At 64.0% G+C, this 84,517-nt stretch carries 76 protein-coding genes, 2 tRNA genes and 4 pseudogenes; 35 read left to right on the top strand and 47 right to left on the bottom strand.

Annotated features, from left to right (window positions below; genetic code table 11):
• Nucleotides 1–419 (bottom strand): annotated as a pseudogene (locus ATI53_RS10935) (transposase); the annotation flags it as partial.
• Nucleotides 420–491: 72 nt separating this feature from the next.
• On the opposite strand from ATI53_RS10935, the pseudogene ATI53_RS24370 reads away from it, so the two are divergent.
• A pseudogene (locus tag ATI53_RS24370) lies at nucleotides 492–1,037 on the top strand (helix-turn-helix transcriptional regulator); the annotation flags it as partial.
• Here ATI53_RS24370 and ATI53_RS10925 read toward each other — a convergent pair.
• Nucleotides 994–1,078 (bottom strand) — tRNA-Leu (locus ATI53_RS10925). The pseudogene ATI53_RS24370 and the gene ATI53_RS10925 overlap by 44 nt on opposite strands.
• An 86-nt stretch (nucleotides 1,079–1,164) precedes the next feature.
• Nucleotides 1,165–1,647, bottom strand: a complete 483-nt coding sequence (locus ATI53_RS10920; RefSeq protein ID WP_034451829.1) for an Lrp/AsnC family transcriptional regulator — start codon at nucleotides 1,645–1,647, stop codon at nucleotides 1,165–1,167.
• A gap of 106 nt (nucleotides 1,648–1,753) precedes the next feature.
• Between ATI53_RS10920 and putA the strand changes: the two genes are divergently transcribed.
• The 3 genes from putA (at nucleotide 1,754) to ATI53_RS10905 (ending at nucleotide 6,393) form a co-directional block, all read left to right on the top strand.
• On the top strand, nucleotides 1,754–5,200 hold the full coding sequence (gene putA / locus ATI53_RS10915; RefSeq protein ID WP_111550400.1) for a bifunctional proline dehydrogenase/L-glutamate gamma-semialdehyde dehydrogenase PutA: 3,447 nt from the start codon (nucleotides 1,754–1,756) through the stop codon (nucleotides 5,198–5,200).
• 84 nt (nucleotides 5,201–5,284) lie between these two features.
• A complete protein-coding gene (locus ATI53_RS10910) occupies nucleotides 5,285–6,028 on the top strand; it encodes a rhomboid family intramembrane serine protease (protein WP_111550406.1) in 744 nt (247 codons plus the stop codon).
• Nucleotides 6,025–6,393, top strand: coding sequence for a GFA family protein (locus ATI53_RS10905; protein WP_009503428.1), 369 nt, complete (start codon nucleotides 6,025–6,027; stop codon nucleotides 6,391–6,393). The genes ATI53_RS10910 and ATI53_RS10905 overlap by 4 nt, the downstream gene beginning before the upstream one ends.
• Nucleotides 6,394–6,438: 45 nt before the next feature.
• Here the strand turns inward: ATI53_RS10905 and ATI53_RS10900 are convergent, their stop codons facing one another.
• Both ATI53_RS10900 and ATI53_RS10895 read right to left on the bottom strand, forming a co-directional pair.
• A complete protein-coding gene (locus ATI53_RS10900) occupies nucleotides 6,439–7,230 on the bottom strand; it encodes an inositol monophosphatase family protein (RefSeq protein WP_009503427.1) in 792 nt (263 codons plus the stop codon).
• Nucleotides 7,231–7,373: 143 nt separating this feature from the next.
• The gene (locus ATI53_RS10895) at nucleotides 7,374–7,703 is read right to left on the bottom strand and encodes a hypothetical protein (RefSeq protein WP_009503426.1); all 330 of its coding nucleotides are present in this window, start codon (nucleotides 7,701–7,703) and stop codon (nucleotides 7,374–7,376) included.
• 269 nt (nucleotides 7,704–7,972) lie between these two features.
• Here ATI53_RS10895 and ATI53_RS10890 point away from each other — a divergent pair, with 269 nt between their 5' ends.
• Nucleotides 7,973–8,614: a DUF8692 domain-containing protein gene (locus ATI53_RS10890; protein WP_152334934.1), complete on the top strand. Its 642-nt coding sequence runs from the start codon at nucleotides 7,973–7,975 to the stop codon at nucleotides 8,612–8,614.
• Between the two features lie 60 nt (nucleotides 8,615–8,674).
• Here ATI53_RS10890 and ATI53_RS10885 read toward each other — a convergent pair whose 3' ends face one another.
• Both ATI53_RS10885 and ATI53_RS10880 read right to left on the bottom strand, forming a co-directional pair.
• The gene (locus ATI53_RS10885) at nucleotides 8,675–9,070 is read right to left on the bottom strand and encodes a hypothetical protein (RefSeq protein WP_009503424.1); all 396 of its coding nucleotides are present in this window, start codon (nucleotides 9,068–9,070) and stop codon (nucleotides 8,675–8,677) included.
• The gene (locus ATI53_RS10880) at nucleotides 9,067–10,269 is read right to left on the bottom strand and encodes a pyridoxal phosphate-dependent aminotransferase (RefSeq protein ID WP_111550398.1); all 1,203 of its coding nucleotides are present in this window, start codon (nucleotides 10,267–10,269) and stop codon (nucleotides 9,067–9,069) included. Before ATI53_RS10880 ends, ATI53_RS10885 begins: the two co-directional genes overlap by 4 nt.
• Nucleotides 10,270–10,383: 114 nt before the next feature.
• Here ATI53_RS10880 and ATI53_RS10875 point away from each other — a divergent pair, with 114 nt between their 5' ends.
• The 3 genes from ATI53_RS10875 (at nucleotide 10,384) to ATI53_RS10865 (ending at nucleotide 11,659) form a co-directional block, all read left to right on the top strand.
• A complete protein-coding gene (locus tag ATI53_RS10875) occupies nucleotides 10,384–10,773 on the top strand; it encodes a helix-turn-helix domain-containing protein (RefSeq protein WP_009503422.1) in 390 nt (129 codons plus the stop codon).
• Entirely contained in the window at nucleotides 10,770–11,075 is a 306-nt protein-coding gene (locus tag ATI53_RS10870; RefSeq protein WP_009503421.1) for a succinate dehydrogenase assembly factor 2, read from the top strand. Before ATI53_RS10875 ends, ATI53_RS10870 begins: the two co-directional genes overlap by 4 nt.
• A gap of 86 nt (nucleotides 11,076–11,161) precedes the next feature.
• On the top strand, nucleotides 11,162–11,659 hold the full coding sequence (locus ATI53_RS10865) for a MarR family winged helix-turn-helix transcriptional regulator (RefSeq protein WP_009503420.1): 498 nt from the start codon (nucleotides 11,162–11,164) through the stop codon (nucleotides 11,657–11,659).
• 334 nt (nucleotides 11,660–11,993) lie between these two features.
• Here ATI53_RS10865 and ATI53_RS23255 read toward each other — a convergent pair whose 3' ends face one another.
• The 5 genes from ATI53_RS23255 to ATI53_RS10845 all read right to left on the bottom strand — a co-directional run bounded on the left by ATI53_RS23255 (nucleotide 11,994) and on the right by ATI53_RS10845 (nucleotide 15,852).
• Nucleotides 11,994–12,161, bottom strand: coding sequence for a hypothetical protein (locus ATI53_RS23255; RefSeq protein ID WP_009503419.1), 168 nt, complete (start codon nucleotides 12,159–12,161; stop codon nucleotides 11,994–11,996).
• 97 nt (nucleotides 12,162–12,258) lie between these two features.
• A complete protein-coding gene (locus ATI53_RS10860) occupies nucleotides 12,259–12,954 on the bottom strand; it encodes a DUF1194 domain-containing protein (protein ID WP_009503418.1) in 696 nt (231 codons plus the stop codon).
• Nucleotides 12,948–13,382 carry a VOC family protein gene (locus ATI53_RS10855; protein WP_111550404.1) on the bottom strand — a complete coding sequence of 145 codons (435 nt, stop codon included), beginning with the start codon at nucleotides 13,380–13,382 and terminating at the stop codon, nucleotides 12,948–12,950. Before ATI53_RS10855 ends, ATI53_RS10860 begins: the two co-directional genes overlap by 7 nt.
• 71 nt (nucleotides 13,383–13,453) lie before the next feature.
• A complete protein-coding gene (locus ATI53_RS10850; protein ID WP_146609912.1) occupies nucleotides 13,454–14,854 on the bottom strand; it encodes a porin family protein in 1,401 nt (466 codons plus the stop codon).
• A gap of 23 nt (nucleotides 14,855–14,877) precedes the next feature.
• Nucleotides 14,878–15,852: a hypothetical protein gene (locus ATI53_RS10845; protein ID WP_111550396.1), complete on the bottom strand. Its 975-nt coding sequence runs from the start codon at nucleotides 15,850–15,852 to the stop codon at nucleotides 14,878–14,880.
• A 226-nt stretch (nucleotides 15,853–16,078) separates the two neighbouring features.
• Between ATI53_RS10845 and thyX the strand changes: the two genes are divergently transcribed.
• Both thyX and ATI53_RS10830 read left to right on the top strand, forming a co-directional pair.
• A complete protein-coding gene (thyX, locus tag ATI53_RS10840) occupies nucleotides 16,079–16,996 on the top strand; it encodes an FAD-dependent thymidylate synthase (protein ID WP_009503413.1) in 918 nt (305 codons plus the stop codon).
• A gap of 499 nt (nucleotides 16,997–17,495) precedes the next feature.
• Nucleotides 17,496–19,370 carry a heavy metal translocating P-type ATPase gene (locus ATI53_RS10830; protein ID WP_111550394.1) on the top strand — a complete coding sequence of 625 codons (1,875 nt, stop codon included), beginning with the start codon at nucleotides 17,496–17,498 and terminating at the stop codon, nucleotides 19,368–19,370.
• 41 nt (nucleotides 19,371–19,411) lie between these two features.
• Here the strand turns inward: ATI53_RS10830 and ATI53_RS10825 are convergent, their stop codons facing one another.
• On the bottom strand, nucleotides 19,412–19,723 hold the full coding sequence (locus tag ATI53_RS10825; protein WP_034451836.1) for an ArsR/SmtB family transcription factor: 312 nt from the start codon (nucleotides 19,721–19,723) through the stop codon (nucleotides 19,412–19,414).
• 115 nt (nucleotides 19,724–19,838) lie between these two features.
• Between ATI53_RS10825 and arsB the strand changes: the two genes are divergently transcribed.
• Complete coding sequence (gene arsB / locus ATI53_RS10820; protein WP_009503410.1) at nucleotides 19,839–20,879, top strand: ACR3 family arsenite efflux transporter; 1,041 nt, start codon at nucleotides 19,839–19,841, stop codon at nucleotides 20,877–20,879.
• Between the two features lie 920 nt (nucleotides 20,880–21,799).
• On the opposite strand, the pseudogene ATI53_RS23890 reads toward arsB, so the two are convergent.
• A pseudogene (locus ATI53_RS23890) lies at nucleotides 21,800–22,116 on the bottom strand (3-oxoadipyl-CoA thiolase); the annotation flags it as partial.
• A gap of 187 nt (nucleotides 22,117–22,303) precedes the next feature.
• Here ATI53_RS23890 and ATI53_RS10810 point away from each other — a divergent pair.
• Both ATI53_RS10810 and ATI53_RS10805 read left to right on the top strand, forming a co-directional pair.
• Nucleotides 22,304–22,504, top strand: coding sequence for a hypothetical protein (locus tag ATI53_RS10810; RefSeq protein ID WP_111550393.1), 201 nt, complete (start codon nucleotides 22,304–22,306; stop codon nucleotides 22,502–22,504).
• Nucleotides 22,501–23,661, top strand: a complete 1,161-nt coding sequence (locus tag ATI53_RS10805; protein ID WP_111550392.1) for a CoA transferase — start codon at nucleotides 22,501–22,503, stop codon at nucleotides 23,659–23,661. Before ATI53_RS10810 ends, ATI53_RS10805 begins: the two co-directional genes overlap by 4 nt.
• A gap of 421 nt (nucleotides 23,662–24,082) precedes the next feature.
• Here the strand turns inward: ATI53_RS10805 and ATI53_RS24365 are convergent, their stop codons facing one another.
• From ATI53_RS24365 to ATI53_RS24360, 4 genes and pseudogenes are all read right to left on the bottom strand, one after another.
• Nucleotides 24,083–24,376 (bottom strand): hypothetical protein, encoded by a 294-nt coding sequence (locus ATI53_RS24365; protein ID WP_375342735.1) that lies wholly within the window; start codon nucleotides 24,374–24,376, stop codon nucleotides 24,083–24,085.
• Nucleotides 24,377–25,429: 1,053 nt separating this feature from the next.
• On the bottom strand, nucleotides 25,430–29,455 hold the full coding sequence (locus ATI53_RS24200; protein WP_111550391.1) for an Ig-like domain-containing protein: 4,026 nt from the start codon (nucleotides 29,453–29,455) through the stop codon (nucleotides 25,430–25,432).
• Between the two features lie 61 nt (nucleotides 29,456–29,516).
• Nucleotides 29,517–29,963, bottom strand: a complete 447-nt coding sequence (locus ATI53_RS23880) for a UxaA family hydrolase (protein ID WP_151521367.1) — start codon at nucleotides 29,961–29,963, stop codon at nucleotides 29,517–29,519.
• A gap of 37 nt (nucleotides 29,964–30,000) precedes the next feature.
• Nucleotides 30,001–30,237 (bottom strand): annotated as a pseudogene (locus ATI53_RS24360) (altronate dehydratase); the annotation flags it as partial.
• A gap of 1,388 nt (nucleotides 30,238–31,625) precedes the next feature.
• Between ATI53_RS24360 and ATI53_RS10775 the strand changes: the two are divergent.
• On the top strand, nucleotides 31,626–32,519 hold the full coding sequence (locus tag ATI53_RS10775) for a GGDEF domain-containing protein (protein WP_111550387.1): 894 nt from the start codon (nucleotides 31,626–31,628) through the stop codon (nucleotides 32,517–32,519).
• Between the two features lie 62 nt (nucleotides 32,520–32,581).
• Here ATI53_RS10775 and ATI53_RS10770 read toward each other — a convergent pair whose 3' ends face one another.
• Nucleotides 32,582–34,231 carry a thiamine pyrophosphate-dependent enzyme gene (locus ATI53_RS10770; protein WP_111550386.1) on the bottom strand — a complete coding sequence of 550 codons (1,650 nt, stop codon included), beginning with the start codon at nucleotides 34,229–34,231 and terminating at the stop codon, nucleotides 32,582–32,584.
• A 246-nt stretch (nucleotides 34,232–34,477) separates the two neighbouring features.
• Here ATI53_RS10770 and ATI53_RS10765 point away from each other — a divergent pair, with 246 nt between their 5' ends.
• From ATI53_RS10765 to ATI53_RS10725, 9 genes are all read left to right on the top strand, one after another.
• A complete protein-coding gene (locus tag ATI53_RS10765; RefSeq protein WP_240778565.1) occupies nucleotides 34,478–34,699 on the top strand; it encodes an STAS domain-containing protein in 222 nt (73 codons plus the stop codon).
• Complete coding sequence (locus tag ATI53_RS10760; RefSeq protein ID WP_009506159.1) at nucleotides 34,696–35,070, top strand: response regulator; 375 nt, start codon at nucleotides 34,696–34,698, stop codon at nucleotides 35,068–35,070. Before ATI53_RS10765 ends, ATI53_RS10760 begins: the two co-directional genes overlap by 4 nt.
• A 2-nt stretch (nucleotides 35,071–35,072) precedes the next feature.
• Nucleotides 35,073–37,223: a chemotaxis protein CheA gene (locus tag ATI53_RS10755; protein ID WP_111550385.1), complete on the top strand. Its 2,151-nt coding sequence runs from the start codon at nucleotides 35,073–35,075 to the stop codon at nucleotides 37,221–37,223.
• Nucleotides 37,216–37,683, top strand: coding sequence for a chemotaxis protein CheW (locus ATI53_RS10750; RefSeq protein WP_009506158.1), 468 nt, complete (start codon nucleotides 37,216–37,218; stop codon nucleotides 37,681–37,683). The genes ATI53_RS10755 and ATI53_RS10750 overlap by 8 nt, the downstream gene beginning before the upstream one ends.
• The gene (locus ATI53_RS10745) at nucleotides 37,680–38,552 is read left to right on the top strand and encodes a CheR family methyltransferase (RefSeq protein WP_009506157.1); all 873 of its coding nucleotides are present in this window, start codon (nucleotides 37,680–37,682) and stop codon (nucleotides 38,550–38,552) included. The genes ATI53_RS10750 and ATI53_RS10745 overlap by 4 nt, the downstream gene beginning before the upstream one ends.
• A 9-nt stretch (nucleotides 38,553–38,561) precedes the next feature.
• Nucleotides 38,562–38,948 carry a response regulator gene (locus tag ATI53_RS10740; RefSeq protein WP_034453243.1) on the top strand — a complete coding sequence of 129 codons (387 nt, stop codon included), beginning with the start codon at nucleotides 38,562–38,564 and terminating at the stop codon, nucleotides 38,946–38,948.
• A 1-nt stretch (nucleotide 38,949) separates the two neighbouring features.
• On the top strand, nucleotides 38,950–39,306 hold the full coding sequence (locus tag ATI53_RS10735; RefSeq protein WP_009506155.1) for a DUF8776 family protein: 357 nt from the start codon (nucleotides 38,950–38,952) through the stop codon (nucleotides 39,304–39,306).
• 108 nt (nucleotides 39,307–39,414) lie between these two features.
• The gene (locus ATI53_RS24290) at nucleotides 39,415–40,497 is read left to right on the top strand and encodes a CheB methylesterase domain-containing protein (protein ID WP_311135991.1); all 1,083 of its coding nucleotides are present in this window, start codon (nucleotides 39,415–39,417) and stop codon (nucleotides 40,495–40,497) included.
• Nucleotides 40,494–41,024 (top strand): chemotaxis protein CheD, encoded by a 531-nt coding sequence (locus ATI53_RS10725; RefSeq protein WP_009506153.1) that lies wholly within the window; start codon nucleotides 40,494–40,496, stop codon nucleotides 41,022–41,024. The genes ATI53_RS24290 and ATI53_RS10725 overlap by 4 nt, the downstream gene beginning before the upstream one ends.
• A gap of 177 nt (nucleotides 41,025–41,201) precedes the next feature.
• On the opposite strand, the gene ATI53_RS10720 is transcribed toward ATI53_RS10725, so the two are convergent.
• From ATI53_RS10720 to ATI53_RS10705, 4 genes are all read right to left on the bottom strand, one after another.
• Nucleotides 41,202–41,924: a proteasome-type protease gene (locus tag ATI53_RS10720; RefSeq protein ID WP_009506152.1), complete on the bottom strand. Its 723-nt coding sequence runs from the start codon at nucleotides 41,922–41,924 to the stop codon at nucleotides 41,202–41,204.
• Between the two features lie 85 nt (nucleotides 41,925–42,009).
• Nucleotides 42,010–42,837, bottom strand: coding sequence for a transglutaminase family protein (locus ATI53_RS10715; protein ID WP_111550384.1), 828 nt, complete (start codon nucleotides 42,835–42,837; stop codon nucleotides 42,010–42,012).
• A complete protein-coding gene (locus ATI53_RS10710) occupies nucleotides 42,834–43,787 on the bottom strand; it encodes an alpha-E domain-containing protein (RefSeq protein ID WP_009506148.1) in 954 nt (317 codons plus the stop codon). The genes ATI53_RS10715 and ATI53_RS10710 overlap by 4 nt, the downstream gene beginning before the upstream one ends.
• A gap of 17 nt (nucleotides 43,788–43,804) precedes the next feature.
• A complete protein-coding gene (locus ATI53_RS10705; protein WP_111550383.1) occupies nucleotides 43,805–45,229 on the bottom strand; it encodes a circularly permuted type 2 ATP-grasp protein in 1,425 nt (474 codons plus the stop codon).
• A 478-nt stretch (nucleotides 45,230–45,707) separates the two neighbouring features.
• Between ATI53_RS10705 and urtA the strand changes: the two genes are divergently transcribed.
• From urtA to ATI53_RS10655, 10 genes are all read left to right on the top strand, one after another.
• On the top strand, nucleotides 45,708–46,997 hold the full coding sequence (gene urtA, locus ATI53_RS10700) for an urea ABC transporter substrate-binding protein (RefSeq protein WP_111550382.1): 1,290 nt from the start codon (nucleotides 45,708–45,710) through the stop codon (nucleotides 46,995–46,997).
• 86 nt (nucleotides 46,998–47,083) lie between these two features.
• Nucleotides 47,084–49,027: an urea ABC transporter permease subunit UrtB gene (urtB, locus tag ATI53_RS10695; protein WP_009506142.1), complete on the top strand. Its 1,944-nt coding sequence runs from the start codon at nucleotides 47,084–47,086 to the stop codon at nucleotides 49,025–49,027.
• Between the two features lie 184 nt (nucleotides 49,028–49,211).
• Nucleotides 49,212–50,453, top strand: coding sequence for an urea ABC transporter permease subunit UrtC (gene urtC / locus ATI53_RS10690; protein WP_009506141.1), 1,242 nt, complete (start codon nucleotides 49,212–49,214; stop codon nucleotides 50,451–50,453).
• Complete coding sequence (urtD, locus tag ATI53_RS10685) at nucleotides 50,450–51,190, top strand: urea ABC transporter ATP-binding protein UrtD (RefSeq protein ID WP_009506140.1); 741 nt, start codon at nucleotides 50,450–50,452, stop codon at nucleotides 51,188–51,190. Before urtC ends, urtD begins: the two co-directional genes overlap by 4 nt.
• Before the next feature lie 18 nt (nucleotides 51,191–51,208).
• On the top strand, nucleotides 51,209–51,904 hold the full coding sequence (urtE, locus tag ATI53_RS10680; RefSeq protein WP_111550381.1) for an urea ABC transporter ATP-binding subunit UrtE: 696 nt from the start codon (nucleotides 51,209–51,211) through the stop codon (nucleotides 51,902–51,904).
• 264 nt (nucleotides 51,905–52,168) lie between these two features.
• Nucleotides 52,169–53,518 (top strand): ABC transporter substrate-binding protein, encoded by a 1,350-nt coding sequence (locus ATI53_RS10675; protein ID WP_111550380.1) that lies wholly within the window; start codon nucleotides 52,169–52,171, stop codon nucleotides 53,516–53,518.
• A 66-nt stretch (nucleotides 53,519–53,584) separates the two neighbouring features.
• Nucleotides 53,585–54,826 (top strand): carbohydrate ABC transporter permease, encoded by a 1,242-nt coding sequence (locus ATI53_RS10670; protein ID WP_009506135.1) that lies wholly within the window; start codon nucleotides 53,585–53,587, stop codon nucleotides 54,824–54,826.
• A 64-nt stretch (nucleotides 54,827–54,890) separates the two neighbouring features.
• Complete coding sequence (locus ATI53_RS10665; RefSeq protein WP_111550379.1) at nucleotides 54,891–56,090, top strand: carbohydrate ABC transporter permease; 1,200 nt, start codon at nucleotides 54,891–54,893, stop codon at nucleotides 56,088–56,090.
• Nucleotides 56,091–56,126: 36 nt separating this feature from the next.
• Complete coding sequence (locus ATI53_RS10660) at nucleotides 56,127–57,179, top strand: ABC transporter ATP-binding protein (RefSeq protein ID WP_009506131.1); 1,053 nt, start codon at nucleotides 56,127–56,129, stop codon at nucleotides 57,177–57,179.
• A 139-nt stretch (nucleotides 57,180–57,318) separates the two neighbouring features.
• A complete protein-coding gene (locus ATI53_RS10655; RefSeq protein WP_111550378.1) occupies nucleotides 57,319–59,475 on the top strand; it encodes a slr1591 family oxidoreductase in 2,157 nt (718 codons plus the stop codon).
• Here ATI53_RS10655 and mnmH read toward each other — a convergent pair.
• Complete coding sequence (gene mnmH / locus ATI53_RS10650) at nucleotides 59,457–60,515, bottom strand: tRNA 2-selenouridine(34) synthase MnmH (RefSeq protein ID WP_009506127.1); 1,059 nt, start codon at nucleotides 60,513–60,515, stop codon at nucleotides 59,457–59,459. The two genes, ATI53_RS10655 and mnmH, sit on opposite strands and share 19 nt — an antisense overlap.
• A gap of 149 nt (nucleotides 60,516–60,664) precedes the next feature.
• Between mnmH and ATI53_RS10645 the strand changes: the two genes are divergently transcribed.
• Nucleotides 60,665–60,739: transfer RNA gene (locus tag ATI53_RS10645), tRNA-Phe, on the top strand.
• A gap of 41 nt (nucleotides 60,740–60,780) precedes the next feature.
• On the opposite strand, the gene ATI53_RS10640 is transcribed toward ATI53_RS10645, so the two are convergent.
• The 21 genes from ATI53_RS10640 to ATI53_RS10535 form a co-directional block, all read right to left on the bottom strand.
• Nucleotides 60,781–61,872, bottom strand: a complete 1,092-nt coding sequence (locus ATI53_RS10640) for a tyrosine-type recombinase/integrase (protein WP_111550377.1) — start codon at nucleotides 61,870–61,872, stop codon at nucleotides 60,781–60,783.
• The gene (locus ATI53_RS10635; protein WP_111550376.1) at nucleotides 61,872–62,108 is read right to left on the bottom strand and encodes a hypothetical protein; all 237 of its coding nucleotides are present in this window, start codon (nucleotides 62,106–62,108) and stop codon (nucleotides 61,872–61,874) included. The genes ATI53_RS10640 and ATI53_RS10635 overlap by 1 nt, the downstream gene beginning before the upstream one ends.
• Nucleotides 62,101–62,802, bottom strand: coding sequence for a hypothetical protein (locus ATI53_RS10630; protein ID WP_146609911.1), 702 nt, complete (start codon nucleotides 62,800–62,802; stop codon nucleotides 62,101–62,103). Before ATI53_RS10630 ends, ATI53_RS10635 begins: the two co-directional genes overlap by 8 nt.
• A gap of 96 nt (nucleotides 62,803–62,898) precedes the next feature.
• Nucleotides 62,899–63,954: a phage portal protein gene (locus ATI53_RS10625; RefSeq protein ID WP_111550374.1), complete on the bottom strand. Its 1,056-nt coding sequence runs from the start codon at nucleotides 63,952–63,954 to the stop codon at nucleotides 62,899–62,901.
• A gap of 2 nt (nucleotides 63,955–63,956) precedes the next feature.
• Nucleotides 63,957–64,493 carry a hypothetical protein gene (locus tag ATI53_RS10620; protein ID WP_111550373.1) on the bottom strand — a complete coding sequence of 179 codons (537 nt, stop codon included), beginning with the start codon at nucleotides 64,491–64,493 and terminating at the stop codon, nucleotides 63,957–63,959.
• 1 nt (nucleotide 64,494) lies between these two features.
• Nucleotides 64,495–65,067, bottom strand: a complete 573-nt coding sequence (locus tag ATI53_RS10615) for an HK97 family phage prohead protease (protein ID WP_111550372.1) — start codon at nucleotides 65,065–65,067, stop codon at nucleotides 64,495–64,497.
• Entirely contained in the window at nucleotides 65,067–66,323 is a 1,257-nt protein-coding gene (locus tag ATI53_RS10610; protein WP_111550371.1) for a phage major capsid protein, read from the bottom strand. Before ATI53_RS10610 ends, ATI53_RS10615 begins: the two co-directional genes overlap by 1 nt.
• Complete coding sequence (locus ATI53_RS10605; protein WP_111550370.1) at nucleotides 66,316–66,657, bottom strand: HNH endonuclease; 342 nt, start codon at nucleotides 66,655–66,657, stop codon at nucleotides 66,316–66,318. The genes ATI53_RS10610 and ATI53_RS10605 overlap by 8 nt, the downstream gene beginning before the upstream one ends.
• Nucleotides 66,650–67,009, bottom strand: coding sequence for a hypothetical protein (locus ATI53_RS10600; protein WP_111550369.1), 360 nt, complete (start codon nucleotides 67,007–67,009; stop codon nucleotides 66,650–66,652). Before ATI53_RS10600 ends, ATI53_RS10605 begins: the two co-directional genes overlap by 8 nt.
• Nucleotides 67,000–68,514: a terminase TerL endonuclease subunit gene (locus tag ATI53_RS10595; RefSeq protein ID WP_205912136.1), complete on the bottom strand. Its 1,515-nt coding sequence runs from the start codon at nucleotides 68,512–68,514 to the stop codon at nucleotides 67,000–67,002. Before ATI53_RS10595 ends, ATI53_RS10600 begins: the two co-directional genes overlap by 10 nt.
• Before the next feature lie 237 nt (nucleotides 68,515–68,751).
• Nucleotides 68,752–70,212, bottom strand: a complete 1,461-nt coding sequence (locus ATI53_RS10590) for an AAA family ATPase (RefSeq protein WP_240778566.1) — start codon at nucleotides 70,210–70,212, stop codon at nucleotides 68,752–68,754.
• Nucleotides 70,199–70,795, bottom strand: coding sequence for a bifunctional DNA primase/polymerase (locus tag ATI53_RS10585; RefSeq protein ID WP_111550368.1), 597 nt, complete (start codon nucleotides 70,793–70,795; stop codon nucleotides 70,199–70,201). The genes ATI53_RS10590 and ATI53_RS10585 overlap by 14 nt, the downstream gene beginning before the upstream one ends.
• A gap of 308 nt (nucleotides 70,796–71,103) precedes the next feature.
• A complete protein-coding gene (locus tag ATI53_RS10580) occupies nucleotides 71,104–72,225 on the bottom strand; it encodes a tyrosine-type recombinase/integrase (RefSeq protein WP_111550367.1) in 1,122 nt (373 codons plus the stop codon).
• 253 nt (nucleotides 72,226–72,478) lie between these two features.
• On the bottom strand, nucleotides 72,479–72,808 hold the full coding sequence (locus ATI53_RS10570) for a DUF2190 family protein (protein ID WP_111550365.1): 330 nt from the start codon (nucleotides 72,806–72,808) through the stop codon (nucleotides 72,479–72,481).
• 1 nt (nucleotide 72,809) lies between these two features.
• Entirely contained in the window at nucleotides 72,810–73,031 is a 222-nt protein-coding gene (locus ATI53_RS10565) for a phage head-tail joining protein (RefSeq protein ID WP_111550364.1), read from the bottom strand.
• The gene (locus ATI53_RS10560; RefSeq protein ID WP_111550363.1) at nucleotides 73,031–74,794 is read right to left on the bottom strand and encodes a prohead protease/major capsid protein fusion protein; all 1,764 of its coding nucleotides are present in this window, start codon (nucleotides 74,792–74,794) and stop codon (nucleotides 73,031–73,033) included. The genes ATI53_RS10565 and ATI53_RS10560 overlap by 1 nt, the downstream gene beginning before the upstream one ends.
• Nucleotides 74,784–76,166, bottom strand: coding sequence for a phage portal protein (locus ATI53_RS10555; protein ID WP_111550362.1), 1,383 nt, complete (start codon nucleotides 76,164–76,166; stop codon nucleotides 74,784–74,786). The genes ATI53_RS10560 and ATI53_RS10555 overlap by 11 nt, the downstream gene beginning before the upstream one ends.
• A gap of 4 nt (nucleotides 76,167–76,170) precedes the next feature.
• Nucleotides 76,171–76,689: a hypothetical protein gene (locus ATI53_RS10550; protein ID WP_111550361.1), complete on the bottom strand. Its 519-nt coding sequence runs from the start codon at nucleotides 76,687–76,689 to the stop codon at nucleotides 76,171–76,173.
• 341 nt (nucleotides 76,690–77,030) lie between these two features.
• The gene (locus tag ATI53_RS10545; RefSeq protein ID WP_111550360.1) at nucleotides 77,031–78,026 is read right to left on the bottom strand and encodes a DUF4062 domain-containing protein; all 996 of its coding nucleotides are present in this window, start codon (nucleotides 78,024–78,026) and stop codon (nucleotides 77,031–77,033) included.
• Nucleotides 78,027–78,031: 5 nt separating this feature from the next.
• The gene (locus ATI53_RS10540) at nucleotides 78,032–79,801 is read right to left on the bottom strand and encodes a phage terminase large subunit family protein (RefSeq protein WP_111550359.1); all 1,770 of its coding nucleotides are present in this window, start codon (nucleotides 79,799–79,801) and stop codon (nucleotides 78,032–78,034) included.
• Complete coding sequence (locus tag ATI53_RS10535; RefSeq protein ID WP_111550358.1) at nucleotides 79,794–80,309, bottom strand: hypothetical protein; 516 nt, start codon at nucleotides 80,307–80,309, stop codon at nucleotides 79,794–79,796. Before ATI53_RS10535 ends, ATI53_RS10540 begins: the two co-directional genes overlap by 8 nt.
• 41 nt (nucleotides 80,310–80,350) lie before the next feature.
• Between ATI53_RS10535 and ATI53_RS10530 the strand changes: the two genes are divergently transcribed.
• Entirely contained in the window at nucleotides 80,351–80,839 is a 489-nt protein-coding gene (locus tag ATI53_RS10530) for a hypothetical protein (protein WP_111550357.1), read from the top strand.
• A 274-nt stretch (nucleotides 80,840–81,113) separates the two neighbouring features.
• Here the strand turns inward: ATI53_RS10530 and ATI53_RS10525 are convergent, their stop codons facing one another.
• Both ATI53_RS10525 and ATI53_RS10520 read right to left on the bottom strand, forming a co-directional pair.
• Complete coding sequence (locus tag ATI53_RS10525; RefSeq protein WP_170134555.1) at nucleotides 81,114–83,405, bottom strand: phage/plasmid primase, P4 family; 2,292 nt, start codon at nucleotides 83,403–83,405, stop codon at nucleotides 81,114–81,116.
• 841 nt (nucleotides 83,406–84,246) lie between these two features.
• Nucleotides 84,247–84,517, bottom strand: a 271-nt coding sequence (locus tag ATI53_RS10520) for a transposase (RefSeq protein WP_211315395.1), incomplete at its 5' end; no start/stop codon positions are given.

Below are 84,517 nucleotides of genomic sequence, written 5' to 3'. Positions count from 1 at the left end.
ATGGATGCCTGTTCGGGGGCATCCAGAACGAAACCGGTTCGCGCCGAGGGGCGGACCATCTTGCGATCAGCCCCCGAAATCCGGCACGCCCGCCGCTCCGACACTCCGACACTCCGACCAGGGCCTTCAGCTGCGCAACTGCCTCGCGCTTCACCGCAGGCGTCACCCCTTTGTTGAAACCAGTTCCTTCATCGCCGCCAGATCCAGCATCTGCTCGGCCAGCAGCTTCCAGAGCTTTGCGTTCTCGTCCTCCAGCGCTTTCAGCCGCTTGGCTTCCGAAACCGTCATGCCACCAAATTTGGCTCTCCAGTTATAGAACGTGCCTTCCGACATGCCGTGCTAGCGGCACACTTCGCGACAGCCTCGTGCCCAGCCAAGATGCCGATGATCTGTTCGTCCGTAAATCTTGTTCGCTTCATTGGCCGTCCTCAAGTTAGGTCGGGCTCTGATCAACGGGAGGAAAAACCCCCTGGCAGGTCCCGGGGCTCAGGAAATGGATCGAGTTCTACAATCACAAGCGCCCGCATTCCTCACTTGGCGGCAAACCACCCGCCGTGATCTACCGGCACAAAATTGAAACAACAAACCCCCGATCAGCCGATGAAAAGAGTAGCTTAGTAGCTCAACAATCTCTGTCCCGGCTTTTCTCCCGCGCCAGACGTCGACGCGTCGGTGACAAAGAGGGCGGAGTGAGAAAGCCCGCAGAGAACGGAGCGTGCGACCATGGCCAAGGCCACCGCACCATCCATGCCGAGGCCCACCCCCTGATGGTCAGGAAGGCAGAGGACGCCGCGTTGTTCGGCGTGAGCCGCCCGACCCTGCGCAAATGGGTGGCGCGCGGGTCGGTCCCAGAGGGCACGCAGATCGACGGCACCCGGCTTTGGTTGCGCGACGATCCGGTGCGTACCGCGCGCAGGCTGACGGGCTATGTGGAGGGCCAGCATCTCGTCAAAAACCCATGCCGCTGTTTTTGCGGCATTATCACCCTGCAATTGGTGCGGGCGGCGGGAATCGAACCCGCACGGGCCATGCCCTAGCGATTTTAAGTCGCTTGTGTCTACCGTTCCACCACGCCCGCACCGCAGACCCCTTTCGGGCGCCTTCGCAGTGTCCTACCCGCGGTCGGGAAAAAGAACAATCCGTTCGCGTCCCGCGCGGGCTGCTTTATTCGGCCGTTTCGGGTGCGATTCCGGATTCCTTGACCGCCTGCATCGCCACATAGGTCGAAGTCGTCGAGACATTCGGCAGCGTCGAGATCTTTTCCGCCAGCACCCGCCGATAGCTGCGCATGTCCGCGGTCCGTACCTTGAGAAGGTAGTCGAAATTCCCGGCGATCAGATGCACCTGTTCAATCTCGGGCACCTGCGCGACCGCTGCGTTGAAATCCTCGAGCGAGGCTTCGCGGGTGTCGAACATGCGCACCTCGACAAAGGCGACATGGTCAAGCCCCAGCCGGATCGGATCCAGGATCGCGCGGTAGCCGCGAATGACGCCCAGATCCTCGAGTCTGCGCAATCGCGCCTGGGTGGGGCTTTTGGACAGCCCGATGCGCCGGGCGAGTTCGGTGATCGAGAGTCGGCCCTCGGATGCGAGGGTGGTCAGGATCGCCCGGTCGAAGCGGTCGAATTCGTCCTGATCGTGTTGCATCGGAATCACCCCGCTTATCGGGCGAAAAGATGCGCCCACGACACTCATTAAGTCGAAACGACTTCTCTTATCCCTGTATGATGGCGAAAATCACCGAGGACAAGACATGCCCCGCGACATTGCCCCCGAAATCCGGCCCCTGATCGACCTGAACATGTACGCGCCCGAAACCGAAACTGTGGCGCGGCTGCGCGACACCGCCGCGCTTGCGCGCGAAGACCGCGTCGCGATCAGCACCCGCGCCGCGCAGCTTGTGCGCGACATTCGCGCCAGCACCAGGCCGGGCCTGATGGAGGTGTTCCTGGCGGAATACGGCCTGTCCACCGACGAGGGTATCGCGCTGATGTGCCTGGCCGAGGCGCTGCTGCGGGTGCCTGATGACGAAACGATCGATGCGCTGATCGAAGACAAGATCGCCCCGTCGAACTGGGGTAAACATATGGGGCGGTCGTCCTCGCCGCTGGTCAATGCGTCGACCTGGGCCTTGATGCTGACCGGCCGCGTGCTGGACCCGACCGCCCGCCCCGGCCCGGCCGGCCACCTTCGCACCGCCATCAAGCGGCTGGGCGAGCCGGTGATCCGCACCGCCGTGGGCCGGGCCATGAAGGAAATGGGGTCGCAATTCGTTCTGGGCGAGACCATTCAAAAGGCGATGAAACGCGGCGAAGCGATGGAGGCAAAAGGCTACACCTACAGCTACGACATGCTGGGCGAAGCGGCGCGCACCGAAACCGACGCCCTGCGCTACCTTGACGCCTATTCCAAAGCCATCGCCGCCATCTCAAAGGCGGCCCGGCACGATGACATCGCGTCAAATCCCGGAATCTCGGTCAAGTTGTCGGCGCTGTTCGCCCGCTACGAAGAAGGCCAGAAGGCCAAAGTCATGCGCGTTCTCGTCCCCCGCCTTGTGCAGCTGTGCGAACAGGCCAGGGCGGCCGGCATCGGACTGAACATCGACGCCGAGGAAGCTGACCGCCTGTCGCTGTCGCTGGACGTGATCGGCACGGCCTTTGGCGCCCCCACGCTGGCGGGCTGGGACGGGTTCGGCGTGGTGGTGCAGGCCTACGGGCTGCGCGCGTCCGAAACCATCGACTGGCTTCACGCGCTGGCGGGCGCGCACGATCGCCGCATCATGGTGCGGCTGGTCAAGGGCGCCTATTGGGACACCGAAATCAAGCGCGCGCAGGTCGAAGGGCTGGACGGCTTTCCCGTGTTCACCAGCAAGACCAACACCGACATTTCCTATATCGCCAACGCGCGCAAGTTGCTGGGCATGACCGCGCGCCTCTATCCGCAGTTCGCCACGCATAACGCCCACACCGTCGCCGCCGTTTTGCATATGGCGCAAGCCGGTGGCGTGGCGACCACCGCTTTTGAATTTCAACGCCTGCACGGCATGGGCGAAACCCTGCACGGGCTCGTGAAAAACACCGGCACCCGTTGCCGCATCTACGCCCCCGTCGGCGCCCATGCCGACTTGCTGGCCTATCTGGTGCGCCGCCTGCTTGAGAACGGCGCCAATTCGTCTTTCGTCAACCAGATCGTCGATGAAGAGGTCGACCCCGAAACCGTCGCCGCCGACCCGTTCGAGCCGACAGGCACCCGCCCCCTTCTTGCCCGTGGTCCCGAGTTGTTCCTGCCCGAGCGTGCCAATTCCAAAGGCTTTGACCTCACGCACCGCCCGACGCTGAAGCGCATCGACACGGCCCGCGCCCCGTTCCGAACGCACAGCTGGCAGGCCGGTCCGCTGATCGCCGTGGACGCCCCGGCCGGCACCACGGCCCCTGTTCCCAACCCCGCCGATCCGTCCGATACCGTCGGAAAGATCGCCTGGGCCAACGCAGACACAGTGCGCGCCGCGGGTGCCGCCGCGCGCCCGTTCGATGCCACCCCGTCCGAACGCGCCCGCATCCTGAACGCCGCTGCCGACCTGTTCGAGACGCATTTCGGCGAACTCTTCGCCCTGTTGCACCGCGAGGCGGGCAAGACCCTGCGCGACGCGGTGGCCGAGCTGCGCGAGGCGGTGGATTTCCTGCGCTACTACGCCGCCCGAGGCATGGAGCCCGCCGCCCCCGCGCGCGGCGTCTTTGCCTGCATTTCGCCATGGAACTTTCCGTTGGCCATCTTTACCGGGCAAGTGACGGCGGCGCTGGCAACCGGCAACGCGGTGCTGGCCAAACCCGCGGAACAGACATCGCTCATCGCGCACAGGGCGGTGCAGTTGCTGCACCAGGCGGGCGTGCCGCGCACCGCGCTGCAACTGCTGCCCGGTGCGGAGGATGTCGGCGCGGCGTTGACCTCGGACAGCCACGTCGCGGGCGTGGCCTTTACCGGCTCGACCGACACCGCGCGGATCATCCATCGGGCGATCGCGAAACATCTTGCGCCCGGCACGCCGTTGATTGCGGAAACCGGCGGGCTGAACGCGATGATTGTCGACAGCACCGCCCTGCCCGAACAGGCGGTGCGCGCAGTGGTGGAATCAGCCTTTCAGTCGGCGGGCCAACGGTGTTCGGCCCTGCGCTGCCTGTACGTTCAGGAAGACATCGCACCGCATCTGATCAACATGCTGGCCGGCGCGATGGATGCGCTGGTGCCCGGTCAGCCGTGGAATCTTGCCACCGATGTCGGCCCGGTGATCGACGCCGAGGCATTTGACGGCATCAAAACCCATGTCGATGCCGCGCGCGCGCGGGGCGATCTGATGCACGAAATCCCGGTGCCCGGCACCGGCCATTTCATCGCCCCCGCGATGATCCGGGTCAGCGGCATCGGCGCGCTGGACCGCGAGATCTTTGGCCCCGTGCTGCATGTCGCCACCTTTCGCGCCGATGAGCTGGACAAGGTGATCGACGCCATCAACGCCACCGGCTACGGGCTGACCTTCGGGCTGCAAACCCGCATCGACGACCGGGTGCAGCATGTCACCGAACGCGTCGCGGCGGGCAATCTATACGTCAACCGCAACCAGATCGGCGCCATCGTCGGCAGCCAGCCCTTTGGCGGAGAGGGGCTTTCGGGCACCGGCCCCAAGGCGGGCGGGCCGCTTTATTGCGACCGTTTCCGGATGCACGCCGCGCCCAGACTGCGGGGCAGCTGGTCCACCGCCGAGGTCGCGTCCCGCCTGACCGCCGCGATCGGCGCTGCGGGCAAGGCCCCCCAGTCCGAAACCGTCGAACTGCCAGGCCCCACCGGCGAGGCGAACCAGTACACCACCCACGCCCGCCCGCCCGTACTGTGCCTTGGGCCGGGGGCCGGTTGTGCCGCCGCGCAGGCCGACGCGGTGCGCCGTCTGGGCGGTGTCGCCGTCTGCGCCCAGGGCAAGGTGTCCCCAGAGATGCTGGGGCGGACAACGGGTATTTCATCGGCGCTTTGGTGGGGTGACGATGGCAGCGCGCAGGCCTATCGCGCAGCATTGGCACAACGCGGCGGCGCGATCCTGAGCCTCACTACCGGCGCCCCCGACAGCGGCCATGCGCGGGCGGAAAAACACGTCTGCATCGACACCACCGCATCGGGGGGCAACGCCGCCCTGCTGGGCGGTCACATGTGAACGTCCTGCGCCGGACGCCGGCGCGCCGTCTCGCACGACACGATGGCGCTTGACCTGACACGCCAGCACGCCACTGTGCGCGGCATGTTCCCGATCCGCGATCACAACCCCTCTGGCAGAACGCCTTATGTCACCTACACGCTGATGCTGGCGAACATTGCCATTTTCCTCAGCTATTGGGGACTGTTCCGTGATCCGCGCGCGATCAACGCGTTTTTCTTCGACTGGGCGCTGATTCCGGCGCTGATTTCCGAGGGTCAGGGATTCGCAGGTCTTGGCACGTCGATGTTCCTGCATGGCGGCTGGATGCATCTGGCGGGCAACATGCTGTTTTTGTACATCTTCGGCGACAATGTCGAGGATGAGCTGGGGCATTTGACCTATCTTGGATTCTACCTTGGCTGCGGCGTCATCGCGGCGCTGGCGCAGTATGTCACCCAGCCGTTTTCGCCGGTGCCCACGGTCGGCGCGTCGGGGGCCATCGCCGGGGTGATGGGCGGCTACCTTCTGATGTTTCCGCGAGCCCGCGTCGACATCCTTGTCATTCTCATCATCTTCTTCAGGATCCTGCCGGTGCCCGCATGGGTGGTGCTGGCGATCTGGTTCGGGTTGCAGGTCTTTGGCGAACTCGGCGCGCCGGGCGATGGCAGCGGCGTGGCGTATTGGGCGCATCTCGGAGGGTTTCTGGCCGGGCTGGTGCTGATCCTGCCCGCCTGGCTGCGCCGGGGCGGCCCCGCCTTTTGGCATCGCACCCGCGGACATCCGCCGCATCCCGAGGTGCGCTACACCGACACCACACGCATTCCCAAGGTAGGACGCAAAAGATGACAGACCCGGTCCGGATCACCTGCCACTGCGGCGCCGTCGAGCTGAAGGTCACATTGACCGACGGGCTGCGCACCGCGCGCCGCTGCGATTGTTCCTATTGCCGGCGCCGCGCGGTGCCCGCGGTTTCGGCCCCTTTGGGCGGTATCGAGGTGGTCAGAGGGCACGACGCGCTGACGCTGTACCAGTTCGGCACGCATACGGCGCAGCATCATTTCTGTTCGATCTGCGGCATTTACATGTACCACCGGCGCCGGTCGAACCCGAACGAATACGGGGTCAACATGGGCGCCATCGATGGCGTGAACCCGGCAGAGCATGAACCGATCCCGTGGCACGACGGCGTCAATCACCCGTCGGATCGCTGACGCCCCCCGGACCCGGCCCCATGGACCGAAAGGCGGCGGGCAAGCTCAGGCCCCGCGAATGGTCTTGGAAAAACTCGTGTAGATGGAATTGTTCGCGCACAGAATCGACCCGGATTCCAACGGGTCCTGATCGGGGCGGATGCCTTCGATCAGCGCGCCGGCCTCTTGCGCGATCAGATACCCGGCGGCCACATCCCACAGTTTCAGTTCGCGTTCCCAGTAGCCATCGTAGCGACCCGCCGCCACATAGGCGAGGTCCAGCGACGCAGCACCCCAGCGCCGCACGCCCGCGCATTCCGGCATCAACCGGCCCAGATCCTTGAGCATCGCGGGCAGCGTGTTCTTGGCGGCAAAGGGGATGCCCGTGGCGAACACCGCCTCGATCATCCGCGCGCGGCCCGACACCCGCAGGCGGCGCGAGTCGTTCAGCCAGGCGCCCGCGCCCTTTTCGGCATAGAACATCTCGTCCTTCGCGGCGTCATAGACCACGCCCGCGACGATCTGTCCCTTGTGTTCCAGCGCGACCGAAATCGCCCAATGCGGCATGCCGTGCAGGAAATTGGTGGTCCCGTCCAGCGGATCGACGATCCAGCGACGGGTGGGATCCACGCCATCCTGCGCGCCGCCCTCTTCGGCGAGCCAGCCGTAGGTGGGCCGCGCGCCAAGCAGCTCTTCCTTGAGGATCTTTTCCGCCGCGATGTCGGCGCGGCTGACAAAGTCGCCCGCGCCCTTCATCGAGACCTGAAGGTTCTCGACCTCGCGAAAGTCCTTTACCAGAGACCGCCCCGCCTTGCGTGCCGCCTTGATCATGATGTTCAGATTGGCGCTGCCTTGCATGTCCGGATCCCCGCGATTGGTTCAGGCCGCGCGTATACGCGGCCCGCAGGGTCTTGCCAAGGCCGGAAGGCGCAGATGGTAACCGCCGCGGCCCTGAGGGCCGCGATGCCGGTCAGCCCGACCTATCCCGGCGCGGGACACGACTATTGGTAGACGACACCCTTTTCCCCGACCGGCGCATAGGCGCGGGGCAGGTAGGATTTGCGGACCGCCGGTTTTGCCCTGTAGACGCGCCTCGACGGCGCAGGATCGTAATAGGCGCCCGCCGTGGGAATGCCGCAACAGATCACCCCGCCAAGGATCACCGGCTGTTTGCCACCCGGACAGTAATTGCCCTGCGGCCAGGCCTGCACCAGCGGCTGGCGACTCAGATCGGCGGTGGCATCGCCGGTATAGGCATCGTTCCAGGCAAAGGCGCCGGACGCGGAAAAGCTAAGGGCCACCACGGTGGCAAGAAAACTGACTGTGCGCATTCTATCTATCCCCCAAGGAAATCCGATCTGTCGGAAAGCACTGCGGGAAATCCTAGCAGCGTTGCACCATTCGTCAACGAAATGGCGCCTGCCCCGGCACCTGGCGCGGCTTGCGATGCCGATTGCGCGACAGACGAGCCGAAACGCCGGGAGTGTTTCCTGCCCCACGACAATCACTCACACAGGTGTCACTGGCCTAACCGCTCAAAAGATGGTTTATGGGCCGACTTTCGGTGCGCGCAACCGCACCGCAAGGCCATGGAGACAGAATGACGACGCTGAAACGCCCGCCAAGCGACACGAAACCTGCGTTTTCCGCCGCGAAATTCGCCGGTATCACCACCGCCATCGGTTTTGCCGGCGCAGCCGTCGGAGGCGTGCTGATCGAGATCGGCAAGCGCCAGGGTTTGTCTTCAGGCGACGTGCTGCGCGATGTCGCGGCGGTCTTTGACCTGCCGTCGATGGCGGGCGGCGTAACATGGCTGACCGTTTCGCTGCTGGTCGCTGCGGGGGCGGTGGCGCTGGTGACCGCTCTGACAGTCCAGGCCCGCCGCAGCGTTGCGGTGCTGGTCGCGGTGCTGTCGCTGACAATGGCGGTGGACGATCAGTTCATGCTGCACGAACGCGTCCTGCCCCACGTCACCGGGTTGCCCGAAGCAGCGTTCGTGGCGGTCTATGCGCTGCTCGGCGCGGCCATTCTGGTGCTTACGCTGCGCGAGTGCGGCAAGCGCGGCACGGCCGGTCTGTGGCCCGCGCTGGTTTTCATGGGGCTGTCGGTGATCACGGATTTCGATCTGCTGGGCGATTCGTCCTATGCCACCGAAGATTTGCTGAAGCTCGCCGGTTTCTCGGCATGGACAAGCTTCTGGATGGGTTACGCGCGGATGCGGCTGCGCCCGGCCCCGGCCTGACGGCGCCTGCTGCCTGACTCCGCCCCCCCCTGAACTCCGGCCCCTGCCTGAACTCTGGCCCTATCCGAGCCGGTCCGCCTTTTTGCGCACCAGTACCGTGCGCAGGTCGTGCATCGCCAGCAGCAGCGCGTCGGTCACCGCCTCCAGCTGATCGTCGGACGCCTTTGACTGTGCCCACTGCGCCGTCATGTTCAGGTGATCGACAGCCCGATGGATGTCATCGATGTCGCGCATCGCAAGCAGCGCCTTGCGGTCGCTGATCCAGGCGCCGATCGCCGCCAGATCGGTCTTGTCAAGCTGCCGGTCGCCGTGGGGTCTGATCTCATCCCTGTTCAGATTGACGACCGCGATCTGCTCCATCTCGATGCGGCGCTGGCGGTTCTCGGTATCGACCCGAAACACCGCCGCGCCATTGTCGCGGACGCGAAAGAAATGCCGCGGCAGACCGGCGGTCATGCAAGCCCCGTGCAAAAGGTCGCGATGCGCGTGCAGGCTTCTTCCAGGGCGGCATCCGAGGTCGCATAGGAAATGCGGAAATTGGGCGACAGGCCGAAGGCCGCGCCGAACACCACCGCGACGCCGGCTTCTTCCAGCAGCGCCTTGGCAAAGGCCGCGTCGTCGGCGATCAGCGCGCCCCCGGACGACGTCTTGCCCAGCAACCCCGCGATCGACGGATAGACGTAAAACGCCCCCTCCGGCACCGGACAGGCGATGCCGGGAATGGCGTTCAGCCGTTCACAGACCAGATCGCGGCGACGCTTGAACACCTCGGCGCGCGGCGCAAGGTAATCCTGCGGGCCATTCAACGCCTCGACCGCGGCCCACTGGCTGATCGAACAGGGGTTGGTGGTGGATTGCGACTGTATCTTGCGCATGGCGGTGATCAGGTCGACCGGGCCGCCCGCATAGCCGATGCGCCAGCCGGTCATGGCATAGGCCTTGGACACGCCGTTCACCGTCAGCGTGCGGTCATACAGCGCCGGTTCGACCTGCGCGGGCGTGCAGAATTCGAACCCGTCATAGGCCAGGTGTTCGTACATGTCGTCGGTCATCACCCAGACATGCGGGTGCTTCATCAGCACATCGGTGATCGCTTTCAGCTCGGCACGAGAATACCCCGCGCCGGTGGGATTGCTGGGCGAATTGAACAGGAACCACTTGGTTTTCGGCGTGATCGCGGCCGCGACCTGATCGGCGGTGATCTTGTAGCCAAGCTTGGGCTGGCCGTCGATGATGACGGGGGTGCCCTGCCCCAGCTTGACGATATCGGGGTAGCTGACCCAGTAGGGCGCGGGGATGACGACCTCGTCGCCGGGGTTCAGCGTCGCCATGAACGCATTGTACAGCACCTGCTTGCCGCCGGTGCTGACGCTGATCTGCGCGGGCGCATAGCTTAGCCCGTTTTCCCGCGCGAACTTGTCGCAGATCGCCTGTTTCAGCTCGATGATGCCGTCGGGGGCGGTGTATTTGGTCTTGCCCGCGTGGATCGCGGCAATCGCGGCGGCCTTGATGTTGTCGGGGGTGTCGAAATCCGGCTCTCCGGCGCCAAGGCCGATCACGTCCCTGCCCTGCGCCTTGAGCTCGGCGGCAAGCTGGGTCACCGCGACCGTGGGCGACGGTTTCACGCGGGCGAGGGTATCGGACAGAAAGGCCATGGGGGCACCGTTTGTATTGAGGTCCCGACTGTCATAGGATGCCCCCCGCACCCGTTCAAGCCGCTTGCCCGCCGATGCTGCGGCATGGCGCCCTGAACTGACGAGGACGGCGCAATGACAGACGACTGGTACGGCCCCGACGCCGCCACCTTCGGTGATCGCGTGGCAGCGGCGCGCGACGCGGCGGGCATGTCTCAGGTCGCGCTGGCGCGTCGGCTCGATGTCAAGCTCAAGACGTTGCAAGGCTGGGAAAACGACCTGTCCGAACCGCGCGCCAACCGGTTGCAAACCCTTGCCCGATTGCTGGACGTGTCGGTGGCCTGGCTGCTCACCGGCGAAGGCGACGGCGTGCCCGGCCCCGACGCGGCGCCGGACGTTCTGCCGCAGGATCTGCGCGAGGCCCTGCTGGACATCCGCGAGCTTCGCGCCCAGATGAAGACTGCGCAGGACCGCCTTGCACGGCTGGAAAAATCGCTGCGCCAGATCCTGAAGGACACCATATGACCCAGCTTCCCTTTGCCCAGATCCCGCCTGTCCGCCCGCCCGAGAACGAGCCGGCCGAGCACCGTCTGAAACGTCTGCGGATGCGGTCCATGCGGCGCGGGATCAAGGAGATGGACATCATTCTGGTGCGTTACGCCGATGCCCGGCTGGCGGGTATGGATGGGCCTATGCTCGACACCTACGAGGTCCTGCTCGAAGAGAATGACCAGGACCTGTATCAATGGGTTTCCGGGCAGCTGCCCGCCCCGGAACGGCTGCGCTTGATGATCGCGGACATCAAGGCCACCGCCTGCACGCCCTGATTTTTCCAATAATCCGCCGCGATTTAACGCAATCTTGGTGATTTTGCCCGAAATCTGCCTGAGATGTAAATCAGGCGGAGACGGTTATGAGCATTCATGCCTCCATGGGCAACAAGCCGCTAAGCGGTTACATGGCCGGGTATCTTGAGACGCTGTCTCTTGTCGAACGGCTGCACCGGTTGCTGCTCGACGTGATAAAGGACGAGTTCGAGCGTACCGGCGTTATCGAGATCAATGCCGTGCAGGCGTTGCTACTTTACAATATCGGCGACAACGAGGTGACGGCGGGCGAATTGAAATCGCGCGGCTACTATCAGGGCAGCAACGTCAGCTACAACCTCAAGAAACTGGTCGAAATGGGCTATATGCACCACCAGCGGTGCGAGATCGACCGCCGCTCCGTGCGGGTCAAGCTGACCGTCCAGGGGCGCGAGGTGCGCGATACGGTGCAAACCCTGTTCGAACGCCATTCAGAGGGCCTGGAAGGGCGCAACGTCATCGACCTTGACGGGCTCGACATGATCAACAACGGCCTTCGCCGGCTGGAACGGTTCTGGACAGATCAGATTCGCTATATCTACTGACGCGCCAGCGGCGGCATCGGCCGCCGCGGTCTCTGCGGGTCAGATCGCCAGCGAAGCTGCATTGCCCGCCCCGCAACACCAAAGCTGCCGCGTCAAACCGACGCCTTCAGCCAGAGTAGCGCCGGCCAAACTTTTGAGAACCGTGGGAAGATCGGCCTGTCGCGCGTCGGCATGCCACGCGCAGAACGTCCAGGGCTTGACCGGCTTGATCAGGCCCCAGGAACCCGGCCCTTCGATCGGGTCGGTCGCGGCGCGAACGTGACCAATGCAAACACGGTCGCGCCACGTTGCGATCCCTTCCCCTCTGCGGTGGGCATCGCAACGGGCTTCATGGTCAGCGCGCGTCTGCCCCTGCAACGACCCGCAGGCCGGGCTGGAAATCGTGTGCGGGGGACGGGGCAGCGGCGCCTTTGCGCCCCAGCGTTCCGGCATAAAGCGCAAGCATGATCAACGGCGCCATGATGACGAGCCCCACGCACAGGCCAAGCAGATAAAGTGTCATGAGCGTTCCTCCTCAAGAGGAAGGCTACCACGGAATCGCCGCGACACAACGCCGCAATCACAGCGCGGTCGCATTTTGCGCCCATCGGCAGCGGGCGTCAGCGGGTCAGCGCGCCGACAATCATGTCGTTGAGTTCGCGGAACAGTTTCAACGTCATGGCGCGGCGAAAATCCGCATACCCTTCGGCAACCTCGACAAAGGCACCCGGCCCATGGGCGACCTCGCCGCGAAAATAATGAACAACGCGCGGGTCCGACCCCAGAACCGCAAGGCCGTTCACGGTCACGCCGGCAAAGGGAAAATGGGCGTAGGCCTGTTGCGGGCGAAAGCCGTCGTTGGTGATTCCATCGCCCGACACATCGATCACCTGGCGGGTGCAGGCGGGCGCACGTTCCAGCACCCCGGCACCGTAACCCAACGCGAACCCCATCGCGGTGGGGAAACGATCATGGCTGCGCGGCGCGGCCAGCACGGTGTCGACCGCCCGCTGCAACGCCGCCTCATCGGCCAGCAGCACCCAGTCCAGCACCACCGTCGACTGGCGCCGCCCGCTCCATTCATAAACCGCAAGCGCCACGCGTTCGTCGCCCTCAAGCAGGGCGCGACGCACGTCAAGGTCCGACAGCGCCGCCGCGAGCCCTTCTTTTTGAAGCCTGTATTCCGCCTCATCCACCGAAGAGGACACGTCGAGCGCAAGCAGCAGCGCCAGCCGGCAGCCTTCGGCCCGTGCCGCGGACGATGCCGCGACACAAAACGCGACAACCGCCGCCAGCCGGAGCGCCGCCCCTACCAATGCCCGACGTTCGCCATGCTGGCCCAGGGCTCCCTCGGCGCAAGCGCGTCGCCCTGTTGCAGCAGCTCGATCGAGATATTGTCGGGCGACCGGACAAACGCCATGTGCCCATCGCGGGGCGGCCGGTTGATGGTCACGCCCGCGGCCTGTAGCGTCTCGCACAGATCGTAAAGGTCGGGCACGGAATAGGCGAGATGGCCGAAGTGGCGCGAATCGGACGGCAGCCCGTCGTCGCCATCCCAGTTCCAGGTCAGTTCGACATCCGCCGTGCCGTCGTTCTGGTCGGGCGGGCACAGGAAAACCAGCGTGAATCGCCCCTTTTCGCTGTCGGTGCGGCGCCGTTCTACCAGGCCCAGCAACTTGTAAAAGGCCACAGACGCGTCCAGATCCTTGACCCGGACCATGGTGTGCAGATATTTGATGCCCATGGGGATGGTTCCTTTCCGTTCGATGTCCCGGAAAGACTAGAGAGCGGCGCGGATAAGTCGAGCCTGTCCGTTCAGAACGCCGACCGCAGCCCCAGTTTCAGCCCGAATTCTTCGGCGTCATACTGGCCGTAATCCGATTCGGTGCGCTCGCCCTGCACAGTCAGCGTGGGCACGAATCCGTAGTAATCCAGCTGCTTGAATTCGGCGGTGACCTGCGCGCCGAGGGTGGTGTCCAGACGCCCCTGCCCCGCGACTGGGCCGCGCGCGTAATCGCGGGTGCCGGCGGTCACAGCGAATTCAAGGCCCAGCCCCAGGACCGGCTGCCCCAGCGCAACCCGCGCCCCTGCGGTCCAGCTGCCGTAATCCAGCGAGGCGCGGTCGGAACTGCGGTCGGAGCGCGTCAGATCAAGGCCAAGCCGATGGCCGGCCTCACCGACCGCCTGGCGCCAACCGGCCCCAAGGCGCCATGATTCGGAATCGGCCGTGCGTGGATCCAGCGCGGTTTCGCCCCGCACCCCAGCGCTGATCACCACCGCCTGTGCGCCCCCCAGCGTCCAGGATTGCGCTGCGGAAACATCCGTGAAGCCGGTATATTCTTCGGCTCCGTACCAGGTCTTGCCCAGCGAAACCGCCAGCTGAAACGGCCGTTTCGCATCGCCCGCGACGCCGCGATGGGCCAGAGACAGCTGTGCCACCCCAAAGGCGAAATCCGCGCCTTCGGCGTCAGGCGCCTTGTCCCGAGCATCGTCGGACAGCACAAAGCCCGAATGCGAGAGCGCCAGCATCACGTCGGTCTGCCGGTGACGCGCATCTTCGTGCAGCCGGTAGCGCAGACCGAGCGATTTGGCGAATTCCGTTCCCGAAAGCGCCTGCGCGCTGCCCTGAAGCTCGGCCTCGACCACGCCGAAATACGGCAGATCGAAGGTGCCCGTCGCCTGACGCGAGCCGTTGTTGACGTTGCTGGCAGGCGAGACCGAAAAGCTCAGATCGGCAGCCCAAGGGTTACGGGCGCGCACATACAGGAAATCACGCTCGGCGATTTTCCTGAGGGTTTCATCGGGGCTGACCTGTATCGCCTGGCGCAGGCGCAGCTGCGCGATGCCGTGATGCCCCTGCGAACTGGCCACCTGCGCGCTGATCATCGCGGCGGCAAAGCTCTGGTCGTCGGTCACGGCAAGGCCGCGCAGGGCGGCCGCCCCCGCCCGCGCCTCGGTCCAGTCGGACAGATCGCGCGCGGCGCGGGCGCGCAGCAACTGGGCGTCAAAGTCGGTGCTGTCGCGTTTGACCAGCGCCTGCGCCCAGCTGAGCGCAACATCGGGCCGCCCGGCACCATAGGCCTGCAACGCCCTGACGCGCAGCGCATCCGCTCCGAGCGCCACGTTTTCATCCGCAAGCACCGCCGCCCCCGCGCCCATGAGGGCACAGAGACCGGCTACGGCCAGGATCGTCTTGCGATGGATGAGCGGTCGCATGATCGCGCGGACCCTGGGGATGCTTAGCGAGTGACCATGAAGCCGCCGGTTTCGCGGGCCAGAGTGTCGCCGACGGTTCCCTCTATCACGATGATGCCGACGATTTCTTCGGCCGTCACGTCGTTGTCGGCACCGTCGGACAGAACGGCGTAGAACGATCCGGTTTCATGGGTGGCGCCATCCACCATGGAAAAGGCCGTACCGGACATTTCGCCATTGCTGCGGGCCACGCCCGGGCCGATCTCGAACTGGATCGTCGGAATGTTCACATAATCGGTCGAAATATCGACGCCGTTGCTGTCGTAAATCCGGCGATCAGTGATTGCGCCGCGCACACCGTCACCCTCGTTGTAGTCTTCGAAATCAATGTACACCTGCGCGTCGGCGGTGCTGTATTCGATCTTGCCCGTGCCCTGGTAATCGCGCAGGCCCCCATAGGATCCCGAATAGCTTGCCTGCCCGGAGGTCGGGATCGTGACCCCTCCGTTTCGCTGGTACACAAAGCCGCCAAATCCGTAATCGACAAAAGCCCCCGTGCGAACGATCGCCAGCTCTGTCTGGCCCGATTGGCTGACCGCGTAGATCGCCTTGTGCTGCAACTGCGGAATGACGTCGCCGTTCACGGGATCGGTGACCGTATCGGCATTTTCGTAAACCGCGAAGGGGCCGAGCGCGCCGGTGATCTCGGCGAGCGGGCTGAAATCGGCGCGCGCGTAGGTGTTCGCGCCGTCAAAGGCGAGGTTGTCGACGTAAAATGTGTCGGTATCGGGGTCGTATGTCGGATCGACGATCATGCCATTGCCGGCGCCGTCATCGACCTCCATGCGGGTGATGGACTGGCTGGCGGTCGGGTTCACGCGCGAGCCGGGCAGCGGAAAGCTGTCGGGCTCCTCAACGGTGTCTTCGTCGGTGCTTTCGTCGTCGCCGGAACTGGTGTTGCCGTTGCACGCGGAAAGCGCGCCTAGAATCGCCAGGGCGATTGCGAACCGGGTGATCATTCTGCTGCCTCAACTTTTGTTTATGCGTTGTTGTCCGCATGTCTTTGCCGCAAGTAACAGAGCTGCGAGGACCCATGTCAACTTTTCGTGCAGACCGGCCGGACCGATACGACGCAGGTGCGGCAGCAATGCCACCCCGGCGGGCCACGATCTTTTGCGGATGCTTCCATTGGGCGCTGGTTTGCGTGTAGACCGACGCACAAGACACAGCTGCAAGAGGACTCCCATGCCGCTCAGCCCCGAACAGCAGGCCGAAATCGACGCCGAGCGCGCCGCCCCGCGTGAGACGCTGCGCGCCACCGCTCCGGGGATGGAACGGCATCTTTATACCGCGATCCCCGTGCTGGATCACGGCTTCGTCCGCGTGGTGGATTACATGGGTGACGACGCGGCGATCTGTCAGGCCGCGCGGGTCAGCTACGGGCGAGGCACCAAGTCGGTCAGCAACGACGAAGGGCTGATCCGCTACCTGATGCGGCACTGGCATTCGACCCCATTCGAGATGTGCGAAATCAAGCTGCATGTGAAGCTGCCGATCTTTGTCGCGCGCCAGTGGATTCGCCACCGCACCGCCAATGTGAACGAATATTCCGCCCGCTATTCGATCCTTGACCGGGAATTCTATGTCCCCGAGCCTGAACATCTGGCGGCGCAATCGGCGCTCAACCATCAGGGGCGCGGCGAAACGCTGTCAGGCGCCGAGGCTGACCGCGTGCTGCGCATCCTGCGCGACGATGCCGGGAGCGCCTATGACCATTACGCCGAGATGATCTCGACCGAGGGGCAGCAGGGGCTTGCGCGTGAACTGGCGCGGATGAACCTGCCCGCGAACATCTATACGCAGTGGTACTGGAAGGTGGATCTGCACAACCTGCTGCATTTCCTGCGGCTGCGCGCCGACACGCATGCGCAGTATGAAATCCGCGTCTATGCGGATGCGATCTGCGACCTGGTGCGCGACTGGGTGCCCGCCGCCTACGCCGCGTTCGAGGATTACCGCCTGGGCGGTGCCCAGCTTTCGGGCAAGGGCATGGACTGCATTCGCCGGATGCTGAAGGGCGAAGCGGTCACGCAGGAAAGCTCGGGCATGTCCAAGGGCGAATGGCGCGAATTTCAAGCGCTGCTGGACGGTCCTTCCGCGTGATCCCGGTTGCCCGTCTGTTCCCGGGCGATCGAGGGACAGATGGGTCGGGCCGGATCCGGAAACGACCGCAACAATGCGCCCGCCCTTCAGCCCGGCGCGACTGGCATCGTTTATCGCATCACCCAGGGCGCGGTAATACATAGCGCCGCCGGGTTCGCGATCCGGTTGCTGACCGCGACCCCGGCACTGGGGGACCTTGGGCAACACCCGGATCTGCGGGCGCTGGTCGCAATGCGCCCCTGCCGCAGCTGGTCTATCCCGCGGGGCCTGGGCCGGCCAACCCTCTGGCCGTGGCGCGCGTCGACACCACCGAGGTCGAAGATCAGGTCGCCGGGGTCCGCGGGGCCGGTGGCGCTGGTCCTGTGGTGCCGGCCCTGAACGGCGGCGGGGTCTCGACGTGCCCGGTTTCTTGCGCGATGATGACCTCGGCACCCGAAACGCGGCTCGCGGACTTGCGGTGCCACGCTACAGACAGCCAGGACGGGCCCCATGGAGGCGCATGAAAAAAGCCACGCACGACCTTATAAAAACGGCGCTTTTGTCGATCTCTTTCGCCGGCCTCGTAGCGGGGCTGGGGTTTTATGTCGGCAACAGACCCGATGCGGCCGGCCTTGTCTGGAGCGCCGGCGTCATTCCGGTGTTGATGGCGCTTGGCGTCGACATCGTTCGCAGTCTTTGGCGCGGCGAGGTCGGGCTGGACATCGTCGCGGCCCTGTCGATGACAGCGGCGCTGACCTTTGGCGAAACCCTGGCCGCCGCTGTGGTCGCGGTGATGTATTCCGGTGGCAGCTTTCTGGAAAGCTTTGCCGAAGGCCGTGCCCGTCGGGACATGCGCGCCCTGCTGTCGCGCGTCCCTCGCACCGCTTACAGACATCTCGACGGCGCTCTTGCAGAGGTGCCGCTGGAGGACATCCTACCGGGCGATCTGCTGTTGATCCGCCAGGGCGACGTGGTGCCTGTCGATGGCACGGTCGCGTCGGACATGGCATTCCTGGACACCGCCGCCCTTACAGGTGAATCGCTGCCCGCCCGTCTTTCGCAAGGGGCCGAGGCCATGAGCGGCGCCACCAATGCCGGCAAACCGTTCGATCTGCGCGCCACGCGCCGGGCCAGCGAAAGCACCTATGCGGGGATCGTGCGGCTGGTGGACCAGGCGCAGCGCTCCAAGGCGCCCATGGCCCGGCTGGCGGACCGCTGGTCGCTGGGCTTTCTGGGGGCGACCGTCGCGATTGCCGGGGCCGCGTGGTGGTTCACCGGCGATCCGATCCGCGCGGTCGCGGTGCTGGTCGTGGCCACGCCCTGCCCGCTGATCCTGGCCGTGCCGGTGGCGCTGGTCGCTGGATTGTCGCGCGCGGCGCATTTCGGAGTGCTCGTCAAGGGCGCGGCGCCGCTGGAGACGATGGCGCGGATCCGCACGCTGATCCTCGACAAGACCGGCACGCTGACCGATGGCCGCCCTCGGATCGTGTCCGTCGACAGCACCGGCAGCATGGACGCGACCGAAATTCTGCGCCTGGCCGCCTCGCTCGATCAGGCGTCGAAACACCCGGTGGCACGGGCTCTGGTTGCGGCTGCAAAGGCGCGGGGCATCGCGCTGACCGTCCCGTCAGAGGTGACGGAAACGCCGGGGGAAGGCGTCGCCGGCGCGGTCCAGGGCCACAGGGTGATCGTCGGCGGCGAGGATTTTGTCGCCGGTCGGCTTGGCGATGGGGCGGGCGGGATTCCGCCGCATGTCGCCGGATCGGTCCTTGTTGCGGTGGCTGTGGATGACCGCATGGCCGGACACCTTGTCATGGCCGATCCGCTGCGCGAGGGCACGGATGCCATGCTTGCCAGGCTAAGGCGCAACGGCGTGGCGCGTATCCTGATGGCGACGGGCGACCGGGCGGCGGTGGCAGAGCGCGTGACCCAGGGGCTTGGCCTTGACGGGGTGCGCGCGGGGTTGACGCCCGAGCGCAAGGTGCATCTTGTCCTGTCCGAACGCACGTCAGGACCGGTGATGATGGTCGGCGACGGGGTGAACGATGCGCCTGCGCTGGCCGCCGCCGATGTCGGGGTTGCGATGGGGGCACGGGGGGCTGCAGCCTCGGCCGAAGCAGCGGATGTCGTTCTTCTGGTCGATCAGGTCGACCGCCTTGCCACCGGGATCGAGATCGCGCGCCGGTCCCGCCGTATCGCCGTGCAAAGCGTTGTTGCCGGAATTGGCTTGTCGGTCGCGGGCATGATGGCGGCGGCGCTGGGGTTTCTGAGCCCGGTGCAGGGCGCGCTGATCCAGGAAGTGATTGATGTGGCCGTCATCCTGAACGCGCTGCGGGCGCTGCGCATCCGGCCCGACACCGCGACGCCGGCCACAAGCTCTGACCCGGCGTCATAGAGCGCCTTGCCCGCCGCGCGGCGGCGAGGGGTTTCGCGCCGCTAGAGCCCGGGCAGGCAATCGCCCGCTTTCCCCCCGCAGCATTCGTGCAAAAGGAAGGCGACCAGCCCGCCCACAGCTTCGAAATTCGGAGCATAGCGGATCTCGCGGTGATGGCGTTGCGTGGTGACCAGCCCGGCCCGTCTGAGCGCGGACAGGTGCCCCGACAGGGTCGAGGGCCTCAGGTCGAGCAAGCGCGCAAGTTCCATCGCGGGCGTGCCGCCGGGGCCGCGCCGCACCAGCAGGCGAAACACCGACAGCCGCGTGTCATGGGCAAGCGCGGCGAAGGCGTCGATGGCAAGAGGCTGATCCATGTTTCGTAAATACGCGAAATGACGTATATTGACAAGCCCGCCCCCGAAGGCATACCAGAAACCCAATTCGGTATTCCGCGAAATGACAAGTCAATCGTGCATCCCAAGAGGTCCAATGCCCGACGCCCCTGCCCCGATGGGCCCCTTTGAACGACTTCTGACCCTGTGGGTCGCGCTTGCCATGGTGGCGGGCATCGGGATCGGTGCGCTGGCGCCGGGTCTGATAAGCGCCATCGCGGGCGCCGAGGTCGCGTCGATCAACCTTGTTGTCGCCGTCCTGATCTGGGCGATGGTCTATCCGATGATGGTGGGGGTCGACTTCGGCGCGGTCGCCGGAGTGGCACGCCAGCCCAGGGGCCTGCTGGTCACGCTGACGGTGAACTGGCTCATCAAGCCCTTTACCATGGCGCTGCTGGCGGTGCTGTTCTTTGACCACGTCTTTGCGCCCTGGCTGACGCCAGAGGATGCGGCGCAGTACACCGCCGGGCTGATCCTGCTTGGCGCGGCGCCCTGTACCGCGATGGTGTTCGTGTGGTCCCAGCTGACGCGCGGGGATGCGACCTATACGCTGGTGCAGGTGTCGGTGAACGACCTTATCATGGTGGTGGCCTTCGCGCCCATCGTGGCGCTTTTGCTCGGAGTGACCGAGATCGCGGTTCCGTGGGACACTCTGGTGATCGCGACGGTGCTTTATGTCGTGCTGCCGCTGCTTGCCGGCCTCGTGACCCGCAGGGTGCTGGGAACGGACGCGGCGATCGAACGGTTTTCGGCGCGCGTCAAACCGCTGTCCATGGTCGGGCTGGTGGCGACAGTCGCCATTCTGTTCGGGTTGCAGGGCCAGGTGATCCTTGCCCGTCCGGCCGTGATCGCGCTGATCGCGGTGCCCATCGTGATCCAGAGCTATGGCATTTTCGCGCTGGCTTATGGCGCGGCTTATGCGCTGCGCGTGCCTCACAGAATCGCAGCGCCTTGCGCGATGATCGGAACCTCCAATTTTTTCGAACTGGCAGTGGCGGTGGCGATTTCGCTGTTCGGCCTGAACTCTGGCGCGGCGCTTGCCACGGTGGTGGGCGTACTGGTCGAAGTGCCGGTGATGCTGTCGCTCGTGGCGTTCGCCAACCGCACGCGCAGCCGCTTTCCCGGCGGGGCCGCATGACCGCCGATGACCGTCGCCATGATGGCGCCGGATTTCCCCGTCCCGGTGGTGACTTCCAGCCCCTTTTGTCGAAATATCCCATCGCATCCGCCACATATCGCGGCAGTATACCTCAACGGCAGACGAAGTCGCGATGCCGGCCTTCGTGCCCTCCGCAGCGGTCGCCGCCGCGCTGAACGTGCACAGCGCGACAAGCACTGGCCCTCTCATCCAGCCGGTGAAAGACATCGGGTCTTCTCCTGCTCTCGTGGTTTCAGGCTGCCGCAGGCCGATGCCGCGTCCTCCTGAAGGGCCGCAGATCGTGGCGCGGTGTGCCCCGTGTCACCGCCGACGGCGGCCCCGTCTTGCGCGAACTATGATGTTCGGGCGCATCCATCAGTTTCAGGACGACGATCTGTTCGCGGCTGACCGACCGCACTTTTGCCTACACCAGAAAGAGCACGCGCGCCCGACGCCTCTCAGGACCAGAGGTCAACGGCAATCTCGGACGGTTCTCCGATAAAGAAATCCGACACGAAAGACATCACGCGACCTGCCGGACCGACAAGAAGGCGAGGACAAGGACCAGCGTTGCGACGCCGATCCGCAGCCGGCGGTGGCGGCGGTTGCACAGGGCATCTGCGCCGCGCCCGGGTCCTGGCCGGCGCCAGAAGCTCCCAAGGCCTGGCGGTCGGATCGCGATAGCTGTTGTCGGGGCGCAGCCGCGCGCCCGTCGGCAGCGCCTCGGGGTCGTGGTTGACGTGGCGTGTTTCCCGCTTCCCGGACGGCGCGGAACCGGGGGCCCGTTGGACGTGTGACCCCCGAAGTGCGAGGTTCGCCAAATCCGATCCGATCTTGCCCGGATTATGGTTAACTACCGGGTTTCGCCATGCGGTACCAATATCGAAGCTGCTGCGGTGCAGCGCGAGGCCGCACCATGCCCGCTCCAGCGCCGGCGCGATCCCCTGCCCGACGCCGATTGAGCATAACGCGCCGATGTCAAAGATAATTCCAAAGCCGCCGTGCCCACGATCCGCGCCCCCGACGCCCCCGGCGGATGGCCCAGCGCGATGGCTTCGCCCTTGGGGTTAAGGTGCAGATCCGCATCCTCGATCCGCAGGGCGCGGGTACAGGCCAGCGCCTGCGCGGCGCATGCCTCGTTCAGTTCGATCACGTCAAAGGCGTCCAGCGTCATCCCCGTCCGGTCGAGCAGCTTGCCAATGGCGGGGGCCGGATCGAAGCCCATGATCCGCGCGGGTGATCGGCGGTGCGGGCATAGGCGCAGATGAAAACCTCGGGCATGGGAGCTCATCTTGTCGGGACGGCGACGCGTGCCGCGATTGCAGCACGAGAATATCCGGGTTCACCGCACAAACCACTGTCAAGTTCTGCGATGCGGCGTTATAGCATTGATTTGGAAGGAACAACAGCGGGGAGGAGGCCCGATGACCGGCATTCACGAAGTCCACCCCAACGACGCCGTCCTCGTGCCGCAGAACCGCGCCGACGCGCTGGTTCGGCTGACAAAAGAGACGGTGTTGCGCGGCGCCGATCTGTCGCCCGGCATGCAACTGCTGTTCGACGCCGATGAGCAAAAGGCGCGCATGCGCAGTTTTCCGGATCACCGCAAGGAGACGCAGCCATGACCGACATTCTCAAGGGGCTGAAGCTGGTCGAAATCTCGGCCTTTATCGCCGCCCCCCTCGCGGGGCTGTCGCTGGCCCAGATGGGGGCCGAGGTCATCCGCATCGACCAGCGCGGCGGCGGTCCGGACGCCGCCCGCTGGCCGCTGAGTCCCGAAGGCGAAAGCCTGTACTGGCAGGGTCTGAACAAGGCCAAGCGGTCGGTCCAACTGGACCTGCGCCATGAGGACGGCCAGCGCACGGCGCGCGCCCTTGTGCAAGACGCGGGCATGCTGGTGACCAACCGCCCCGATACTGGCTGGCTGGATTACGACCGCCTGCGCGAGCACCGCCCCGATCTGATCATGCTGGCGATCCGGGGCACCCATGACGGGCGCGGCGCGATAGATTACACCATCCAGGCGCGCACCGGACTGCCCTTTCTGACCGGGCGGGCACGGGCGGATGCGCCGGTGAACCAGATGCTGCCCGCCTGGGATGCGGTCTGCGGTTTGCTCGCCGCCTCGGGTCTGCTGGCCGCCGAGCGGCGGCGGCGCGAGACAGGCATGGGCGGGCTGATTGAGCTATCGCTCGAAGACTGCGCGCTGTGGATGCTGGGCAACCTGGGAATGCTGGCCGAGGCCGAACTTGGCCCCGCCCGACAGCCCACCGGCAACGATGTGTTCGGTGCCTTCGGCAGCGATTTCGCCACCCGCGACGGGCGGCGCGTCATGGTCGCGGCGCTGTCCAACCGTCAGTGGCATGCCCTGACCGAGGCCACCGGAACCACCGACGCGATGGATCACCTTGCCCGCGCCTTCGATGTCGATCTTACGACCGACGCCGGTCGCTGGACCGCGCGCGAGCCAATCAAGCTGCGGCTCGCGCAGTGGTTTTCCGCTCGTGACCACGCCAGCGTCGCCGCGACGCTGACGCGCCATCGGGTGCTGTGGGGTCCGTATCAGACCATCACCGAACTGGTGCGGGACGATCCCACCTGTTCCGAGGCGAACCCGCTGTTCGCCCGCGTCGCGCAGCCCGGTGCGGGCGCGTATCTTACGCCCGGCATCCCGCTTGATTTCGGCACCCCGCGTTCGCCCGCGTCACGCCAGGCCCACCCGCAGGGGGCAGACACCGATGACGTGCTCTCTCGGCTACGTCCGCTTTTTGCCCAGAGCTGAACCGTCGAAGCCATGATGAACAGCGACCTGGGCATCGACCCCCGTCTTGTCGCTGTCAAAACCCATCAGCGGATCGCCCTGATCCGCATCAGCGCGATGCCCTGTGCGCCCCGATGCGGTCCGCGACGGGCAGGGCTTGCGCCTAAGGCGCTGTGCGATCCGGTTGACGCTGGCCAGCGGGCGCGGTTCTTGACCACCTGTGAACCGGCCGGGCCCAGCCCGGATCTGGACTCGGGTTGGTCGGTCGGCGCCCGGCTCGCTGGAGAACGCGCCGCGGTTCGAGGCGCCGCATCAACCGACGCAGGACCTCGGCGCCGATCTGTACGCAGGCACCGCCAGCCCCCCGAGCCGGACCCCAGCACCGGCGGCCCGTGGCGGCACCCAAGCCCCACCGGCCCGGCAATGCAGCGACGCGGCACATCTAGCCTGGAGAATGTCTCAAACCCGTCGGTGCGATCCACAGAATAGCCCCTGGCGGCGCTGCCCGCGGCCCCGTCCCGGTAGCGCGGTCGCGATGAGGCTGCGCTCCCCCGGGCGCACTGCCCGCATCAGTCGCCCATCTTTTCGCCATGCGGCCCCGCCGCGATCCCCCGCAGTAGCCCGGGTTGCCGAAGTGCTGCGGGTGGGCCGTTCCCGCCACCGCGCCGGACGCGTCGATGCCCGTCAGGTCGAACAGACCGAACGGCGCCATGCGAAATCCGGCGCGTTCGCGCATCATCATGTCGGTGGCCGACGCGCCGCCGCGCGCCGGACTGCGACGGCACACGGCTGCGCCCGCGATCTTGCGGCCGCGTCCTGCGGAGACAGTGTTCCACTGGATGTTCGTCGCAATAGCCGTGCCGCCATGATCGCCCCCCGGTTGGCGCCATCGGTCCCGGCGCGGTTGCAGATCGGCGTGGCCCGCGCCCTATTCCTGCGCCGAAAAGCCCGGTGCCCGTCTGTTCTGGGGCGGTACAGCAGCATCCGCGCCGGTTCCTGCGCGATCTGCATGCCGGCAAATTTCTATCAAAGCCCCCTCATGGCCGCGCAGCGCGCGCCCGATTTGCGGGCGCGCTGCGACGTGATCGCGCTTCGCAGTGAACGCATATTCCCTCGGGCGCGCCCGTCTGCGCCGCATTGCCAAGCCGTTCCGCGTTGAACCCGCGCGGCCCCGGCAGCAGGTTTTCGGGGGGCCATCCGCCCGTTTGGCAGATAGCGGTCCTTTTGCACCGGGGTGACTTCTTAGCCGGCGAGGGTGCGGATCGCCTTTGCCGGATCGCATCCGCCTCGCGCGGATCGGCCAGCGCCCCTGACGATGGCATATACCAGTGTGTCGCCCTAACCGCGGTCGGCTTCGTGGGACGACGCCCATAAAGCCCGCCAGATGCCATTGGCGCGCCGGGGTCGGACGTCAGGGTGTTTTCGAATTCGTACCGCTCGCCTTGGTGGAACACCCCCAGGGATTCAACCACGCGCCCGGCGTCGTCTTCAACCCGAGGCGCGGTCTCTGCGTTGGCCAATCACGGCTTTAGCCGCGTGATCGCCCCGGCTACGGCGTCATGTTTCACCGCGAACGCCGCCCGCGTTTCTGAGGCCGACGCCGAAATGCCGCCCTGCGGGAACGGTCCCGTGGCGGTCGATCCGGATACCCGTAGTATTCGGGCGGTCGGGGTCGTCATCGGCCCGGTGATGCGCGCAAGCGGCTGAACGGCGGGATGACGTGGATCTGACCTGCGTGCATCGCGATGGCATCCGTAGTCCCCCACCGCAGATCGCAGGCCGGCGCCGTTCATAGTTCGAACACGTCGATGCCGGGCAGCGCCGGGTCAATCATGCCGCCGTCCATCCCGTCTGCCGCATCGTAAAGCGCAAAGGCGTCGGCCGCGGCGTGAACAAGTCCGCATGCCGCCGCCCCCCCGTACCCGGCGTAGACCAGGGCATCGTCGATGCTATGGTCATAAAGCTCATCCGGCGACGCGACCGAAAGGCTCGCCTGCCGGGCCTCGGCGCTGCCCGCCGCATGCGCTGCGTCGCCGAGCGGCGCAGGGCTGCGCGTGCCCCCCAGCACCGTCACGGTCACGGTCCCGAAGACGGGAAAATTGTTTGCGTCGCGCACGACAAAGCCGATGTCCACCTGCTGGCTGTCACCGTCTTCAAGCGCCACGAAATCCGAACCGGGATCAAAGCTCAGCACCCGCCCATCAAGCCGGGCGCTGCCCAGCGCGGGCTGTTGCGCGATCTCGTAGCGCAGCGTTTCGGGGCCTTCGTTGGCGTCGGGATCGTCGGCCAGCGTCGCCAGGTCAAGCGTCGCCGCGCCGCCGGATTCTGTCGCGATCAGGCTGCCGTCGGTGACGATGGGCAGATCGTTCAGCCCGTAAACCGTAATGCTGATGGTACCGGCGCCGGTGGCGCCGTGGATGTCGGTAACCTGCACCCCGATGTCGACCGTGCGCAGCTCACCGTGGATCAGCGCGGCGAAATCGTCCCCCTGTCTGAACAGCAGGGACTGGCCGGAAATCTCGGCGGTGCCCGCCTGCGGCGCCTGCGTCACCGCGTAGGACAGCGCACTGGAATAGCCGTCGGTGTCGATGTCCGACCCAAGCCGGGCCAGGTTCACGGTCTGGCTTGACGCGGTGGTCGGGACAAAGCCGGCTTCGTCCCGCATGGTGGGGGCGTCGTTGCGCCCTTCGACCGTGATCGTCACCTGCGATGTGGCACCATGGCCCTGGCTGTCGGTCGCGATCAGCGTGGCCACGATCTCCTGAGCCTGGCCTTCGGACAGGGACTGGAAATCGCTGCCGGGCGCATAGCGCAGCACGCCATCCACCAGCGACAACGCGCCCTGAGTGGCGGCGGTGGTGGCGGTATAGACAAGGGTTTCCGGCCCGTCTTCGGCATCCCGATCATCGCCAAGCGGGATCACGTCAAGCGTGACCTCGCCAGAGTCCTCGGACAGGGTCAGCGCAGCACTCGACAGCACCGGCGTGTCATTGATTCCATATATCGTTGCCGACAACCGGGCGCTGCGGGCGCCGCTGGCATCCGAGATCATGTAGTATACGCTGTCCGTCACCACCTGCCCGCCGTTAAGCGCGTCAAGCGACTGCGCATCGCCGTCAAGCGTATAGACGTAGCTTCCGTCCCGGTTGATGCGGAAGCTGCCGTAGGTGGCCGCGATGTCGGCCCCGACATTGTCCGCCGCCCCCGCGACACGGGCCACGACAAGCGGCGCCAGCGGATCGCTTGCCGCGTCGTTGGTCAGCACGTTACCGGTAAAGCCACGGCCCTTGTTTTCCTCGTTCAATGCCAGCACGTCGTCGCCCGCGATCAGTCCTTCGGTGCCTGTCACCACCTCGATCGCCTCGATCCCGTCGAGGGACAGGCCCAGAGTCACGAAATCCACTTCGATGATGCTGTCCATCCCGATGCGCGAGTGCCAGTTGGAAAGGTCGGTGACAAAGCGTGGGTCGGCCGCCTGTTCCGGGGTGAGCAGCAGCCGCAGCACATCCTGCCCGTCACCGCCATCAATGCTGTCGATCAGCGTATCGCCGGACCGCCAGACGATGACGTCGTCGCCCGCGCCCGCGTTCACGCGGTCAGCGCCGGCCCCGGCGAGGATACGGTCGTCCCCCCCTCCGCCATCGATACGGTCGTCGCCCGCGCCGCCGTCAAGCCGGTCGCGGTCGCGCCCCCCGAACAGCGTGTCATCGCCATCGCCGCTGCGCAGCACATCATTGCCGTTGCCCCCCAGCAGGCGGTCGTTGCCGCGCCCGCCCATGAGCGAATCAGCCCCGTCAAGGCCGGACAGGGTGTCGGCTCCATCGCCGCCCAGCAACGTGTCGTTGCCGCGCCCGCCGTTGGCCAGATCGTTGCCGCCATCGCCCGACAGCCTGTCGGCCAGATCACCGCCGAACAGCCGGTCGTCGCCGCGCCCGCCGAACAGCGTGTCCGCGCCGCCCGCGCCGGTGACAACATCCGCGCCGTCGCCGCCAAGCAGCCGGTCGCGCCCCGCCCCGCCGTTCACCGTGTCGCGCCCCACCCCGCCGTTCAGTGTATCGTTGCCATCCTGCCCGAAAAGCCGGTCAACGCCGCTGTTTCCGTACAGCCTGTCAGCGCCGCCGCCCCCCAGCAGCCGGTCCCACCCGTCGCCGCCGCTGAGCAGATCGTTGCCCGCGCCGCCCGACAGCGTGTCCGCCCCGGCGTTTCCGTACAGCCTGTCAGCGCCGCCGTCCCCCAGCAGCCGGTCCCACCCGTCGCCGCCGCTGAGCAGGTCGTTGCCCGCGCCGCCCGACAGCGTGTCCGCCCCGGCGTTGCCGTAGAGCCGGTCGGCGCCGCCCTCGCCGTCGATCTCGTCATGGTCGCCGTGGCCGCGTGCGGTATCGTTGCCCGCGCCCAGCAAGAACCAGTCGGCGCGGTCCGTGCCGGTGGCGTTTTCGGCACGGATCCCGTCAAAGATCCGCACCTTGCCCGCGTATTGCCCCAGTTCCAGCGTGTAATCGCCGATCTGCGCATCGAAAGTCGCCTCGACCGCAAGAAAGGCGCGCATGGTGGCGGGGGCCTTGTAGATCAGAAAGTCCTGGCGGGGCGTGACCACCAGCCCCCCCATGGCGTTGTAGAGTGACACGTCGAGCGACCGCAGGGTGTCGCTCTCGGGGGTCACCGTGGCGACATAGGTATAGCCATCGACAACGCCGCCTTCGATCTCGAACCAGTCTTCTTCGCCAAGGATGTTGGCCCGGGCGTCGGGGCCCGTGTCGTCGATATGACCGGTCCGCCGCCCCGGCCGTTCGATTGTGTCCGGGGTCAGCCGGTTGCCGCCGTGGTCGTCGGCGGGCGAGATCCAGATCTCGTACCCGCCGATGCCCCAGCCCGTCCGGCCTGGGGGCGGATCGCTTTGCACGGTGATGAAGACCTCGATCTCTTCGCCCGCGTCCCAATAGGGCGCGATGTCAAGCGACAGGCCCGCCACAGCCACGCCGCCGCTGGTGCTGCCGCCCAGCGGCTCGTAATGCCCCGAGCCGAGCCAGATCCCCAGCCCTCCGCCCGGCAGGCTGCTGGCCTCGTTGAGATCGACGTCGATGTCCCGAAGCGCAACGCGGGTGGTCGGCCCGACCGCGCTGCCGACGTGAATGTCGTATTCGAACCCCGCCCGCAGGGTGACGCTGAACACATCGACATCACCGCCCGCTTCAAGCTCGCCGCTGACGACGATGTCGGGCGCGGTCAGCGACGCGGTGGGCGCGGCGGTGATCTGCGCCGCGGTTTCCGGCGTGTCGCCCCAGTCGTCGCGCACGAAACCGCTGCCGTCGCCTTCGACCACCGTGATCTCGTAGGTATACGCCGTCGCCCCGTCGAGCGTGCCGCCGAAATAGGCGCCATAGGAGGATGAGAACACCCGCGACCAGACCCCCACGACCGAGGTGTACCAGCCCGAAAAATCATCGAGCGTATAGACGCCCAGATCGTACAACGGGTGGTCCCGCCCTGCGGTCTCTAGCGTCACGCGGTCGTAGCGGTCACCCCAGTCGACCACCGGATCGGTGATCGCGACCGCGCCGTCCGCCGCGAAGGTGTCGGCGGCGCCCGGCCATGTGACCCCGGCCGGCGCGGACCATGTGGTTTCGGTATCAAGGGTGAAAAGCGCGTTGCGCAGGATATCATTGCCGGTGGTCAGCACCACGGTATAGGTGCGTTCCGCTTCGGCCCAAAAGGTGAACCAGCCGCCGATCCCGGCGCCCGGACCGGACAGGCTGTAGGTGGTGCCCACCTCCAGTACGGTCGGTGTGCGAAAATCGCTTCCCAGATCCGATGGCATGTCAGCATCCCCCCTGCCTGACCCCGACGCGGGGCGCGATCAGGTAAAGCCATGAAAACCTTTACGCAACGCCAATATTGCACGGAAACGCGGCTTTGACCGAAGGTGTTGTGCCCCGGTCGCAGTCACGCGCAGTGCGACCGGGGCCGGGTGTCTGGTTCCCGGCCTTGCGTTCCCAGTGTTTGATTCCGCGCGCGTGATGACCCGGGCGATGCCCACGCAACGCGCCTTGCGGCATCGCACCGATCGTCAAGGACAGCGACACGTCTTGTTCGATCACCACGCCGCGGTCGATGTCGATGGCCTCGGGCCCGCGCCGCGCCAGATCGCTGTTGGACGCCAGCTTGTTCCGCGGCGCGGGCCTGGCACCAAAGCACGATCCGCAGCCGGTGGAAACGACCGTCAGCGTGGCGCCCGACGCCGCCTGCCCGGTGACCGCGCCCTGATCGTATCCGGGGCTGCCCACATAGACAAAGCCGACGGTGCCGTTCCGGTTTACCATAGGCATGGGCGCCCATCAGCGGTGCAAGGCCACCCTTGGCCACCGCCCCGACCGATTTTTCCAGAATGGGGGTCGCCCGCCCGTCTTGTCGCCGGAGCTTGGAAGTCTTGTCCAACGACGCTCCGCTCGCCGCGGCGCAGTCGCGCCACCGGTCGATCACCGTTTCGATCTTGACCCTTGTTTCGGGCGCTGCACGGGCGGCCAGCATGTGCTCGGCCCCATGGATTTCGGGGGTTTCCGACAGGATCAACGTACCCACCTCCGCGACTGCAATGTCCATCGCCAAGTTTCGGATGGTCGCGATCGCTCTTGCGCCTGCGCATCGGCGCGTTGATCCCCTCGCCCCGGCTGGACATGCCATGTCCCTGGTCGTGCACAATGGACGCGACGCGCCCGACGCCGGGGGGATTTCGGCGGCAGCACGCGGTTCGGATCGGCGGTGATGGCATTGCACGCGGGGCTTGAATGATTCGCCGAACCAGGATGCCAATGAAATATTGCATCCCCGCCCGCCATCCGGGTGCGGATAGCCGGCGAAGGAGGTGCGCGCGGGCGCCTGGGGCAGACATGCGGTGACGGCGCTGTGGGCCTGGCCGCACCAGGCCGCGCATAATTTTGCAAATGCGGATGGACGCCCGCCGCGATGCCTTGCGACGCGACACCCATCATCCGCCCGTACTTGCGGTTCCGAGCACCGGTCGCGATGCCGGCGGCGCGGTGGTCCAGAAACCGATTGGCGAACCGTTGCTGCGTCACCGCGCGGTAGGCGCGCAGCCCGGTCGCGGGCCCGCCTGCGCCTCAACGCCCATCACTGTGCGGACCTTGCCGCCCGCCGGCGTGCCGCGCAGGTTCGCATGCTGACATCGGGGTCGGCGCCCGCATCGCGCCAGAGCGACGCCATCACGGTGTACCCAAGGTGGAGGATGCGCAGCTTCCGCCATTCGATCCGTTCCCAATCCGGGAGCCGCCGCGCGTTCGATGATCGAGACGAGGGCGGGGCTGGGCGCTGCCGTCGCGCGCGCGTCGCTGCGGCGGCGGTCAGGTTGGCGTCGGGCACGCCGGTCTTTTTCGTCCATGCCGCCATCGGCCGGCACGCCCGGCGCGGCGCGGCGCGGCGCGCAGAAGCGCTGTCATGCTGGACATCGGCGGTCCTCTGACGGTTTTCAGCGCGGCTTCAAGCCTCGCGCCACCTTTCCCGGTCTTTCTGCAAAACCGCCTTGTCACGGACGGTCAAAGGCCCCCGTCCAGAGGATGGCCGCGCGCCCAGAGAGAACCGGGCTGTCAAGGCCCCCGTCAACGCGACTCTGGACCGGCTGTCGCGCCTGATTCCGGGCGAGACCATGGAACCGCAGGCGGGTGTTGCGGCGCACCTGGCGATCAGCCTGCGCCGTGCCCCAGCCGCGGCAGGCAAAACCACCGGGCGCGGGGCGACTGAAAACATCACCCGCTCCGCCGGCCTCCTGTCCAGCCCCCGCGGGGCGCTTGCGGCAGTGTCGGTGGCGGTCGGCCCGACACGGGGCTGAAAAACCTGCCGGGTTGCAGATTTTATCCGTTGAACGGCCTCTGCTGCGATAAATGCGGGGCGGATCATTGAATGGCGGGGGTTCTTAACCTCACCTTAAAGGGCTTTGGTGAAACCTTCCACCGTTTCACTGCGGGAGAAGATCCATGCGATTCCGTTTCCGCGCGGCAGACGTTTTGTCGAAAGCCGCGTCGCTGACCGCCTGGCCTGCGGCGCCGACAACGCGGCGGGTGCTGATGATTGCGCTTGCGGCGCCGATTGCCCCGGTCCCGGTGGTGATCGGGGCTGCGGCCTTGCTTCCCGGAGGAATCGCCGCCCGGCAGACATTGCTGGGCGTGTGTATCATCGCCGGGCTGGCATCCGCGATCTGTGCCGTCGCGCTGCTGTATTATCTGCTTGAAAGGGCGGGCGCACGCCGACCGAATTCACAGATCGAGCGCATGCTGGCCGCCCTGCTTGACGAAAGCGACGGGCGACCGCGCGCGGCACAGATCGGCCGTGCACCGGCCGCCACTCCGCACAAGGTGTTTCGCAAGGCGCAAAAGGATGCCCTTACAGGGCTGTGCAATCGCCTGGGCTTTGGCGCAGCCGTGCCAGTGCGCGGCGTCGGCGCGCTGATCTACGCGCGGATCGACGGCTTTCCCGGGCTGGTCGATTCGCTGGGTACCGCCGGGGCCAATCGGCTGCTGCGCCATGCCGCGCAGGTTTTGTTGCGCCCGCTGACGCATGACGACACGCTCGCCCGACTTTCAGGAGAGACTTTTGCCGCATGGCTGCCCGGCAGCACCGAAGAGCAGGCGTGGCAGATTGCCGCCAGGCTTCGCGCCGCCGTGAACGATCGGGTTCTGGTTCGTGGCAGAGGGGTCGGCCTGTCGGTCGGTCTGGCCGTCAGCGATGGCGTCGCGGATCGCGATACGCTGCTGACCCGCGCGGGCGCGGCACTGGATCTGGCCCGCGCAGGCGGGCATGGCGTGGTCCAGGCGGTCGATGGCGACGCCTCTTTCTTGTTCGAACAGGAGCGGCTGCGTCGGACCGGCTGATGACCGTCTGTCCCACACTCGCCCGGCCCCCGGCGGTGCCGAACGGGCGGCGCAGCGCGATCTCAGGAACCGTCTCGGATCTGGGTCAACGTGCGATAGGGCGTCAACGCCTCTTTGGAAACCGCAAGATCCAGAACCGCGCCCGTGGGCGAGGCCATAGCCCGATCAAATGCGTCTCCGAACGCGGCGGTGTCGTTCACCTGCTCGCCGTGCATGCCACAGGCCCGCGCGATGGCGGCGAAGTCCGGGTTCATCAGCTCCGTTCCACTGACCCGTGCAGGAAATTCCCGTTCCTGATGGGCCCGGATCGTGCCATAAGTGCCATTGTTCACGACGATGACGATGACTGCGGCCCCGGCCTGACGGGCGGTCGCCAATTCCATCATCGTCATCTGGATATCGCCGTCGCCCGCAAAACAGATCACGGTGCTTTCGGGGCGTTCCAGCTTGGCCGCGACGGCAGCGGGCAGCCCGTACCCCATTGACCCCGATTGCGGCGCCAGCAGTCGCATGCCCGGTCGAAACCGGAAAAACCGCGACGACCAGACCGCAAAGTTACCCGCCCCGTTGGTCAGCACCAGATCGCCCGTTTCAAATCGCTGCCGCAACGCGGCGCAGATCGTGACCATGTCGACCGGGCCGGGCTGTGCCGGAGCCTGGTCGATAAAATTCAAGTAAGATGAGCGGGCCGCTTCCCGCCATTCGCCCCAAGGGCCGACGAGCGCGCTTTCGAGCGCGCGCGCAAAGCGTTCCGGGCAGGCGTGAATGCCGATGGCAGGTCGGTAGACCTTGCCTATTTCGGCATCGGAAACATGCACATGAACGATCTTCTGTACCGGGTCCGGGACCTGTAGCAGGCGGTAGCCGTCGGTCATGTTCTCGCCAAACCGCGTGCCCAGAGCGAGGATCACATCGGCGTCGCGCAGCAACGCCTTGACCCCGGCGGCCATGCCCACGCCGGCGTCTCCGCAGAAGGTCGGCGAGTTGTTGTCGAACTGGTCTTGATACCGGAACGACGACACCACCGGGATGTCCGAAGCTTCGGCGAATCGCTGCAGCGCTTCGCTTGCCGCACGGGCCCAGGGCGCACCGCCAAGGATGATCAGAGGGCGTTCGGCCGTGGCGAGAAGCGCCTTCGTCGCCTCAATGGACTCGGCCGCGGGCGCCGGGCGAAACACCTGCACCGGCCCGCCTGAAGGCCTGACATCGGTCTGATCCATCAGCATATTTTCAGGCAGCGCCACGACCACAGGCCCCGGACGCCCCGCTGTGGCCATGATCCATGCGCGTGACAGAAGTTCGGGCACCCGATCGATATCGTCAATCTCCGTGACCCATTTCGCCATGGAGCCAAAGACCGCCCGGTAGTTCACCTCCTGAAAGGCTTCGCGTTCGCGCATTTCGGTGCCGATCTGGCCGACCAGCAGCATCATCGGCGCGCTGTCCTGCATCGCCGTATGCACGCCGATAGACGCGTTCGTGGCACCCGGACCGCGTGTCACCATGCAGATACCCGGCTGGCCGGTCAGCTTGCCATGGGCGGCGGCCATGAAGGCGGCCCCGCCCTCGTGACGGCAATTCACAAAGTCGATTCCACTGCCCGGAAGCGCGTCGAGCACCGCCAGATAGCTTTCCCCCGGCACGCCAAAGGCCCGGCGCGCCCCCAGCGCCGTCAGGCAATCCACCACGAGTTTTCCGCCGTTGCGCGTCATGTCCGTCTCCTTCGTCACGGACACCGTTCTGGGCCGATCGAACGCGCGCTGCAAGCGGGTCAGGATTCAGTGATTGCCAGAACGGTTTGTTAAGACCCCGGACGTATTCCTTTTGTTGATCCGGCGGCGACCTCCGCCGCCGGTAGTTTCATCCGCGACGCTGCCAGAGGGGCCTTTCACACGATGCCCGAAGATCACGTTCACATCCTGGAACCCGCGCGAAATCGCAATGGCGAAGACGCGTTGGTGCCATTCCTGCTTGGGGCCCGTCATGCGCCCGTCACGATTTCGGCGCGCGACGTCAGTCGGATCGATGCGCACCGCCTGCAACTGCTGCTCGTCGCACGAAAGCAGTGGGCCAAAGAAGGGCTGGCCTTCCGCCTGACAGAGGCGAACGACACCTTCCGCGCCGGGCTTGAACGCCTGGGCCTCGCTTCCGATCACTTCGACAAGGACCCGATTCAATGACAACCAAAGTCCTCGCGATCGACGATTCCCGAACCATCCGGAACCTGCTGCGCGTTTCGCTGGAGGGTGCCGGCTTCGAATACCACTCCGCCAGCGACGGGGTCGAAGGGGTCGAACAGTTCTCGGAAGTCGAACCCGATGTCGTCATCACCGACATAAACATGCCGAACCTGGACGGGTTCGGGGTCATCGAGTCCCTGCGAAAGGGACCGAACCGAACCACCGTTCCGATCATCGTGCTCACCACCGAAAGCGGCCAGGACCTGAAAACCCGCGCCCGTGAAGCCGGTGCCACGGGCTGGATCGTAAAGCCCTTCGACGACGCCTCGCTGGTGTCGGTTCTGCGCAGACTCACTGGACACGCGGTGTAACCATGTCGATGAATTCCATTCGCGATACCTTTTTTGAAGAATGCGAAGAGCTTCTCGAAGCTTTGGTCGAAGGCCTGTCGGCGATGGAGGAAAACGCCGAAGACATGGACGTGGTCAACGCGGTTTTCCGCTCTGTGCACTCCATAAAAGGCGGCGCCGGGGCCTTCGGTCTCAACCGGCTTGTGGGCTTCGCCCATATTTTCGAGACTGTGATGGACAAGGTCCGGTCACAGGAAATCAAGGTGGACGAAGAGCTGATGCTACTCTTCCACCGTTCGGGCGACCAGCTTGCCGATCTGGTCGAAGCCGCGCGCGACGACCGCGAACCCGACGCAGAATCCGAAGCGGCGATCATCAAAGAGCTTGACGCACACCTTGGTGATCAGCCCGAGGAGGAGGACTTCGACTTCGCGGCGGTGACGCTGGACTTCGATGCCCCGCAGATCGACCTGCCCGAGGCTGACGCCGGGCCATCCCTGAGGCGCTTCAATATCCGCTTCAAACCGACCGCGGCGCTTTACGCCAACGGTCACGAACCGCTGCTCCTGTTTGACGCGCTCGCCGAACTTGGGACGCTGTCAGTCAAGGCGGATCTGTCCGGGGTGCCGGATTTCGACGCCTTCGATCCAGACAGTGCAGTTCTCGACTGGACCCTGGCGCTGGACACTTCAGAAGACGAAACCGTGCTGCATGAGGTCTTTGAGTTCGTGGACTCACTCTGCGACCTGGAAATATCGGTTGATGAGGCCGCTCTTCCAGATGTCGAGATGCTGCCCGAGCCGCAAAGCATGGCGGAGGCGCATGGAACGCCGGACCCCGCGATGGCATCGCCCCCCCCCGAAACGAGACCGGCGCCTGACGCCAAAATGACGGAACCCAGCCAGAAATCAGCCTCTAAACAGGTTGCTCCCTCGCGCGATGAACCTCGCGGCCCCAAGCCGACATTGCGTGTCGATCTCGACCGAGTCGACCGGCTGATCAACACCGTGGGCGAGCTGATCATCAATCAGGCGATGATTTCACAGCGTATAGAAGAGCTTGAACTTCCCGCTGTTGCCCATTTGACCAACGAACTGGAAGCATACAAGCTTCTGGCGCGTGACATTCAGGAAGGCGTGATGGCCATTCGCGCACAACCGGTCAAGCCGTTGTTCCAAAGAATGTCCCGCATTGTCCGTGAAGCCTCGGAAGCGACGGGCAAAAAGTCCAAGCTGATCACCGTCGGCGACTCGACCGAGGTTGACAAGACGGTAATTGAACGGCTTGCGGACCCGTTGACCCACATGGTGCGCAATGCTGTCGATCATGGGCTTGAAAGTCCGGAAAAGCGGGTCGAAGCTGGCAAGGAAGCAATCGGGACGATTCGCCTATCGGCATCTCACAGATCCGGAAGCGTCTTCATCGAGATTGCGGACGATGGCGCTGGCCTGAACCGCCCGCGCATTCTTGAAAAAGGTATCGAGAAAGGCCTTGTTCCGCCCGATACCGAGCTTTCGGATCAAGAGATCGACAACCTTCTCTTTATGCCCGGTTTCTCGACCGCATCCGAAGTATCGAACCTATCGGGGCGCGGCGTAGGTATGGACGTCGTGAAAAACGCCGTCGCCGCCCTTGGCGGACGTGTCTCGATCACGACAAGCCCTGGCAGCGGAACAACCTTCACCATTGTTCTTCCTCTCACGCTTGCGGTGATGGACGGGTTCGTCATTTCGATCGCAGACCAAACAATGGTAATACCGATCGCGTCCATAATTGAGACCATTCGACCCAGTCGTCGTGATCTGCACTGCATTGGCACCGACGGAGAAGTTATTTCCGTTCGCGGATCCTATGTTCCGATTGTCGATGTCGCGCGCAATCTTGGGCTGTCCGGCGGCGCAAGGGACATCAACGGCGGTGTACTTCTTCTTGTCAGTACTGAGGGGCAAGGCCTCACGGCGCTCCGCGTCGGAGCGATCCACGATCAACGCCAAGTCGTAATCAAAAGCCTCGAAAGCAACTATGGCGCCATCCCTGGCGTTTCTGCCGCAACGATCCTCGGCGATGGCAAGATCGCTCTTATTCTCGATCCAGACGAACTTGTGAAACTTCATCCGGGTCTTCACTACAGTCCACCCGCATCCCCCCCCAGAATGGAGCTGCGTCATGCTTGATGTCACCGAAGCGCCGACCGAAACCCAGTTCGAATTCATCACCTTTTCCTCGGGCGAGCAAAGTTTTTGCCTCGAAATCACGCAGATCCGCGAGATCCGACGTTGGACGCCCGTCACCAAGTTGCCGCACACTCCGGCGGATGTTCTCGGTGTCATGAATCTGCGCGGTGCGGTAATCCCCATCTTCGATCTGGCTGCGCGATTTGGTTTTGGCGAGACACCGGACAACGAGCGCAACGTCGTGATTGTCGCCGCTGCTGGCGGCACAACGATCGGCCTTCTCGTGGAGTCTGTATCAGAAATTCTTTCCGTCGCGAAATCGGCAATTCAGGAAACCCCCGATATCAAATCCGAGGCAGCACGCCAGGCAATCCTCGGCGTGATCTCAGTCGGAGAGAACATGGTACGAGTCGTTAACCTTGACGCAGTGCTGGTCAACGACATGGGAGGAGGAGTATGAACACCGCCCCGGCGGGGCTGAACACTCGGGAATTCAGTTTCACCGACGCTGATTTCCGTGCGCTCGCCAAACTTGCGCATTCGGAATTTGGTCTCGCCCTGGCTGAAAGTAAAAAGCCCCTGGTCTATTCGCGCTTGGCCCGCCGGCTGAGGGCGCGAGAAGTAAATGAGTTCTCTGACTACATGAAATTGCTCACGAAGACGGACGAGACGGACGAACGATTGCAGTTGATTTCCGCGCTTACCACCAACGTCACCAGCTTTTTTCGCGAGAAGCATCATTTTGCGACTTTGCGCGAAAAGCTGGTGCCAGAATTGGCACAGCAGGCGCGCGTCCGGATATGGTCGGCAGGGTGCTCATCGGGCCAGGAACCCTTTTCCATCGCGATGACGCTTCATGACAGTTTACCCGAGCGCGCGCGCCGAGATGTGCGCCTCCTTGCGACGGATATCGACCCTGCAGTTGTGTCCCGGGCTCGTGCGGCGAAATACCCCAAGGAAGAGGCAGAGACAATCCCCGAAGATCTCCGGCGCCGGTGGACCACAACCTGCCCGGATGACCCCGACAAGGTCGCGATTTCGGCGGCAATGCGCGATATGATCTCCTTTGCGGAGCTCAATCTGATGCAGGAGTGGCCATTCAAGGGGCCGTTCGATGCCATCTTTTGCCGAAATGTAGCGATCTACTTCGATCAGAACACGCAGAAACGCCTCTGGGCGCGCTTCACAGACATGCTGCGCCCCGGCGGTTACCTGTTCATCGGTCATTCCGAGCGGGTCACCGGCGACGCGCTCGCCACCCTGACAACGGCCGGGGTCACCACCTACCGCAAGAACGGCGGCGCCGACACGGGCAACGCCGCGCATTAGGAGAAAAGAATGAGTCTCAAGGATTCCCTCCGGGTCATGGTGGTCGACGACATGGCCACCAGCCGTGGATTGATCACTCAGGCACTCGATGAGATTGGTATCAAGAACTACCTGACAGAAAATGACGGCCAAAAGGCGCTTGCGCGAATTCTGGGAAGCCCAGTTCACTTGATTCTGTCCGATTTCAACATGCCCAACATGGATGGCTTGGGTCTGTTGCAGGCCGTGCGAAAAAACCAGGCGACCCAGCGTATGGGTTTCATCCTCGTCACGGGCAAACCGACTCCTCAAATGGTAGCGGATGCGAAGAAATGGGGATTGAACAACATGATCAAGAAACCCTTCACGTCGCAGTCCATGAAGCAGTGCATCGAGAGCGTGGTCGGGAAGCTCTGATATGCTCATTTCGGACGCGCATTTGACCCCTAGCAAGGCGGGCCGGCTCTTGTCGCAAGAGATCCGGCACCTTCAGCAACGCCTTGAACGGCTCGAGCACGGAATGGAAGAGGTCTATACCGACGGGAGCGCGCGTCTTGGCAACGTGGCCATCACGGCGCTTCAGGAGCTCGACATGCTTGCCCAATCAACCGACGCACTTGCCACCTACGTTGAGAAGCTGGCCGCCAGGCTGGACGATCATCACACCGTCGACCTGACAAGGGAACTTTCGGCAATTCCTCTGCGGGATCTCGGTCGCCGCCTGAGCGGATCGGACCATGAGGAACTTAGCGCGAACCCTCCAGAGCTTTTCTGACTTCGAAACTAGGCTCGAAACTGAAGGCGGTACAGCCGCCGACGGCTTCGGAAATCGATCGGGACGGCATCGGTTCAAAGCATATCATGCCTGGGGGCGCTGTTTAACATGAGAAAGGTATCGTGGATGAGCACGATCACGCTGATCATCGCAGTCCCGGACATGGGCTTGCGCCGAAAGATCGCGACGGACCTATGCGCCGCCCCGATGGTTCAAATCATCAGCGAAACGCGTGATCTTATGGCAACCTACACAGAGGTTGAGGAGAAGACACCGATGGCCGTCGTGATCTCGGGCCAATTGGCGCGAGAACCTGAATTCGAGGTCATGCGCGCGCTCTTCTCCGCTTTGGATGTGCGCTGGCTTGTGATCAGCGATCAAACCGGCGGAGGGTGGCGCGACCAGGAATCCCCGTGGGAGCGGAACTCGGATCTTTTTCCGATCAGCGGCAGCATCAGCGGTGCGGAACTGATTGAGCGACTTCAAACCGTCACACGCAGATCTCGGCGACACGGCGCTGCGTCCGGCGCCGTATCACCGGCGCGCCAAACGATCACAAACCCGGCGCCCCCTGCTGAAATGGCGGACTCTGGGGCGTTTATTCTAATCGGCGCATCGACCGGAGGTGTTGATGCCTTGATTTCGGTGCTGTCGTGCTTTCCGCCCGATTGTCCCCCGACCTTCATCGTGCAGCATACCGGCGGCGGGTTCGGTGAAAGCTTGACCCGACTGCTTGACAGGCAATGCGCAGCCGAAGTGCGCGCCGCACGGGATGGTGACCGGATCGGCCGCGGCCAGATCGCCCTTGCAGCAGGAAGCAGGGCGCATATGCGGCTTGGGGGCGGGCGCCCGATGCGCATCACCCTGCTTGCCGGGACGCCGATCTCCGGCCACATGCCCTCCGTAGATGCCATGTTCCAGTCTGCGGTGCCGGGGGCAAGCCGTGCGGTGGCCGCATTGTTGACCGGAATGGGCCGCGACGGCGCGCGGGGACTCAAGGCCTTGCACGATGCCGGCGCCTGCACCATCGCCCAGGACGAAGCGACGAGCACGGTCTACGGAATGCCCCGCGCCGCAATGGAACTTGACGCAGCACGTCGGTGCCTGCCGCTGCAAAAGATCGGGCCCGAAATCCTGCGTGCCTGCGCTGCGATCCCGCCCAGAGCAACGCAAAGGAGGGCCACAACATGATGCAAGCTAACGAAACACTCGTGAATGTCGTTCAGGGCGAATATCATATCTCGAATGACGTTAATTGCGTCCTGTCCACCGTCTTGGGGTCCTGCGCGGCCGTCTGCCTGACCGACTCGGTCGCAAGGCTTGGCGGCATGAATCATTTTCTCCTTCCCAGCCGATCCGGCGCCGAAGGAGAGGATATCCGGTATGGTGCCTACTCCATGGAATTACTGATCAACAACATGCTCAAGCAAGGCGCCCAGAAAAATCGCCTGGTGGCCAAGCTTTTCGGCGGTGCCAAGATGCTGTCTCACTTGCGCGACATCGGCACGTCGAACACTGCATTCGCAAAGGAGTTCCTGCAAAACGAAGGCATCCCGGTCGCGTCCGAAAGCATCGGGGGCCATGCCGCAAGACGCATCCGTTTCTGGCCGACAGACGGGCGCGTGAAACAATATATAGTGCCCGGAGAGGTCGAGCGCATTGCACCGACCGTCAAGGTGCCGCCGCCGCCAAGCCACGGTGAGATCACGCTTTTTTGAAAAACTGTTGCACGGGCCCGGTTCGCCGGTCTCTTCCCGAAAGATCGGCCGGATATGCACGCGGCGGCACAAAAAGCGCGGCCCGGTGTCGTCGCAACCTGACGCGTGGCACCGTCAGCGGGAATGCTCGTCAGCGCGCCGCTCGTCAGTTGGTCCCGTCGTCGGCTGGACCCGTCGTCAGCTTGGATCAATCTGCTGGAAAGCGCTGCGCAACGCATCAGACCAGGCGTGGCTCATGCGTGCGAACCCTTCGTCATCGGCTTCGATCCGACGCCGCCGGCCGATCCTGAAACTGTCGGCTTCGATGATCGCGAAATCCAGTGGCATGCCCACGCTCAGATTTGACCGAAGCGTCGAATCCATGGACAAGAGCACAGCCTTTTCAGCATCTTCCAACGTGGTGGACGGGTCGATCACCCGATCGAGGATCGGCTTGCCGTACTTGTGCTCTCCGATTTGCAAAAACGGGGTGTCCGAGGTCGCCTCGATGAAATTGCCCTCGGGATAGATCAGGAACATGCGCATGGGTCCGCCCTTGCGTTGTCCCGCCACGATCATCGACGCGCTGGCGCTCTGGCTCATCCGCTCCATCTTCGCGGAGACTTCAGCAGTCACGTCGGACAGTGTATTTCCAACGATCTCGGCCACTTGCAGCATCGTCGGCGCCCGCAGAATGGATTTGTCGTTTTCGGGCTCCTCGATGGCATCGTTGAGCAGCGCCATGGTCGTCTGCGTGATCGACAAGGACCCCGCCGTCATGATCCCTATCGCCCGCTCGCCCGGTGTTTCGAACAGAAACATCTTGCGATAGGTCGCGATATTGTCGAGCCCCGCATTCGTTCGGGTATCGGACAACAGGACAATCCCCGCGTCCAGCATCAATCCAACGCAATAGGTCATTGCGACTCCCCTGCACAAACGGCACCGCAACGGCTATAAAGAGCCGCCGGGCGGGGGGCAATGGCGTTGCGCAGTCGGGGCCGCGCTATTGCTGCTGCTGCTCGGATGTGACCTCGACTTCAACCTCAAGGTGTTCCTCGGGTGAACTGCCCTGCACAAGCCCGCGGATCGGGGCCGCGTCCTGCGCATCATAACCCGACCCAAGGCGGATATAGCGTTCGTCCGGGCAGCACCGATTGGCCGCATCGAACCCGACCCAGCCCAGTTCGGGCACGAACAGTTCGGCCCAGGCGTGGCTTGCTTCGTTCGGGTCGTCGGCGCCGCCCGCCTGAAGGTAGCCCATGACATAGCGCGCGGGGATGCCCGCCACATGCGCGACCGAGATCAGCGCATGGGTATGATCCTGGCAAACCCCCTTCCCGCCGGCCAGAGCCTCGGCCGCGGTGGTGTGCGGTCGGGTTTCGCCCGGCGCGAATTCGATCGCCTCACCGACGGCCGCGGCAAGCGCATGGGCCCGGTCAAGTTCCGTCGCGGATGTCATGCCGTCCAGCGCCGAGATCGCCAGATCCCGCAGATCCTGATCGGCCTTGATGTGTCGCGTTGCACGCAGATATAGCGAAGCTGGTCCCTTTTCGCGATGATCGCGCAAGACGCCGAACAAATCCGAGGTTTCCACCTCGCCGGTGACAACGACGCTGAGCGTGTCAATGGGGCCACGCCAGCTGGCCAAGGCGGTGCGGTCCCCCGCCCCGTCGATAAATTCGGCGCCGCGCAGCGCGCCTTCGGTCGCGACGTCCCAGCGCAGCACTTTCTGCGAGGCGCAATCGCATGGCCACAGCCGCAGCGACTGGACAACCTCGCGCACGGGCTCTTCGAAACGGTAGCGGGTGGTATGACGAACGGTCAGTCTCATGCGGGGATCCCCCGAAGATATACATCCTGCACCGTGTTGGCCAGCCCGGCGTTGCGGGCGACAAACCGTTGCAGAAACTCGTGCAGACCTTCGTCAAAGATGTCATCGACGGTGGCGCGGGACAGATCGTCGAACAGCTGATGCGCGTCCTGCTGGGCACGGGTGCCGTTGGCATAGTTCTGCGCGATGTCGTCGAGGTGATCGCAGGTCCACTGGACGCTGGACAGCAGCGAGCGGGGGAACTTGCGGTTCAGGATCAACAGATGCGCGATCTTTTGCGCCGTGATTTCGCCGGAATAGGACCAGTTGAACGCGCGCTGAGCCGTCATCGACTGCAACAGGAGCGCCCATTGCGACTGGTCCAGCCCCGAGCCGACATAGCTGAGCGACGGCAGCAGAACGTAGTATTTCACGTCGATCAGCCGGGCGGTGTTGTCGGCACGCTCGATCGAGGTGCCGATGCCCATGAAGGCATAGCCATCGTTGCGCAGTTGCGTGGCCGAAATGCAGCCCCGCACCAGATGGCAAAAACGCTGCGTCCATTCGGTCAGATCGGTGACCATCAGCTTGCTGCGTTCGACCCGCTGCAACTGCTTGAGTTCCTGATAGGCACTGTTGATCGCATCCCACACCGTCGAGGTCAGCGCCGTGCGCACCACGCGGGCGTTTTCCCGCGCGGCGTTGATGCACGACAGCACCGACGCCGGATTGTCGGAATCGAAGAACAGCCAGGTTTCGATGTTGCGCTGGTTGGTATCGCCGTATTTTTCCTTGAACTCCTCAAGCGTGCCCTTGGCCTGAAGCACGGCTTCCCAATCGTTGCGATACCCCCCCGACGGGTCGGGCAACAGCGCGGTGCGCGCCCCGACTTCCAGCAGACGGGATGTGGTTTCGGCGCGCTCGAGATAGCGGGCCATCCAGTACAGGTGATCTGCGGTGCGGCTCAGCATTGTGTGTCCTTCCGCCCTTATTCCGCCAGGACCCAGGTGTCCTTGACACCTCCGCCCTGCGACGAATTCACGACGAGCGAGCCTTCGGTCAGCGCCACGCGGGTCAGTCCGCCCGGCACCAGCTCGATCTTTTCACCGACAAGGCAATAGGGCCGCAGATCGACGTGGCGGGGCGCGATACCTTCTTCGACAAAGGTGGGCACCGCCGACAGCGCCAGCGTGGGCTGGGCGATGTAGTTGTCGGGGTTCTGACGGATCTTGTGGGCAAAAGCCTCGATGGTGGATTTATCCGCCTTGGGGCCGACCAGCATGCCGTAGCCGCCCGAGCCGTGAACCTCCTTGACGACAAGCTCGTCAAGGTTTTCCAACACATATTTGCAATCGTCCTCCTTGGCGCATTGCCAGGTGGGCACGTTTTCCAGCACCGGCTCTTCGCCAAGATAAAAGCGTATCATCTCGGGCACATAGGTATAGATCGCCTTGTCGTCGGCGACCCCGGCGCCGGGGGCGGAACAGATCGTCACGCCGCCCGAACGGTAGACGTTCATCAGCCCCGGCACCCCCAGCATGGAATCGGGGCGAAAGCACAGCGGATCAAGGAAGCTGTCGTCGATCCTCCGATAGATCACGTCGACCTTTTTGGGGCCTTCGGTGGTCTTCATCCAGACGAAATCACCCTCGACGAACAGGTCCTGCCCCTCGACCAGCTCCACCCCCATGAGATCGGCCAGGAAGGAATGTTCGTAATAGGCCGAATTGAACTGGCCCGGCGTCAGAATGACGATTTTCGGCTCGGAGACGCATTTCTTGGGCGCCACCGAGGCCAGCGTGCGTTTCAGCGCCGAGGCATAGCCATCGACCGGCGCGATGCGGTTTTCCATGAACAGCTGCGGATACATGCGCATCATGATTTCGCGGTTTTGCAGCATGTAGCTGACACCCGACGGCGTGCGGCAGTTGTCTTCGAGCACATAGAATTCGTCCGGCCCGGTGCGCACCAGATCGACCCCGACGATATGACTGAACACGCCCCCCGGCGGCCTGAAACCGATTGCGGCCTTTTCATAGGCTTCGTTGTTGGTCACCAGATGTTCGGGGATCTTGCCCGCCCTGATGATTTCGCGGCGGCCGTAGACATCGCACAGAAAGGCGTTCAGCGCCGCGGCCCGCTGGCGGATACCCTTGTCGAGCTTGCGCCATTCCTCGGCTGTCATCACCCGCGGAAACATGTCGAACGGAATCAGCCGTTCCGGGTCGCCCCCCTCGCCATAGACCGCAAACGTGATGCCGACCCGTCGAAACAGCGCCTCGGCCTCGGACTGCTTGAGGTTTCGCAGTTCCGGCGGCATCGACCGATACCACGTTTCGAGATTGGCATAGGCGGCGCGCACGTCCGGCCCATTCATCATCTCGTTGAAGATCTTGGCTTGCGTGGCGCTCATGCTCTTCCCTTCGTGTTCTCGCCTCAAATTCCACGTTTCACCGCAAGAGTGAAAGCCCCCTTCCGAAAAATCGTTCAGAGACCGCCTGTTCCGCTTATTTTACAGGCAATCGGCCCGTAATTCGAATCCACGCACATGTCGAACACCGGGAATTTCCGAAGCGAGACCCCTCACCGTTTCGGTTTAGCACAATTATCGGACACCACCGTGAAAAAAAGCGCATGAATTAATCACGCATGCAAGTCACGGCATATGCCGCGCGATTTCCCCTGCGGCACCCCGCGACCTCGGATAACAACAGGGCCGCGCCTGTCTTGGGCCGGCGCAATACGGGGATGTCGTGGCGCAAGAGGAAGCATCCGAAAGCGCCGGGGCGCAGATATTAAAAGCGACGAACACCACGGGCCGCGACAGTCGGGCCTTGCACGCGCAAGGTCTGCGTCGGCCTGCAACAGTCGCACACAAGGGATGTGATTTCATGATCGAGATGATGAAGCTTTCGGGGGTCGCCGCCGCGGCGCTGGCTTGTGCCGGTGCCGTTTCGGCGCAGGAAACCGAATGCCCGATCAAGGTGGGCGTGCTGCATTCGCTGTCCGGTACGATGGCGATTTCAGAGACCACGCTGAAAGACACCATGCTGATGCTGATCGAAAAGCAGAACGCGGCAGGTGGCCTGCTGGGCTGCGAACTGGAAGCGGTGGTAAAGGACCCCGCGTCCGACTGGCCGCTGTTCGCCGAAAAGGCGCGCGAGCTGATTTCCAACGACGAGGTCGACGTGACCTTCGGGTCGTGGACCTCGTCCAGCCGCAAGGCCGTGCTGCCGGTGCTCGAAGAACTGAACGCGCTGTATTTCTATCCCGTCCAGTACGAGGGCGAGGAATCGTCCAAGAACGTCTTTTACACCGGCGCCGCGCCGAACCAGCAGGCGATCCCGGCGGTCGACTATTTCCTGGATGAGCTGGGCGTCGAGAAATTCGCCCTGCTCGGCACCGACTATGTCTACCCGCGCACCACCAACAACATCCTTGAATCCTACCTGACCTCCAAGGGCATCGCGGCCGAGGACATCTTCGTCAACTACACCCCCTTCGGCCAGTCCGACTGGTCGACCATCGTGTCCGACGTGGTGGCGCTTGGTGAGGACGGCAAGCAGGTCGGCGTGATCTCGACCATCAACGGCGATGCCAACATCGGGTTCTACAAGGAACTGGCGGCGGCGAACGTGTCGGCCGACGACATCCCCGTCGTCGCCTTTTCGGTCGGCGAAGAGGAACTGTCGGGGCTGGATACGTCGAACCTGGTCGGGCACCTGGCCGCGTGGAACTACTTCATGACCGCCGACACCCCCGAAAACGCCGCGTTCATCGACGAATGGCACGCGTTCATCGGCGATGACAGCCGCGTCACCAACGACCCGATGGAAGCGCATTACATCGGCTTCAACATGTGGGTACAGGCCGTCGAGGCCGCAGGCACCACCGATGTGGACGCGGTGCGCGAAAACATGTGGGGGTTGGAATTTCCGAACCTGACCGGCGGCATGGCGGTGATGGGCACCAACCATCACCTGTCCAAGCCGGTTCTGATCGGCGAAATCCGCGCCGACGGCCAGTTCGACATCATCTCGCAGACCGAGCCGGTCGCGGGTGACGCCTGGACCGACTTCCTGCCCGAATCCGCCCCGCTCGTATCCGATTGGAAAGAGCTGGACTGCGGCATGTACAACACCGAAACCTCGACCTGCGTTCAGACCAAATCCAACTACTGATCTGATCCAAACCGCGACGGGCGCCTGTTTCACGGTGTCCGTCGCCTGCCCCCAGGACCCATCCGACATTTTCGGGAAGGCTGCCGATGCTGCGCGCGCTCTCTCTCGTTCTGACGCTGGCACTTTGTCTGGCCTTGCCCGCACACCGGGCCATGGCACAGCAGACAGGCCCGCTTCAGGCGCTTCTTCAGACCCACGCGGACGAGGTCGCCAGTCCGGGCCGCCAGAGTGTCGGGCCGCTGATCGCCGATCTCGTCGCCTCCGGCCTGCCGCAGGTGCCCGACTTTCTCAACCGGTGGTCCGACCGCGATCTGGTGCAGGACGAGGCGACCGGCCTGTTCTATTATGACGGCACGCCCCCGGTGGACGTGGACACCGGCGCGCCGGTCCGGCTTGACCGCGCAAGCCTGTCGGCGGTGCGTCCCAATGGCGGGGTGCGCCGGGTGATCTCGACCGCGCTGGTGCAATTCCAGCTGTCGGACCCCGACATCGCGGCCCGCTCGGCGGCGCTGGATGCCATCGCCCGCGCCCCTGAGCCGGATCAGCTCGCCCCGCTGCGCGCCTCTCTCGCCAGCGAAACAGACCCCGCCCTGCGCGCCCGCAAGGAACAACTCGTCGGCATGCTCGCCGCCCGCTTCGGCGCGAACAGCGACGACCGCGTCGCCGCGATCGCCGCCCTGTCCGGCGCGCTGTCGGTCGAGGTCCGCGCGGTGCTGAACCAGATCCTGACCACCTCGCCCGGAGTGGCCGAAACGCTGCCACCGGAGGTGAACGTCGCACGCGTGCTTCAGGTCGGCGACGACATCCCGATCCAGGATGCCTATGCCCGGCTCGTCGATGCGGGCCGCGCGCCCCCCGCGCAGGACCGCGACCAGATCAAGGCCGCGCTGACCGCAAACGTCGCGGGCGGCGAAGTCGGCGGTGTGCCCGTCGGCGCGCTGGATTCCGAAACCGACCGGCTGCGCGCCTATGCCGCCCTTGCTGAGGCCGGCGCCGCGCCGCCGCTGGTCACGCAGGACACCATCGAGGCGGCGCTCGCCTCGCACGTTTTCTACGAAGCCTACGCCGAGCCGGATACGGCCGTCACCGACGCCGCGCGCGCCGCGCTGGACGAGGTCGAACAACGGGTGTTCTTCAACCAGATGCTGGATCTGACGCTGGACGCGCTGTCGCTGGCGTCGATCTACTTTCTGGCGGCCATAGGACTGGCCATCACCTTCGGGGTGATGGGCGTCATCAACATGGCGCATGGCGAATTCATCATGATGGGCGCCTATACCGGCTATGTGGTGCAGCAGATCATCCCCGATTACACGCTGTCGCTGATCGTGGCGCTGCCACTGGCCTTTGCGGTGACGTTCGCCGCCGGTGTCGCGATGGAACGGCTGGTGATCCGCTGGCTCTATCACCGCCCGCTGGAAACGCTGCTGGCGACCTTTGGCATCTCGATCGCGCTGCAACAGCTGGCCAAGAACATCTTCGGCACGCAGGCGCGCCCCCTGACCTCGCCCGCCTGGCTGGATGGGGCCTGGGTGCTGAACGATGTGGTCAGCATCGCCAACATCCGCATCGCGATCTTCGTGCTGGCCCTGATCTTTCTGGCGCTGATCCTGTTCATCCTGAACAAGACCCGCGTCGGGCTGGAGGTGCGCGCCGTCACGCAAAACCCCGGCATGGCGGCGTCGATGGGCATCAACCCCGACAAGATCAACATGCTGACCTTCGGTCTGGGGTCGGGCATCGCCGGGATCGCGGGCGTCGCCATCGGGCTTTATGCCAAAGTGACCTCGGAAATGGGCGCGGACTATATCGTGCAAAGCTTCATGACCGTGGTCGTCGGCGGCGTCGGCAACGTCTGGGGCACGCTTGCGGGCGCGGCACTCATCGGCATTCTTCAGAAGGGGATCGAGTATTTCAACCCGTCCAACACGCTGGCGGCGCAGACCTACATGATCCTGTTCATCATCCTCTTCATCCAGTTCCGCCCCAAGGGCATCGTCGCCCTCAAGGGCCGCGCGGCAGGAGACTGACCATGCAGCGTCTTATCCATGAAACGCCGCCCGCCCATCGTCCCCGGCCCGCCTTTGGCCAAGGTGTTTCCCGCCGCGTCAAACAAAGGCACCGCGCCCCGGCTTCATCTTGCCCGATAAACTCCGGGGGGCTGCGCAGCAGCGGGGGCAGCGCCCCCTCGACGGACGATCACCGGAGGTCCGCATGAAACCGCAAAGCTTTCTCAGCCAGAACCGTTCGGCCCTGTGGTTCTTGCTGTCGCTCACCGTTTTCGCGCTGATCGTGACGGTGCTGTCGGACGCCATGGGCAACGGCATGATCTCGACCAGTTTCGTCAAGACGCTGGGCAAGACGCTGTGCCTGATGCTGGTCGCCATCGCGATGGACGTGGTGTGGGGCTATACCGGCATTCTCAGCCTTGGCCACATGGCGTTCTTCGGACTTGGCGGCTACATGATCGGCATGTGGCTGATGTACGCCCGGACCGAGATCATCGTGACCGAAAGCCTGCGCGCCGCCGCCATCCCCCCCACGCCGCAGGAAATCCACGACTCTGTCGGCACGCAGATATTCGGCGTTGTCGGCAGCTCGGAGTTTCCGGCGATCTGGCTGTTTGCACACAGCTTCTGGCTGCAGATCGCGATGGTGGTGCTGGTGCCGGGGGTGCTGGCGCTGGTGTTCGGCTGGCTGGCATTCCGCAGCCGGGTGACGGGCGTCTACCTGTCGATCCTGACACAGGCGATGACCCTGGCGCTGTCGCTGTACCTGTTCCAGAACGAGGCTGGCCTGCGCGGCAACAACGGGCTGTCGGGCTTGCAGAACCTTCCCGGACTCGAAGACCTGCCACAGGCGACGCTGTCGCTGGCGTTTTTCTGGGCCTCAGCGGTGGCGCTCGGGGCGGGGTATGTGCTGTTTGCCTGGGTCGTGTCGGGCAAGATGGGGTCGGTCATCCGGGGCATTCGCGACAATGAAAGCCGGGTGCGGTTCCTTGGCTATCACGTCGAAAGCTACAAGCTGTTCGTCTTTACCCTGACGGGCATCGTCGCGGGCATCGCGGGGGCGCTGTATTATCCGCAGGCGGGCATCATCAACCCCAACGAGGTCGCGCCGATCGCGTCGATCTATCTGGCGGTCTGGGTCGCCATCGGCGGGCGCGGGCGGCTGTACGGCGCGGCGCTTGGCGCGGCGCTGGTGTCGCTGCTGTCGTCCTGGTTCACCAGCGGGGGCGCACCCGACATCCCGCTTGGCTTTTACACGCTCCATTGGACCGACTGGTGGCTGGTGCTGCTCGGCGTGAGCTTTGTCGCCGTGACGCTTCTGGCGCCCAAGGGCATCGGCGGGCTGTTCGACCTGCTGGGCCATCGCCACCCCGTGCCCGAGCGGGTCGGAGACTTCGGCCCCGACAAGGGCGCGCGCCGCACCGTCGAAGGGGAGGAAGAAAGATGAAGACGCTTCTGGAAATGTCCGGCGTGTCGGTCAGCTTTGACGGATTCAAGGCGATCAACAACCTCAGCTTTCGCATCGGCGAGCCAGAGCTGCGCGCCATCATCGGGCCCAACGGCGCGGGCAAGACCACCTTCATGGACATCATCACCGGCAAGACCCGCCCCGACAGCGGCACCGTGGTTTACGGCGAAAAATCCATCTCGCTGCTCAAGATGTCCGAAAGCGAAATCGCCACGGTCGGCGTTGGGCGCAAGTTTCAGAAACCCACGGTGTTCGAGGCACAGACCGTGCGCGAAAACCTCGCCATGGCGCTGAAGAACAAGCGCGGGCCGTTCGATGTGTTGCTGTATCGCAAGACGCAGGCCGGCGCGCGGCGCATTGGCGAACTTGCCGAGACCATCGGCCTGACCGATGCCCTGCCCCGCATCGCCGGCGAGCTGAGCCATGGCCAGAAACAATGGCTGGAAATCGGCATGTTGCTGGCGCAGGACCCCCGGTTGCTGCTGGTGGACGAACCCGCCGCCGGCATGACCCCGGCCGAGCGCGAGCACACCACCGATCTGCTCAAACGCGCCGCGCAAAAGCACGCCGTCGTCGTGGTCGAACATGACATGGAATTCATCCGCCGCCTCGATTGCCGGGTGACAGTGCTGTGCGAAGGCTCTGTGCTGGCCGAAGGCTCGCTCGATCATGTGACCTCGAACCCCGAGGTCATCGAAGTCTATCTGGGCCGCTAGGCGCGAAAGGACCGCATCATGCTGAGCGTCGAGAACCTGACCCTCAAATACGGGCAAAGCCAGATCCTGCATGGCATTTCGCTGACCGCGGAACCCGGCAAGGTCACCGCCGTGACCGGCACCAACGGGGTCGGCAAGACATCGCTGCTGAAAGCCATCGCCGGGCGGCACCCCTATTCCGGCGGCACGATCACGCTGGATGGTAAACCGCTGAACCACCTGTCGGCGTTTCAGGCGGGGCGCGCCGGGATCGCCTATGTGCCGCAGGGGCGCGAGGTGTTTCCGTTGATGACCGTGCAGGAAAATCTGGAAACCGGCTTTGCCTGCCTGCCCCGGTCCGAACACACGGTGCCGCCGCATATTTTCGATCTGTTCCCGATCCTCAAGGATTTCCTGCACCGGCGCGGCGGTGATCTGTCGGGGGGGCAGCAACAGCAGCTCGCCATCGCGCGGGCGCTGATTTCGAAACCCCGCGTGCTGTTGCTGGACGAGCCGACCGAAGGCATCCAGCCAAACATCATCCAGCAGATTGGCCGGGTGATCGCCCAATTGCGCGATCAGGGCGACATGGCCATCATTCTGGTCGAGCAGTATTTCGATTTCATGTGGGATCTTGCGGACAGTTTCGTGGCTGTCCAGCGCGGCGCGGTGTCGCTTGCGGGCCGCGCCGGCGAAATCGACCGCGAGGATCTGCTGGCCAGGGTGTCCATCTGACGTGACAACGGGACGAGTTTCTGCGGTGCGGCGCAACTTTTCCTTGCACTGAGCGGATTTAGCGCCGAGCCTGCGCCCAAGGGAGAACCGCTTGCATGCTGCCAGAGGCAGACGGAATGTATCGCACCGGCCACCCCGTGCCAGCTGGTGCGGCGCTCTTCGGCGCGGCCTGTTTTCCGGATCGTCAGCCAATCGACATATCGGGCCTCTCCGCTGCCCGGCCCATCCCGTTTTTCACACCATGACTTTCGACAGGAGGATCCCATGACATCCATCAGATTGCCGCTTCTGGGCAGCGCCGCGATGGCCCTGGCCCTGGCGGCCAACGCCGCCGGCGCCGAAACCATCCGCTTCTGGACCACCGAGGAACAACCCGAACGCCTGGCCCGCCAGCAGGCCATGGCCGACGCCTTTACCGAAGCCACCGGCAACGAGGTCGAGGTGATCCCCGTCACCGAATCCGAACTGGGCACCCGCGCCACGGCCGCCTATGCTGCGGGCGATCTGCCAGACGTGATCTATCACCCGATCAGCTACGCGCTGCCCTGGGTCGAGGCGGGCATCCTGGACCCCGATGCCGCGACCGACGCGATCGAGGATCTGGGCGCGGACACCTTCGCCCCCGGCGCGCTGGAAATCGCCGCCTTCGACGGCGGGTATGCGTCGGTGCCCGCCGATGGCTGGACCCAGATGATCGTCTATCGCAAGGATCTGTTCGACGAGGCGGGCCTTGAGGCCCCGACATCCTTCGCCAACGTCGAGGCCGCGCTGGAGGCACTGCACAACCCGCCCGAGATGTACGGCTTTGTCGCCGCCACCAAGGTCGACGAGGATTTCATGAGCCAGGTTCTGGAGCATGTCTTTCTGGCCAACGGCGTGTCGCCGGTCGGCCCCGACGGGTTCCAGCCGCTCGACGAGGCAAAAACCACCGAGGTGCTGGAATTCTACAAGGCCATCGCCACGGCGTCGCCTCCGGGGGATCTGTACTGGGATCAGTCGCGCACGCTGTATTTCTCGGGCAACGCCGCGATGATTATCTGGTCGCCGTTCATCCTGGATGAACTGGCGGGCCTGCGCGACAGCGCGCCGCCCACCATCACCGATGACCCGACATCGACCGAACTGGCATCGAAAACCGGCATCGTGACCACGTTCTCGGGGCCGTCCAACCCGGATGGGGCCGCTTGGGCGTTGATCAACATGTTCGGCATCACCGGCGATGCTTCGACCGACGACGCCATTGATTTCGTCAAGTATTCGATGGACCAGGGCTATGTCGACACGCTGTCCATCGCGCCCGAAGGCAAATTTCCGGTGCGCCGTGGCAACGCCGACGATCCCGAGTATTTCGTCACGCAATGGGCCGAGCTTCCGGTCGGCGTGGACCGCAAGGCGCCCCTGGGCGAACTGTATCCGCAAGAAATGATCGACGAGATCGTCAGCGGGCTGGACACCGCCCAACGCTGGGGCGTCGAAGACGGGCAGCTGGCGCTGGCGTCCAAGATGATCAACAGCCAGGTCGTCAACCGCGTGGTACGCGCATTCATCGACGGGCAGATCGACGCCGCCGGCGCTGTTGCCGAAATGAACGACGAGCTGGCCAGGATCCGGTAACCCCTCTCGCCGTTGCCCTCGCCCCGCCCGGGGGCGGGGGCTTTTGCTTTCTTCGGAGCCCGCAAGATGACCGACGCCACCCCTCCTACCGGTACCGGGCCGCTTGGCCGGCGCGAGGCGCGCCTTGCCTGGGGGTTGCTGGCACCGACCCTGATCGCGGTTTCGCTGGTGGTGCTGCTGCCGCTGCTGGCGGTCTTCTGGATCAGTTTCAAACCGGTTGGCCTGGCCGACCTGCGCCCCCCCACGCCCATCGTGCGCGAAGATATTCGCGGCGATCTGGAAGCGGCGGGCGACAAGGCCGTGCTGCGTTACCGGCTGCGCAACTCCTCGCAGGACCAGCAGATCCTCGGAGTGACGCTTGTCGACACCTGGCCCGACGGGCTGACCCCGACCGAAATCGACCCGCGCTGCGACATCGCCGAGGGGCGTCTTGCCTGCGATTTCGGCGACTGGGAGGGCGGCACCCGAGACGAGCTGCGCGTTCCAGTGACCGCCACCGCCGCCTATTTCGACGGGCCCGGCGCCGGGGACAGCGACCCGATCATCGACGGCAAGGCCAGCAACATCCTGACAAACCTTGACTTTACGCTGGAGAATTTTGCGCAAGTGTTTGACGGGTCGGAATTCTGGGCGGTGTTTGGCATCACCCTGTTCTACACGGTCTTCGGTACGCTGGGGGCGCTGGTCATGGGGCTGTTCGCCGCCCTTTTGCTCAACAAGTCCTTTCGCGGTCAGGGATTTTTGCGCGGGCTGTACCTGTTCCCCTATGTGGCGCCGGTGATCGCGGTGGCCTTTGCCTGGATCCTGCTGTTCGATCCGTTCTCGGGGTCGGCCAACGCGCTGCTGATCCAGATGGGCGTCAGCAGCGAGGCGATCAACTTTTTCGGCGAGCGCCCGCTGGCACTTATCATGGTAACGCTGTTCGAGATCTGGCGCTATTTCCCGCTGTCCTTCCTGTTCATTCTGGCGCGCATGCAGTCGATCGACACCGACATGTACGAAGCGGCGGACATGGACGGCGCGTCTCCGTTCCAGAAATTCCGCTACCTGTCGCTGCCGCAGTTGCTGGGCATCCTGTCGGTGCTTTTCCTGCTGCGCTTCATCTGGACCTTCAACAAGTTCGACGACATCTTCCTGCTGACCGGCGGCAACGCCGGCACGCGGGTGCTGACGGTGAATGTCTATGAACAGGCGTTCGCGCTGTCCAACATCGGCGCGGGGGCGGCGGTCGCGGTGCTGATCTTCTGCTGCCTGCTGCTGTTTTCGGTGTTCTTCTTCAAGGTCATCAGCCGGGAGGAAGGACTATGAGGATCGCGTCGCCCCCCCGCCCCGCCCAATGCCATCCCGAGCGGGCGAAAACAGGAGTCCAGTCATGAAAGCGGTGCGTTTCGGGTACATGACGGCGCCGGTTCTGGGGGCGTTGTGGTGTTTCGTCATCGCGGTGACGATGGCGGTCGCGATGAGCTTTGCCACCGGCGCAGCCTTCCGCCCGACGCTGCTGACGCTGCCCTGGGGCGCCGCCATCGGCATGGCGGCGCTGTATGGGGCGCCCGCGCTTTGGGGGGCGGCTCTGGCGGCGGCGCTGGCCGGCATGTTTGGCGCAGGCCCGATGGTGTCGGGCGACATCGGCATGCTGGCGCTGGTCGTGGGCCACGGCGCGGTGGCGCTGTTCACCGCCCTTGGCCTTGCCAAGATGACCGAAGAACTGCGGCCGGGCGCCCTGTCGCGCCACGAGTTCGAGGAATCGGTGATCCGCTTCCTTACCGGCTTTGGCTATATCTTCTTTACCGCCATCGTGGTCATTCCGTTTTATGTGATGGTGATGACCAGCCTGAAAAATCAGGCGGCGCTGATGGCGAACCCGCTGGATTTCTCGCTGGATCTGTCGCGCGGCTGGCACCTGTTCGACAGTTATTACGAGCTCCTGACCCAGTATAGTTTCGGCAGCTACCTGTGGACGAGCTTTTACATTTCGGTGTTGACGGTGTTCATCACGCTGGCCTTTGCCATCCCCGGCGCCTACGCCGTCGCGCGGCTGCGGTTCAGGGGACAGGCGATGTTCTCGCGCTCGGTCCTGCTGATCTACATGGTGCCGATGATCGTGCTGGCGCTGCCGATCTACATCGCGTTTTCGATGACCGGCCTGCGCAACACGATCTTTGGTATCGTGATGATCTATCCGGTGACGACCATCCCCGTGGCGCTCTACATGCTTCAGGGCTATTTCCGGGGCCTGCCGTCCGAGGTCGAAGAGGCCGGGCTGATGGACGGGCTGTCACGCCTGGCCGTGATCTGGAAGATCACGCTGCCGCTGTCGCTGCCGGCCCTGGCATCGGTGTCGCTGTATGTGTTCATGATCGCCTGGAACGAATTCCTGCTGGCGTTCATGCTGCTCGACGATCCATCGAAATTCACGCTGACGCGGGGGATCGCATCGCTCAACTCGTCCGAGATTCCACGCCAGCACCTGATGGCCGGTTCGGTGATCGCGACGGTGCCGATCATGCTGATTTTCCTCGGGCTGGAACGGTTCATGACCAAGGGGCTGACCGCGGGTTCGGTCAAGGGATAAACGGTCGCCGCTCCGACGCGGCAGGAGAAAGAACGAATGGCAAGCATCGAACTGAAGTCCGTCGAAAAATGGTACGGCGAAGCGCAGGTTATCAAGGGCGTCGATCTGGCCATCGAGGAAGGCGAATTCATCATCTTCGTCGGCCCGTCTGGCTGTGGCAAATCCACCCTGCTGCGGATGATCGCCGGGCTGGAGGAAACATCGCGCGGGCAGATCATGATCGGCGCCACCGACGCCACCGCCGAGCCGCCCGCCCGACGCGGCCTTGCCATGGTGTTCCAGAGCTACGCTTTGTACCCGCACATGAGCGTGCGCGACAACATGGGCTTTTCGCTCAGAGCCGCGGGCGTGCCCAGGGCCGAGATGGACGCCAAGGTCGATGAGGCCGCCCGTGTGCTGAAACTGGAACCCCTTCTGGATCGCCGCCCCAAGGATTTGTCGGGCGGGCAGCGCCAGCGCGTTGCCATCGGGCGGTCCATCGTGCGCGACCCCACCGCCTTTCTGTTCGACGAGCCCTTGTCGAACCTTGACGCCGCCCTGCGCGTCGAAATGCGTTACGAAATCGCCAAGCTGCACCAGTCGCTGAAATCGACGATGATCTACGTTACCCATGACCAGGTCGAGGCGATGACCCTTGCGGACCGCATCGTGGTGCTTGAGGCCGGCCGCGTCAGCCAGGTCGGCAGCCCGCGTGAGCTGTACGAGCGGCCCGGCAACCTGTTTGTCGCGCAGTTCATCGGCTCGCCCAAGATGAACGTCTTCGCGGCGACCACGCCCGAGCTGCGCCTGCCCGCCCCGCTGCCCCGGACGGCGGCGCATTTCGGCATCCGCCCCGAACACATCGCCCTTGGCGCAGCGGGTAGCGGGCAGATCGACGGCACAGTCGATGTGCTGGAATATCTTGGCGCCGACACCTATGTGATCGCCGATTGCGGCAGCGCGGGCAAGCTCACGATCCGGGCGCATGGCGACACCGGCCTTGCCCCCGGCCAGCCCGTCGGCCTGAAGTTCGAAGACGGCCAGACCCACCTTTTCGACGGCGACGGCCTGGCGATCCGCCAGGGTCGATCCGACAGGGCCGTTTTCTGACGAATTGTCCCAGGGGCGGTGCCGAGAGGCCAGGGGGGGGCAGGCCGCGCGCCCTTTGCCGCACCGCTCCTTCGGCAATGGGCAGGCGCAGCGCACCATGCTAAAGGCTTGCGGCAATGCCAGGTCCGGAAGCCGCCCCATGATGTCTCTCCCCCTTACCAAAGACCTTGTGCTGATCGGGGGCGGTCACGCCCACGCGCTCGTCCTGCGCATGTGGGGAATGTCTCCGCTGCCTGGCGCCCGCGTGACCCTTGTAAATCCAGGCCCCACCGCGCCGTATTCAGGGATGCTTCCGGGCTTTGTCGCCGGGCATTACAGCCGTGACGATCTGGACATCGACCTGGTAAGGCTTGCGCGTTTCGCCGGAGCGCGGGTGATCCTTGGGGCCGTCGACGGCATCGACCTCGACGCGCGTCAGATCCACCTGCCCGACCGTCCGCCGGTCGGCTTCGATGTTGCCTCGGTCGACATCGGCATCACATCGGCCATGCCCGATCTGCCGGGATTTGCCGATCACGCGGTTCCCGCCAAACCGCTGGGCCCTTTCGCCCAGAGGTGGGCCGCATTCCGCGATGGCACCGGTCCTGCCAGCGTTGCCGTCATCGGCAGCGGCGTTGCCGGAGCCGAGCTGGCCGCCGCGATGGCCCACGCCCTGCGCGACCGATCGCGGGACGCGCAGGTCCACCTGGTCGACCGGTCCACCGCCTTGGCCGCGCTGCGCCCGCGCGCGGCACGGCGGTTGCGCCGGGCGCTGGCCGCGCAAGGCGTGACCCTGCACGAAAACACCCCCGTGGCCGGCGTCACGCCAGAGGGCCTGCGCCTGGAAAACGGCGACATCATCGCCGCACATTTCGTCACCGGCGCCGCCGGGGCCTGGCCCGCGCCCTGGCTTGCGCAAAGCGGGCTGGCCACGCAGGACGGTTTCATCGCCGTAGCCCCCACGCTGCAAAGCTCTGACCCGGGCATTTTCGCCGCCGGAGACTGCGCGCACATGACCCGGACGCCGCGCCCGAAAGCGGGCGTCTTTGCCGTGCGCCAGGCGCCAGTGCTGTTTGAAAACCTGCGCAGGCGCCTGGCCGAGGACGGTGCCCTGCGCAGCTACCACCCGCAAAAGGACTATCTCAAGCTGATCTCGCTGGGCGAAAAATCCGCTCTTGCCGACCGGTTCGGCCTTGCCCCGTCGGGATCGCTGATGTGGCGCTGGAAGGATCGCATCGACCGTAAATTCATGCGCAAGCTTGCCGATCTGCCCGAAATGGCGCCGCCCCCGCTGCCGGTCCCGCGCGCCGCGGGCACGTCCGATGCGCTTGGTGACAAACCCATGTGCGGCGGCTGCGGCGCCAAGGTCGGGCGCGCGGCCCTTGGCGCGGCGCTGTCCCGCCTGCCCGCGCCGGTTCGCGCCGACGTCACCCCCTTGCCCGGCGACGATGCGGCGCTGCTGCTGACCGGCGGCGCGCGGCAGGTGATGACCACCGATCATTTGCGCGCCTTCACCGCCGATCCGGTGCTGATGGCCCGGATCACCGCCGTGCACGCCCTGGGCGACATCTGGGCGATGGGCGCGCAGCCCCAGGCCGCCACCGCAAGCATCACCCTGCCCCGGATGTCCGAAGCCCTGGCCGAGCGCAGCCTTTCGGAAATCCTGATCGCCGCCGGCGAGATCCTGCGCGGCGCGGGCGCCGAGATCGTCGGGGGCCACAGCTCGATGGGCGATGAGCTGACCATCGGCTTCACGTTGACCGGCCTGTGTGACCGCGCGCCCATCACTCTTTCGCGCGCGCGGGAGGGCGACGATCTGATCCTCACCAGGCCCATCGGTTCGGGCGTTATCATGGCGGCCGAAATGCAGGGCCGCGCGCGCGGCGCCGATGTGGCGCAGGCCCTGGCCAGCATGTCGCGCCCCCAGGGGGACGCGGCAAAGCTGCTGCGAGACGCCCACGCCATGACCGATGTGACGGGCTTTGGCCTTGCGGGGCATCTGCACGGCATCCTGACCGCCTCTGGCGTCGGCGCGCGCCTGGTACTGGACGCCGTCCCCCTGCTTGCCGGGGCAGAGGCGCTTGCCGCGCAGGGCGTCCGCTCGACCCTGTATCCACAGAACCTTGCGGCCATTCCCGGTCTTGCCCCGGACAGCCCCCGCGCCGAGCTTTTATGCGATCCGCAAACCGCCGGAGGGCTGTTGGCCGCCATTCCCGATGGCGCCACAAAGGTGCGGCAGTTGCGCAGCCTTGGTCATGACGCGGCGGTGATCGGCTGCATTGCCGGCGACTGGCCCGGTCATATCGAAATCGTCTGAAGCCGCTTGGCGATCCGGTCCGCAAGCCGCTCCAGCGCGGCATCGTCCAACGCCGGCGTTTCGAACCGCTCCAGCACATGTGGCGTCATCGCCGACATGGATTTGTCATAGGCCGGATCGTAATGATCCGCCGCAAGCGACTGGCACAAGGCCAACCGCGCGCCGTCCTCGATCATCCGCTCCCAGGCGTCCACCAGCGCATGGCCGCGATGAAAGCGCAGCGGCGACAACTGTGTTCGAAGCCGCGCACCGTCAGACAGAATGTCGTCATAGGCCCGGTCAAGATAGGCCGCGCGCGCCTCCAGCGGCGCCGACACCTCGATCCATGGCGCGGTCTTCATGCTGTCCCACAACGATGGCGGCAGGATGATCTGCCCGATCTTGCTGCTTTCGGCTTCGACAATCACCGGTCGCTCCGGATCCAGCCGTGCCAGCTGTGCGGCCAGCTCGGTTTCGAACCCCTTCTGGCTGGGTTGCCCGCCCGGCATCGCCCCCAGAAGCGAGCCGCGATGGCGCGCCAGACCTTCAAGGTCGATCACCTGCGTGCCGCGTGCCGCGAGCTTGGGCAAGAGCGCGGTCTTGGCGGTCCCGGTGTAGCCGCCGAGCTGCAGGAACCGATGCGTCAGCGGTGTGTCGTAAAGCGCGCGGGTCACCAGCCTGCGATAGGTCTTGTAGCCACCATCGACCGCTTCGGCGCGCCAGCCGATTTGCTGCAACATCCAGGCGAAAGACCCCGAGCGTTGCCCGCCCCGCCAGCAATAGACCAGCGGGCGCCAGCCGCCCCCATGATGCGCAAGCGGCCCTTCGATATGACCCGACGCGTTACGAAACACCAGAGCGGCGCCGATCTTGCGCGCCAGAAAAGGGCTTTGCTGCTTGTAGATGGTGCCGACGCGCGCGCGCTCTTCGTTGTCGAGCACGGGCAGGTTTATGGCGCCGGGAATATGGTCCTCGGCGAATTCGGCGGGGCTGCGGACGTCGATGACGCTGTCAAAGCCATGCGAAAGGATGCCCGAAAGGGAGTCAAAGCTGCGTGCCATGGCCGAAGCTCTACCCCGGAGCGCCGCCGTGTGAAAGCGCCATCACGCACGCATCGGCGGATGCGATTTTTCCTGCAAAAAGGCTCTGGACACCGCCTGTCGGCTCGGCTATCTCCGCCCCACCCGAAGGGCGCTGCCCTTCAACCCGTGCCCGGGTAGCTCAGGGGTAGAGCAGTGGATTGAAAATCCTCGTGTCGGTGGTTCGATTCCGCCCCCGGGCACCATTCAAACTCTTGATATTGCTCGATATTCATTTTTGAGCCTTTCAGGGTTTGACAGTTTTCTTGAATGGTTTGACAACTTTTGATCGGCGTTCGTTCTCCTTTTCGAGTGTTTCCATCGTGATCCGGTTGCGGTCCGCCAAGTTGGCAGACCGGGAATAGTGGCGGGCCATAGACGGGGTTTTCTGCCCCAGCAGGTCCGCAATCTGGCGTTCCTCAAGCCCCGCCTCGCGTAGCGTCGTGGCCACGGTGTGCCGCAGCCCCTTGAGGGTCAGACCGGGTTGCACGGCTCCCTCAGTTTCCAGCTTTTTCTTGAAGCGGTGCCAGACCGTCGAAAAGCCGTTGTAGGTCCAAGGCTTCCCGGTGGACGTGGCAAGGATCGTCACCGCGTCGTGGGCCGGTGCAGCGTCCAGAGCCGCTTGCAGCGTCGGGCCGATAGGAATGGCGACCTCGTGCCCCGTCTTGCCCCGGACGCCCCAGATCGTGTTGCCGTCGATCTGGCGACGGGTCAGCTTGAGCGCGTCGGACGGATCAAGGCCGGTGTTCATGATCAGCGCGACCGCCACCCGGACGTGAGGCGCGGCCCGATCCAGCACAACGGCGCGTTCCTCGACCGTCCAGGGCCGGTTGGCATAGGGCCGATCTTTCGGGCGCGGCTTGGGAATGACGCCCGCCGCATAGTCCCGGTCGATCAGACCTTTCGGAATGGCGTAACGGAAAACTTGGCTCAGAAAGGTGCGGACCATGTTTGCCCGCCGCCAGCCGATCTTGCCCGCCGCCTTGTCATGGATGCCAGACATAAGGGGCGTCTTGATCGCGGAAACGGGCGTGTCACGGATCGGGTGCAGGAAGTCAGCGCACTTGCGATAGTCGCGCTTGGTGGCATCCGCCAGATTGCCAAAGTGCTCAGTCTGGAAATAGGCATTGACCAGCCCGCCAAGCGTTCCCGGCTTGGGGGATTGCGCCTTCCTCGCCTCGGCAATGGCTGCAATGCGGGCGCATTCCGCGAAAAACTCAGCCGATCCCAGCGGGGTCTTTTCCAGGTCGATCTTGTGGCCAGTGGCGCGATGATAGCAGCGCGGTTTCCCGTGCCGGTCATCGAATATCTTGAAGCCCTTTACCCTGATGCGCGTCATTACAGCTTGCCAAGAATGGCGTCTTGCGTCGCCATCTCAGCCCCTTCCTTCATTGCGTCAATCCACTTATCCAGGTCGCGCTTGTCCCAAAGGATCGTGCCGGGGCGCATCTCGACCGGCTGGACCGGGCATGTCGCCTTGAAGTGCTTGACGGGCAAGCCGGTATAGTCCGCCGCCTCAGTTTGTTTCAGCATCCGCTTTTCAATGACGCTGATATTGAGGTTTGCGTTAGCCATTGTCGCCACCCCGCGCCAATTCCTGCAATGCCTTGAGCGCGTTCGAGTAGATCACCCGATCCACCGCCCCGAAAAACTCATGGTGTTCGGTGGGCTTCTCAACGTGGAACACAAATTCCCAGCCATAATGCGCGGGGGTGCGCTCATCGTCGGAAACCTCATTCCAGCCCGATGCCTTGCCCTCGATGTAGCGAGCGCCGTGCAACAAGAATGATATTTCAAAGCGCCCGTAAGCATCCCTGACGCGGAATTGATCCCAGTCTTGAAAAGACCATTCGCCAGCAAAAAGTGACGCGAAAAGTTCCTCTAGAAAGCCCGCCAGATCGTTGGGCATGTCCGAAAGGAAGGAAGGCAGATACGGGTTTTCGTAAACGTCCGCGCCCATCAGTCGGCTTTCGTCGGGGTCAACGTCACGAAAGCCGCCGCCGTCCATCGGGTCGATTTTGACGATAAAGGGTTGCGCCGCCTCAAGCGTCTTGACCGTCTCAGCGGCGCGCGTCGGGGTGGCAAGCGTGGTGCCCAGCAGCAGAGCGCGCCCAAAGTCGGTTGGCCACATTTCGGGGGCGTTCGGTCCACGCCCGCCGGTCGTGAAAAGCCCAGCTTTGCGCGCGACCATAACAAGCGAATTGGTCCGCGCGGTGTCGCCGCCGTTCATTTTTTCGATCAATGCTGCCAAGTGCTTGAGCTTCGCCATGCCATAATCCAATGCCTCGAATCCTAAGAAACCACATTTCAAAGGCGCGGTCAAGCCAACGAAACGCGGTTTCTTTGGTGCTTGAGGTTGGACGCTTCACACCTCATTCCCCCAATCGACCAGCCGCAGAGCGTCGGACGGATCAACACCCGCCTCTTTCGCTTGCGCCAAGGCACCCACTATCGCCGTGATCGCCCGCGCCCGTCCGCCTGCATCGAAGGCTTGAAGGGGCCGCATCACGTCCAGCGTGACCGCCGATCCCAGCTTGTCCGATGCTTCCTCGGCAATGCCCATGGCCACAGGTTGCAGCACCCATTGCGCCAAATGCCTTTGCGCTTCCCTGACCATCGGCCCGGTTGTGGCGGGCGCAGTAAGGCCGGGCAGGACGCCAAAGGCCATGTTGATCGCATCCCGCGCCGCCGCCAGCGTCTCGCGCGTCATGGCTTTCGACAGGTCCGGGGAAAGGTCGTGGGGCTTCCAGTCCTGCATCGGGGCCGGTCCGCCCGCCGCCGCGACGTTGACGGATTCGCGGATCAGCACCTTGCCCCGGTTGCCCCGGAAACCGCGCGCCATCGCTTCCAGGTCGGTTTGCGGTGCCTCGGGAAAGGGCACGATCATGCTGGCCAGCGGTGCCGTCTCGAATACCTCGGCAAGCGCCGTCTCGACCGCGTTCAACAGCCCCGCCGTCAGTTGCGCCCGCTTGAGCGGGGCCGTGCCATAGTAGGGCGCGGACACGTCACACCCGATCCGAAAGTGCAGCACCTCAGCCGCCAGCGCGGTTTCAGACCGTCCGCCGCCCGCCTCGGATACGGACACGCGGTAAGCCGTGGGCCGTCCGTCGCGGGTGCGCAGATCCCAATCGGAACACGGAACAAGCCCCGCGTCACGGATCAAGAATAGCGCCTCGCCCCGCAGGGCCAGAGACCGGGCGCAGAGCGTCAGGGACCGCCGGTCCAGTAGATCGGTGCCGGATACATCGGCAAGCCCTAGACCGCCTTCCCAGAGCGTCACAGCGCCTTGAGCCGTGGCCGTCAGTTCGGCAATGCCGCGCCGCCCCGATACATAGGCTTCCCGCGCTGCCATGATCTCAGCCGTGAAACCCGATCCGCTGGACCGGGTTTCCTCAGCCGTCTTTCGCTTGAATGGCCACATGCTCAGGCCCTCCTTTTGTAAGGCCGCAGCAGGTCCGCCGCGCCGCTCAGTTCCATTGCGCGCGCCACCCAGGCCGGGTTGCGCTGATAGCTTTCCTCGATCGCGCCACCCATGTTGACGGAATAGCTGGACACGCCCGCCCGATCCGTCGCGTCCGTCAGGTATTCGGCAAGCCGCCGGAACGCCTCAGAGACAGCCGCGGGAACGTCGCCGCCCCCCACGTCCGCCGTGATCCGATAGGGGCCGTCACCGGGCAGATCATAGCCGCCCCAAGGGGACGCCGCCGGAGTGCATTCCACCCATGCGCCGCTTTCCCAGACCTCGACCGTATTCAGGGTGGCGGGCGTCAACGGGGCTTCCCATGCGCCTTCCCCCTCGACCGTCCAGACCACTTCCCGCACCGCCCAGCGCATCCGGCAATAAGCCTCGATCCGCTGCCAGAGCGCCGCTTGATCCAGCATCGCCGCCGGAACGCTCAGGCCCGTGATGTTCGGATAGCTGGCCGGGATTGCCTCGACCTCTTTCAGTGTCGCCGCCATGTCAGAGCCTCCACCGATTGAGCGCATGGGCAAGCGTCCGGTCCTCGACCGCCGCGCATGGTGTCCAGTTGCGCGCCTCGATCTGCGCTTGGGGATAGGCGGGTTTCGTCACGGCGCTGATCTCGATCAGTTCCGCAGAGCGGACCACCCGCAAAAGCCCGTCGCTATCGCGCCTCACCAGGTCGCCGCCGTCCGTCACGCGAAAGCCGGGGCTGATCCCGCCCACCAGCCCCGCCGCAAGGGTGCCCAGGAAGTCGGTGACATAGCCCACGCCGCGCATTTCCGGGGCAATCGTCGCCTCGAAAGTCAGGGCGTCATCGCCGTCCCTGATCTCAAGGCTTCCCGCCGCCCGCGATGCAAGCGGACGGTCGAAGTCGTGATGCACCAGCAAGTGAACGTCACCGCCAGCCGCGACCGATGCCCCGAAAGCCCGTGCCTCGAATACTTCCCGTCGCCGTTCCCGACCGCCTTGCAAGACAGTCGGGACGGCATACGGGAACCGGCCCCGCAGGACGGTTGCCCCGTCCGCAGAGGTGCGGACCTCAAGCCCGCCTTTGGAACCGGCCCAGAGCATCACTGAATGCCCGTCAGGATGCGGGTTTGCACCGCGCGGGAAATGGTCACGTCCATCGTGGCCAGCGCCGTGAGCCGCAGCCCGCCCGATTGCGCGTCCGAATACGGATCGCGGATCAAGTCGATTGCGCCCCACGTCCCCACGAAGAACGGGGGAACACCGCCCGCCGTGGTCGTCAGGACCGCGCTTGTCGCCGCAGGATCGCCGGTCGGATCGGCAAGGGCATTGTGGCTCATCGTGATGCCGCCCAGCGCCGCCGTCAGACGATCCCATTCCGTGATCCCGCTGCCCGCGTCCCAAATGTCCGCGTCCATCGTGTCCCAGACCTCGGGACGGATCAGCAGCCGCACATCGCCGGGGCCGCTTGCCGCGTTGCCGGTGATGAAGCTGACCACCTCGGACCGGAACGCCCCCCAGGTCGGGGCCGCAGTAACGGCTTGCTCATTGATGCCCCAGCCGGATGCACCCGCGAAAAGGCCGGTCGGCTCGCCCGCCGATCCGCTGCCCAGGAACACGGCGCGGTCAAGGGCTTCCTCGATAGCGCCGTTCATGTCGCGCCGCACCGCTTGCTCAAGGCCGCTGCCGGATTGCTTGAGCGTCTTGCGCGTGATGCGCATCTGGACGCCCAAATTGTGATCCGGCTTCAAGGGCCGATCAACGGTCGTGTAGGCACTCGGGCCAGTCACGTTGCCGGTTTCCGAAGTCGCCCACCCCGCCGTCACGCTGGACGTGGCAACGGGATATTCGACCTCGCCCACGCCCACGTTGACCATCTGGCCACCCATGCGGGCCGCGACCGATCCGGCAAAAAGCCGCTCGATGATCGGGGCCGTGCGGATCGGGTCGGGGGTGCCGCTCGCCACGGTTTCACCGGCCCGGATTTCCAGGGCTTCCCACGGCACCGGAACGCCGCGATAGCCGCCACGCGACCGCAGTTCAGTGACGATCTCGCCCGTCTTGCCGTCCAGGGCGCGGCCCTCATCCAGAGCAAGGGCCACTTGGCGCATTTCAAAGCCCGCCATGACCTCGGCCCATTCCCGGCTGGACCGGGTTTCCAGATCGGCCCCGGCTTCCCGCCGTTCCTGATCCTCGGCAATGAGCGCCGCACGATAGCGGGTTTCATTGGACCGATATTCGCGGTCCATTTCTTCCATCTGGCGGGTTTCATCCTCGGACGGCTTGTCCTTGCCGACCAGTTCCGAAAGCGTCTGGCGGATTTCGCTTTGCCGCCGTGCGATTTTGACAGAATCAAGCATCTGATTTCCTTTCGTGCTCGATAAGGTTTCGGCCCGTTTCACGGACCAGCTTTTTCCACGCCTCGCGGGCGGGGTCGGGTCGGCCTAAGCCGATCTCGATACGGGTCTTGCGGGAATGACAGCGCCCGCAGAGCGTTTGCAGATTGGACAGCGACCACGCCATATCCGGCCGATCCCTGACCGGCTCGATATGGTCGATCTCAAGCCGGTGCCGGTTGCCGCACTGGACGCATTGCCAATCGTCGCGCTCAAGCGCCTGCATCCGCAGAGCCTTCCAGCGCGGGCCGCGCGTGATCCGCCGGGAATGGCGGGCGTATTCCTTCCGATCAGACATAATCGCGCCCCTGAATTTCATAGAAAAACAGCGTTCCGCCGGGGGCGTGGGGCACGACACGGACAATCCCCAGAACGGTCGTGCCAATCTTGATCTTGTCAGTCGTCTTTGGCGTGATCGCCAAGCCTTCGACCGAAACCAAAACCCGCTGATCGCCAACATCCATCAGCCCAGAGGCAATGAATTCCTCATTCACGGTCGAAGCGACCACGAAGGCCGTGCAGGGATAGGCCGTGTCAGGACCGGGGGTGTATCCCCCGTATTCGTCAACCGTGCCCTCACCGGGCCGCAGCAGCGTTGCCGCTTGCCCGTGTTTCGCTATCAGCCGCGATGCGGTTTCCATCATCCCCATGCGATGCGCCCTCCCTTGTGAGCGGGGCGGCCCATCATCCGGGCACCCTCAGCGACCGCCAGCACCGTTGCCGCCGCCGCGTCGATCCGGCCCGTGGACCGCGCCTTTGCCAATTTCAGATTGTTCGCCGGATCGCGCAGCGTGACCGCATCCGCGAAAGCGGACCGCAACAGCAGCGACGGGGCGGTTTTCACCTTGCCGTCATAAACCGCGCGCCGGAACCGCTCGCAATCCTCGCCGCCATCCTTGAAACCTTGGCCGCGCCAGATGATCGGGCACCGGATGCCCGCCCGGTCTATCGCCTCGCCAAGTTCGGCTTGCTTGTATCGGTCCGCCGTGATCGCCGCGACCGGCTCGCCTTCCACATGGGCCATGACCTCGACCAGCCAGGGCGCGACGGGAACCGTCTGATCGCCAAGGGTGGACAACTCGCCCCGATCCTGCATTTCGACATAGCGCCCGGACACGCCGTCATTCTGGCCACGGTCCAGCAGGGAAGGCTTTGACGGGAAGGTGCCCAGAGCCTCAAGCCGCCCCGTCTCGGGCCAGTAGAATGCCGCTGCCGTCATGCTGGCAGAGCCGCCCAGGTCGATCCCGATGACCACCTGACCTTGCCGGGGGGGTAAGTCCGCCGTCTCGCAGGACAACCATTCATCGACCGTCAACAGCAGGTCGCGGGTTTCGCCGCTGACACGCTCATTGCGGTTGTAGAGCCGGAAACTTGTCAGGGTCGATCCGCCCCGCGCAATTGCGCGCCGTGCCTGACCTTGCAGCCATTCAAGGCTTGAGCCGATCCCATAGGCTGCGCCGGGGTTGGCCAGCTTGAGGCTTTCAAGATCGTCCGCAGGAAGGCCGGGGGCGGGCCGATGCTCTTGGCGATAGACGCCATCTTGTTCCTCATCCAGCCAGACGGAAAAAGGGTGCGCATCATCCGCCGCACTCGTGCTGATAATCAGCGCCCGCCCGCCACGCTTGCCCAGACCGGACAACAGGGCGTGTTCCAGGGCGTCCCCCTGATCCGCCTGCCAATGCCCCCGCTCATCCATGAGCACCAGCGTTGGGGCTGATCCCAGAGCCGTCTTGCCGTCCGCCGCAATAGCCCGGACGAAGTGTCCGCCGCCGTCGCCGTCATACTCGATTTCAAGCCGGGGGCTGCGCCGGATCGTAAAGGCCGCTTGCTCATCCTCGGGAAGCGACCGGATGAATCCCACCACGAAGTCAAACGCGATGCGCGCCTGATCCCGCGTCCGGGCCGCTATCAGGATTTCCCGCCGGGGCTGACGATCCCATTCCCCCTTCACCGCGCCCAGAGCGATACCCGCAGACAGCGCGGTTTTCGCGTTGCCCCTGCCGATGCTCAGACAGGCCACGTTCACCCCGTCCGCCAGGGCACCCTTGACGAATTGCTTTTGGAACGGGGCCAGCTTCACCGCCTGACCGGCTTTCGGCCCCTCGGGGATGCTCAGGCTTTCAAGGAAGCGGATTGCTTTGGTGGATGCCTTCATGCCGCCACCCCCGATCCGCACAGCGCGAAAGCGCAAGTCAGCCCCCCGGTTTCATACCCACTCAGAAACGGGGGCATTGGGACCAGATGCCGCCCGCCATTTGCGGCGTGCACCCACCCGCCAAGGGCGGGTGCAACGCTCGGGGTATAAGGGGTATGTGTCGCACCCCCGTTGACCGGGCGTTGGCGGGGGGTTGCACCGGGGGTTGCACTCAGTATTGCACCGGGGGTTGCACCCTTACTCTTGACCATGATCGGCCCCCTTTCTGGCAATGTGTGACCGGGCTTTTGCGCCGCTGCCGTGGCTGGCAATGACGATCTCGCCACGTCCGAAAAGCGCATCCATCGCGCTCTTGAGCGCCCGCTTTGTGCAGCCCTCAGCCTCGGGGTGGCTGGCGAATTGCGTCGGGGCGTATGTCGGGCCGGGGCTGGCAGAGACGTAGCGACCTTGCGCCGTCAGAGTGTCCAGCAGCTTGAGGAATACCCGCTCACCCCGTGCGCCCGCCGCCAGTGCATCAAGCCCCGTGGGCTGCGCCTCAGCGACGAATACGCCCGCTTCCCACTTGAGGTTGATCTCGCCACCCGTGCGCCCGTAGTTGGCTTTCTTGGTGGACAGCACCCGTGCGTCAGGGTCAGGCTCAAAGCCGTTGTCGCTGATCCGCGACAGGTAGAGCCGCGACCGGACAGAGTTATTCCATGCCGTCGATCCTGACGTTCCCGTGCCGCTATTGAGGCCGGTCAGGGACGGGTGGCCCAGCAACAGGACCGCGCATTTCCGCTTGATCGCCAGACCGCGCAGGATGCCCACGAATTGCCGCACCTTGGCCCGGTCGTTCTCATTGGCCGGATACACGTCCGCCAGGGTGTCAATGACGATCAAGGCCGGGGCTTCCTCAGCCGCCCGCTTGTCCAGTTCCTCGAATAGCGCGGATTGCATCAGGGCGATTTGCGTCTCGACCGCCAGCAACGCATCCTCGCCCGCCAGTGACCGCAGGGTAAGGCCCGACAGATCGTCATAGTCCCGGCCCTCAGCCGTCAGAATGTCATCAAGGCGACGGTGCAATTCGTCGTCGTCATCCTCGGCACTCAGGAAGATCACGCGCCCGGTGTTCGCCGTCTTGCCGATCCATGCCGTTTGCGCCGCGACCGCGACCGCCAGTTGCAGCGCCAAAAGGCTCTTGCCGGTGCCCCCGTCGCCGCTGAAAAGCGTGACGGTCTTTTGGGGCACCAGCCCGTGCACCAGCCATTGCCGGGGCGGGACCGGCTTTCCCTTGAGCGATGCCGCCGAATAGAATTGGCTCTCGCGCGCCGGCGCCGGTTGAATGATCGTCGGGCCGCGCGGGGCTGACTGATAGTCGGGCCGGTCTTGGGGGTGCTCAGGCTCTTGCAGGCCAGCCGTCAGGCCGCTCCTGATTGTGGCGCGCACCGCTTCGGGGCCATCCTCTTGAGCAAGGCCCGACCGTTGCGCCGCTTCCATAAGCGCCGCCTCGACCTCAGCCGCTTGCAGGTATCCCGACGCGACCTTGTGGCCCAGCTTGAGCGCCGCGTTGTTCAGCGTCGTGTTGCGGGTGCCGTTCATCGCGCCCGCCACAATCGCCGCCTCAGCTTCCAGCGCCCGCCTCGCCCATTTTTCGCCGCGCTTGGTATCCTCAAGCGACCGCAGATCGGGGGGATACTCGGGAAGGTTACAGGCACCCATAGCCGCCCCCTTCCCATTGGTATTCATCGCGGGTGATGGAAGGCAGGGACGGGGGCAGGACGACATAGCCGCCGTCCCCCCGAATATCGACGCCCGCCGCCAAGAGGCCCGCAGAGTTCTTGAGCGGGCCGTTGTAGCGCATGAACACATGCAAGCCGCCGCTCGGGGTGATGGATATGACCGGGGACAGGGAATAGGGGTCGATCCCGACCGCCCGCAGATTGGCCAGCCCGTCCACCCCGTTCTTGCGGTCAATGTCCAGCACCACCACGCCAGACGGCTTGCCCGTGGGCATTCCAATCATGGCCAGGGGCCAGCGCGCCCACCATGCCTTGACCGTCTCGGGGTCAGTCGTGGCCCGCCGCTTGGTCAGGTCCGGGTGGCCATCCTCGCCCTTGCCCCACTTGACCAGCGGCTTTTTCTGGCCGTCGATCATAAGGGCCGGGAACACCGGATAGCCCTTGGCCGCGTAGCCCAGGGCCGCGCTCAACAGTTCCTTGCGAAAGAGCGCCGCGCGTTCCTCGGGGGTGCCCAGGTAGGGCCACGGCTCGGAAAGCATCGCTTGGGGGGTCAGAGCGTTCATACCAGCGCCCCCCAATGCATTGCCAAGATCGGGAAAAGTGCGGTATACTCTGGCAACGAACAGACGCCTTCCACAACGTCTTTAGCCCCGGTTGCGATTGCCGTCGCGCCGGGGTTTTCGTTTGTCAGATCGGCCCGCGCCGGTTTGACAATTTCCGCGTAAGTATTTGATCCGCCGTCAGAGGTTTGACGTGCTGTGATCCCATAAGTGCTTGTGTTGCTTTGAATAGCGCCGGATTGAAAATCCTCGTGTCGGTGGTTCGATTCCGCCCCCGGGCACCATCCTTATTTAGAATTGTTTACTATCAGCTACTTAGGTTGCGATTTTGTCCCACCGGGAACAACCGCCGCCAAAAGTGGGACACTTTCGTCCGGGGTTTGTTCTCGGGAAAGACGGCGAAGCGCGCTTTCCGCACGGGTCTTCTGACTGGCCGCCCGCGTGTAGCGGGTGACTTCCTTGCTGGTCCGGTGCCCGGTGATGGACATGATTTCCTGTTCCGTGCATCCCTGCTCGGCCAGACGCGCGGCGGCGGCCTTGCGAAGCCCGTGGACGGAACAGTTCTGAAGCCCGGCTTCGTCGCACCACTTGCGGAAGCGATTGCCAAAGCCGTTGGACGTGAACGGGCGATTGAAGGCGGTCACAAGGAACGTCAGGTCCCCTGTGGGCGTGGCGTCGATAACCCGCTGCAATGCAGGAATGACCGGGATTTCCATCCGCACGGGCTTCCGGTTCCTGCCCTTATGCTGTGTGAAGGTCAGCCACCCGTCGCGGACGTGTTGCTTGCCGAGCACCACAAGATCGGCGCGGCGCTGGCCGGTGTAGAGGGCAAGCGCCAAGGCGAGCCGCGCGGGCGTGCCAATCGGGTGCGCCTCTTCGTATTTTTCAATCTCGGCCAGCGTCCACGAATGGAAGCCGTCCGGGTTGCCTTTCAGGTATTCGACCTTCTCCGCCGGGTTATCGTCGTGGTGGTCATAGCGAAGCGCGTAGCGGTAGAGCTGGCGCACGGCCTTCACCATGCCGTTGGCGGCCTCGGGCCGGTCGGCCATCTCATCGCGGCGGACGCGGATATGGCGTGGCAGCAATTGAGCGAAAGGTTTGTCCCCGTCGCCCTTGTGCTCGCAGAAGCGTTCGAGGATGGACCGGCGGACCTTCTGGGTTCGGGGGTCAAGCTCCTGAAACATGGCGCTCTGGAAGTATTGGACGCAAAGCCACCTGAAACTCTTCGGCACGACACGCCCGGCCTTGTCGGTCTTGACCTCTTTCGAGCCAGCGGCGGCGGCGCGGTAGTCTGCCAAGAACTCAGGCGAACCGGTGGGGCCGCGTAAGCGGACTTTCGGTCCGTTGCGGCGGTAGTAGAGGCGGACGTTGCCATGGCGGTCCACGTCCTCCGCCACGTATTTCAATCTGAATTTCATCGAATCCTCTGACATCTATTCGTCCCACGCATTGTGGCCGGACTCGTCTCCACCGGGCAAGGCGTCAAAAAAACGGTCCAAAGCACGCACGTCCCAGACGCGCCGCCCGTCAATTTTCTTGGCTTTGGGCATCCGCCCGTCGCACACCATTGCATCAAATTTGGACGCACCAACTCCGATGTAGTCCGCCGCTTCCACGCGGGACAGCCCCCGCCGCGTGGGCGGCGGCAACGGTGTCCGGGTATGTGTGGAAGCGGCGGGCATTGGCTCAGAACGTGCCGTTAAGGCGGACGCGGACTGACCCGGAAGGGTTGCCCGCTGCCGAGACGGCCACGCCGATCTTGGTGTTGCCGCTAGCCGTGCTGGTGACGGCAGTATCGGCAGCCTTCCAATAGATCGCATCGCCCACGGCCAAGTCATCGGTGGAGACTTTGGGCATGTCGAAAACGCCGGTCGTGACAATCACGAGCGGATCGCCAATGGCGGTGTCACCGGACGCGATGCCAAAGAGATTGCCGAGTTTGACGCCATCGCCAGAGTTGGCGGCGGCCATGGCGGTCACGGTGATGTTTTCACCGGGTTGCACGAAGTTGCGCATTTCAGGTTCCTTTCGAGGTGCGGAAGTTGAGGGTTGTTGGCGTGCGACGACCGGCCAGCTCGGCAATATGCCGATCCAGAGACGCCAGAGCGGCGGCCATTTGGGCGTCGGACTTGTATTCGACTTCTTCGCCGTTCTGGTCGCGAAAGCGTCGCACGCCACCCGCACGCGCCTTCAAGAGCGCGTCACGGGCCTGCGTCAGCTGATCGAGCGTCAAAGCCATCAGGAAGTCGCCACACGTTGAGCACCACGCCAGTCGAGCCAGCCCGCGCCAAAGTCGAGGAAGCCCCGGAAGGACAGCCCCAGCGTGTTCCAGCTTTCGCGGCGTTGGACTTGGACGCCCTCGGCCCCGCTCATGTAAGCGTAACGAAGGCAGGCCAGCCGTGCCGGGTCAGCAAAGAGATACCACGTGCCCGACGGCAAACGGGGTTCCACCAGCAGCCTCAGCTTGCCCGCAAACGGGTTCACGTCCGCAGTGGTGCCGGGTTGGATCGCGGCAAGGATTTCCTCGGCCTGGGTTTCCAGATCGGCGGGCACCAGAAGGTAGCGTGGCGGGGCGTCGATGATCGTTTTGCCATCGGTGCCGGTGCGCAGGCGCATGGCTTCGCGGTTCTCGGTCAAGGTTGCCTTGGACGGCAGCCCAGCGGTGCCGCCGATGTTGCCTCGGCTTGCGTCGAAGACGGGTATGCCGTCGCGCATGTCAGGGTTGCCAGTCAGCATTGCCACCATGATCGCGGCTTCAGTCTGGGCAGCGGCTTCGCCAAAAGCACGCACGGTGTCTGACAGAAGGTTCAAATCATCATTGATGATAAGATTCCGGGTCAAGTCGATCCGGCGGCCAAAGGTCTTGAGGTTGATGGACTCGCCTTCTTCGGCCCGGCTGGTGGACGTGAACTCGCCATTCTCGGCCATCTCTTCCAGCTCGCCCATTTCGCCAAGGCGAATTGCGGTGCTAGTCTTGAAGTCCCGGAGCGTTTGCTTGCGGCAAAGCGCCTTCAGGGGGCTTTCGGCGGCCCGGTAGGACGCCATTGCGGTCTTGCCGGTCGCGTCCATGACGGTTAGGGCGAAGTCGCTGGTGCCGTGCGCGGCGGCGCGGTGCAGTACTTCGTCCCGGCTCATGCCGCGCGTGCTGGTGCCCATGCGATCCACGGCCTCGCGGGCCATGTCCATCAGGCTCACGTCGGCAAAGGTGCGCGACGCCTCGGGCAGCTCTTCCAGCCCGCCCATACGATAGGCCAGCGCCTCGGCTTGCCGGGTGCGGATGGTGGCCGGGTCTTCGTTCGAGCCATGCAAGCGGACCACGGGGGCCGACCGGCGGGTTTGCTGGGCGTCGAAGACGGCAGCCTTGGCGGCGGTCATGTCGGCCTCGTCGTCAATGAGCTGGTCGGCCAGCTCCGGGCCAAGCCCGGCAGCGCGGACAAGCCCCCGGATGTCGTTCCGGCGTTGCGTTTCCGCCTCTTGCGGCGAAAGGGTTTCGATAGTCTCAGGCATGGGGGACTCCTCTTGGTGCCTCAGTCGTGCGGCGGGGTCCGCCGGGTTAGAGGTCAACGTGACCTCGGTGAGACGCCACCCGGTCGGGCTCTTGACCCGGCCTTGCGGCGTGTTTCGTTCGGTCCATCCAGTGACGCGGTAGCCAATACTGACTCCGCTTACGGTGCCGTCTTCCACGCGCTGCCGGATCGGCGCGGCGTCATCGGCGGACGTAATTTCGATTTCGGCCACCACGTTGTCGCCTTCGATAGTGACGGCATGGACGCGGCCAATCTGGTGGCGGACGGACGCAGTGTTGTGCGAGTCGAGAACGGGCAGTCCGGCAATCGAGAGGTCCAACGTGTCAGCGGTCAGGACTTCGTGAAACGCGCCCCGGGCGTCGCGCCGTGTGACAGGCGACGGGGTGGCGATCACTGCCAAAACGCGGCGCGTCTCAGGGTTGTAACTGTTTGGGCGGGTCGTGGCGGCCCGTGTCATTGCGTTATCAAGGGGCATTGGTGGTTTCCTTTGCGCTGAAGGTCAGGCCAAGCTCCGCTTCGCGGGCGCGGTCGGCGGCAATCTCGCGGTCCAGCTCGGCCACGTTCCAGCCGAGTTGCGCGACGGCTTGGCGGCGGCTGGTCAGCCCCATGTCGAGGGCAGCACGTGCTGCTTCCATGTCCTTTTGCGGGTCCACCTGCATCGGGCGCGGCGGCAGCCATTCGGCCTTTTGGGCGGCAGTAAGGTCAGTCACATCCAGACGTCCAGCAACGTATTCGTCGGTGACGAAACGCCGGAAGACGGGATTCAAAAATTGCGGGACCAGCGTGTGATAAACGTATTGCTCAACCTTGGCTCGGAACGGCAAGAGTCCCGCCCGCAGGCTGGAATAGTTGGCTTGGCTCAGATCGCCGTCCACGAGGTGCTGGGGCACGCCCAGCCCGGCGGCAATCTGGCCGAGCGTCAGCTTTGCGAAGGCGATGGACTCTTTGGCTTGCTCAGGCGCCGCAAACTTGATGTCAGTGCCACCCGGCAAGACACGCACCACGCCGGGTTCAAGGGAGATGTCGCCACCATCGGCTTCGGGGAAGGCTTCACCAGCGCCGCCCATGTTCGTGGTGTCAGTGACGAAGCCCGCAAACATGGAAGAGATTTTGAGCCCCACCAGCATAGCGTCTAGGGCTTGGTCCAGTTCATTGACGGTCAACAGGATCGGGGCGAGCTGGGAAATGCCGCGCACTTGGCCCGAGCCGAGCTGGCGGAAAATGTGGATCACGTCTTCAGCCGGAACGCGGATAGACTCTTGCGCAGTCGGGAAAAGATCGGTCGGGCGTTGCGGGCGGAAGTGATAGGCGCGGCGCGTGCCATTGGCGGCAAATTCCACGCCCGCCACCACATAGCCCCCGTCGCCCAAGTCGCGGGTGTCGGACTCGTCCAGCGCCTCGGCAGGGTATTGACGCCAAACGGTGCGCCCGTCCCGGTTCTCGGCCACGAAGAGGGCTTCCCCGTCCACGATCTCGGCCAGCACGGCGGCGGCGGTCATGCCCCGGAAGTCGGTGCGGCCCTCGGCGTCCAGATCGGCGTCGGAAAACGCCTTGTCGATCAGCGCGGCCACATCCTTGTCGGGATAGGCCGAATTGGCTTCGATGCCCGCCCCCACGGCTTCGGCTACAATCGCGTCCACGGCGTTGCGGATATAGCCGTTGTTTGCATAGGCGTGCCGAGCCCGGGCGCGCACCGGAATGGCCGCGGCCAGAGTCTCGGTGCCGTGCGAGCCGAAGTGCCGCCCAAAGCCCGCGCCACGTCGGCCACCGGCAGCCGCGTCAAAGGATCGGACGGCCACCGGGGCCGCGTCGCGCTTGAAGGGAATGAGGCGGGACAGCAGGGACATGAGATCAGCCCACCAGCGGCTTCAGAACGTGGTGGAGCGGAAGAACGATCCATGCGCGGCGGGGCATGATCGCTGAGTCGTTCGGCGTCGGGTCATTAGTGATCCAACCAGAGACTTCGCGGTCTTCTTCGCCTTCTTCGGGCCACATGGAAAATTCGAGATGCAGGAACATGGGTTCGCCGTTACGGATGCGAGCCACGGCCAGTTCCATGCCGTCAGGCTCCACCACGTCGGCCTTCCGGGCGCGAGGGTCCACGGTTTCCATGATCGTTGCGACGGCTTTGAGCGTGTCCATTTCCTGCTTCACGCTGGCAAGGGCGTGAAGGACAAGTGCACGGCAAAGGCCGATTTCGTCGAAGAGTGCCGGGGCGGTCGCGCCAGAGCCGCCGCGCAAGGACGGCTTCAGCGCCGCTTCCCGGATTTGCGCCCGAAGCTGGCGGGCGTGAAATGCTTCAGAGTTGCCAGTGATCGGTGCGAGGCGTTGCGCAAGATCGCCAACAGAGAGATACGAAGGGTTGGTCATAGTGCCTCCAGAGAGTTTCCGAGGCTGATTCCTACATTAAAAAATTAGCTTGTCAATTAAATGTAGAGCAAGTATGGATTGAGGCGTGGGTTGGTAGCCTACAATCGAGAGCCAGTGGCCGAGCCGGATTTCTTTTATCTGCTCGGCCACACCAGTCGAAGGGAAAATTTTATGACGCTCCGTAAGAAACTAGAATATCTGGCTTACAAAAACGATCCACCTATAATAGCGGCTGAGTTCGCCTTGCGGCGTTTGAATGAGCTAGGTTGGGATGACTACCCAGAGTTAGGCTTCGATCCCGAATTAATGAAAAGGTTATCTTTTCTCGAAAAAGTCCCTAATTAGCTATCCCGAACAACTCGCATTTCAAGGAATAATCGGCGGCCTTTGTCAGTAAGAGACAGAAATTCTTGAACGCCACCTTGCGTTGCTTTAGATTGTCGTGCTTCTATAAGGCCAAGTGCCAACAGTTGCGCTTTAATGGTCACTCTATCAGCATCGTACATTGAGGTAACTTCTGCCAACCCCCAGTCCTCAGCTAAAGCCTGTACTCCTTTCACGATGACGACATCAACCATTGGTCGCGTCAGGCAACCCGCAATAGAAACAAAAAGATCTGCCCAAGTCGCTCCAAAAGGTTCGTCGTAATAATGGGGGGAGCCGTTACTTCTCCTTGCTTTTCGCCTGCATCTCACCGAAAATGTTGAGCTAAGATTAGCCAAACCTTCTATTGCGGGCTCAGATTTATTTTTAAGCTCAGCTAGCTTTCCTTTTAGCTCGGCGTTTTCTTGCAAAGCCTTGTTCGCTTGAGCAAGAGTTTCGTCGCTAGCGGCAGTGTCTCCACGAATCCAACCCTGCTGAGGCAGATCATTAAATGCGTGAATGAGGGCTTTTAAAACCAAAGGCTCCAAATCTTGCCGAGTATTCCACATCCTCACCAAACGACCATCCATAACTTTTTCTCGAAAGCTATTGAGAGCATCAATTGCTTCTTGTGTTGTCTCGCTTTTACCAAGAGGAATTGTCGCTGGATTATTGTGAACGAATGCAATCACGACTTTCCCCGTTTCGACAGCATAATCATACTCGCGCTCGGTGAAGCTAACGCCACCCTCATCTACAGAGCCATATCGACCCCCGATAACCAACAGATAGTAGTCACATTCGTCAATTACACGCTTAATGTATTCTAATTGCTCCACATCTGCTGCCGGGAAAAGCTCCATACCGGCCGGTATGTGTTTCAAATCAAGAATATTTCTAATAGCGTCTTGTCGCTCATCCGCTAGGTCTCGAAATGTCGATGATACAAAAATTTGATATTTCTTATTTGTCATTACGGCTATCCCTCAAGCCATTTACTTTTTGCAACGATAACGCGGCGTTTCGGCATTGTCACCGTTTCAATCTCTTTGGCGCGTCGGTCCACGTTGGCGTTCACCAGATTCCGCACGGCCATTGCGTAGATCACGCAATCGAGTGACTCCGCTCGGCGGCCCGGGGTGCGTTCCCACTGCCGGATCGGTGCACCCATACGATACCGCACCACAAGCCGTTCAGACGCCAGCTCTTCATAGAAACGCCCTTCCAGCGTGTCAGAGAAGCGGACAGAGCGGCCTCGGGTCAGCCGGTTGATCAGCTGGCCTTTGAGCCCATCCACGCCCACGATGAAGAGCCGTGCACCCCTTGTGTCGCTGGCCTTGATCGCCTGTCGGTCGCCAGACGCGCCCTTCACCGCATAGACACGGTGGCCCATGCGCGGGCGGCAAAAGCCAATGACTCGGTCCATCGTCACGCCATCGCCCGCGTCGATGCCCGTGGCGTCCACGCGCAGGAAGCCGCCCTTGGGGTGCTTCCAAATGGTGTGCAAAGCGTCGTCCAGTTCAGCCCACACATCATCGCCCATTGGGTCGCCATAGATCACATCTTGGCCTAGAATGAAGACTTCATCTCGACTCCAACCCACGAAGACCATTTCCAGTCGGTCGCGCTGCACGTCCACGCCACAGGTGACAAAGAGCACGTCCCCCGGTATCGCATCGGGCAACGCGAAAGGCTCGGCCCGGGCGGCCAGTGCCGCTTCGTCAATCTCTTCGGCAGCCTCTCGCCAACCTTGGCCCATGAGGGTGTTTGTCCAGACTTGCAGTTTGTCGGGGTGCGCCTTCGCCTCCAGAAACTCTTGCGCAATCTTGCCCCAACTCGCGTTTGCCAGTGTGGAGACAAGCGCGTTGAGCCGGAAACCGGCGTGACCTTCCACCTCGGGCCGCGTGATCCGCCAGCGCCCAGCGGTCACCATAGCAGGCTTTTGCCGCTCTTCCGTCACGGCTCCGCAGTTCGGGCAGACATAGGCGGCCTTCAGGGGCTCACCTTCGGGCCATTGTATGTCCGCCCACGTGATTTCGTGGAAGTCGCCACAGTGTGGGCACGGGCACTCATAGACGCGGGAGTCGCTGTTGGCGTAGCTCCGCAGCACGTTGGACGTGGCCTCAAGCGTGGGCGTGCTGCCGAGCACGATCTTGCGGTTGGGGAAACTTAGGGTGCGGCGTTCGGCCAGCGTGAGGGGCGAGCCCTCGGCTCCCGGCTCCATTGCGTCGGCTTCGTCGATCAGCAGGACGCGGACGTTGTGGCGGCGCAGGTTGCGGGGGCTCTTGGCGGCCACCACCTTGAGGCTGCCACCGGGGAAGCGGCGGGACAGCAGCGTGTTGCGCCCGGCTTCGTCGGTCTCGGCAGACATGAGCCCCTTCAGCTCGGGCGTGGCCGAGAAGATCGGTTCCAGATCGCTTACCACGTAGTCGCGGGCGTCCGCCTCGGTTGGCTGCAAGACCATGATCGGCGCGGGCTCGTTTGCGATGTAGGCGGCCACGGTGCCCGAAAGCAGCGTGGTCAGCCCGACGCGCACCGGCTTCACCACGGTCACGCGCTCAATCAGCGGGTCGGAAATGGCTTCTGCGATGCCGCGCTGATACGGCCATAGCGTGACACGCCCCGGGGTCGCAGAGACGCCCTCCGGCAGCCGCATGGTGGTTTCGATCCAATCCGGCAGGCTCAGACGCGGCGGCGGCTTGAGGGCGGCCATAGCGTTGCGGCGGGTCAGTGTCAGAGTGTCACTCATGTTCGGCAAGCTCCAATAGTACGTCGCGGACTTCTTCATCCAGCGCCGCAAGGTCATGGGGTGTAAGGTGGCCGAGCTTGGAAGCGGCCCGGCTTGGCAAAGCAAGGAAGGCGGCACGCACGTCACGCAGGACGCCAGCCCACGCCCTTTCGACTTCGCCTGCCGTGATCAATTCGCCACGGGCGCGGGCGTTGGCAAAGGCGATTTTGTCGGCTTGCTCTTTTGCCAACCGGAGCTTTTCGGCAGCCAGTTCGGTATCGGCACGGCGGCCAGTGGCTCCGGCGCGGGCGTGATCGCAATAGGCGCGGATCGCGGTTCGGAGCGGGAACCTCTTGTCAGCGTCCCGGGGAATCACGCCTTCCCGTGCGAGGGCCGACACTCGGTTCGGGGTTAGCCCCAGCCACTCGGCCAACTTTCCAGCGGTAACTGTTTCCGGATCAGGTGCGAAAACCAACGCATCAATCTCGGCCAGCTCGGTTGCGGTAAGCGCGGTTGCTTCTGCGTTCATTACTTGCTCCTATTGACGTTGGTAGAAATGGAGGGGTTTTGATGGCACGAAGAAAACTGAAAGAGAAATCTCGGAAGAAACCATATGCGGAAGCGGCAGATGACGAGAAGGTCGCGAGGAACTGGAAGAAGACCATAGGTCTCTATCAACGTGGCGAATACTCTTCGGCAACACTGCGCGCAGCAATCTGCATGGAGTTGATGACAAACTTTGCGATCCGGGACGAGTTGGTGACAACCAAAGGTTTGCCACTTGATTTCGTCAACACTCTCCTGAAGGACGCGAACGGTATTCACAGGAAGTTCACAGGGATACTTCTTCCGATAATGGAAGAATATGAGGAACACGTGCACCTCAAGCAGCTTTGGAACGGGCCGATCAAACAGCTGAATGAGCGCCGGAACCGCATTGCTCATGGCGGGGAGTTTGATAGCGAACAACCCGTCAAGAAAATTCTGGATGATGCTCGCAAGGCAATAGTTGAAATAATGGACATCTTCGGCAGTGAGCAAAAGTTCCCGGAGCCTTAGAACCCGGGTTTCCCGTCTAAAGCTTTCTGTACAGCGGAAAATGCCGGGACTCTGCGTTACCCCCGACGCGACTACACGGGAGGGACCCGCTACGGTAACGCCTGTAATCTCGGCAAAACTCTGCTTTCCGGCTACCGTTACGGGCGAGGTTCGGCAGGGTTGCGACAAGTGCGACATGTGCGCCGGTAATACCCCTATAGGACTCAAGAAGGTTGCTTTAGGCGATAAACCGGAGGACATGTCGCACTTGTCGCAAGTGAGTGATTTCAATAACTTAGATAAGGTCATCGCAGTCACCCTCGTCGTCTTCACGCAGCTTAATGCCAGCAAATCCACGCCCACGAATACCGCCCCTGTCTTTGACGGCCTTGAAACCCGCTTTCTTGAGCTTCTCGGGAAATGTCCTCTGCAAAGAGCCCGGTTCTTCCCTATTGCGATAGGCATAGTCGCTCCACGAACGGTAAAGCTTTGCCGTAGTCTCCACATAGCCAAGGCCAGTCACGTCCATCTCCGGGCCACCCAGCTCACACTCGTCTTCCAGCCAGCAGGAAAACGTGTCTTCCCGTGCGAAGTAGTCCCGCGTGGCCGCCTCCACGACGGCCGCGCGCACCAGCCCATTTTCCTGCCAGTCCAGCGCCCCCCGGATTGCCCACGACAGAATCCCCGGCCACTCGGCCTTCAGCTTCTCGGGCAGGTGTTCGTCCTTCGCGGCGGGTGGGTGGTCAAAGGGCAGGATCATGAAGCGGCGACGGATCGCGGAGTCCACGTCGCTCAGGCCGGGCGCATTGTTACCCACGATGGTCAGCTTGAAGGCCGGGCGGAACTCGAAGCTATCCTGACGCATGAAGCGGGCTGTGATCGGGTCGCCACCCGTTAGCGCCTTTATACGGTTCTCAGCCCATTTCGAGCCTGCTTCCGTTTCGCTTGCAACCGCCATACGCGGCCCGTGGAGACGCGCCAGTTCTTCCGGGTGCGCCTCATGCCGCTGCGCCGTGAGCGTGGACGTGGCGACGTTGGCGGCATACTCGGCCATCAAATCATACAGCACCGAAACTGCCGTGGTCTTCCCAGAGCCGCCGGGGCCGTAGATGAAAAGCAGCACTTGTTCGCGGGTCTCGCCCGTGAGGTTGTATCCAGCCCATTGCTGGAAGAAACGGATCGCCGCCGTGTCGCCGCCAAGGGCTTGGTCAAGGAACGCCACCCAACGCGGGCAATCCAGCTCAGGATCGAAGGAATCGAGCGGAACGGGCGTGACCGCCGTTGCCTTTGATACATAGTCTTCAGGCTGCCCGGGACGGAGCTGGCCTGTCCGCAGGTCCACCACGCCGCCGGGCGTGCCGAGCAGCATGGCGTCACTGTCCCAGCCCGAAGCCGAGAAAGCGAACTCGCGCACGGTGCGCGCGCCGCGTTCAATGGCTTCCCATACGTTCACGTTCTTCAGCGCCTTGGCCTTCGGGTCGCGGGCCGCCAGATCGGTGGAGACGGCTCGGGCGTAGTGTTTGGCGAGCTGGGTTTCCTCGCGCTGCCAGCGGTGCCCCATGAAGCGGAACCACCGCCCGGCGTTGTGATCGAAGAGCAATTCCCCAACGTGCCTATCGGTGAAGGCGTGGATGACACCATCTTGGTCAAGATCGAAGCCCGCCAGCTCATCCACAAATTCAGGCTCTTCGCCGTCGGGGTGCTGGTTAATCCAGATTTCATCGAAGTCGGCCATCAGATCGTCGTCTATCGCGTGCGCGGCTTTCGACACTTCCCGCCCATAGACATGCGTGAGAATGTCCGGGATCGTCTTCACACGCTCATACCAGCGCGAGTCCCGTTCGGCCTCGGGCACCTCATTGAAAGCGGCGCGCAGCTTTTCGCCAACGCGCAACAACGGCTCGCTTTGTGCGGCCCAATGCCCCGCCAGCCGAATGGCGGCGACGTGGAAGTTTTCAGAAGTGCGGATCGCTTCAAGCGCGGCGGCTTCGTCCAGCCGTTCGCCCGGTCCGCCGGTCCCGCCGATAGTCCCGGGCTTGCCCATCGCCCCGGCGTCCAGATCGTCGGATTCGTCAAGATAGCGGCCATCGGCAAGGAAGGTCTGGACCGGCGGTCTACCTTCCACCCCGCCTGCATAGTAGGATTGAGACAGCACGAAGGATTCGCCCGCCAGCGCCCCCTTCAGCACGCCGTTGACGCGCGCCAGAAGGCGATAGCGGTCTTTGGACGGCATGGACTTGTTGAAGGGGCAGATGACGCGCCAGCGCGGCTTCTCGGGCGTATGCGACGGCGTGGTGTAGACAAGCGCTGCAAGACCCGCCGCTTCCAGCAGAGCATGCGCCTCTTCAGGCTGCATTGTTCCAGCGTCGTGGTCGCCTTCCACGCCGGTCACGTGCTCCACATTGTCATTTGTGCGGTAGCAGCCCTTCGCACTCTTCATGTTTCCGAAGGTCGCCGCCTTGATCCACGGCAGCTTGCCTTTGCTCTTGGCGGTCTTGGCTTCGATTTGAACGGCCAGCTTGCGGAGCGAACCACGCACCTCTTTCTTCTCGAAAGCCCATTGATTGGTAAAGTTGGTGAAGGTCATAGGCCGGTCAAGCGGGCCTTGGTCTTTGGTGGCTTTGGCGCTATAATTTCTGGGCATCGTATCTTCCTCTTTCGGTGCCGCGACACGGGGACTTAGCCGGTCCCGCTAGTCGGTTTTCATGGCCCCCACTGGTCGCAACCGGTGGGGGTTTTTGATTCCGAAGGATTGGATTCCGTTGGCCGTAAAGCGCCGAATTGGTGGGACAAAAACCCTGAAAAACCTAATGAAACTATGGGAAGATTGAGTGTCCCACTTTCGCGTAAGTCATTGATTCAGGGTATTTTCTGCACTCCGCCCCCGGGCACCACATTTACCGAAATAAAACAATGGCTTGTGCGTTATTGAGCGATCCGTTGCGTCTGCGCGTTTTGCTGTGGGTATCATTTGGGTAGCGTTTGGCTGGTTGGTACTCTGCACGCCAGTGAAACGTGCAAACTACCTCAATAGAACCACTTTTAATACGTTGGGCCAGTTATGCCCCTACTGTGCCGTGGTGACGAAAACCGGCTCAGGAGCTTCCTGTCCAACAAGCCTCTTCTCTCTCTCCTTGTTTCGGTCCTTGATTGCCGACTTTCTCGCTCTTCGAAACACAGGTGCGTATTGTCCCCAGAGACTGGTCTTTGGTGCTACGGGGCTCACGCGCGCATCCATTGAAGTCTTTGCGATTATCAAGCATCGCCAGAACTCCTCGGGCGTCGGGGCGTTCCACATGCTCTCAACCCAGTGCCGCGCCCACATGGCATTCTCGTGTTCAGAAAACGCATGCCTGGCGGCTGGTCGTGTCGCAAATGCTGTGGAAATTCCCTGTCGGCGTGCTCCGGGCATTTGAAGGCTCGTTTTTTCAGGCGGCGAGGTCAAGAGGCATCGGTTCGATGGGCTGAGAGAGGGTTTCCCAGCCATCGACCTTTCGCATCTGGATCTGGCCTGAGGCGAGCAGCGCCCAGAGCAGCATCGGCACGGTTTCGGCGCAGGGCAGCACGGTTTGGGTCTTGATGCGACGGCGGAACTCCCCGTTCAGGCGTTCGATGGCGTTGGTGGTCCGGGCCGATTTCCATTGCGACGGGTCAAGCCGAGTGAAGGTGAAGAGGCGCGCCCCGGCTTCTTCAAGGCTG

It is taken from the genome of Salipiger aestuarii (assembly GCF_003259905.1).
In the GTDB taxonomy this organism is placed as follows: Bacteria; Pseudomonadota; Alphaproteobacteria; order Rhodobacterales; family Rhodobacteraceae; genus Salipiger; species Salipiger aestuarii.
Note: the sequence above shows the minus strand (reverse complement) of the source record. Positions and strands in the feature narration are given on the sequence as shown.

Bases quoted from the DNA above. Each gene is read 5' to 3' on its own strand.
- ATI53_RS10845 (WP_111550396.1), bottom strand. From the start codon at position 15,852: ATGATCACCCGGTTCGCAATCGCCCTGGCGATTCTAGGCGCGCTTTCC.
- ATI53_RS10810 (WP_111550393.1), top strand. From the start codon at position 22,304: ATGACCGGCATTCACGAAGTCCACCCCAACGACGCCGTCCTCGTGCCG.
- ATI53_RS10615 (WP_111550372.1), bottom strand. From the start codon at position 65,067: ATGCTCTGGGCCGGTTCCAAAGGCGGGCTTGAGGTCCGCACCTCTGCG.
- ATI53_RS10725 (WP_009506153.1), top strand. From the start codon at position 40,494: ATGATGCAAGCTAACGAAACACTCGTGAATGTCGTTCAGGGCGAATAT.
- ATI53_RS10655 (WP_111550378.1), top strand. From the start codon at position 57,319: ATGATGTCTCTCCCCCTTACCAAAGACCTTGTGCTGATCGGGGGCGGT.
- urtA (WP_111550382.1), top strand. From the start codon at position 45,708: ATGATCGAGATGATGAAGCTTTCGGGGGTCGCCGCCGCGGCGCTGGCT.
- ATI53_RS10570 (WP_111550365.1), bottom strand. From the start codon at position 72,808: ATGCGCAACTTCGTGCAACCCGGTGAAAACATCACCGTGACCGCCATG.
- ATI53_RS10580 (WP_111550367.1), bottom strand. From the start codon at position 72,225: ATGTCAGAGGATTCGATGAAATTCAGATTGAAATACGTGGCGGAGGAC.
- ATI53_RS24290 (WP_311135991.1), top strand. From the start codon at position 39,415: ATGAGAAAGGTATCGTGGATGAGCACGATCACGCTGATCATCGCAGTC.
- ATI53_RS10545 (WP_111550360.1), bottom strand. From the start codon at position 78,026: ATGACAAATAAGAAATATCAAATTTTTGTATCATCGACATTTCGAGAC.
- ATI53_RS10560 (WP_111550363.1), bottom strand. From the start codon at position 74,794: ATGCCCCTTGATAACGCAATGACACGGGCCGCCACGACCCGCCCAAAC.
- ATI53_RS10920 (WP_034451829.1), bottom strand. From the start codon at position 1,647: ATGCAACACGATCAGGACGAATTCGACCGCTTCGACCGGGCGATCCTG.
- ATI53_RS10880 (WP_111550398.1), bottom strand. From the start codon at position 10,269: ATGGCCTTTCTGTCCGATACCCTCGCCCGCGTGAAACCGTCGCCCACG.
- ATI53_RS10610 (WP_111550371.1), bottom strand. From the start codon at position 66,323: ATGCTTGATTCTGTCAAAATCGCACGGCGGCAAAGCGAAATCCGCCAG.
- ATI53_RS10720 (WP_009506152.1), bottom strand. From the start codon at position 41,924: ATGACCTATTGCGTTGGATTGATGCTGGACGCGGGGATTGTCCTGTTG.
- ATI53_RS10750 (WP_009506158.1), top strand. From the start codon at position 37,216: ATGCTTGATGTCACCGAAGCGCCGACCGAAACCCAGTTCGAATTCATC.
- ATI53_RS10910 (WP_111550406.1), top strand. From the start codon at position 5,285: ATGTTCCCGATCCGCGATCACAACCCCTCTGGCAGAACGCCTTATGTC.
- ATI53_RS10620 (WP_111550373.1), bottom strand. From the start codon at position 64,493: ATGGCGGCGACACTGAAAGAGGTCGAGGCAATCCCGGCCAGCTATCCG.
- ATI53_RS10710 (WP_009506148.1), bottom strand. From the start codon at position 43,787: ATGCTGAGCCGCACCGCAGATCACCTGTACTGGATGGCCCGCTATCTC.
- ATI53_RS24200 (WP_111550391.1), bottom strand. From the start codon at position 29,455: ATGCCATCGGATCTGGGAAGCGATTTTCGCACACCGACCGTACTGGAG.
- urtC (WP_009506141.1), top strand. From the start codon at position 49,212: ATGAAACCGCAAAGCTTTCTCAGCCAGAACCGTTCGGCCCTGTGGTTC.
- arsB (WP_009503410.1), top strand. From the start codon at position 19,839: ATGCCCGACGCCCCTGCCCCGATGGGCCCCTTTGAACGACTTCTGACC.
- ATI53_RS10875 (WP_009503422.1), top strand. From the start codon at position 10,384: ATGACAGACGACTGGTACGGCCCCGACGCCGCCACCTTCGGTGATCGC.
- ATI53_RS10715 (WP_111550384.1), bottom strand. From the start codon at position 42,837: ATGAGACTGACCGTTCGTCATACCACCCGCTACCGTTTCGAAGAGCCC.
- ATI53_RS10740 (WP_034453243.1), top strand. From the start codon at position 38,562: ATGAGTCTCAAGGATTCCCTCCGGGTCATGGTGGTCGACGACATGGCC.
- thyX (WP_009503413.1), top strand. From the start codon at position 16,079: ATGCCGCTCAGCCCCGAACAGCAGGCCGAAATCGACGCCGAGCGCGCC.
- ATI53_RS10630 (WP_146609911.1), bottom strand. From the start codon at position 62,802: ATGGCGAAGCTCAAGCACTTGGCAGCATTGATCGAAAAAATGAACGGC.
- urtD (WP_009506140.1), top strand. From the start codon at position 50,450: ATGAAGACGCTTCTGGAAATGTCCGGCGTGTCGGTCAGCTTTGACGGA.
- urtB (WP_009506142.1), top strand. From the start codon at position 47,084: ATGCTGCGCGCGCTCTCTCTCGTTCTGACGCTGGCACTTTGTCTGGCC.
- ATI53_RS10770 (WP_111550386.1), bottom strand. From the start codon at position 34,231: ATGACGCGCAACGGCGGAAAACTCGTGGTGGATTGCCTGACGGCGCTG.
- ATI53_RS10625 (WP_111550374.1), bottom strand. From the start codon at position 63,954: ATGTGGCCATTCAAGCGAAAGACGGCTGAGGAAACCCGGTCCAGCGGA.
- ATI53_RS10775 (WP_111550387.1), top strand. From the start codon at position 31,626: ATGCGATTCCGTTTCCGCGCGGCAGACGTTTTGTCGAAAGCCGCGTCG.
- ATI53_RS10865 (WP_009503420.1), top strand. From the start codon at position 11,162: ATGAGCATTCATGCCTCCATGGGCAACAAGCCGCTAAGCGGTTACATG.
- ATI53_RS10540 (WP_111550359.1), bottom strand. From the start codon at position 79,801: ATGAGTGACACTCTGACACTGACCCGCCGCAACGCTATGGCCGCCCTC.
- ATI53_RS10605 (WP_111550370.1), bottom strand. From the start codon at position 66,657: ATGTCTGATCGGAAGGAATACGCCCGCCATTCCCGGCGGATCACGCGC.
- ATI53_RS10850 (WP_146609912.1), bottom strand. From the start codon at position 14,854: ATGCGACCGCTCATCCATCGCAAGACGATCCTGGCCGTAGCCGGTCTC.
- putA (WP_111550400.1), top strand. From the start codon at position 1,754: ATGCCCCGCGACATTGCCCCCGAAATCCGGCCCCTGATCGACCTGAAC.
- ATI53_RS23255 (WP_009503419.1), bottom strand. From the start codon at position 12,161: ATGACACTTTATCTGCTTGGCCTGTGCGTGGGGCTCGTCATCATGGCG.
- ATI53_RS10895 (WP_009503426.1), bottom strand. From the start codon at position 7,703: ATGCGCACAGTCAGTTTTCTTGCCACCGTGGTGGCCCTTAGCTTTTCC.
- ATI53_RS23880 (WP_151521367.1), bottom strand. From the start codon at position 29,963: ATGCCTATGGTAAACCGGAACGGCACCGTCGGCTTTGTCTATGTGGGC.
- ATI53_RS10745 (WP_009506157.1), top strand. From the start codon at position 37,680: ATGAACACCGCCCCGGCGGGGCTGAACACTCGGGAATTCAGTTTCACC.
- ATI53_RS10755 (WP_111550385.1), top strand. From the start codon at position 35,073: ATGTCGATGAATTCCATTCGCGATACCTTTTTTGAAGAATGCGAAGAG.
- ATI53_RS10830 (WP_111550394.1), top strand. From the start codon at position 17,496: ATGAAAAAAGCCACGCACGACCTTATAAAAACGGCGCTTTTGTCGATC.
- urtE (WP_111550381.1), top strand. From the start codon at position 51,209: ATGCTGAGCGTCGAGAACCTGACCCTCAAATACGGGCAAAGCCAGATC.
- ATI53_RS10535 (WP_111550358.1), bottom strand. From the start codon at position 80,309: ATGAACGCAGAAGCAACCGCGCTTACCGCAACCGAGCTGGCCGAGATT.
- ATI53_RS10675 (WP_111550380.1), top strand. From the start codon at position 52,169: ATGACATCCATCAGATTGCCGCTTCTGGGCAGCGCCGCGATGGCCCTG.
- ATI53_RS10590 (WP_240778566.1), bottom strand. From the start codon at position 70,212: ATGGGTGCCTGTAACCTTCCCGAGTATCCCCCCGATCTGCGGTCGCTT.
- mnmH (WP_009506127.1), bottom strand. From the start codon at position 60,515: ATGGCACGCAGCTTTGACTCCCTTTCGGGCATCCTTTCGCATGGCTTT.
- ATI53_RS10825 (WP_034451836.1), bottom strand. From the start codon at position 19,723: ATGGATCAGCCTCTTGCCATCGACGCCTTCGCCGCGCTTGCCCATGAC.
- ATI53_RS10595 (WP_205912136.1), bottom strand. From the start codon at position 68,514: ATGAAGGCATCCACCAAAGCAATCCGCTTCCTTGAAAGCCTGAGCATC.
- ATI53_RS10530 (WP_111550357.1), top strand. From the start codon at position 80,351: ATGGCACGAAGAAAACTGAAAGAGAAATCTCGGAAGAAACCATATGCG.
- ATI53_RS10660 (WP_009506131.1), top strand. From the start codon at position 56,127: ATGGCAAGCATCGAACTGAAGTCCGTCGAAAAATGGTACGGCGAAGCG.
- ATI53_RS10600 (WP_111550369.1), bottom strand. From the start codon at position 67,009: ATGGGGATGATGGAAACCGCATCGCGGCTGATAGCGAAACACGGGCAA.
- ATI53_RS10760 (WP_009506159.1), top strand. From the start codon at position 34,696: ATGACAACCAAAGTCCTCGCGATCGACGATTCCCGAACCATCCGGAAC.
- ATI53_RS10635 (WP_111550376.1), bottom strand. From the start codon at position 62,108: ATGGCTAACGCAAACCTCAATATCAGCGTCATTGAAAAGCGGATGCTG.
- ATI53_RS10525 (WP_170134555.1), bottom strand. From the start codon at position 83,405: ATGACCTTCACCAACTTTACCAATCAATGGGCTTTCGAGAAGAAAGAG.
- ATI53_RS10735 (WP_009506155.1), top strand. From the start codon at position 38,950: ATGCTCATTTCGGACGCGCATTTGACCCCTAGCAAGGCGGGCCGGCTC.
- ATI53_RS10705 (WP_111550383.1), bottom strand. From the start codon at position 45,229: ATGAGCGCCACGCAAGCCAAGATCTTCAACGAGATGATGAATGGGCCG.
- ATI53_RS10855 (WP_111550404.1), bottom strand. From the start codon at position 13,382: ATGGGCATCAAATATCTGCACACCATGGTCCGGGTCAAGGATCTGGAC.
- ATI53_RS24365 (WP_375342735.1), bottom strand. From the start codon at position 24,376: ATGCGCGAACGCGCCGGATTTCGCATGGCGCCGTTCGGTCTGTTCGAC.
- ATI53_RS10555 (WP_111550362.1), bottom strand. From the start codon at position 76,166: ATGTCCCTGCTGTCCCGCCTCATTCCCTTCAAGCGCGACGCGGCCCCG.
- ATI53_RS10870 (WP_009503421.1), top strand. From the start codon at position 10,770: ATGACCCAGCTTCCCTTTGCCCAGATCCCGCCTGTCCGCCCGCCCGAG.
- ATI53_RS10885 (WP_009503424.1), bottom strand. From the start codon at position 9,070: ATGACCGCCGGTCTGCCGCGGCATTTCTTTCGCGTCCGCGACAATGGC.
- ATI53_RS10805 (WP_111550392.1), top strand. From the start codon at position 22,501: ATGACCGACATTCTCAAGGGGCTGAAGCTGGTCGAAATCTCGGCCTTT.
- ATI53_RS10565 (WP_111550364.1), bottom strand. From the start codon at position 73,031: ATGGCTTTGACGCTCGATCAGCTGACGCAGGCCCGTGACGCGCTCTTG.
- ATI53_RS10890 (WP_152334934.1), top strand. From the start codon at position 7,973: ATGACGACGCTGAAACGCCCGCCAAGCGACACGAAACCTGCGTTTTCC.
- ATI53_RS10905 (WP_009503428.1), top strand. From the start codon at position 6,025: ATGACAGACCCGGTCCGGATCACCTGCCACTGCGGCGCCGTCGAGCTG.
- ATI53_RS10640 (WP_111550377.1), bottom strand. From the start codon at position 61,872: ATGACGCGCATCAGGGTAAAGGGCTTCAAGATATTCGATGACCGGCAC.
- ATI53_RS10900 (WP_009503427.1), bottom strand. From the start codon at position 7,230: ATGCAAGGCAGCGCCAATCTGAACATCATGATCAAGGCGGCACGCAAG.
- ATI53_RS10665 (WP_111550379.1), top strand. From the start codon at position 54,891: ATGAAAGCGGTGCGTTTCGGGTACATGACGGCGCCGGTTCTGGGGGCG.
- ATI53_RS10670 (WP_009506135.1), top strand. From the start codon at position 53,585: ATGACCGACGCCACCCCTCCTACCGGTACCGGGCCGCTTGGCCGGCGC.
- ATI53_RS10585 (WP_111550368.1), bottom strand. From the start codon at position 70,795: ATGAACGCTCTGACCCCCCAAGCGATGCTTTCCGAGCCGTGGCCCTAC.
- ATI53_RS10550 (WP_111550361.1), bottom strand. From the start codon at position 76,689: ATGACCAACCCTTCGTATCTCTCTGTTGGCGATCTTGCGCAACGCCTC.